Origin of the sequence: Kitasatospora sp. NPDC101157 (assembly GCF_044768255.1) — a bacterium.
In the GTDB taxonomy this organism is placed as follows: Bacteria; Actinomycetota; Actinomycetes; order Streptomycetales; family Streptomycetaceae; genus Kitasatospora.
This window is the reverse complement of record NZ_JBIWPL010000006.1, coordinates 166,416-279,551: the sequence shown is the minus strand read 5'-3', so window position 1 is coordinate 279,551 and position 113,136 is coordinate 166,416. Positions and strand designations below refer to the sequence as shown.

Here is a 113,136-nt window from a genome sequence, read left to right as displayed (position 1 = left end):
GTGGCAGACTGCACTGCATGGCGATTCACAAGAATCTTCTCGACGGCCCCGAACCGACCCTCCTGCCGGAGGAAGAGCAGCCCTACCGGATGCTGGCGGAGGAGTCGGCCTCACCGACCCAGGTGGCCGCCGACTTCCCGGCCTTCTGCCTCGCCTGGGCCATGCTCGCGGACGACGCCTACGCGGCGGGCCGCTACGTCGAGTCCTACGCCTACGCCCGCACCGGCTACCACCGGGGCCTCGACCAGCTGCGCCGCAGCGGCTGGAAGGGCCACGGGCCGGTGCCGTGGGACCACCGCGGCAACCGCGGCTTCCTGCGCTGCCTGGCCGCGCTCGCCCGGGCGGCCGGCGCGATCAAGGAGACCGAGGAGGAGGCCCGCTGCTGGCAGTTCCTGAAGGACAGCAGCGCTGAGGCCTACGCCGAGCTCAAGCAGTAGGAACCACCGAACCCGGACACGACCGTGCCCCCGGCGGGAGACCGCCGGGGGCACGACCGGTTTCACGCTCGCTTCAGCGGGCTCACTTCAGGCGCTTGCCGGCCGAACGCAGCTGCTCGGCGGCCTCGACCACGCGGGCGGCCATGCCGGCCTCGGCCAGCTTGCCCCAGGTGCGCGGGTCGTAGGTGTTCTTCTTGCCGACCTCGCCGTCGACCTTCAGCACGCCGTCGTAGTTGGCGAACATGTGGCCGGCCACCGGGCGGGTGAAGGCGTACTGGGTGTCGGTGTCCAGGTTCATCTTCACCACGCCGTTCTCCAGCGCGGTGGCGATCTCCTCGGCGGTGGAGCCGGAGCCGCCGTGGAAGACGAAGTCGAACGGGTCGGTCTTGCCGTACTGCTTGCCGATCGCGTCCTGCAGCTCGCGCAGCAGCTCCGGCTTCAGGACGACGTTGCCCGGCTTGTACACGCCGTGCACGTTGCCGAAGGAGGCGGCCAGCAGGTAGCGGCCCTTCTCGCCCAGGCCCAGGGCCTCGGCGGTGCGCACGGCGTCGTTGACGGTGGTGTACAGCTCGTCGTTGATCTCGTGCGAGACGCCGTCCTCCTCGCCGCCGGTCGGGGTGATCTCGACCTCAAGGATGATCTTGGCGGCGGCGGCCTGGGCCAGCAGCTCCTGCGCGATGGACAGGTTGTCGGCGAGGGTCTCGGCCGAGCCGTCCCACATGTGCGACTGGAACAGCGGGTTCTCGCCCTTGGCCACGCGCTCGGCGGAGATCGCCAGCAGCGGGCGGACGTAGCCGTCCAGCTTGTCCTTCGGGCAGTGGTCGGTGTGCAGCGCGACGGTGATGTCGTACTTGGCGGCGACGATGTGGGCGAACTCGGCGAGCGCGACGGCGCCGGTCACCATGTCCTTGTTGTGCTGGCCGCCCAGGAACTCCGCGCCACCGGTCGAGATCTGGATGATGCCGTCGCTCTCGGCCTCGGCGAAACCGCGCAGCGCGGCGTGCAGGGTCTGCGACGAGGTGACGTTGATGGCCGGGTAGGCGAACTTGCCCGCCTTGGCCCGGTCGAGCATCTCGTTGTAGACCTCGGGAGTTGCGATGGGCATGCGATCCGCTCCTGTCGGGTTGCGGCGTACGGACGGTGCTGTCCGACGCTGTGTACGCCTTCATGACGACTCCGTGCCGGCCCGCCGACGCGCGGCGCTGCGGTGTGGCTCTCCGGCACCAAGGTTCGAGGCGACCTCCGCGGTACGGCCATGAGGGTGGTGGCCCGGCCGCGGACCGGACGCCTGTGCCATCTTCCCAGACTCGTGGCCGCAGGTCAGCAGGAGCCCGCCTGTCGGGACGTCGCCCGTGACGGCTCGGCCGGAAGTCGTCGGAAAGGTACGCCCGCTATCCTGCGCCCGTGGACTACAACCAGCTGGCCGTCAATCTGCTCGACGCCAAATCCCTGATCTCGTCCCTCGGCGCCATCGGGCTGATCGCGATCATCTTCGCGGAGACCGGCCTGCTGGTCGGCTTCTTCTTCCCCGGTGACTCGCTGTTGATCATCGGAGGCGTCGCCGCCTCGAACGCCGCCTCCTCGGTGCTCGGGGACGGCGCCAAGCTGCCGATCGCCGTCCTGCTCACCGGCTGCCCCATCGCGGCGATCGCCGGTGCCCAGCTGGGGCACCTGATCGGGGCCAAGGTCGGACCGAAGATGTTCGACAAGCCCGAGTCGAAGATCTTCCGCCGCGACTACGTGATCAAGGCGGAGGAGTACTTCAACAAGTTCGGCTCGGGCAAGGCCGTGGTGCTGGCCCGCTTCATGCCGATCATCCGCACCTTCCTGAACCCGGTGGCCGGCACCCTGGAGATGCCCGCCAGGACCTTCTTCGTGTGGAACGTCGTCGGCGGTGTGCTCTGGACCGAGTCCATGCTGCTGATCGGCTACTTCTTCGGCGACGCGCTCGCCCCGGTGATCGACAAGTACCTGATCCCGGCGGTGCTGCTGATCGTGCTGCTGTCGATCTCGCCGATCCTGGTCGAGGTCATGCGGGAACGCCGGAAGAAGAAGGCCGGCCTCGTCGAGGCGCCCGCCGTGGACGCCGTGCAGGGCAGCGGCACTGCCGGCGGCGGGCGGCACCGGCGCGGCTGAGGTCCCCGTTCACGGCCTCGCTGCGGATGCTTCGAGGGCCGGGTCCCGTTCCACGTGGTTTCACGTGAAACAGGACCCGGCCCTTCGTGTCGTCCGGGGTCCCGCAGGGTCAGAGGCCCAGGTCGTCCAGGGTGTACGCGGTCACGTACGGCAGGCCCTGCTCCTCGACGGCGCCCGCGCCACCGCGCTCGACGATCACCGCGACGCCGACCACATCGGCCCCCGCCTCGCGCAGCGCCTCGACGGCCTGCAGCACCGAGCCACCGGTGGTGGAGGTGTCCTCGACCGCCAGCACCCGGCGGCCCTTCACGTCCGGGCCCTCGATCCGGCGCTGCAGACCGTGCGCCTTGCCGGTCTTGCGGACGACGAAGGCGTCCAGCTTCTGCCCGCGCGCGGCGGCGGCGTGCAGCATCGAGGTGGCCACCGGGTCGGCACCCAGGGTCAGACCGCCGACGGCCTCGTACTCCAGGTGGGAGGTCGCGTCCAGCATCACCCGGCCGACCAGCGGGGCGGCCTCGCCGTCCAGCGTGATCCGGCGCAGGTCGACGTAGTAGTCGGCCTCCTTGCCGGAGGAAAGGGTGACCTTGCCGTGCACGACGGCCTTGTCCTTGATCTGTGCCAGCAGGGCGTCGCGGTCGTTGCTCATGAGCGTTCAGTCTAGGGCCTGGCGGCCCGTGAAGCGCTCGCGGCCGGACCGGCCCTAGCGGCGTCGCAGCGCCCTGACCAGCACCACGGCACCGCCCAGCAGGGCCACCGAACCACCGATCACCCACGGCACCGCACTGCGGCCACCCGCGCCCGGCACCACGATGCCGCCGGCCTCGCCGCCCCAGCGGGACGCCGCCCGGGCCCGCGCACTGCGGGCCGGCAGCGCCGGGGCGTAGCGGCCGCGCGGCGGGGCGTGGTCCACCTCCTCGGCCGAACGGCCGACGATGCTGCGGCGGATCGGGCCGGTGAGCTCGGGCTCGTCCTCGTAGGCGAACAGGGGCTCGGCGGGGAGATCCTCGGCAACCCCGTCCCGGAGGCCGTCACCGGCCTCCCCGGCGGCGCCGTCCACGTCGTCGACGTCGTCCTCGTCCTCGTCGTCCTCGTCGTCGGCCGAGCCGGTGGGGAGGCCGAAGCGCTCGGCATCGGCGTCGGAGAAGGCGATCAGGTCGGAGAGGTCGTCGTCCAGGTCGTCGCCGGGCTGGTCCTGGCGCTCCTCGATGAAGAGGATCTCGGCGTCGGTCCCGGTTCCGTCCGTGCTCTCGTCGCCGGTGCCGGTGCCGGTGTCGGTCTCGTTCGCGAGCTCCTCGTCGCCCTCCTCGGGGGCGTCCAGGGTGTCCGGGGCGTCCGGGGCGTCCGGGGAGGTGAGCGCGGTGGCGAAGCGTTCCAGCAGACGGCGACCGGCGGCGTCGAGGGTCTCGGCGTCGAACTCGGTCAGCCGGCCGGTGGCGCTCAGGTCGCCCGTGAAGCGGACCGTCGCGGTGCCGTCCTCGGCGCCGTCCGTGACGCTCACCCGCACGGTGGCGGTCGCCTCACCGCTGCCCCGGGCCTCCTGACCCTCGGCGAGCACGGTGAGCACCCCGTTGCGGCCCTCGATCAGCGACAGCACGCCCTTGAAGGTGATCGTGGAGCCGCCGATCCGCAGCTTCAGCCGTCCGCCGATCTCCTCGGCCGACCCGGCCCCGACCGCAGCCGGCTCGGTGCTCAGCCCCGGCACGCTCCGCGCCAGCAGCGCCGGATCCTGCAAGGCCTGCCGCACCAGCTCTGCGGACATCGGGACGACAACGTCATGCTCCATGCAACGGAGCCTACCGACTGGGCCCCGCCCGGTCCCCACCCACCACCGCCCGACTTTCCGCCACCACCCGCCCCCGCCGTCTTCGCAGCCCCCCGGGGCCCGCCGACAGCCTCCGGACCGGCAGGTCCGAGCGGGCCACCGGCCTTCCGCCCACGCCCCCGTCGGCGCGGCCCTCCTCCTCCGCCCCTCAACGCGGCCCGAGGAGCGTGAGAGGGGCCGGGGAACGGGGCGGCCGGAGGGCGGTGAGGCGGGCGCTGGAACTCCGGAGGGCGTCCGGGGCGAGGGCGCGAGGCGGTGGGGCGTCGGGGGCGAGGTCGAGCGGGGGCGGGGTGGCGGCGGCGACCACGAAAGCCTGGACGGTGTCCGGCGGGCCCGGGCGACAGGTCGCGGTGGCGCTGCCCTCGACCGCGTACGGGGTCGTCCGCAGTCCGGCGGCCCGCAGCCCCGACTCGATCCGCCACAGGCCGCCGTCCCCGTCCGCGACCTCCCCGCCTTCCCCGCCGCGGACGGCGATCCGGCCGCCGGGGGCCAGCAGTCGGGCCGCGAGGCCGTAGAACTCCTGGGTGTGGAACTCGACCGGCCCGCCGTCGGCGGGTGCGGGCAGGTCGGCGAGCACGACGTCGTACTCCTCGGCGGGCGCGCCGCGCAGCCAGGCCACCGGGTCGGCCGCAGTGGTGCGGACCCGGGGGTCGTCCAGGGAGTGGCCGTTGAGGGCGGCGAGTCCGGGGTCGGTGCCGGCGAGCCGGGGGAGGGCGGGGTCGGTGTCGACCAGCCGGACGGAGCGGACGCCCCGGTGCCGCAGCACCTCCCGCAGGGTGAGGCCGTCGCCGCCGCCGAGCAGCAGGACCCGGGCGTCGGGTCCGGCTGCCAGGGCGGGGTGGACGAGCGCCTCGCTGCCCCGGTATTCATCGGGCCCGCAGACCGCGAGCCGTCCGTCGAGGTAGAGCCGGAGCGGGCCTTCGGCGGGGCCGGTGAGCACGATCTCCTGGTACCGGCTGCGGGTGGCGTAGCGGACCTGGTCGCCGTAGAGGGCGTGCCGGGCGGCGCGTTCGATGGAGTCGGAGCCCGCGGCGGCGGCCGCGAGCACGGCGAGGACGAGGGTGCAACCGCCCCAGAGCAGTCGTCGTATCCGGGGGGCGGGTTCCTCGCGGAAGAGCCAGAGCACCACGGCGGCCCCGGCGACGGCGTTGACCGCTCCGGTGAGCAGGGCGCCGTCGCCGGGGCCGAGCCGGGGCAGGATCAGGAAGGGGAAGGCGAGGCCGCCGATCAGCGCGCCCACGTAGTCAGCGGCGAACAGGTCGGCGACCGCGCGGCCGGCGTCCTCGCGCCGGATCCGTTGGATGAGGGTCATCAACAGCGGGATCTCGGCGCCGATGAGGATGCCGATGAGGCAGGTGAGGCCGACCGTCGCGGCCTGGTAGCGGCCGATCCAGGCCCAGCAGGAGTACAGGGCGAGGACGGAGAGCCCGCCGGTGAGCGCGAGGGCGCATTCGACCAGGGCGAAGGCGGTCGCGGGGCGGCGGGTGAGCCGCTTGGCGAGCAGCGAGCCGAGGCCCATCGCGAACACCATGACGGAGAGCACGACCGAGGTCTGGGTGACCGTGTCCCCGAGCAGGTAGCCGCCGAGCGCCACGAGTTCGAGCTCGTAGACGAGTCCGCAGGCCGCGCAGACGAAAGCGGCCAGCAGAACGGTGAGCCGGGCGAGCCGGGGGCGGGAGCGCAGCCGGGAGCGACGGCGGGCGGGCAGGGGGATGAGGCTGCGCCCGGGCGGGGGTGGGGTGCCGTCGTCGAGGTCCACTTGCGGGTGTGCGGGCGGACCGGCCGGATGGTTGATCACGAACAAACGCTAGGGGACGTGCGGGACGGATAGCTGCGCCCATCCGACGGACAGTGAGGGCCGTCGGATTGACGAATCGTTCCTGCGTGCGATTCATAGGCTTGTGCTGGGTAGCGTACGACCGGACAGGTGGTCCCGCCCGGCTCGTGGGTCCTCACGGCCCCGACACCACCAGCGAGGAGCGGGTGCAGACCAGCTGCCCCTCCTGCGGGTAGGCGTGCCAGGTCCGCCAGAGCAGCCGGTCCGGGCCACCCTGGGTGACCAGTGCGGTGAAGGCGCTCGGGTCGCCCGGGAAGACCCCCGCGAGGCCGCGCGGGTGGCCCTCGACCAGGGCCAGCAGCTCCTGGGCGCGGGCCGCGAAGTCGTGCGGCGGCAGCGCCTCGATCCGGGCGGCGAACTCGTACTCCCAGCCGCCGACCTGCTTGGCCACCCGGGCGGGCAGCGGGGTGCGGCGGCCGGGCAGGCAGGCGACGGTCTCCAGGCAGTCGCCGGGGCCGGCCGAGATCACCACCTGGTGCGAGGCGCCCAGCAACCGGAGCTGGAGGGTGCCGGAGGCGTTGGGACGGTCGCCGTCGAGTCTCAGGTCGCGGACGGCGAGAGCGGGCAGCGGGTCGCCGCCGAGGCACCAGGCCAGGTCACCGGCGCGGGTGTCCGTGTAGGAGGTCTGCAGTGTGGTGAGCATGCTCGGCTCCGCGTTTCAGCTCCGTGCGCGCCCGCCGAGCAGCACCGAGTAGGCCTAGGCGATGGCGAGGCTGTTCGTGGCTGTGCGGCCCTGGGCGCGGCCGACCGTGGAAGGAAGGATTCCGGCTGGAGATTCAGCAGCAGAGAAGCATGAATACGCCGGGTCCGTCGGTGATTTACCCAACTTTGTCAAGCATTCACCGTTTCGAGCACACCTGCTCCCCGGCTCTGATCGAGCCGGTGTGCGACTTTGCACAGCGCGCGCCCCTGTCACCGGCCTGTGCGCCGTGCGCGCCGGTAGTGCGCCCTTCGCGCGCTCCACGCGCCGCCGCCCTCCACGCACAGGGCGTCGAGGGCGGCCGGGAGTGCCGGCTGGGTCGCCGAATTTGCCTCACTGGCAGCAAAGAAGCAAGCTCTTCACGGGAGTTGGATACACATCAGAACTGATGTCGGACCAGAAAGGCCCCCGTTCGAGGGGGCGCGCGAACCTCCCGCCGGCGCCGTATCCGGGCAGCCCACCCCCCGAGCCCTCGCCTCCATTGCACAAACCCGTCCCAGCTGGGCTACGGGCCGCCCCGGACCGACCCGCGCCCGGCCCGACAACCGGGAAGTCGCTCGGGGTGAGCCGCCAAGTCCGCGTGGTCACAAGGGAGTTACGGCCATGCGAGCGCCCGTCAGAGCTGCTGGAGGCGGGCGACGGCCTCCTGGAGCACTTCGTCGCGCTTGCAGAAGGTGAAGCGGACGAGGCTGCGTCCCGCGTCGGTGTTGTCGTAGAAGACGGCGTTGGGGATGGCGACCACGCCGCAGCGTTCGGGCAGGGAGCGGCAGAAGTCGATGCCGTCCTTCTCGCCGAGCGGGGTGATGTCGGTGGTGATGAAGTAGGTGCCCTCGGGGGTGAAGGTGCGGAAGCCCGCCGCCGTGAGGCCGTCGAGCAGCAGGTCGCGCTTGCGGAGCAGGTCGGAGCGCAGGGTGCGGAAGTAGTCGTCGGGCAGGCGGAGGGCTTCGGCGACGGCGTACTGGAAGGGGCCCGCGCTGACGTAGGTGAGGTACTGCTTGGCGGTGCGGACGGCGGAGACCAGCGCGGGGCTCGCCGTGACCCAGCCGACCTTCCAGCCGGTGAAGGAGAAGGTCTTGCCGGCGGAGGAGATGGTGACGGTGCGCTCGCGCATGCCGGGCAGGGCGGCGAGCGGGTGGTGGGTGGTGCCGAAGACGAGGTGCTCGTAGACCTCGTCGGTGATCACCAGCAGGTCGTGCTCGACGGCGAGGGCGGCGATCGCGGCCAGTTCCTCGGCGGTCAGGACGGTGCCGGTGGGGTTGTGCGGGGTGTTGATCAGCAGCAGCCGGGTGCGCGGGGTGATCAGGGCGCGCAGCTCGTCGAGGTCGGGGCGGAAGTGCGGGGCCCGGAGGGTGAGCGGGCGGCGGGTGGCGCCGGCCATGGCGATGCAGGCGGCGTAGGAGTCGTAGAAGGGCTCGAAGGCGATCACCTCGTCGCCGGGCTCCAGCAACGCGAGCAGGGCGGCGGCGATGGCCTCGGTGGCGCCGGCGGTGACCAGAACCTCGGTGTCCGGGTCGTAGCCGAGGCCGTGGAAGCGCTGCTGGTGCTCGGCGATGGCCTGCCGCAGTTCGGGGACGCCGGGGCCGGGCGGGTACTGGTTGCCGTGGCCCTCGCGCAGGGCCCGTACGGCGGCCTCGCGGACCTCCTCGGGCCCGTCGGTGTCCGGGAAGCCCTGGCCGAGGTTGATCGAACCGGTGGCGGTGGCCAGGGCGGACATCTCGGCGAAGATCGTCGTGCCCATCCCGGCCAGTCGGCGGTTCAGCAGCGGCCTGGTACCCATCGGTGGCTCCTCACGGCTCGTCGTGGGGGCCATCTTCTGACGGCCGGTGGGCGGCGGACAAGCATGCGCGCCCGCCGCCCCGGCCCAACTCGTGCCTCAGCTGGACCAGTACGGGTCTTCGACCGTCGCGCACTGGTCGGCGTAGTTCAACGGTCCACGGAGGAACCCGCCGTTGCCGTTGTTGTCGGTGGTGTCGGTGACATCGGTCAGGGTGGCTCGGACCTTGGCGCAGCCGTTCACACCCACGGCGAACCAGAGGGTGAACCCCGAGCCCCTCACTTTCACCGCGCCCTCGTTGCGCTCGACCGGGTAGCCCTTGCCCGTCCAGAGCGCCTGGACGAGGTCGAGCGGCTCCTGACCCCGCCTGGAGGCGATCCGGACCCGCGCCGCCTGCTCGGCGATCATCTCCGTGCGACCCGTCTTCCTGCACCCGGACGTTCCGCAGAACCCGGTCAGGTCGGGGTTGCTCTCGAACTTCGTCTCGGCCCACTGGAGCCCCGGGTGGAAGACCCCAGCGACATCGGCGAGTTCGCCCTCGACCCGGTGCTGGGCCTGCTCGACCGGCATGGTGGGTTCCTTCTGCTCCGGCCAGGCGAGCCAGCCGATGAGGAGGGCCAGCCCGGCCCCCGGCACGGTCACGCGCCATGTCGGGGCCCTCACCGCGGGTCCTGCCGGGTGATCGCGTTCCCGTGGCCGCTCACGATCTTCCCGATGTTGGGGAGGGAGTCGCCGCCCGCGCCGTTCTTCCCGAAGTAGTCGTCGTGGGAGTCGGTGATGGTCCCGTCCGCCACCGAGAAGCGCTGCCTGCCGAAGTCCCCGCTGGCCGGGTCCGTGCCGAACCACGCCTGCTTGCCCGGGTGATTGATCTGCTCGTAGATCAACTCGCCCAAACCACCGAGCATCCCGGGACTCGGCGCGTTGGCCACAGGGTCGTTCTTGGCAGCGCCGACGTACACGTGATCAGCGCCGACCCCGAGTTGCGACGCCTTGTCCACCCCGACACCTGGGCTGCCGACCAGGATGATGTCGTCAGCGGCCAAGCCTCCTGGGTGTTGGGTCGCCTGTCCGACCACCGAGGATCCGTAACTGTGCCCCTGCGCGAGTTGGTGCTGCAGTTGGTGATCGCGCCGGCGGTGAGCCAGCCCTTCAGACCACCCGCGGCCTGGCTGCACGGCTCGGTGATCTTCGAGGTCTCGCCCGGTATGAGACCGCCTATGTGCTGGGCGCTCTGTCCGCAGCCGTCCAGCTCGGCCGGATTGACCTTGAACTCCAAGGACAGATCAGGATCCGCCATGTGTTCCCCCCTGCAGTCGGCTCGGGGACATTGCCCGTAGCCTGCGTTCCCCCAGAAATGATTACTGTCGGATAGTAATCGGTTGCCTCTGGCTGCGATCGGCGGCGGACCCGGGCGCTGACATGCACTTTCCGAGACCGAGCGGGAGGACCCTGTTCAGGACGCGGACATCCTGGAGGAGACCGAACCAGCGCCGGTCCAAGAGGGCCGACTGAGGTGGGCCAGCGGATCTGGGGGACTCTCTCGGTGGCATCCTCGAACCCGGTAGTTCAGCCGATGCTGCTCTCGGCCTTCAACCAAGGCATGGGAGCGCTCGCGGACTGACCTGGCGTCTCGGCAGGGGCCACCGCATCCGCCCTCAGCTCGCCGGCAAACAGGTAGGCGAACAGGGCTTGACGCTTGACCCAGCCGACCGTCCAGCCGGTGAAGGAGAAGGTCTCCCCGGCGGAGTAGATGGTGACGGTGCGCTCGCGCATGCCGGGGAGGGCGGCGAGCAAAAGGACGGCCCGGCCGCCGGACGTGCCGGGGGCCGGGCCGGGGGGTGCGTGCCGGGGGCCGGGATCAGGCCTCCTCGCCGTCCTCGCCCTCGCCGTCCTCGCCCTCGATCTCGTTCTGCAGGCCCAGGCGCTCGACGATCCACTGCTCGAAGCCGACCGCGGCCTGGGTCCAGTTCGCCGTGGTGGTGACGAAGTAGTCCAGGTTTACGCCGGTGCCGACGATCATCTGGGCCTCGCCGATCAGGCGGACCACGCCGTCCTCGTGGGTGTGGGTGTAGACCTTCGGCCAGAGGGTCTCCCGGTTCCACTCGTCGATCAGGTCGAGGATCTCGCCCTTCTTCTCCAGCGGGTACGCGCGGTCGTAGAAGGCGCGCACCGCGAAGAGCTCCTTCTGCTCGCCGCGGAACATGTAGTAGACGCGGAAGCCCTCCCAGGGGGCGGTGAGGTCGCCCTCCTCGTCCACGACGTGCTTGAGCTGCATCTGGTCGAGCAGCTGGGTGACCAGGGCCTGGTCCGGGACGATGATCGGCGGAGGGCCGGCCGGCCGGCCGCCCTGGCCGCCGGGCTGGCCGCCCTGGGGCACGCCGAACGAGGGGATGGACGACGGGTCGATGCTCATGGGGGTCCTCTTCCTCAGTGCACGTGGTGGCCGGCAATGAGAGGCCGCCCTTTCCACCTCCCATCCTGCCTCATTCGGGGCTCCGCTCACAGGGGCACCGAAGGGCGCGTCGATCTTCGTTCCGGGGTGCGCGCGGGCCTTCGTCACCCACGGTGGCGGGGCGCCGCCGCCGTCCGGTCGTCGTGCCGTCGCGGCGCCGCCGCCCCGCCGCGGAACCTGTCGGCGCCGGCCGGGCGCCCGGCGCGCGAGTGAGCCAAGTCACGCGCCCGGCGTACGGGTTCGCCTGCCGTGCGGGCCGGATGCGGTTAGCGTGCGACGGAACTCACCGGCGGGGCAAAACCCTTCTGAGCCGGGAGAGTTGAGGTGGTTTGAGCTGAATGGGGGAGCGGTGATGGAGCGTACGGTGACCAGGGAGGGCGCCTCGCTCGGGACGCTGCTGCGGAACATCCGACTGGACCGGGGGATGACGCAGGAGCAGTTGGGTGAAGCCTCGGGGCTGAGCGTGCGGTCGATCCGGGACCTGGAGCGGGGGGTGTCCTGCCCGAGGGTGTCCACACTGCGGCTGCTCACCCAGACCTGGCACCTTCCGGAGTCCCAGGGGGCCGAGCTGCACCGGCTGGCGCGCGCGTGGCGGGACCGCTCGCGGCAGCAGCGGCAGCTGGCAGGGGCGGACTAGGGACCGCTCCGCCGCAGGGCGGACGGCCCCAGGAAAGCGGCCGGCCCAGGAAAGCGGTGCGGGCGCGCATGCGGTGCGGGCTCGCATGCGGTGCGGGCCGTTCCCCTCGCGCGTGCGAGGGGAACGGCCCGTACGGTGCACCGTCGCTACTTCTCCAGCGGGACCCGGCTGCGGACGGTGAGGTGGTCGCCCTCGTCGTCCCGATCGACCAGGACGGTGTCCCCGTCGTGCACCTGGCCGGACAGGATCGCCCGGGCCAGCTGGTCGCCGATCGCGGACTGCACCAGTCGGCGCAGCGGGCGGGCGCCGTACGCCGGGTCGTACCCGGTGAGCGCCAGCCAGTCGCGGGCGGCCGCGGAGACGTCCAGGGTGAGCCGCCGCTCGCGCAGCCGCTCGCCGAGGCGGGCCACCTGCAGGTCGACGATGCGGCTGAGCTCGTCGGTGCCCAGCGGGTCGAAGACCACGATGTCGTCCAGCCGGTTGAGGAACTCCGGCTTGAACGCGGTCCGGACGGAGTCCAGCACCAGGGCCTTCTTCCGCTCCTCCGGGATGGCCGGGTCCACCAAGTACTGGCTGCCCAGGTTGGAGGTGAGGATCAGGATCGCGTTGCGGAAGTCCACCGTGCGGCCCTGGCCGTCGGTGAGCCGGCCGTCGTCGAGCACCTGGAGCAGCACGTCGAAGACCTCGGGGTGGGCCTTCTCGACCTCGTCCAGCAGCACCACGCTGTAGGGGCGGCGGCGGACCGCCTCGGTGAGCTGGCCGCCCTCCTCGTAGCCGACGTACCCGGGCGGGGCGCCGACCAGGCGGGAGACCGAGTGCTTCTCGCCGTACTCGCTCATGTCGATCCGGACCATCGCCCGCTCGTCGTCGAACAGGAAGTCGGCCAGGGCCTTGGCGAGTTCGGTCTTGCCGACGCCCGTGGGGCCGAGGAAGAGGAAGGAGCCGGTCGGGCGGTCCGGGTCGGCGATGCCCGAGCGGGTACGGCGTACCGCGTCCGAGACCGCCTGCACGGCCTCCGCCTGTCCGATCAGGCGCTTGCCCAACTCCTCCTCCATGCGCAGGAGCTTGGCGCTCTCGCCCTCCAGCAGGCGGCCGGCCGGGATGCCCGTCCAGGAGGCGACCACATCGGCCACGTCGTCCGGGCCGACCTCCTCCTTGACCATCGAGGCGGAGGAGTCCTGGTCGGCGGCGCGGTCCTGGGCGTCGCTGAGCTCCTTCTCGGCGGCCGGGATCTCGGCGTACATGAGCTTGGAGGCCCGCTCGAAGTCCCCGTCGCGCTGCGCCCGTTCGAGCGCGCCGTGCAGGTCGTCCAGCCGCTCCTTGAGCTCGCCGACCCGGTTGAGGCTCTTCTTCTCCTGGTCCCAGCGCGCCGTCAGCACGCTCAACTGCTCGTTCTTGTCGGCCAGATCGCGCCGCAGCCGGGCCAGCCGGTCGACCGAGGCCGGGTCCGACTCCTTCTCCAGGGCCAGCTCCTCCATCCGCAACCGGTCGACGGCGCGCTGGAGTTCGTCGATCTCGACCGGGGAGGAGTCGATCTCCATCCGCAGCCGGGAGGCGGCCTCGTCGACCAGGTCGATCGCCTTGTCGGGCAGGAAGCGGGAGGTGATGTAGCGGTTGGACAGGGTGGCGGCGGCGACCAGGGCGGCGTCCGAGATCTGCACCTTGTGGTGCGCCTCGTACCGGCCCTTGAGGCCGCGCAGGATGGCGATCGAGTCCTCCACGCTGGGCTCGCCGACCAGCACCTGCTGGAAGCGGCGCTCCAGGGCCGGGTCCTTCTCGATCCGCTCGCGGTACTCGTCCAGCGTGGTGGCGCCGACCATCCGCAGCTCGCCGCGGGCCAGCATCGGCTTGAGCATGTTGCCCGCGTCCATCGCGGAGTCGCCGCCGGCGCCCGCGCCGACCACGGTGTGCAGCTCGTCGATGAAGGTGACCACCTGGCCGTCGGAGGCCTTGATGTCGTTCAGGACGGCCTTCAGCCGCTCCTCGAACTCGCCGCGGAACTTGGCGCCCGCGACCATCGCGCCGAGGTCCAGCGCGACCAGCCGCTTGCCGCGCAGCGACTCCGGCACGTCACCGGCCACGATGCGCTGGGCGAGGCCCTCGACCACGGCCGTCTTGCCGACGCCGGGCTCGCCGATCAGCACCGGGTTGTTCTTCGTCCGGCGGGAGAGCACCTGGACCACCCGGCGGATCTCGTGGTCACGGCCGATCACCGGATCGAGCTTGCCGTCCCGGGCGGCCTGGGTGAGGTCGGTACCGAACTTCTCCAGGGCCTTGTAGGTGCCCTCCGGATCCGGCGAGGTGACCCGGCCGCTGCCCCGGACGTCCTTGAAGGCGGCCAGCAGCGCCTTGGGCGTCGCGCCCTGCTGCACCAGCAGCTCGGCGACCGCCCCTCCCTCGGCGGCCAGGCCGACCATCAGGTGCTCGGTGGAGACGTACTGGTCGTCCAGGTCGTCCGCGCGCTTGCCGGCCTCGGTGAGCACGGCGAGGGTGTCCCGGGCCAGCTGCGGCGCGGCGACCGTCGAGCCCATCGCGCTGGGCAGAGCCGTCAGCAGGCGGCGGGCCTCGGCGTCGATCCGGGAGACGTTCGCCCCGACCGCCTCCAGCAGGGGCCGGGCGATGCCCTCGGACTGCTCCAGCAGGGCGATCAGGATGTGCACCGGCTTGACGTCCGGGTTGCCGACCGCGCCCGCCTGCCGGATCGCGGCGGACAGGGCGTCCTGCGTCTTGGTGGTGAACTTGCTCGCGTCCACTGCTGGGGGATCCTCCCTCGTCGTCCTTCACTGCTGCCACTTACGGCATGCACTAAGTTGAGTGTATCTCGCTCAACTTTTTTCCGGCACCCCTTCCGGCCCCTCCTTTCGGGCCCGGGGCTCCTGCCGGGCCCAGGGGGCCTTCGGGGCCGGCGGTCCTCAGCCCCTCCGCCTCAGCCCCTCCGCCTCGGCGGCTCGCCGGAGCTCCTGCGGGTCAGCCCCAGCAGCTCCCGGGCCGGGCCGCCCGGCCGCTGCCCGGCCGGCCACACCGCGCGCAGCGGCCGCCGCAGGTCCAGCTCCTCCGCCAGCGGAACCTCGACCAGCCGCCGGGTGGCCAGTTCCTCCACCACCGCCAGCTCGCTCAGGCAGACCGGCCCCGCCCCGGTCATCGCCGCCGCCTTCAGCGCCGTGGACGAGGCCAGTTCCAGTCGGGGCGGCACCGCGCCCCCGTACGGCGTCAGCGCCATCTCCAGCACCTCCCGGGTGCCCGAGCCGGGCTCGCGCAGCACCAGCGGGGTGGCCGCCAGCTCCGTCCCGGTCAGCGGGGTCCGGCGGCGCGCCCACCGGTGGCCGGGTGCCACCACGACCACCAGCCGGTCCGCCGCCACCACGGCGCCGGCCAGCCCGGGCGGGGTGGACGGGCCCTCGACGAAGCCGAGGTCGGCCTCCCCGGCCAGGACGTGCCCGGCCACCTCCGCGGAGTTCGCCGTCCGCAGCGTCACCGCCGTCCCCGGACTGGCCTCGGCCAGCGCCAGCAGCCAGCCCGGCATCAGGTACTCGGCGACCGTCAGGCTGGCCACCACCCGCAACTTGGCGTCCCGCCGCTCGCGCAGCGCGTCGATCCCGGCGTCCAGCGCCTGCGCCGCCTCCACCACCTGCCGGGCCCACTCGACCACCAGCCGGCCCGCCTCGGTCGGCCGGCTGCCCCGCGGCGAGCGCTCCAGCAGGGGGACGCCGATCTGCCGCTCCATGCCCTTGATCCGGGCACTCGCCGTCGGCTGGCTCACACCCAGCTCGGCCGCCGCCCGGCCGACGCTGCCCAGCCGGGCCACCGCGAGCAGCAGTTCCAGGGCGCCCAGTTCGGGGACGTGCGGGGAGAGAGCCATAGGTTCAGCCTATGCCCTCATAGAACCCGCGGCGCTACCGGCCACCGCCCCGCTCGGCGACGGTGGGACCATGTCCACCTCGGCCGATGTCCGCCCGCTCACCCGCCCCGCCGACCGCTCCCGGCCCTCCCGCCGCTCCTGGCACACCGGCCTCTCCCCGCTCTCCCGCCTCGACCTCGCCCAGCTAGGCCCCAACTGGTACGCCGCCGTGATGGGCACCGCGATCGTGGCCAACGGCGCCGCCGCCCTTCCGGTCCGGCTGCCCGGGCTGATCGGCTTCGGCGAGGTGATGTGGGCGCTCGGCGCGGCCGCCCTGCTGGTGCTGGCCTCGGCCCGGCTGGCGCACCTCACCCGGCACCGCGAGGCGGCCCGCGCCCAGCTGCTGGACAACCCGGCCACCGCCGTCTTCTACGGCTGCCCGCCGATGGCGCTGCTGGCGGTCGGGCTCGGCACCCTGCTGCTCGGCTCGCGGGTCATCGGCACCGGCCCGGCCGTCGCCCTGGACGCCGCCCTGTGGGGCGTGGGAACCCTGTACGCGCTGGCCGTCGCGGGGGGCATCCCGTACCTGATGATCACCCGGCACCCGGTCTCCGCCCTGGAGGCCAACCCGACCTGGCTGCTGCCCGTGGTCGCCCCGCTGGTCGCCTCCGCGTGCGGCCCGGCGCTCGTCCCGCACCTGCCCGCCGGCCTGCCGCAGCAGGCCCTGCTGTACGGCTGCTGGGCGCTGTTCGGGGTCGGCCTGCTGGCCACCCTGGTGCTGCTGCCGGTGGTGTTCACCGGGCTGCTCCACAGCAAGGTGCCCGCCCTGGCGCTCACCCCCACCCTGTTCCTGGTGCTCGGCCCGCTCGGCCAGTCCGTCACCGCGATCCACCAGCTCGCCGACGCGGCCCGGCCGGTGCTGCCCTCGCTGGCGCCCGTCATGCTGCCGCTGGCCGAGCTGTACGGCGTCGCGGTGACCGGCGTCGCGATGCTCTGGCTGGCCGTCGCGCTCACCGCCAACCTGCGCGCCCGGCGGGCCGGGATGCCGTTCGCGATGACCTGGTGGGCGTTCACCTTCCCGGTCGGCACCTGCGTCACCGGCGCCTCCGCGCTCGCCCGGCACACCGGTTTCGGGGGGTTCACCGGGCTGGCCGTCGGCCTCTACCTGCTGCTGGGCACCGCCTGGCTGCTGGCGACGGGCGGTACGGCCGCCGGGCTGCTGCGCGGGCGGCTGCTGGCGCGCTGAGCTGCGGGTGGCCGGGGCTGCGGACGGGCTGAGCCGTGGGCGGCCGGGGCTGCGGACGGGCTGAGCCCTGGGCGGTGCGGGTGCGCTGAGCTGCGGGCGGCCGGGGCTGCGGGTGGCCATCCCCCGTGGAGCGGCCACCCGCCGTCAGGGGCGTGTCAGCGTTGCAGGAACGCGCAGCTGCAGGATGACGGTGTACAGCCAGCCGATAGTCGGCGTTCGCACCCCCCGCTGGCCTCGGCCTTTACCGGAATCCGACCCGCCGTCCGCGACTCCGCACCCCCGCCCGGATGCAGATAGCTGCAATTGCGCGAACCTGCAGTCGGGCGGCACTTGTTCACCGGCCGTCACACTGTGAGGGTGGAGGTACGCCAGGTCGCCCGGGCACCGCAGCCCGAAGGTGGCGACTTGCTCTTCAGACTGACCACGGATGCAACATCCCGCAGCCGTGGAACGGGGGGGAAGAGCCCCGGCCGGGGTCCATGTGTGGTGATGGCCCCCGGAACCGGAGCCGGCGAGGCGTTGCTGCTCCGCCTCGACGGAAGCGCCCAAGCCCTGGCGTGGTGACGGGGACCCCCGGGATCCCGGTGTGCGACGGCACCCGGCCCCGGGGGTCCACCGTCCGACCGGTACCGTGAAACGCCCCCGGCAGCCGGTACCCGCGGACCGCGCGTACGGGTGGGGGAACAGCGGAGAGGCGTCCGGCAGGGAGAGTGCGACGTGACGGCGGAACCGGCGGTCACGCCGCACCAGATGCCCGAGGGCGGCGAACCCGACGAGGCCGCGCGGCAGTTGTACCTGGCGGTCATCGACCGGGGCGGCCGCATCCCGTTCGCCGACATCACCGACGAGGAGCGCGCCGCACTCCGGCAACTCCTCGACATCGGCCTGGTGATGGTCAACCGGATGGACCGCTGCTACACCGCCGTCAGTCCGCGCTCCGTCAGCGACCGCCTCGGCGCCGAACTCCGCAGCGAGGCCACCCGGCTGCTGGTCCGCGCCGAGAACCTCCCCGGCGCCCTGGACGGTCTCACCCGCGCCTACGACGCGATGCCCCGCCCGTCCGGCGGCTCCGGCGGCGCCGTCCACGTCGAGGGTCACGTCCACATCCGCCAGCGGATCTCCCAACTGGTCTCCGACTGCCGCTCCGAGGTGCTCACCGCCCAGCCCGGCCAGCGACCCGCCGACGCCCTGCAGGTCGCCCTCGCCCAGGACGTCCAACTCCTCCAGCGCGGCTGCTCGCTGCGCACCATCTACCAACCCGTCGCGCTCGCCGAACCGCCCGCGATCGCCTACGCCGAGGCGGTCACCCGGCACGGCTCGCAGATCCGGATCCTCGACGAGCCCTTCCAGCGGCTGATCGTCTTCGACCGCAGCGTCGCCGTGATCTCCGCCAACGACGACAACAGCGCCGCCGCCTTCATCAGCGACCCGGCCGCCCTCAGCTACCTGATCAGCGGCTTCGAACGGGACTGGGCCCGCGCCGACACCACCGAAGCCGCCACCGCCCTCGGCCAGGGCCCCGCCCGTACCATCCCCGACCGGGTCGGCCGCCTGCTCGCCCGCGGCCTCACCCAGCGCGCCGTCGCCACCCGCCTCGGCCTCAGCGAACGCACCGTCGCCGGCCACATCTCGCGCCTGCGCGACCGCTACGGCGCCCAGACCCTCTTCCAGCTCGGCTGGCTGATGAGAGGTGCCCGAGATGACGGATGAGCCGGGCCCCGCCGAGCGCGCCCTCTACCTGGCCGCCGCCCGCGGGGGCGGACGACTGCGCCCCGAGGACCTCGGCCCCGCCGACCGCTCCACCGTCGCCGCCCTCGTCGCCCGCGGGCTCCTCACCCCCACCGCCAACGGCTACACCGCCGCCAACCCGCGCGCCCTCGGCGACCGCATCGGCGCCGAGCTCCGCATCCGCGCCGTCCGCCTGCTGCTGCACGCCGAGCGGCTCCCCGGCACCCTCCGGCCGCTCGCCCACGCGTACGAGGCGCTCCGCGGGGCGTCCGGCGCCGACGGTCCGGGGGCCGTCCCGTCCGGGCCCGTCGCGTCCGGTCCCGGTACCTACGAGCCCCTCGCGTCCGGTCCCCTCGCGTCCGGTCCCGTCGACACCACCGACATCCGCCGGCGCATCTCCGAGCTCCACACCGAGTGCAAGACCGAGCTGCTCGCCGCCCGCCCCGGCCACCAGCCCGCCGACCGACTCCAGCGGACCCTCGCCCGGGACCTCGCCCTGCTCGCCCGCGGCTGCTCCCTGCGCACCCTCCACCAGCCGGCCACCCTCGACGACCCCGCCGCGCTCCGCCAGACCGCCCTCCGCACCCAGCAGGGCGCCCGGGTCCGGATCCTCGCGGAACCGTACGAGCGCATCCTGGTCTTCGACCGCACCGTCGCCGTCATTCCCGCCGCCGCCGACCGCAGCCGTGCCGCCATCGTCACCGACCCCAGCACCGTCGCCTACCTGGTCGCCCACTTCGAACGCGACTGGGCCCGCGCCACCCCCGCCGACCGCCACCTCGGTGCCCCCCACCCCACCACCGTCCGCATCGGCCGCCTGCTCGCCCGCGGCCTCACCCAACGCGCCGTCGCCACCCGCCTCGGCCTCAGCGAACGCACCGTCGCCGGCCACATCTCGCGCCTGCGCGACCGCTACGGCGCCCGAACCCTCTTCCACCTCGGCTGGCAGCTCCGCGGAGAACACCATGGCTGACCCCTCCGCCCTCCTCGCGGCGGCCCTTCCGGACCCCGCCGCCCGCGCCCTCTACCTCGCCATCCTCCGGGAGGGCGGCCGCATCCGCGCCGACGAAGTCGGGCAGGCGGACCGGGCGGCACTCGGGCGGTTGGTGGAACTCGGCCTGCTGGTGCCGCAGTTGCAGGACGCCGCGTACAGCGCGGTCGACCCGCGCGGGGCGATCGAGCGGATCGGCAGCGAGATCCGTCTGCAGAGCGCGCGTCTGCTCGCGGACGCCGAGCAGCTCCCCGAGCTGATGGGCGAACTCACCCGGGCGTACGACGCCGGCCCGAAACGGCAGAGCGAATCGAGGGGGCTGCGGTACATCACCAGCAAGGAGGGGATCCGGCACACGGTCGAGCAGTTGAGCCAGGAGTTCCCGGGAGAGAGCATGGCCGCCCAGCCCGGCGGACCTCGCCCCGCCGTTGAGCTGCCGGACTCGCTGGAGCGCGCCAGGCGCTTCCACGAACGCGGTGGCACCGTGCGTTCGCTCTACGAGCTCTCCGCCAAGTACGACCCGGCGACCGTGCGGTTCGCTGCTCAGGTCGCCCGGCTCGGGGCCACCACCCGCGTCCTCGGCATCCCTTTCAAGCGATTCCTGGTCTTCGACCGCTCCGTGGCGCTCATCCCCGCCGCCTCGGACTACACCAGCGCCGCCGTGGTCGACGAGCCCGCGATGGTCGCCTTCGTGGTCGACACCTTCGAAACGCTCTGGCAGCAGGCCGAAGGCGTCAACTGGGCAGCACTGGCAGCCGGTTCCCATGAGTCGCCGGTCCACGAGCAGGTCGGCCGCCTGCTCGCCCAGGGCCTCACCCAGCGGTCCGTCGCGGTCCGCCTGGGCCTGAGCGAGCGTACGGTCGCCGGTCACATCGCCCGCCTGCGCGAACTGCACGACGCGGAGACGCTCTTCCAGCTCGGCTGGCAGATGAGAGGAGAGCGCTCGTGACCGACCACGGCATCGCCCTCCCGGACGACGCTGCCCGGGAGCTCTACCGCGCGATCCTGCGCGAGGGCGGCCGGATCAAGATCTCGGACATCCCGGAGGAGAACGCCGAGGCTGTCCAAACCCTGCTCGACCTGGGTCTGTTGAAGCCCTACATCTCGACCGGTTCGCTCAGCGCGATCAATCCGCGCTCGGTCACCGCCCGCATCGGCGCCGACCTCCGCGCGGCAGGCACCCGTCTGCTGGTGCAGGCCGAAGAACTTCCTGACTTGCTCAGCGACTTGACCGATGCCTACGACACCGCGCCGAGGCGCCACGACCACACCGGAACCTTCCGGCTCGTCGAGGGCTTCGAGAACATCCAGCACCGGATCTCACAACTCTCGGAGGAGCTGTGCCATGAGGCGCTGTCCCTCCAACCGGGTGGGGCACGCCCGATGGACGCGGCGGACGACATCGTGGCGCACGTCAGCGCCTACCTGAACGCCGGCGGCTCGATCCACACCATCTACGAGTCGGCCGCCCGGCTGGACGGGCCGACCGCCCGGCTGGCCGCCCGGCTGACCGACATCGGCTGCCACATCCGGGTCGCGCCCTTCGCGCTCTCCAAGATGATGATCTTCGATCGCGCCGTCGCCGTCATCCCCGCCTCGGTCGATCTCAACGCGGCCGTGTTCGTGGAGGATCCGGCGACGGTCACCTTCCTGGCCGAGGTCTTCGAACGCTTCTGGCAGCTCTCCGAAGGCGTCAACTGGGCGGCTCTCGCCGACGGCTCCGCCGGCTCACCCGTCCACGAGCAGGTCGGCCGCCTGCTCGCCCAGGGCCTCACCCAGCGGGCGATCGCGAGCCGCCTGGGTCTGAGCGAGCGTACGGTCGCCGGTCACATCGCCCGGCTGCGCGAGCTGTACGACGCCGAGACCCTGTTCCAGCTGGGCTGGCAGATGAGGGGAGCCCGCGATGCCTGAGCCCGGGCTGTCCGATGCCGCCGCCCGCGAGCGCTACCGGATGGCCCTGGCCCACGACACCGCGTCGCGTCGTGCTCGCGCGGGGTCTCACGCAGCGGGCGATTGCCGGCCGGTCATGGCCGGCGAACGGACGGTGGCCGGTCACATCGCCCGCCTGCGTGAGCTGTACGAGGCCGAGGCCCTGTTCCAGCCGGGCCGGCAGGTGCGGGGAGCCCGGGCGGGGGAGCCCGGTGGGTGAGCTCTGCTCAGCCGGTGGCGGCGCCGGTCGGCCAGTAGCCGGGGACGGCGGCCTGCTGTCGGGGGACGTTGAAGCGGTCGCCGGGGGCGGTCCAGAAGCCCTCGCGGAGGGAGAGCGCCATACCGGCCCAGTCCAGGGCGGTCTCCACGGTGTGGTGGAGGGCTTCCTGCGACCAGGTGTCGTCGAAGACCAGCGGCAGGACGGGGGCGACCTGCTCGATCGTGGCGATCAGCGGGTTGTGGGTGATGGCCTCGTCGACGAGCAGGACGATCGGCTTCCGCAGTGCCGACGCCCAACCGAGTTCGAGGCTCACCCCGGCCGAGAGCGGGGCACCCACGTAGGCGAACACCAGGTCCGCGGACTGCAGCGCCCGGAAGTCGGACGGCACCCGGGGCTCCGGGGCGCGGCCGGCGACGGTCCAGGCGTCGCTGTGGTGCGCGCTGTACACGGCGGCGCCGCTGCGGAGGAGGGTGGTGCGGAGGGTCGTCAGCCGCGTCCGGCTGGCGAGCGTCACCACACTGTCTGCGGGGCCGGTCAGCCGCATCAGCGGCGCGGCCAGGAACACACGTGCACGCCGGCCCTCAGGGGCCTGGCTGTCGTGCTGACGCAGGTAGGGCTCGGTCATGTCGACTCCGGGGGAAGGCCGACCAGGGGAGTGAGCGTCGGCGGGGCGTTGGATATGGCTGCTCTTTGGAGTGGTGCTGCTGGTGAACGACTCGGCATTTGACGGTACATTGGCAAGGTGTGGTGTCCTGCCGGACCATCGGGAGCGAACTGATCGTCCATCGCGGGGCAGTGTCACGTCCAGGGTTGGCCTGTGTCATCTGTATGCCTGGCAGGGAGATGACGCACACTCCGGAGACGGGGGGCGGGTGACAGCCTCCCTCTCGTGCGGCACTATGTGAGCCGTTATCCTGCTTGCTGGTTCTGGCGGAGATTCTCACGAGAGAGTGGAGGCGTGACTAACATGCGCCGATTTGTCCGTAAGGTTGTACTTTCCTTGGCAGTTGCCACCGCTGTGCTCGGCGTCTGCTCTCTCGCGAACGCTGCTTGCTCTCACGATGTGACCACCGTTAAGGCGGCCGTGACTGTCGCGGACGACCTCTCCTGGCAGTGAGTCCGGCCGGGCGAGTGCCTGACGGCCTGCCGGGGCGGCGGACCATTCGCTGACCGGCCGAAAGTCGACGGGGACGTCAGTCGCCAGGCCCCTGCGTCTTTCGGCCCAGGACGTATCCGAGCTGAAATAGCGAGTCGACTTTGTAGTCGTCTCGCATTTCGGCTATGTGCCGCGCCAGTGTTCGCTCGCTTATGCCCAGGCGGCGTGCGATGACGCGGTGATTGGTCCCTTCGAGCATCTGGTCAATGATCGTTTGGCGCAGGCGGGACACCACCTGCTGGGGAACCGTACGGGCGCCATCGAACTCCAGTGCCCGGCTCCAGCACCGCTCGAACACTTCCTCGACGAGGTAGTCGATGACCGCCGGGTCGTATATGAAGGCCGCGAGGCTCATGTCATCGACGATGGGGATCACGGCAACGCGTCGGTCCATCACCAGGAGCCGCGTGTAGGGCTCGTCCAGGGTTCGGTACTGGCCGCCGGCCCGGGCGAGTGTGGCCACATAGTCCCTGGTCGGCTGATGGTAGCGGGTGCTGGCGTGGTAGATCGTCCGCATCCGCGTACCGCTCCGCAGGGTTGCCAGGTCCTGCTCGATCATTCCCGAGAGAATCTCCGGGAGACGAGGGCCCCCGGGCTGGAGCGCAAGGGCTTCCTCCAGGCCGGAATCTCTGAAGTGCTGCACCCGCTGGCGAATAAGGGCCTTCCCCTGGACGTGCTCGATGGAGCCGCCGGGCTGCTTCGGAGCGTGAAATTCCCGGGCGAGCTCCTGCAGTTCCGAAGGGAGGGATACGGCACGGGACAGCAGATCCAGTGCCTGACGCTGCCATGAATTACTGAGAATTGTCGAAAGCTGGGATGGATCGGCGGCTATGAAGGTGGTCGGATCATCGCTGTCGGGCACGAGGAGGCCAATCCTCACCAGCTCGTCCCGCGCGGAATCATCCTGCGCGGCATTTGGCCCGGTCGGCAGACTGCCGTCTCCCCGGATGACGGCGAGATATAGCTCTCTTGCCGCTGCCGAGAGGACGGTCGAGCCGGCGGCAAGGGGCTGTTCTCGTTCACTCATCCGCGACTCCTTGCCGTTACCGTGATACCTGTGTCCCGTCAGCGTTGCTGCTGGATGACGTTTCAGCATGCCAGATCCGCTGAGCCCTCCGGAGAGGGAATGTGACCGCACTCTCTCACCACACGCCAGCCGCCGGCACCCCCCGAACAGGAGGGAGCCGGCGGCTGGCGGGGGTGGGCAGTGCCTCGGGTCAGCGCTTGGGGCGCCAGACGACGAGGGCGCTGGACTGGGGGGTGGGGGGCTGGTAGGGGACGAGGTCGCGGCGGTAGGAGGCGTGGACGGCGGCCTCGCGCTGCTGGAGGGCGGCGGCGGCGCTGTCGAGCGAGTCGGCCAGTTCGGTGATGCGGGCCTGGAGCGCGGCGACCTGGTTCTCCAGCTCGATGATCCGCTTGATGCCGGCCAGGTTGATGCCCTCGTCCTGGGAGAGCCGCTGGACCTCGCGCAGCTGCTGGATGTCGCGGGCGGAGTAGCGGCGGCCGCGGCCGGCGGTGCGGTCGGGGCTGACCAGGCCGAGGCGGTCGTACTGGCGCAGGGTCTGCGGGTGGAGGCCGGAGAGTTCGGCCGCGACCGAGATGACGTACACCGGGGTTTCCTCGGTGAGCACGTACTGCGGCGGGGCCGCCGCTCGCCGGGTGCGGCGGGCGCCGTTGCCGGGCAGACCCTCGCCGAGCCCGGGGCCGATCGGGCCACCGGCGTCCATCGGGTTGGTCGGGTTCATCGGATTCGGGGACATCTGGTCGTCACGCTCCCTTCGCCGCCCGGAAGAGGGCGGCTCGCGGGTCGTCGGAGGCGGTGGCCTCGCGGTACTGCTCCAAGGCGTTCAGCGCGTCACCGGTGACGTGCTGGGGCACCACGACCTCGACGGTGACGAGGAGGTCGCCGCGGGTGCCGTCCTTGCGGGTGGCGCCCTTTCCGCGGGCGCGCATGGTGAGGCCGTTGGCGCTGCCCGGGGGCAGCTTGAGCTTGACGGCGGGGCCGTTGAGCGTGGGCACCTCGATGGTGGCGCCGAGGGTCGCCTCGGGGAAGGTGACCGGGACGGTCACGGTGAGGTTGTCGCCCTTGCGCCCGAAGACCGGGTGGGGATCGACGTGCACGGTGACGTAGAGGTCGCCGGGCTGGCCGCCGCGTTCACCCTGGGCGCCCTTGCCCTTGAGCCGGATCCGCTGGTCGGCCTGGACGCCGGCCGGGATGCGGACCTGCATGGTGCGGGCCGAGCTGGCCCGGCCGCTGCCGTGGCAGTCGGGGCACGGGTCGTCGACGATCATGCCCCGGCCGCGGCAGTCCTTGCAGGGCTCGGAGAGCGCGAAGGCGCCCTGGCCACGGCTGACGGTGCCGGAGCCGACACAGGTCGGGCAGACCCGCGGCGTGGTCCCGGACTTGGCGCCGGTGCCGTTGCAGTGGCGGCACGGGGCCTGGCTGGTCATCCGCAGCGGGACGGTCGCGCCGTCCACCGCCTCCTCGAAGGAGAGCGTCACCTCGGTCTCGACGTCGGCGCCGCGCCGGGGCTGGGCCTGCCGCGCGCCGCCGCGGTTGAAGAGGCCGCCGAAGACGTCGCCGAGCCCGCCACCGCCGCTGCCGCCCTGGCTGCCGCTGAAGAGGTCGCCGAAGTCGAAGCTGTAGCTGCCGGTGCCCGGGCCGCCGGTGCGGAAACCGCCGTTGGCGAAGAGGCTGCGGGCCTCGTCGTACTCCTTGCGGCGCTTCTCGTCGGAGAGGACGTCGTACGCCTCGGAGATGTCCTTGAAGCGCTCCTCGGCCTTGGCGTCACCCTTGTTCGCGTCGGGGTGGAACTCGCGCGCCAGCTTCCGGTAGGTCTTCTTGATCTCGGCGGCGGTGGCGTCCTTGGGCACGCCGAGGACCTTGTAGTAGTCCTTCTCCACGTAGTCCTTGCCACTCATGCGCCCACCTCGCTGCGCTCGGCAGCCGCTGAGCGGGACACGCACCTGTGCATGGTTCGCTCGCTGCGCTCGCTCACGGCTTCCGCCACCTCCCGATGTCCATCGTCACTGCGCTGTCAACAGCCGCCGAAGGAGGAGCCGTTGACAGCGCGCTGCGGAGCCGGCCGCCGTACTGGCCGGCATGCGACTCCGCAGCGCACTGGTTGTCAGCTGTCACAGGTTGTCAGCTGTCCGAGCCACCGTCGGACTTGTCCTCGCCGGACTCGGTCTCGGCGTCCGGGCCGGGCGTCGTCTGGGTGCCCGGCTGGGGCTCGGCCACGGCGACCATCGCCGGGCGGATGATCCGCTCGCCGATGCGGTAGCCGGGCTGGAGGATCTGCACGCAGGTGTCCTCGGTGACGTCCGAGGAGTAGCTGTGCATCAGCGCCTCGTGCTGCGTCGGGTCGAAGGGCTCGCCCTCCTTGCCGAACTGCTGCAGGCCCAGCTTGGCGACGACCGTCTCCAGGGACTCGGCGACGGACTTGAAGCCGCCCGTCACCTCGCCGTGCTCGCGGGCGCGGCCGATGTCGTCCAGGACGGGGATCAGGGACTCCAGGATGTTGGAGACCGCGATCTCGCGGACGGTCAGCCGGTCGCGCTCGACCCGCTTGCGGTAGTTCTGGTACTCGGCCTGCAGGCGCTGCAGGTCCGCGGTGCGCTCGGCCAGCTCGCGCTTGGCGGTGGCGAGTTCCTCGGAGCCCTCGCCGGCAGCACCGGCGGCGGCCTCCTCGGCAGCCTTGATCACGGCCTCCTCGGCGGCGGAGTCGTCGCCGGGCTTGCCGCCCTGCGGCTTGTCCGTCATGCCGACGCACCGCCCTTGGGCTTCTCGTCGTCCACGATCTCGGCGTCGACGACGTCGTCCTCCTTGGCCTGGGCGGACTCGCCGGCCGCGGCGGCACCGGCACCGGCGGCGTCGGCGTTGGCGTAGAGCGCCTGGCCGAGCTTCTGGGCGGTGGTGGAGACCTTCTCCGAGGCCTCGCGGATCTTCGCGATGTCCTCGCCCTTCAGGGCCTCCTTGAGCTCGCCGATGGCGGTCTCGACCTCGGTCTTGACGTCGGCCGGGAGCTTGTCGGCGTTGTCCGCGATGAACTTCTCGGTCGAGTAGACGAGCTGCTCGGCGGAGTTGCGGGTCTCCACGGCCTCGCGGCGCTTGTGGTCGTCCTCGGCGTACTGCTCGGCCTCGCGGCGCATGCGGTCGACCTCGTCCTTCGGCAGCGAGGAGCCGCCGGTGACGGTCATCTTCTGCTCCTTGCCGGTGCCGAGGTCCTTGGCGGCGACGTGCATGATGCCGTTGGCGTCGATGTCGAAGGTGACCTCGATCTGCGGCAGGCCGCGCGGCGCCGGCGGCAGGCCGGTCAGCTCGAACATCCCGAGCTTCTTGTTGTACGCGGCGATCTCACGCTCGCCCTGGTAGACCTGGATCTGTACGGACGGCTGGTTGTCCTCGGCCGTCGTGAAGATCTCGGAGCGCTTGGTCGGGATCGTGGTGTTGCGCTCGATGAGCTTGGTCATGATGCCGCCCTTGGTCTCGATGCCGAGGGACAGCGGGGTGACGTCGAGCAGCAGGACGTCCTTGACCTCGCCCTTGAGGACACCGGCCTGGAGCGAGGCGCCGATGGCGACGACCTCGTCCGGGTTGACGCCCTTGTTGGCGTCCTTGCCACCGGTGAGCTCACGGACCAGCTCGGCGACGGCCGGCATGCGGGTCGAGCCGCCGACCAGGACGACGTGGTCGATCTCGGCGAGCGAGATGCCGGCGTCCTTGATCACGTTGTTGAACGGGACCTTGCAGCGCTCCAGCAGGTCCGCGGTCAGCTGCTGGAACTGGGCGCGGGTGAGCTTCTCGTCCAGGTGCAGCGGGCCCTCGGCGGAGGCCGTGATGTACGGCAGGTTGATCGAGGTCTCGGAGGACGAGGACAGCTCGATCTTGGCCTTCTCGGCGGCCTCGCGCAGACGCTGCAGGGCCATCTTGTCCTTGGACAGGTCGACGCCGTGGCCGGCCTGGAAGACCTTGACCAGGTGGTCGACGACGCGCTGGTCCCAGTCGTCACCACCGAGGTGGTTGTCACCGTTGGTGGCCTTCACCTCGACGACCCCGTCGCCGATCTCCAGCAGGGAGACGTCGAAGGTGCCGCCGCCGAGGTCGAAGACCAGGATGGTCTGGTCGTCCTTGTCCAGGCCGTACGCGAGGGCGGCCGCGGTCGGCTCGTTGACGATGCGCAGGACGTTCAGGCCCGCGATCTCGCCGGCCTCCTTGGTGGCCTGGCGCTCCGAGTCGTTGAAGTACGCCGGGACGGTGATGACGGCGTCGGTGACGGTCTCGCCCAGGTACGCCTCGGCGTCGCGCTTCAGCTTCTGCAGCACGAAGGCCGAGATCTGCTGCGGCGTGAAGTCCTTGCCGTCGATGTTGATCTTCCACCCGGTGCCCATGTGGCGCTTGACCGAGCGGATGGTGCGGTCGACGTTGGTGACCGCCTGGCGCTTGGCCACCTCGCCGACGAGGACCTCGCCGTTCTTGGCGAAGGCGACGACGGACGGCGTGGTCCGCGCGCCCTCGGCGTTCGTGATGACGGTGGGCTCGCCACCCTCCAGAACGCTGACGACCGAGTTCGTCGTGCCGAGGTCGATGCCGACCGCGCGTGCCATCGTAGATACCTCCACGGAAGAGTTGAGCTTTACAGGCTCAAGGATGCACGACCCGACGGGGGGCGTCAACAGGCATGAGTGCGCCCCGCTCAACTTTGCTGAGGCCGTCCCCCGTCGAACGGCGGCCGGACGGCCCCGCGGTCGACGGTTGCGGACCGGGGCGGCGCGCGTGCGGTCACGTGACTGCCGCCATAGCTTGGGAACCTTCTGGAGAACTGTTGCCCACCGGTAATGTCCGGGCCGTCGGCCCGGCAAGTTACCGACCAGTACAATCTCTTCGGAAAACCGCAGAGACTGCTCAACCGCAAGCCGCAGGAGACGGAGAGCGATGCAACTAGCAGCGATCGTCATCTCGCTGGTCACCTTCGTGATCGGCACCGCGCTCGCCCTCCGTGCGGCGTGGCACATCTTCAGGGTGGTGCTGGCCGGCGCGCCGGACTCCACCCGCTTCGGGAAGCCCGCCCAGCGCGCGGGGACCCTCGCGACCGAGTTCTTCGGGCACACCCGGATGAACCGCTGGGGGATCGTGGGCATCGCCCACTGGTTCGTCGCGGTCGGCTTCTTCAGCCTGGTGCTGACCATCGTCAACGCGATGGGCCAGCTCTTCGACGCCGAGTGGGAACTGCCGATCATCGGCAACTGGATGATCTGGCAGCTCTTCGTCGAGCTGGTCGGCACCCTGACCACCCTGGGCATCGTCACCCTGATGGTGATCCGCCTGATGAGCCTGCCGTCCCGGTCGGGCCGCAAGTCCCGGTTCGCCGGCTCGATCGCCTGGCAGGCCTTCTACGTCGAGTACACGATCCTCGGCATCGGCATCTGCATCCTGATGCTGCGCGCCCTGGAGGGCGCCCTGGCCGGCGTCGACTCGTACGGCCCCGAGCACCTGGTCTCGTACCCGATCACCTCCGCGCTGAGCGGCCTGTCGCACGGCACGCTGGAGAACCTGGTCTACCTGTTCGCGATGCTGAAGATCTGCATCTCGTTCGCGTGGGCGATCACCATCGGCCTCAACCCCTCGATGGGCGTGGCCTGGCACCGCTTCCTCGGCTTCTTCAACATCTACTTCAAGCGCGAGGAGGACGGCGGCACCGCCCTCGGCGCCCTCCGTCCGATGACCAGCAACGGTCAGCCGATCGACTTCGAGGACCCGGCCGACGACGCCGTCTTCGGCGTCTCCCAGGTCGAGCACTTCTCCTGGAAGGGCATCCTCGACTTCTCCACCTGCACCGAGTGCGGCCGCTGCCAGTCGCAGTGCCCCGCCTGGAACACCGGCAAGCCGCTCTCGCCCAAGCTGCTGATCATGAGCCTGCGCGAGCACGCCTACGGCAAGGCGCCGTACCTGCTGGCCGGCGGCGGCAAGGACATGGAGGGCACCGAGAAGGCCACCGCCGAGCAGCTCAAGGACGTCCCGGCGGCCGCGCTGGCCGAGGCCGAGCGCCCGCTGATCGGCACCGCCGAGGAGAACGGCGTCATCGACCCGGACGTGCTGTGGTCCTGCACCACCTGCGGCGCCTGCGTCGAGCAGTGCCCGGTGGACATCGAGCACGTCGACCACATCGTCGACATGCGCCGCTACCAGGTGATGATCGAGAGCAACTTCCCGACCGAGGCCGGGACGATGCTCAAGAACCTGGAGAACAAGGGCAACCCGTGGGGCATGGCCATTAAGGCCCGCCTCGACTGGGTCAAGGAGCTCAAGAAGGAGACCGGCATCGAGGTGCCGGTGATCGGCGAGGACATCGACCCCGCGGAGGTCGAGTACCTCTACTGGGTCGGCTGCGCCGGCGCCCTGGAGGACCGCGCCAAGAAGACCACCAAGGCCTTCGCCGAGCTGCTGCACACCGCGGGCGTCAAGTTCGCGATCCTCGGCAAGGAGGAGACCTGCACCGGTGACTCCCCGCGCCGCCTGGGCAACGAGTTCCTCTTCCAGATGCTCGGCGCGCAGAACGTCGAGACCCTGAACGCCGCGCTGGAGGACGCCCCGACCAAGCGGATCGTGGCCACCTGCCCGCACTGCTTCAACACCATCGCCAACGAGTACCCGCAGCTCGGCGGGCACTTCGAGGTGATCCACCACACCCAGCTGCTGCAGCACCTGATCGACGAGGGCAAGCTCGTCCCGGTCAACCCGGTCGAGGGACTGATCACCTACCACGACCCCTGCTACCTGGGCCGCCACAACAAGGTCTACAGCCCGCCGCGCGAGATCATGGACAAGGTCCCCGGTCTGCGCCAGCAGGAGATGCACCGCCACAAGGAGCGCGGCTTCTGCTGCGGCGCCGGCGGCGCCCGGATGTGGATGGAGGAGCGCATCGGCAAGCGGATCAACACCGAGCGCGTGGACGAGGCGCTGTCGCTCAACCCGGACATCGTCTCCACCGCCTGCCCGTTCTGCCTGGTGATGCTCTCCGACTCGGTCAACGGGAAGAAGAACGAGGGTGCGGCCAAGGAGCACCTGAAGGTGGTCGACGTGGCCCAGCTGCTGCTCGACTCGGTGAAGGCGACCCCGCCGACCGAGGCCGAGGAACCGGCCACGGTGGACGCGTAACGGCGTCCGCTGTTCGACAGTTCTGCTACAACTGCCCGGCCCGGTGGACGCCGTCAACGCGCCCTCCGGGCCGGGCCTTTCGGCGCCCCGGGCGACCGCCGGCGGTACGGCGGACGGACGGCGAGTGACGTCAATCGCACGACCGCCGGACGGGCATTCGGTCGGAAGGAAATACAGTAGGCGCCGGACCGGCGACGAGCCGGTCGACCCGTTCCGGACGGGAACGGACCACCGACGGAGGCACCGGCCCGCCGGGCCGGGCCGCAGAGAGCACAAGGGGAACAGCGCAGACCATGACCGAGGCGATCATGCTCGTCGGTGGTAAGGGCACGCGACTGCGTCCGCTGACCACCCACACCCCCAAGCCGATGCTGCCGGTGGCAGGCGTCCCGTTCATCGCGCACCAGCTGGCCCGCGCGGCCGCTGCCGGGGTCACCCGGGTGGTGCTGGCCACCTCCTACCTGGCCGAGGTGTTCGAGGACCACTTCCAGGACGGCACCCCGTACGGCATCGAGCTGGTGTACCTGACCGAGCGCGAGCCGCTGGGCACCGGCGGGGCCATCCGCAACGCCGCCTCCGGGCTGACCTGCGGACCGGACGAGCCGGTCCTGGTCTTCAACGGGGACATCCTCTCCGGCCTCGACATCGCCGCCCTGCGCGACGGCCACGTGGCCGCCGGGGCCGACGTCACCCTGCACCTCACCCGGGTCGAGGACCCGCGGGCCTTCGGCCTGGTCCCGACCGACGCGAACGGGCGGGTGCTGGAGTTCCTGGAGAAGCCGGAGACGCCGGAGCAGATCGTCACCGACCAGATCAACGCCGGCTGCTACGTCTTCACCCGGTCCGTCATCGACCGCATCCCGGCCGGCCGGGAGGTGTCCGTCGAGCGCGAGACCTTCCCCGAGCTGCTGGCCACCGGCGCGCTGCTGCGCGGCGTCGTCGACACGTCGTACTGGCTGGACCTCGGCACCCCGGCCGCGTTCGTCCGCGGCTCCGCCGACCTGGTGCTGGGCAAGGTCGACTCCCCGGCCGTTCCCGGCCCGACCGGCGACGCCCTGCTGCTGCCCGGCGCCACCGTCCACCCGGGCGCGGTGCTCAGCGGCGGCACCGTGGTGTCCGAGGACGCGGTGGTCGAGGCCGGCGCGATCGTCGAGGGCAGCGTCATCCTGCCCGGCGCGGTGATCGGCCCGGACACCCTGGTCAAGGACTCGATCGTGGGCGCCTTCGCCACCGTCGGCGACCGCTCCGCGCTGGTCGGCGCGGTGATCGGCGACGGCGCGATCGTGGAGTCGGACAACGAGCTGCCGAGCGGCATCCGGATCGCCTGCGGCACCCTGCTGCCGGTCGGCGCCGTGCGCACCACGGCCGGCCCGGGCGGCTGCCCGGCCGGCACCACGGCGGCCGCGGCGGTGCACGGGCCGTCGGTCACCGCCCAGCGCTAGCGGATCCCCCGGGGAGAGCTCCCTGCGGAGCTCTCCCCGGGGCTGCTCCGCAGGGCTGCTCCGCGGGCGCCGGGGCGGGTTTCGGACCCGTTCGTCTCAGGCTCGCTGCAAACCGGCCCCGGCTCCGTCCGGGGCCGACGCGCGTTGGGCCGGACGGGTACCTTCGGAGCGTGGCTGGTAATCGATACGACAGCGGTCAGGATGCCGACCGTCCGCACGGCGGATGGCCTGCTCCTCCTCCGCCGCCGGGGGCGCCCGGGGGGTACGGACGGACGGACGGGCCCGTGGACGGGCCGGAGTACTTCACGGCCGCGCACCCGACGGCGTCCGGCGGCGGGCCGGGTGGTCATGGCGGGCCGGGCGGTACGGTCGGCGACGGGTACGACCCGTACGGGGCCGACCGGCCCGGCAACACCCGGGCCTTCCCGCTCGGCGACCCGTACGAGCAGCAGCGCGACCCGTACCGACAGCAGCAGCCGTACCACGCCCCGCCGCCGGCGCCGGGCCACTACGACGACGGCGGCTACGGGCAGCAGCCGCCGTACGGGCAGCAGCCCCCGCCGGCCTACGCCGGCGGCCAGGACCAGCACCCGCCGTACGGCCAGGACAACGTCACCGTCTACCGCGCCGGCGGCCGGTCCGCCCCGCACGTCAGCGGGCCCCGGCCGCAGTGGCGCGAGCTGCTCGTCGGCATCTTCCGCACCCCGACCGCGATCTTCGACCGCACTCGGGACCACCAGGTCTGGCTGCCCGCCCTCACCGTCTCGCTGCTGTACGGCGTGCTCGCGGTGCTCGGCATCGGGCTGACCCACGACGACATCGTCAACTCGACCTTCTCGGTCGCGCTGACCGGCCTGTTCGCCGCGGCCCTCGGCTTCACCGTGGCCGGGGCGGTCTTCGGCGCGGTCACCTACGCGCTGGCCCGCCAGCTGGGCGGCGCCGGCCCGTGGAAGTCGACGATCGGCCTGGCCGCGCTGATCGGCTGGCTGACCGACGCCCCCCGGCTGCTGCTCGACCTGGTGCTGCCCTCCGGCAGCGCGGTGGTCCAGGCCGTCGGCTGGGCCACCTGGATGCTCTGCGCGTACCTGCTGACCGCCATGGTCCGGCGGGTGCACGACCTGCCGTGGGGCAAGGCGGCGGGTGCCGCGGCCGTGCAGCTGGTCGCGCTGCTGGTGTTGATCAAGCTGCCGACGCTGGGCTGAGGGGCGAAGGGCACAATGGTGGGCGGGTCCGGCCGGTAGGCGCGGGGCCCGTCCGCCCTCGTCCGGTCCCAGCCACGGAGTGCTCCATGACCCTCCCCACCACCCACGTCAGCTTCCCGGCCGGGGCGGTGACCGGCGAGTCCCCCGTACTGGCGGTGCACCCGCTGGCCGACGGCCGGTACGCGGTGGTGACCGAGGCCACGCCGTTCCACCCGCTCGACCACACCTGGCCCGACCAGCCGGCCGACCACGGCACCCTCACGGTCGACGGCACCGAACTGGCCGTGGTGGACTGCCTCACCGGCGCGGTCGGCCCGGACGGCGGCGCCCCGCTGGCCGGCGCCGAGATCCCGGTCAAGCGCGGCGACGAGGAGTGGTCCTGGCTGGTCCTGCACGTGCTGGCCGCCGACCCCGGCGACCTCACCGGCCGCACCGCCGTCCTCGCCGTCGACGCCGAGCGCCGGGCCGCCCTGAGCGCCTCGCACAGCGGCTGCCACCTGCTCGCCCTCGCCCTCAACGCCGCGCTCGCCCCGCGCTGGCGCAAGGACCCGGGCCGCTCGGACGCCTTCGGCAACCCCGACTTCGACAGCCTCGCGATGGCCTCCTCGGTGATGGACACCCAGGCCAGCACCGACACCTACCGGCTCGGCAAGTCGCTGAAGAAGAAGGGCTTCACCGTCGACGCCACCGAGGACCTCCCCGCCCTGGCCGACGCCCTGCCCGCTCTCACCGAGGCCGTCAACGCGCAGCTCGCCGCCTGGGTCGCGGCCGACGCCCCGGTCCGGATCGACGTCCCCGGCCCCGAGCTCACCGCCCGCCGCCAGTGGCACTGCGAGCTGCCCGAGGGCGGCGCGCAGATCTTCTGCGGCGGCACCCACCTGCACCACCTCGGCGAACTCGCCGAGCTGCGCACCGAGCTTCGGCTGTCCGAGGACGGCGCCGAGCTGGTCGCGGTCACCAGCCCGAAGCGGGCCTGACCGGCGCCGCGGGTCCGAGCGGCGCCGCAGGGCCGAGAAACGCCGCGGGCGGCCACCCCCTCCTCCGAGGGGGTGGCCGCCCGCCGTGCGTGCACTCCGTCGTGCTGCGGTCAGAGCCGTTCCTGCCGCGGTCAGACCTCGCTGCGGTGGAAGTTCAGGTACGAGCGGGACGGCGTCGGGCCGCGCTGGCCCTGGTAGCGCGAGCCGTAGCGCTCGGAGCCGTACGGGTGCTCCGACGGCGAGGAGAGCCGGAACAGGCACAGCTGCCCGATCTTCATCCCCGGGTACAGCTTGATCGGCAGGGTCGCGACGTTCGACAGTTCCAGCGTCACGTGGCCGCTGAAGCCGGGGTCGATGAAGCCCGCCGTGGAGTGGGTGAGCAGGCCCAGCCGGCCCAGGCTCGACTTGCCCTCCAGCCGGGAGGCCACGTCCTCGGGCAGCGTGATGACCTCGTACGTCGAGGCCAGCACGAACTCACCGGGGTGCAGGATGAACGCCTCGTCGCCGTCCGGCTCGACCAGCCGGGTCAGGTCCGGCTGCTCCTCGGAGGGGTCGATGTGCGGGTACTTGTGGTTCTCGAACACGCGGAAGAAGCGGTCGAGGCGCACGTCGATGCTCGACGGCTGGATCATCGCCGGGTCGAACGGGTCGACGACGACCCGGCCCAGGTCGATTTCGGTCCGGATGTCCTTGTCAGAGAGCAGCACGCTTCGAGGTTACGTGCACGACGGGGCCCCGGACGAATCCGTCCGGGGCCCCGGGTGTCCTTCCGCCGGCCGTCAGGCCAGGAACTCAGCGGCCTCCAACCGCATCGCCTGCGCCAGTTGGGCCGTGGACAGCTCCCGCACGTCGGCCAGCACCGAGCTCCGGAGCCGTCCGCACTGCGGACAGCGGATCAACCGCCCGGGGCCGAGCCGGCCCGGACCGAGGTTCTGCATCGGGAACGTGGTGGTGCTGAACAGGTGCCCCTCGGCACAACGAACGACGGCGCGCTGCTCCATCGATCCCCTTCCCATCCCTAACCCAGTACTCACCCGTACTCATCGCGCCCCGGCCACCAGGCTCCGGGACAGCGTCACATTAGGGGATGTTCCGGACATTCCACACCGTGGCTCGCCGCCCCGACCCACGCCCACCGGAGCACTCACACGCGGCCCAAACAGTACGCCCCCCGCATTCCCCCGTCCGGCTCCGCCACGGCCCCGGACCAGCCGTGCAACCACAGCGGCGGATGGGGTACAGTGGCACTGGATCGAGCGGTCTCTGACGGCTCATCAGGCGGGCGTAGTTTAATGGTAGAACATGAGCTTCCCAAGCTTAGAGCGCGAGTTCGATTCTCGTCGCCCGCTCCACTACCGAAAGCCGCAGGTCATATGACCTGCGGCTTTCTTGTTTCGGGCCGGAGGCCGGGTGTCGGGGCGGTTCAGGTGGTGGAGAGGAAGTCGCGGACGGTCTTGACGAAGGCGGCGGGCTCTTCGGCGGGGGCGATGTGGCCGGTGTCGAACTCGGTGTAGGTGCTGGTGGGGAGCGCGGCGTGGAGGCGCCGGGTGTTCTCGACGGGGACGGTGGCGTCCTGGGTGCAGCCGATCACCAGGGTGGGGGCCTGGACGCGGGGGAGGAGCGGGGTGAGGTCCAGGGTGAGGTCGAGGGCGATGTGGCGCAGGGTGCCGGCGGTCGGCTGCATGTAGGAGGTGTTGGCCTCGACGGCCGCGCGGCCGATGCGGTTGAGGAAGCCGCGGCTGAAGGCGGTGAGGGTGGCGTAGCGGCCGAAGGCGGTGGGGTCGCCGGCGAGGGCGAGCCAGGTGGCCATGGAGAGCCGCAGGTACTCGTCCTGTTCGGCGCTGATCCAGCCGGCCGTGGCGATCAGGCGGCGGACCTGGTCGGGGCGCAGGGCGGCGGCCGCGGTGGCGACGACGGCGCCGAGGGAGAAGCCGAGGATGTCGACCGGGCCGCGGCCGGCGTCGTCGATCACGGCGGTGACCTGTTCGGCGAGGGTTTCCAGGGTGAGCGGGGAGCCGTCGTCCTCGGCGGCCTCGCTGCCGGAGAGGTCGGGCAGCAGCACGGTGTAGCGGTCGGTGAAGGAGTCCAGCATGGCGTCCCACATGCCGGAGCCGGGGCCGGTGCCGTGGACCAGGACGAGGGTGCCGGGGCCGTCGCCGACGACGCGGTAGGGGATGCGGGCGGTGCCGACGGTGATGGTGGGCATGGTGGGTTCCTCCGGGGTGGCTTCGGGTGGGGCCTGCAGCAGCCCGTAGGGGCGTGCAGGGCCTCGGTGGCCGGGGGCCTTGGCGGCTCCGTAAGTAAACTACACGGTGCAGATCAGCGACTCAACTGCACCGTGCAGTGCAATTCCGAGGGTGGGGAAGACGGAACTGTCCGTGCCCGCCTACCGTCCAAGGAGTGACGGAATGCCTGCCCGGGTTGAACGCCGGGAGGAGTACGGAGGGCCCTGTGCAGTCAGGTGGTGCCGAACTGAACCTCGGATGCCCGGACGGCTTCCGCAGCGGCGCGTCGGCCGCGCCGGAATGGTGGCCGGTACTGGCTCCGGATGTGACGGCCGATCAACTCGACGCCGCGGAGCACTGCGAGACGCTGCTCCGGGACACCTTGGACGCCGTCCGGCCGGCGCCGGTGTGGCGGGAGACGGTGCCGCGGGCGGGGGTTCGGCTCTCCGCGCCGGGGCGGCGGGGGCCGGAGGTGCTCTGGTACGTCACCCGGGGGCGGGATCTGCTCACCGTCGTGTCACCGGGCCGGCGGCCGGAGTTGGCGGCGATGGTGGAGCGGCAGTGGCGGCGGCGGGGATGGACGATCACCTCGCTGAACGCCGGACGGGACCGGCCGGGGGTTGCGGCCACCACCCGGGACGGCTCCCAACTGGTGCTGTGCTTCGGTGAGTTCGGCGAGGTTCGGCTGACCGCGAGCCTGCTCGGGGTGGCCTGCTCGGAGCGGGTGCCCGCGTTGCCGGGGGCCGGTGAACCCGACCCGGCGCCGCTGCCCCATCTGCACTGCTCGTACTGGAGCGCACGGGTGTGACCGCGCGGCGGGAACCGGGGGAGGCGTGGAGCGAGTCCCCCCGGACCCGCTCCACGCCGCCTCGTCGCGCGGCTTCGGCGCTGCCGCTCCCCCCGACACCCCGGCAACCCCGCCGTCCCCCCGGCATCACCCTCCGGCGAGAGCGTCCGCACAGACCCCGGCGAGCCCCCACCTCCGGGGGCGTCGTTGATCTCACGCTAACAAACCGCGTGGTTGGTTTGTCAATAGTGGGATCCACGAAAAATCCACAATCGTGGTGGTCCGGTCGGGCCGGTGTGGTGGGCGTCCCACCAGGCAGTTGGGGGTTCATCAGGGCGGTACCGGGGTCGTGCGCGGTCATGCCGCACACCCGGGGCGCGAGGGATCACGCGGCCTGGAATCCGACATTCCATGCATCATGTCACCACGGAGTGACACCCCGCGAGTGCCCAGCGCAGTGATCGGTGCGGACGACGGGTCGGGCGGGGCCCTCCCAGGGGCGCCGCCCGCTCAGCGCAGCAGCCGGCGCTCCTTGGCCACCGCCACCGCGCCCGTCCGGGTGTCCACGCCCAACTTGTCGTAGATCCGCCCGAGATGGGTCTTCACCGTCGCCTCGCTGATGAACAGGGCCCGGGCGATCTCCCGGTTGCCCAGCCCCTGCGCCAGCTGTTCGAGGATGTCCTGCTCGCGTTCGGTGAGCTGCGGCGCGGGCGCCCGCATCTGCGCCATGACCCGGGAGGCGACCGGTGGCGAGAGCACCGTCCGGCCCTGCGCGGCCGCGTGCACGGCGGCGAACAGCTCCTCCGGGCGCTCGGCCTTCAGCAGGTAGCCGGTGGCGCCCGCGGCGATGGCCCGGGTGATGTCGGCGTCGGTGTCGTACGTGGTGAGCACCAGGACGTGCGGTCCGCCGGGAGCGGCGGTGATCCGCCGGGTGGCCTCCACACCGTCGATGCCGTCGCCGAGTTGGAGGTCCATCAGCACGACCTGCGGCGCCAGTTCGGCGGCCAGCGCGACGGCCTCCTCACCGGTGCTCGCCTCGCCGACCACCTCGATGTCGCCCGCGCTGGCGAGCAGGGCCAGCAGGCCGGCCCGTACCACCGCGTGGTCGTCGCAGACCAGCAGCCGGACGGCCGACGGGCCCGGCGCCGCACCGGACGCGCCGTCCGACGCCGTAGCGGACGAGCCGCCCGGTGCGGGGTTCGGGGTGTTGCGCGCTGGGTTCATCGCTGCTCCAGGGGGATCGCGGCGGACACGACGGTGCCCTCGCCGGGGGTGCTCTCCACCGTCAGCGTGCCACCCAGCTGCCGCAGTCGGGCGCGCATGGCCGGCAGCCCGTACCCGCGCGCGCTGCCGGTGGCGCGCGGCTCCCCGGCGACGGGGTCGAAGCCCTGCCCGTCGTCGGCGATGTCCAGCACGGCCTGGTCGCCCAGGAAGGAGAGCGTGATCGCGGCCGCCGAAGCCCCGGCGTGCTCCCGGACGTTGGCCAGCGCCCCCTGGGCGATCCGCAGCAGCGCGGACTGGACGGCCGTCGGCAGCGGGACGGGCGCGCCGTCCAGGTGGAACCGGACCGGCAGCCCGCTCTCGGTGGACTCCCGTTCGGCCAGCGCCCGCAGCGCCCGGTCGAGGGTGCCGCCGTCGGCGAGTTCGGCCGGGGCGAGGTCGTGGACGAAGCGACGGGCCTCGGCCAGGTTGCGGGCGGCGACCTCGGCGGCGGTGCGGACGTGGGCGCGGGCGGTCGCCGGGTCGGCGTCCCAGGTGCGGTCGGCGGCCTGCAGCAGCATCTGCTGGCTGGACAGGCCCTGCGCCAGGGTGTCGTGGATCTCCATCGCCAGCCGCTCGCGCTCGGCGAGCGTGCCCTCGCGCCGTTCCGTGGCGGCCAGTTCGCGGCGGGTGCGGACCAGGTCGGCGATCAGCGCGCGCTGCCGGGCGGCCTGCCGGGCCATGAACAGGAACACCCCGGTGGCCAGTGCGGCCACCGCGGGCGGCAGCAGTACGAGCGTGGCGTCCGCGGTTCCGGGCAGCCGGATCTCGGCGATCACCACCAGCAGCGTCAGGGCCGCGACCAGCGGGATCGCCGCCTTCGCGGGCAGCGCCCGCAGCCCGGTGTAGATCAGCGGGACGGCGCACCAGGCGAAGCTCGGCGCGAGCAGCACCAGCACCACCCAGAGCGCGACCACCAGCGCGACCGGCCACCGGCGCGGTCGGTCCGGCGCGGCCGGGCGGCGGTGTTCGAGCCAGGATGCGGCCGGCTGGGCGACGGCCAGGGCGGTGCTCAGCCCGATCACCCAGGGGATCCAGGGGCTGTCGGCGTGGTGGGTGAGGTAGCGGCTGAGCGCGGCGGCGAGCAGCAGCAGGAAGGCGGAGTCCAGGAGCAGCGCCAGCCGGCCGGCGTCCGGGTCCCCGGCGTCGCGACCGCCGAGGGGCGGGCCGGCGGACGGGCTGGTCTGCTGCACGGGTGGCTCCTGGCGCTACGGGCTCCGGACCGCGCCCGGTCGACGGGGACGGCGGATCGGCGCTCGCCGCACGGACCTGCGCTCGCAGGCGGCCGACCTGCGCCGATCCCTCGATGGTGACCCGTCCGGCCCGGTCCCGCATCAGCCGATCGGTTGACGGGGCCGTCCGCCATCGTGCCCGGACGGTCGCGCCGGACCGTCGATGCCGCGAGCCAGGCTCCGGCCGGAGGATCGGGGCAAGAGCCGGGCGGTCCCCCGCCGCCCGGCCCCGAACCCCACTGCGGATCTCTGCGGATCTCTGCGAACCGGACCTCTGCGGCCCTCCGAGGAGCCACGGCCTCCCGGCGGCCCGCAGACCCCGTGGACCCCCGGCGGACCCGCAGTCCCCAGAGCCCGTAGACCCCGTGATCCCGTTGAGGAGCTGGACCATGAAGAAGACCTCCGTGCGCACCCGGATGCTGACCGGCACCGCCGCCGTCACCGCGCTCGCCGCCGCCGGCGTGGGCGCCGTCTCGGCCAGCGCCGAGACCACCGACACCCCGGCCGCGCCGGCCGCCGTCAAGGTCGACACCCAGAACAAGAACCTCGCCCAGAGCACCGGCCTGAACATCGACGCCGCCACCCGCGCCGCCCAGGCCGCCCTGGACGCGGCGAACAAGGCCGGCCAGCACGTCTCCGTCGCCGTGGTCGACCGGGACGGCGTCACCCGGGTCCTGCTCAAGGGCGACGGCGCGGGCCCGCAGGCCACCGAGTCGGCCGAGCGCAAGGCCTTCACCGCGGTCTCCTGGAACGCCCCGACCTCGGAGCTGGCCAAGCGGCTGGCCCAGGCCCCGAACCTGAAGGACATCCCGGGCACGCTGTTCCTGGCCGGCGGCGCCCCGGTGCAGTCCAAGGGCGCCCCGGTCGCGGGCATCGGTGTCGCGGGGGCGCCCAGCGGCGACCTGGACGAGCAGTTCGCGCAGGCCGGCGTCGCCGCGCTGGGCAAGTGACCGCTACGGCGTGACCGAGACGGCGTGACCGCGGCGGGAGTGTGAGCACGACGGAATGAGCGCCGCGGAGTGACCGCCCCGGAGTGGCCCTCCCCGGCCGGTCGGCCCGCCCCCTGAGGCGACCGGCCGGGCGCACGGCTCCCGGATCCGCAGCCGTTCTCCCGCCCGCCACCCCACCTTGTCCTCGTTCGGGTGAACAAGGGAAGGGTCGTCGCAGAACAGGCGGTGACCCTTTGAAAAGCCGGTGTCGTTGTCAGTGCCGCGTGGCAGGCTTCCCGGTATGACGGCGTGGACCCTCAACGACATCGAACGTGCGATCCGCTCCTCCTGGGGTGTCGACACCTGTGCGCCCGAGGACCTTGCCCGCTGGCGTCCCGACAATCCCGCCCGCGGCCAGTGCGGGGTGACGGCCATGGTGGTGCACGACCTGCTCGGCGGCGAGCTGATGATGGGCGAGGTGCACGTCGACGGGGTCCGGACGGACCTCCACTGGTGGAACCGCTTCGCCACCGGCTTCGAGATCGACCTCACCCGCGAGCAGTTCGGCCCGGACGAGCTGGTCGGCCCGGGCCGCCCGGTCGCCCGCCCGGCCCGCCCCGGCAGGCTCCAGGCCCAGTACGAGCTGCTGCGCCACCGCGTGGTCACCGAACTGGAGCGCGGAGCCGCCGCCAACCGGATCCGCCGTCCCGCCCGGGTCGCCTGACGCCCGTCCGGTCCCGGCCGTGGCGCAGAACGGGTGCCGGCCACCCCGGCCCCGAGCATTCCCTGACGTACAGTCGGCCCGGACGGACCACCGTACGGGTGGCGGCGACGACGGGAGTGCGCGGATGAGCGGGGCGACGGTCGGTTTCGTGGGCCTGGGCGCGATGGGGCGGGGCATGGCCGGCAGCCTGCTGCGGGCCGGCCACGCCGTACGGGTCTGGAACCGCTCGCCCGAGCCGGGGGCCGCGCTGGTGGCCCAGGGGGCCGAGGCGGCCGGTTCGCTCACCGAGGTGTTCGCCGCCGACACGGTGGTCTCCATGCTGGCCAACGACCAGGCGGTCGAAGGGCTGTTGCTCGACCCCGGGCTGCTGGCGGGCGCGAGGGCGACCCTGCACGTCAACATGGCCACCGTCTCGCTGTCGCTGGCCGAACGCGCCGAGGAGCTGCACGCCGAGCACGGCGTTGGATACGTCGCCGCGCCCGTCCTCGGCCGGCCCCCGGTCGCGGAGGCGGGGAAGCTCAACATCCTGGCCGCGGGCGCGCCCGACCTGCTGGACCGGGCCGAGCCGTTGTTCGCCGCGATGGGCGACCGCACCTGGCGCTTCGGTGACGAGCCCCGGCAGGCCAACACCGCCAAGATCAGCGCCAACTTCCTGCTGGCCTGCGCGATCGAGTCGATGGCCGAGGCGTGCAGCCTGGCCGAGGCGCACGGCGTGCGGCCCACCGATCTGGTGGAGATGCTCACCGGCACGCTCTTCCCCGGGCCGGTCTACTCCGGCTACGGCTCGATGGTGGCCGAACGCCGGTACGAGCCGGCCGGGTTCCGGCTGCCGCTCGGTCTCAAGGACGTCGGCCTGGCGCTGGAGGCCGGGGCCGCGCGCCACGTTCCGCTGCCGTTCGGCGGCATCCTGCGGGACGCCTTCCTGGACGCGCTGGCGCACGGCGACGGGGAGAAGGACTGGGCCGCCGTCGCCGAGGTCGCCCGTCGCCGGGCCGGACTGCCGGACTGAGCGCCACCCCGCGAGTCCCGTAAGCCCGGTCGGCGCTGACTGCCCCGCCCGCCTTGCGTACCCGAAGCACCGGGCGGGCACCGGGCGGGCACCGGGCGGTCCGGCGCACGGGGGCCGGATGGGGGCGCGGGCGCGGAATACCCGGCGCGCGGTGGGTGCTCGCACCTCTGTCCGCAACACCAGACCGGGGGGAGTACCGATGACCGCCCAGCCGTCCGGCGCCGAGGCGCCGCGCCGTTTCCTGTTCCTCGACGCCAGCTCGCGCGCCGGTGGCAACTCCGAACAACTCGCCCGGCTGGCAGCCGAGTCGAGCCTGCCCGAGGGCGCGGAGCAGCACTGGCTTCGGCTCGCCGACCACCCGCTGCCGCCCTTCCAGGACCTGCGGCACACCGGTGACGGCAGCTACCCGGAGCCGGTCGGCCACGAGCGGACCCTGCTGGAGGCCACCCTGGAGGCCACCGACCTGGTCTTCGTCGCGCCGGTGTACTGGTACACGCTGCCGACCACCGCCAAGCTCTACCTCGACTACTGGTCGGCCTGGTTCCGGGTGCCCGGGGTGGACTTCCGCGCCGGGATGAACGGCGGCACGCTGTGGGTCGTCACCGCCCTGGCCGGCACCGAGGACAAGGCCGAACCCATGATCGGCACGCTCAAGCTGACCGCCGAGTACATGGGGATGCGCTGGGGCGGCGCGCTGATCGGCAACGGCACCCGCCCGGGGGACGTCCTGCGCGACGAGCGGGCGCTGATCGCGGCCAAGTCGTTCTTCTCCGGCTGACCTGCTGACCCGGCTGACCCGGCTGACCCGGCACCGGTTCGGGTCGACGCCGGTTCGGGTCGACGCGGTGGCTCCGGATCGACGCCGTGGCCCCGTGGCCCCGGGTCGGCACCGCGCCGCCCCGGGGCCGCAGACGTATTCACGCCACCGAGCACCGTGCGGTACCGTCCTTTCCGGCGTGTACCCGTCACTCTGCGGTCATCTTTTCGCAAAGCGCAAAGGCCTTACCGTGTGACTTAGTTGGGCGATTCGGGCGCCCCGCCCCCGGGAGTTCGTCACAGCGGGGCACCTGCCTTCCGGAGTGGCTGGATCGTTCGGTAATCTCCGTCGGACTTTCAGCTTCGCGGGGGGTTCGCGGCGTCTGCGGCCGCCCCCTCGCGCCCGGGCCTCGCCCGGACACTTCCGTGAGGTCTCCTTGTCCATACGTCGCAGTCTTGCCCTGGCCGGCGTCGCCGCGCTCGCGTCCTCGCTGGTGCTCACCGGCGCGCAGGGCGCCATGGCCGTCGGTTCCCCCGGCACCCCGTCCCCCGGCACCCCGTCGGCCGCCGCCCCGTCGGCCGCCGCCCCGTCCGCCGCCACCCAGGCGAAGCACCAGAGCCTCGCCCTCTCGGTCCACGGCGTCCCGGACACCTTCGTCGCCGGCGGCCCGGCCCGCGTCTTCTCCTACCGGATCCAGAACCCGGCCGAGAACGACTTCGTCGCCTTCCCGCTGCTGAAGTTCAAGAACAAGGCCGGCACGCTCAAGGCGAAGGACCTCAAGGTCGAGTACCAGCTCCCGGCCGGCCTGCCCGGCGGCGGCACCTGGCGAACCGGCTCGATCGCGCCCGGTGGCGGTGACGGCGACGACGGCGCGGTGCTGATCCTGCTCGGTGGCGTGACCGACGGCGGCCCCGCCGACGACGCCCTGCTCTACCTCGCCCCGGGCAAGCGGATCGACATCGACGTCCGGGTCTCGTTCACCAAGGACACCCCGCTGGGCAAGGCCGGCGTCGTGCCGGTGGTCTTCTCGGCCAACGCCGACGACGAGTCCGACAACGGCCACTTCAGCTGCGACGGGATCAAGGGCGCCGGCTTCACCATCAAGGCCGGTGGCGGCGGTGGCAAGCCCACCCCGACCCCCACCCCGACCAAGACCGGCAAGCCGAGCCCGACCGCCACCGCGACGCCCACGACCACCTCGACGCCCACGGCCACCGCGACGGCGACCCCCACCACCACGCCGACCACCCCGGCGCCGACCACCCCGGCGCCGACCACCTCGGCCACCGGTACCGCCTCGCCGTCCGCCTCCCCGACCGACTCCGGTTCCGGCTCCGGCGAGACCACCACCCCGGCCCCGTCCGGCGGCAGCACCGATGCCCAGCAGCCGATCGACTTCCCGGTGGACGTCCCGAAGGTCACCCCGCCGAAGATCACCCCGGCTGTCGTCACCAAGGCCAAGACGGCCGCCACCGACGCGGACAAGAGCCTGGCCACCACCGGTGGCGGCGATGACACCACCGCGATCGCGGCCGCCGGCGGCGCCGTGCTGGTCGCCGGTGTCGGCACCCTCGTGGTGCTGCGCCGCCGCAAGGCGGGCCGGCAGAGCTGACCCGTAACTGACGGTCCCGGGCCGGCAGGGCCGACCCGGGACCGCCGGAGCGGGGAGCTCGCCCGAGTACCCCCCTGCCGCCCGGCCGTTCACGCGGCTGTTCTCGCGGACGACGTCCGGGCGGCACGGGCGGTACTCCTCCGTCACATAGGATGTCCGGCCGGAGGGGGGCGGAACGGCGGGGAGAGGGACAGGTGCGGGGAGAACGCACGACACGGGCCACCACCGACTACGAATCCGCGACCGGTCGGATCGCGGGGCTGCCGCTCCGCAGACACCACGTGCTGCTGACGGCGTGGACGGTGCTCTGGTTCTTCCTGGTCGAGCCCAGCGGCGGCTTCTCCTGGCACTACCTGCGCCAAGGCGAGCAGCTGCTCTTCAGCGGCCAGCCCGACGGCGGCCTCTCGCTCTACGCCCACCACCCCGAGCTGCAGATCGGCCCGGTCAGCCTGGCCGCCGCCCGGCTCACCGCCCCGTTCTCGCCGCACGTCGGCCAGCTGGTCGCCGAGGCGGCGAGCGCCGGGCTCGGCCTGGTGATGCTGGTCCTGGTCGGCCGGACCGCGGCCCTGTACTACCTCGGCACCGGCACCAACCACCGCCGGCTCCAGCAGCGCCTGCTGGTCGCCGGGCTGGCGTTCATCCCGATGTGGGTCGAGGTCTCGGTCCGCTTCGCGCACCTGGACGACGTCCTCGCGCTGTTCTTCACCACCCTCGCCGCCCACGCGCTGGCCCGCGACAAGCCCGTCCAGGTCGCGGTCTTCCTGGCCCTGGCGGTCGATTCCAAGCCCTGGGCGATCGCCTTCGCCCCGCTGATCCTGGCCCTGCCCCGGCCCGCCTGGCTGCGCACCGCGCTCTGGTTCTGCCTCCTGGTCGCGATCGCCTGGCTGCCGTTCTACCTGGGAAACCTGGACACCATGGCGGCCGCCAAGTTCACCATTCCGAACCAGCCCGCCTCCGCGCTGCGCTGGTTCGGGGTCACCGACCCGGCCACGCCCTGGTGGGACCGCCCGACCCAGTTCGGGCTCGGGATCGGCCTCGGCTGCGTCGCGGTCCGGCGCGGCCGCTGGCCGGCCGTGGTGCTGCTCGGCGCGGACGCCCGGATCCTGCTCGACCCGAGCGTCTACACGTACTACACGGCCTCCATCCTGCTCGGCACCCTGCTCTGGGACGCGGTCGGGCAGAAGCGCCTGGTGCCGTGGTGGAGCTGGATCGCGCTGGTGGCGCTGTACGGCGGCACGCTGTTCCTCCCGTCCGACCCGGCCCGCGGCTTCGTCCGGCTCGCCTTCGTGGTGGTCTCCGCCGCGTACGTGCTGCTCTGGCCCACCCAGCAGACCCGCCGACCGCGGCCACCGGCCGGGGGCGGCGGGGACGGACGCCGCCGGGCGGCCCGACGGCGCGAGCGGGAGCTGGTCGACGCCTGAGCCCGCCCCTGGGAGCCGCTCGACGCCCGATCCCGCCCCGGGAGCCGCTCGACGCCCGATCCCGCCAAGGGACTGCCCGGCGCATCGCCCGCGGGCGCCGCGGCTTGACCCTCACGCGACGTGAGAGCGCAGGGTGGTGGTCACCACCAGGGAGGAGAGTTTCCGGATGAGCGAGGACCAGGGCCACTCGGTCGGCGCCGTGGCGAAGATCGCCAAGGTGACCGTCCGCACCCTCCACCACTACGACGAGATCGGGCTGCTGTCCCCCGCGGGCCGCACCCGGGCCGGCTACCGCCGCTACGTGGACGCCGACCTCGACCGGCTGCAGCAGATCCTGTTCTACCGCGAGCTCGGATTCCCCCTGGAGGAGATCGCGGCGATCCTGGACGACGACTCGGTCAGCCCGAGCGAGCACCTCCGGCGGCAGCACCGACTGCTGACCGACCGGATCCGGCACCTCCAGGACCTCGCCACAGCCGTCGAACACGCCATGGAGGCACGCAGGATGGGCATTCAGCTGACCCCGGAGGAGAAGTTCGAGATCTTCGGCGAGGGCTACCAGGAGGACTGGGAGCAGGAGGCCGAACAGCGCTGGGGCGACACCGCGGCCTGGGCCGAGTCCCAGCGCCGCACCGGCGGCTACACCAAGGCCGACTGGCAGCGCATCCAGACCGAGATGACCGAGCTCAACACCCGACTGGCCGAGGCGGTCACGGCCGGCGAGCCCGCCGACGGCACCGTGGCCATGGACCTCGCCGAGGCGCACCGGCAGCACATCTGCCGGAACTTCTACGACTGCACCTTCACCATCCACCGCGGACTGGCCTGCCTGTACGTCTCGGACCCGCGCTGGACCAGCACCTACGAGGAGCTCGCCCCCGGCCTGGCGCAGTGGCTGCACGACGCCATCGTGGCCAACGCCGACCGGCGCGAGCAGGCGTAGCGCGTCACGCCACCCCGCGCCCGAAGGAGCGCCGGTAGGCGGTCGGCGAGGTGCGCATCACCCGGCCGAAGTGGTGGCGGAAGGTCGCGGCGCTCTCGAAGCCGACCGCCGCGGCGATCTCCTCCACCGACCCCTCCGGCGACTCCAGCAGCGCCAGACTGGCCGCGATGCGCTGGGTGATCACCCAGCGCATCGGGCTGGTGCCGTTGCGGGCGGTGAAGTGCCGCAGGTACGAGCGGTCCGACATCCGGGCGGCCCGGGCCAGCGCCGAGACGGTCAGCGGGTCGGACAGGTGGTCCAGCGCCCACTGCATGCTGCGGGCGATCCCGTCCTCGTCCTCCTCGACCGGGCGGACCGCCGCCTCGATGAACTGGGCCTGCCCGCCGTCCCGGTGCGGTGCCACCACGAAGCGGCGGGCCACGCTGTTGGCCACCTTGGCGCCGTGGTCCCGCCGGACCAGGTGCAGGCACAGGTCGATGCCGGCCGCGCTGCCCGCGCTGGTCAGCACGTCGCCGTTGTCCACGTACAGCACGTCCGGGTTGACCCGCACCCGGGGGTGGCGCTGCTGGAGCAGTTCGGCGTACCGCCAGTGGGTGGTCGCCTCCCGGCCGTCCAGCAGTCCGGCGGCGGCCAGTGCGAAGGCGCCCGAGCAGATCGAGACGATCCGGGCGCCGCGCTCGTGCGCCGTCCGCAGTGCCTGGACCAGGCCCGGGGAGACCTCACCGCTGAAGGCGTTGCGCACCCCGGGGATGACGACGGTGTCGGCCGCCGCGAGGTCGTCCAGGCCGTGCCGGGCGGTCAGCGCGAAGCCGCCCACCGCGTCCAGCGCCGTCCCCGGCCGGTCGGCGCACACCTTCAGGCCGTACCAGGGCGCCGCCAGCAGGCCGCCCAGCTCGGGCCGCGCCAGTCCGAACACCTCGACCACCACGCCGAGTTCGAACGGTGCCATGCCCTCGAAGGCGTACACCGCGACGTCGTGCACGGGCTCCGGGCGCCGGCCGATGGTGACGGCCACCGCACGGGAGGAGACGGCCCCGCCCCCGGCGTTCGGCTCGGCCGTCCGCTCGGTGGTCGGCCCGGCGGTAAACCCTGCGATCTGCTCGGCGTTCGGCTCGGCCATGCGGAACCCCCTGCTCACGGGTGGCGGAATCCCGGTGAGTGTAGCCGTTGCCGCCACCCCGGACGTTCCTTCGAATCCCCCTGCAACCTCAGCCCGTCCCACACGTCCATCAATACGGGGGCGGAGGGAACCGGGCCGGAGGCGGCTGGGAGGATCTCCGCGATCAGGACCTTGATCAGTGCCTGACGGTGACGGCGAGCCGGCCGCCACCGTCCCGGGGGAAAGCGGAACCGTACATGTCCATGGCCATCGAGCCGTTCGCCGCGCCACGGCGGGGCCGCGGCATCTCCGTCCGCGGAGTTCGCGGAGTGCGCGGAGTGCGCGGACCCCGTGCAGTCCGCGGGTTCAGGGGAGTGGTCGTCGCCCTGTTCGGTGCGCAGGAGGCCCGTGAGCCGGCCCACCCGGTCACCACCGACCAGCAGGCGGTCCAGCGCCGCTCCGGCTTCCGGTTGCTGCGCGGCGGCCGCAGGCCGGCGGAGGACCGGCCCACCCTGACCGACCTGTACCACGCCCACCGGCTGGGCCTGGTCCGGATGGCCGTCCTGCTGGTCGACCACCATGACCTGGCCGAGGACGTCGTGCAGGAGGCCTTCACCCAGCTCTACCAGCGCCACGGCGAGCACCTCGACGACCTCGACAACGCGCTCGGGTACCTGCGGACCTCGGTGGTCAACGGCGCCCGCTCGATGCTCCGCCGTCGTAGGACCGCGCGGGAGTACGTGCCCCCGCACGAGGCCGACGCCCCCTCCGCCGAGGACCACGCGGTGCTCAACGACGAGCACCGCCGGGTGCTCGTCGCCCTGCAGGAGTTGACCCCCCGCCAGCGCGAGGTGCTGGTGCTGCGCTACTGGTCCGACATGTCGGAGGCGCAGATAGCCGAGACCCTGGGCCTGTCCCGGGGTGCCGTGAAGTCCACCGCCAGTCGCGCCCTGGACGCCTTGGAAAAGCACCTGGAGAAGGTTCGATGACCGACAAGCTCCTCCGCCCGGGTGGCGGTGACGACGACGGATCGGCCGGGACCCCGACGGAACGGCTGCTCCGCGAGGCGATGAACGCCCGGACGTCCCTGATCACCGCCCACGACCTGCGTCCGGCCGCTCCCCCGAGGACCAGGGTGCGGCGGCTGCGCCCGGTGTACGCGGTCACCGTGCCGCTGCTCGGGCTCGCCGCCGCCGCGGCGATCGGCGTGGTCAGCCTGCACGGCAGTCCGGTCGCCAAGCAGGACGTCCCCCCGCCCCCGGCCGCCGGCCTCTCGGCCTCGCCCGGTCCGACGCCCACCCCCACCCCGAGCAGCAGCGCCACCCCGACCGGCGACACACAGGCCGACCGCCCGCTGGCCGACGTCACCCCGACGTCGAGCCGGTCGGCCACCGGCGCCCCGACCGGTCCGGCCACGCCGTACACCTTCCGCGGCGTCAAGCTGAAGGTGCCGGCCGGCTGGCGGGTCGCGCCCGCCGATCCGGCGGACCCCCACCTGTGCGTGCTGAGCCCGGGGGCCCCGGAGGGCGCCTCCGCGCAGAACTGCCGGCCGTACGGGGTGGACCTGGCGGTCTTCGGCACCGAGTCGACGAGCTGGCCGTCGGCCGCCGACCTCGACGCGCAGAGCGGCTGGGGACACCAGCCCGACTGTCCGGTCTGGGGCGATCCCCATCCGCCCGCCGCGGGGGAGTCCGTCAGCAGTACGGGCCCGACGAAGAGCACGCCCACCGTCTCCGGCCGTCCCGCGCTCAAGTCGCAGTGGCAGGTCACCTGCGGCCAGTCGTCCTTCACCGCGCAGATCTGGGCCCTGCCCAGGGACCAGGTGTTCGTCTCGGCGGTCGGCCTCAAGGACGACTACCAGGCCGGGCTGCAGTCGATCGTCAACAGCCTCGACGTGAGCGGCCGCAACCAGGCTCCGCCGACGACGGCGGCGCCCGGTCCGAGCGACGTCGCGGTCAGCATCGACGGCCTCCCCTCCGGCCAGCAGCTGCGGGTGGGGAGCGCGGTCGTCACCTTCTCGGTGACGTTCCGGAACGACGGCCAGAGCGCCTCCGGCCAGCTGGAGCCCCTGGTCTTCACGGACCGCTACGCGGGCACGCCGACCGTGCCCGACCAGCAGCTGCCCAACGACGGCAAGCTGGAGCTGCAGACCGACAGCGGCTGGATCCCGAAGCCGATGTCCCCGGCCGGCGACACCTCCTACGCGACGGCGCGGGACTCGGAGCTGTTCTCGCTGGCCCCGGGGCAGAGCAGGAAGCTGACCTACCGGCTGACGATGGGGCCCAGGAGCGGGCCCGGCGACATGCCGTTGCGGGCGCAGGCCGTGCTCCCGTACCACGGCGGCGACCTCACCGTGGTCGCCCGCCAGGACATCACGGTCAAGCTCGTCTGGTAGCGAGCCGGGGCCCGGCCCCCGTCACCGGGAGCCGGGCCCTGCGGCGTTCGGCCGGCGCTCGACCGGCGGCTCGACCGGCGGCTCGGTCAGCGCCCGGTCAGCGCTCGGTCCGGCGGTCTCAGGCGAGCGAGGCCATCCACGCCTCGACGTCCTCGGAGCGGCGCGGCAGCCCCGCCGAGAGGTTCTCGTTGCCGTCCGCGGTGACCAGGATGTCGTCCTCGATCCGGACGCCGATGCCGCGGTACTCCTCCGGCACGGTCAGGTCGTCCTGCTGGAAGTACAGGCCGGGCTCGACGGTCAGCACCATGCCGGGCACCAGCAGGGCGTCGACGTGCTCCTCGCGACGGGAGTGGGCGCAGTCGTGGACGTCCAGGCCGAGCATGTGGCCGGTGCCGTGGAGGGTCCAGCGGCGCTGCAGGCCGAGCTCCAGGACCTTCTCGATGTCGTACACCGAGGCGTCCAGCAGGCCCCAGGCGAGCAGCCGCTCGGCGAGGACGCGCTGCGAGGCCTCGTGGAAGTCGCGGAAGCGGGCACCCGGCTTGACCGCGGCGATGCCGGCCTCCTGGGCGTCGTACACCGCGTCGTAGATCCTGCGCTGCAGCTCGGTGAAGGAGCCGTTGATCGGCAGGGTGCGGGTGACGTCGGCGGTGTAGAGGGTGTGGGTCTCCACGCCCGCGTCCAGCAGCAGCAGCTCGCCGGGGCGCACGTCGCCGTCGTTGCGCACCCAGTGCAGGGTGGTGGCGTGCGGGCCGGCGGCGGCGATGGTGCCGTAGCCGACGTCGTTGCCCTCGACCCGGGCGCGGCGCCAGAAGGTGCCCTCGATCCAGCGCTCCGAGGTGGCGACGGCCTGGCCGAGCTCGCGGACCACGTCGGTGAAGCCGTTGACGGTGGCGTCGCAGGCGGCGCGCAGCTCGCCGATCTCCCACTCGTCCTTGACCAGCCGCAGGCCGCTCAGGAACTCCTTGAACTCGGCGTCCTTGTCGGCGTCCAGCACCTCGGCGAGCGCGGCCTCCAGGCCGGCGTCGTAGCCGCGGACGATCCGGGTCGGCACGGCGGAGTCCTTGGCACGCTCGGCCAGCTCCTCGGCGGCCTTGCGGACGTCGCGGGCCGGCAGGCCGAGCAGCTGCTCCTGCTCGCTCAGGCTGTGCCGGCGGCCGACCCACAGCTCGCCGTAGCCGTCGAGCCAGAACTCGCCGTTCTCGCGGTCGGAGCGGGGCAGCAGGTAGAGCGTGAACTCGTGGCCGGCCTCGCCGGTCGGCTCGCCGACCAGCACCGCGTCCTCGGTCCGGTCACCGGTGAGGTGCACGTACTCGCTGGCGGCGCGGAAGTTGTAGTCGGTGTCGTTGGAACGCACCCGCAGGTTGCCCGCCGGGACGACCAGGCGCACGCCGGGGTAGGCGGCGGACAGCTTGGCGCGGCGCTCGGCCGCGTAACCGGCCTGGGCGATCGGGGCGAGGCCGTGCAGCTCGGTGTCGGCCCAGCCGGACTTCATCGAGGCGGACAGCTCGTCCGAGATCTCGCCGTAGAGGCCGTTCTTGCGGCCCTTGAACTGCGGCGGCTCCTCGCCGCCCTCGGCCTCGGGGTTCTCGGCCACCGCGGGGGTCCGGTCCTCGGTCACGTGCAACGCCTCCTTGGGGGTGGTACCGCCGCCCTCGGGGGAGGTGTCGGGTCTCGACACGCGCGGGCGGCCGTGCGTCCCATGGTACGGACGCCCGGCCGCTCACCGATCCGGGGTTCGTGCGCCTGCTCGAATGCCTACTCGAAGCGTGCGGCCAGCAGCATCAGGTCGTCGGTGGCCGGGGCGGCGTCCGGGTCCGGGCAGACGGCCAGCAGGTGGGCGCAGAGCCGGTCCGGGTCGATCCGCACGTCGCGCGGGGCGTCGGCGGCGGCCCGGCGCAGGTTGGCCTGTCCGGCGTGCAGGGTCGGGCCGCAGCGGCGGGCCAGGCCCTCGGTGTAGAGCAGCAGGGTGTCGCCGCGCTCGGCGATGAACTCCACCCCCGGGGCCTCCCAGCAGGCCAGCATGCCGAGCGGCGCGGAGAGCGAGGTCTCCACGAACTCGGCGCCGTGCCGGCCGACCAGGACCGGCGGGCAGTGCCCGGCCCCGGCCAGGGTGATCCGGCGCTCCTCGGGTTCGACCCAGGCGTAGACGGCGGTGGCGGTGCGGCTGGGCTCGGTGGTCTTGAGGAGCAGTTCCAGGTCGCCGAGGACGGAGACCGGGTCCTCGCCCTCCAGCACCGCGTACGCCCGCAGCGCGGCCCGGACCCGGCCCATCGCGGCGGCGGCGCCGGGGGCGGAGCCCGGTCCGGCACCGGGGCCGTCGCCGGAGACCGAGCCGACGGTGAGGCCGACGGTGCCGTCCGGCAATGGGATGGCGTCGTACCAGTCGCTGCCGCTGGAGCGGTCCAGGCCGGCCGGGACGATCCGGGCGGCCAGCCGCAGTCCGGCGGCCTGGGGGAGGTGGTCCGGCAGCAGGCCGCGGCGCAGTGCCTCGGTGGTGCGCCGGATGCGCTCGGACTCCAGCTGCTTGGCGAGCAGCGGCGCGGCGATCTCGCAGTAGTGGCGGGCCAGTTCGCGTCGGCACCGGGCGGGCTCGGCGGGCCGGTCGTAGAACCAGACGGCGGCGGCGAGCGGGCCGTCCTCGACGGTGGCGAGCGGCAGGCCGACGGCTCCGCCGAGGCCGAGGTGGACGGCGAGTTCGCGCAGCCGGCCGCCGACGGCGGGATCCTCGGCGAGGTCGGGGGAGTGCAGTTCCTCGGGCCGGTCGTGCTCGCTCAGCAGCCGGGTCAGCATGCTCTGCTCGGCCGGGACGGTCTCCAGGGCGCCGAGGCTGGCCCGGTCGAGGCCGAGGCCGACGGGCTGGCCGGGGCCGCCGCCGGGCATCAGGGTGACCAGGACGCCGCGGCCGGCGCCGAGCAGGGCGGCGCCGGAGGCGAGGACGGCGTCCAGGGTGGCGTCGAGGCCGCGGGCGCGGGCCAGGCGCTCGGTGTGCTCGTGCAGGCTGGTGATATCGGACAGGCGTCCGGCCAAACGGTCCTGCAGCGTGGCGGACGGTGCCGCGGGGCCCTCGTCCACGTCGTCGGCGGGGCCGGGCAGCTCGGGAGGGTCGAGGACGGTGAGGCCGCCTGCGCAGCCGGGTCCGCCCGGTTCGGCGGTCGTCGGCGACGGGTGGGACGCCGGCGGGTGGGAGTTGGTCATGCCGCCACTCCTGACGCGGTGGTACGTGCCATGCGGAACCCCCAGATACGGCCGATGTGGAGCGATCACGGCCAAAGGGCGTGTTTCGCCTCGATTCGCTACTACTCGTCATTGATCGACAGCAATGCCACCACTTCTACACAGGCCATTCGGGGCATGTCCAGATCCGGGCCGACGCGGTGGCCGGTTCGTCGTCTGCTCGACCCGGTCGGACGGCGTGCACGGTTCGCGCGCGCGCCGGTCGTGCCCGCAGGCATGGAGCGAGCCGGGAGCGGGCAGAACGGTGGGGACGGACCGGGCGGCCGTCCGGATCGTATGTCCGTGCCGCCCGCGCTCCCGGGCCGGCCGGAAGTCTCTCACTCGTACGGTGGAACCAAGCGCGCCCGGGCGGCGTCCATCCGGTCGCGTACGGGATTCTCGTTCCAAGGGCTGTTCCAGTGCGCGGCCCTTCTCATGTCGTGCTCCACACCGTGCTCCACGTCGTAGCCGCGCCGTCCGCCGTGCCGCCCGCCCCCGCTCCGCGCCTTCCCGGGGCCGTGCCGCCGCCGGCCCGCGCGGCGGGTTCCGACGGACGTCGGTGGGGGCGGAGCGAACCGAGCGGTCAGGGAAAGGAACGAGCGCCATGCGTGAGAACCCGAAGAGCCCGAAGAGCCGGTCGCAGGAGTCGTCCGCCCGGCTGGCCGCGGCCCTGACGGCCGCCGTCGAACACCGCTGGCCGGTGGTGCCGGGCACCGTGCTGTGCGGCGGCCGCTGCTCCTGCGGCGACCCGGACTGTCCGGCGCCCGGCGCCCACCCGCACGACCCCTCGCTGCTGGCCGCCACCACGGACGCCCGGATGGTGCGCTGGTGGTGGGAGCGGCAGAGCCCGGACGCGCCGGTGCTGGCCGCGACCGGCTCCGCGGTGTCGGCGGTCAGCCTGCCCGCGGCGGCCGGTGCCCGGGCGCTGGTCTACCTGGGGGCGCTGCGGCTGCCGCTCGGGCCGGTGCTCGCGATGCCGGGCCGCTACGCGCTGCTGGTGGCCCCGTACTCGCTCGACGCGTTGGGCGAGATGCTCGCCCAACTCCCTTGGGTACCGGGATCGTTGCGCTACCACGGGCCGGGCGGCTTCCTGCCGCTGCCGCCCGGCGGCGGGGCCGGGAGGGTGCGCTGGGTGCTGGCGCCGCGCCCGGCCGCGGGCGGCGGGGTCTACTTGCCGCAGGTCGGGCCGCTGCTGGGGGAGTTGGTGGAGGCGACGGTCCGGCTGGACAGCGGCCGCTCGGCGTACTGACGGACCGCCGGGCCGTACCGGACTCCGGGCCCGGCGGTGCGGGGCGTTCCGGAAAAACAAAAGATCCGGCCGCTGGCGACGGGGGATGCACCAGCGGCCGGACTCTTTAGACAGTAACAAGGATCCGCGCCCGCGCCAATTTCCAAGACGCCCTCCAGGCCCGGAAATTGCGGCTTCGAGGCGACAATGTGACGCGTATCACCCGGAACCTGTGCCCTTTAGTTCAAGGTGACCTGACGGTTCACCAGGTTCGCGCGGGCGCGCCGCTCCTCCGCGGTCAGCGGAGTGGCGTCGGCGAGGACGGCGGCGAGCCGCTCGCCGAACTCGGCGGCCGGCTTCTCGCAGTCGGCGGCCGTCATGGCGAGCGGGAGGTCCCAGACCGGGACGGTCAGGCCGTGCGCGCGGAAGGAGCCGACCAGGCGGGTGTCCGGGCCGAGCGAGGCCTCGCCGGCCGCGTTCAGCCGGGCCAGCGCGTCCAGCAGCTGCTCCTCGGGCACGGTCATCACCCAGCGCAGGTGGTTCTTGTCCGGGGTGCCGCACCAGTAGGCGGCGTCGACGCTGCCGAGCTTCTCGGTCGGGATGGCCGAGGCGTTGGCGCGCTCCAGCGAGGCGGCGACCTCGCCGGTGGCGGTCTCGGCGTCCTCCAGCCAGAACTCGAAGCCGGTGTGCACGGTCGGCGTGAAGGCGGCGGTGGTGTCCAGCAGGTCCTGCAGGCGGCGGCCGCCGGGGACGGTCCGGCGGGCCGGGACGGGGCTGCCCGGCTCGGTGGCCAGGGCCAGCTCCAGGGCGTCCGCGAGGTCGCGGCTGAGGTCACCGGAGGAGGACTGGGTCTGCAGGCCCAGCAGGATCGAGCCGTCCGGGCGGCGCAGGGCCGGCCAGGCCAGCGGCAGCACGGTCGCCAGGGTCACCGACGGGACGTCACCCCCGGCGGTCGCGGCCACGCCGGGGGCCAGCGTCAGCGGCACCGTGGCGGCGGGCACCAGCTCGCGCAGCGCCACCCAGTCGGCCTCGCCCGGCAGGCCCTCGAACGGGCGGTGCACCAGCTCCTGCACCGCGTGCGAGGCCTCCCGCCCGTGGCAGGCCTTGTAGCGGCGGCCCGAGCCGCAGGGGCAGTCCTCGCGGGCCCCCACCACGGGGACGTCGCCCGTGACGGCGGTGGTGGACTGGCGCTGCGGCGCCTTCTTGGCGGCCTTCTTGCCCATGGTGCGGCTCTCCCGGGGACGGTGGTCCTTTTCACCGGGAAGCCTACTGAGGTTCCCCCGGCGCGCGGGAACGCGCCGGGGCGGGCGTCGCGCGCGGCCCCGGGGGGCCGCGGCCCCCCGGGCCGAGCCCGCCGGACCGGCCCTACGCGCTGCGGGCGTCGCCCCCGGTGCGCCGGGCGTGCCGGGCGCGGGCGGGCAGCGCCGCCCAGACCGTCACCTCGCCGGGCGCGTCGCGGACGCCCCAGTCGCTGGCCAGTTGGTCGACGATGCCGAGGCCGCGGCCGCCGCGCGAGGTCAGCGAAGGACTGGCGGGTGACGGCCGGGTGGCCGCGCCGCCGTCGGTGACCTCCAGGGTGAGCACGCCGTCGGCGTGCATCTGCCAGCGGACCAGCACCCCGCCGTCGGTCTCGGCGGGGACTTCCTCGCGCTCCCGGCCGCCGGGCGCCGGATGCGTCCCGGAGGGGACGCCGACCAGCAGCTGGTCCACCACCTCGGCCCGGGCCGCCCGGCCCAGGGCCCGCAGCGGGCCGAGCGGACGGGCGTACCGACAGGCGTTGCTCAACAGTTCGGAAAGGATCAGTACAGCATCATCGATGACCGGTTCCGGTATCTGCCGGTCACCCAGATCTCGACGCAGTCGGCGCCGTGCGACCCCGACACTCGCTGGGCCGTGCGGCACTGCCATGGTCGATGAAGTAGGCACTTCACGCGCCACCATCAACGCCACCCCCGGACCTCCTTCAGCGTATGCCGAGGGATGGATGCCCCTTGGTAATGCGTCGGAAACGACCAGCGGGGGATCCCGCGAGTCCATTTCGAGCGGCGCGACCCAGGGTCGACGAGAGGTCATTCCGTGCTCACCCTCCGTCGCCCGCGCGGAAGAATTCCGGCAATACCGTGCGCGGAAGGTTTGGCTGCCGACCAGAGTGATCGGGTCCCACCGGTACGGCGGCGCTTCCGCCCGCGATCACCGCCCGGGATCACCGCCCCGTTCCCGCACGGCTCACCGTCCGAGCTGCGCCAGCACCTCCGCGGGCCGGTTGGTGATGATCGCGGAGACGCCGAGTTCCAGGCAGAGCTCGACGTCGGCCGGTTCGTCCACCGTCCACACGTGCACCTCGTGGCCCAGCTCGCGCAGCCGGGGCACCAGCTGCGGCCTGGCCCTGATCAGCTCGATGCCCGGACCGGCGATCCGCGCCCCGCCCGGCAGCGGACGGCCCGGGCGCAGCCGGCCGAGCAGCGGCAGCATCCGTTCGATCAGGAACACCCGCCCGTACTCGGGAGCGGTGGCGGCCACCCGGTCCAGCGCGATCGAGGAGAAGCTCATGATCCGGGCGGACGGGCGGTCGCCCTCCCGGGCCGCGCCGATCTTGTACTGCTCCAGCATCCGCAGCAGCTCGGCCTCGACCCGGCCGCGGAACCGCACCGGGTGCTTGGTCTCGATCGCCAGGTCCACCGGGCGGCCGCAGTCCACCACCAGCTCCAGCAGCCGCTCCAGCCGCAGCACGCCGCGCAGCTCGGGGTCGGTGCTGGGCTTCCCGGTCTTCCAGGCGCCGAAGTCGTACGCCTCCAGCTCGGCGAGGGTCATCGCGGAGACGGTGCCGCGGCCGTTGGAGACCCGTCGGATCCGGCGGTCGTGGACGCAGACCAGGTGGCCGTCGGCCGTCACCCGGACATCGCACTCGACGGCGTCCGCGCCCTCGTCGAGCGCGCGCCGGTAGGCCGCGAGGGTGTGCTCGGGCAGCGCGTGGGAGGAACCGCGGTGGGCGATCACCTGGACGGAGGGCGCGGTGCGCGCCGCCGCCGGGGGCAGGTCTGGGCTGGTCACGGGCCCCACGATAGGGGGCGCAGGTGTCGCGGAGGCGAAGCCGGTCCCAACCTGTGGGGCCGGCTCCGCCTCCGCGGTCCGCCGGGGTGCGCCGCCGCGGTCGGGCGCCGTCTCAGGCCCGGGAGGTGCGGCGGGTGAGCGGGGTGAGCGCCCAGGTGGCCAGCGCCGGGACCAGGAAGGCGAACAGCGAGGCGGAGGTCCACTCCTGCGGGGTGAAGTGCAGCGCCTCCTGGGCGGAGGTCCAGAAGTCCACCCACCAGCCGGCCACCGCGGTCGGCGCGATGAACTGGTAGACGGCGAAGCCCAGCACCCACGGCAGCAGCATCAGCCAGCGGGACGGCGCCCGCTCGGAGAGGTCCCAGCCGTGCCGGCCGGCGCCGAAGAAGTAGTCCACCGCCAGCACCGCCAGCAGCGGCACGAACACCGAGCCGATCAGGCCGAGGAAGTTGCTGTAGGTGTCGGTGAACCGGTCGATCCGCAGCGCCAGCACGGTGGTCAGCACGCCGATCCCGCCGCTCAGCACCCGGCGGTCCACCCGCGGCAGCAGGTTCTGCAGCGACATCGCGGTCGAGTACACGTTGGCGAAGGACTGGTCGGTCTCGCGCAGCACCAGCACCAGCAGGAACAGCCAGCCGGCCCAGACGCCGAGGAACGAGTCGAAGATCCGGCTCGGGTCGCCGTCGGACTGCAGCAGCGCCATCAGGCCGAGCACGTAGCACCAGACCTGGGCGACGGTGTAGCCGGAGAAGCTGCCCCAGAACGACGAGCGCGGGGTGCGCGAGTGCCGGGTGTAGTCGGCGGCCATCGGGACGAAGGAGATCGACACCGCGATCATCGCGTCGGTGGCTCCGAGGAAGCCGTGCCAGTTGCCCGCTCCCGGGTCCGGCACGCCCTGCCGGCCCAGCTGGACGGTGAAGTACACCATCGCGACCGCGACCGCCCCGGCCACGAAGCGGCGCAGCACCGCGATCGAGCCCAGCGGCCAGATCGTCAGGGCGGTGGTCAGCGCGCCCGCGAGCAGCACGAACAGCCAGCGGTAGCCGGTGGTGTGGGCGACGGTCTGCGCACCCGCCGCGATGGTCAGCAGCTCGAACACGCCCCAGCCGATGCACTGGACGATGTTCAGCACGGTCGGCAGGTAGGACAGCCGGGTGCCGAACAGCCCGCGCAGGTTGGCCATCGCGGGGGCGCCGGTGCGGGCACCGATCAGGGCGGCCACGCCGAGCATCGCGGTGCCGACGGCCGTACCGGCCACGATCGCGGTCACCGCGGCGGCCAGCGACAGCTCGCTGCCCTTCTCGCCGAGCACCGTCGCCGCGGTCGAGAAGCCGATCAGGCTGACGCCCAGGTTCATCCAGAGCGCGAAGTGGTCCCGGAAACGCAGGGTGCGCGGCGGCTCGGTGTCCAGCACCAGCGGCGCCTCGACCCGGTGGTCGAGCAGTGCGGTGGCCACGGCCGGGACAGGGGGAAGGGCGGAGAAATCCTTGGACTCGGGCGCACCCGAAGAAGAGGATGACGAAGCAGGCGGCATGGCCGATACTCCCTACGCCGGCATTACCCGGACAGGTTCCGGCGGTCAGCGCCCCCTCGACGGTCGGCCTGTCGCTCGCCTGGCGTACCGTCGACATGCGCACTCTCAGCCTGGTGGGTCCAAGCTCCCGCGTGTCAGTTTGGAGCGACAGGCTAACCGGCACGGGTGCGAACGCCAAAGGCCGCGGGTGCGCGGTCCGCATCGCGGGATGCCGGCGGGGGTGGGGAGCCCCGGCCGTCGGCGGCGGCTAAGGATTCTTATGAGTTCTTCAGAGGGGTCCTTACGGCAATCGAATCGACGGTGCGAAAAACTATGGTCCTTGGTTCTGTCAGCTATGGAGGTCGTCCGTGAGCACCGAGCGCGAGGTTGGGCCCACCGGGCCGCAGGGGGAGCAGCCCGCCGGGGCCCAGGAGGCGGCAGGCGCCGCTTCCGACAGCACCGCTCAGGGCGGTCACAAGCCGACCATGGCGTTCAGCCGGGTCCCCGCGCCGGCGGCCGAGCCGGCGGCCGAGGCACCGGCGGCGGACGAGGCGCAGGCGGCGGGCGGTGCTCCGGTCGACGGCGCTCCGGCGGCCCCCGACAGCGGTCACAAGCCGACCATGGCGTTCAGCCGGGTCCCGGCGCCGGCGGCCGAGCCGGCGGCCGAGGCACCGGTGGCGGACGAGGCTCCGGCCGGGGGCGGCCACAAGCCCACCGTCGCCTTCACCAAGGTCCCCGCCCCGGAGACCCCGGCGGCGCCGGCCGTCGAGGAGCCGGCGGTCGACCCGGTCACCGGCTACATCGACGCCCCGCCGCCGGTCCTGCCGCCCGCGCCGCCCGTCGCGCCCGCCCCGGCGGTGGCCGCCCCGGCCGCCCCGGCAGCTCCGGCCGTGGCCGCGCAGGCCGCCGCTCCGGCCGCGCCCGCCGTGCCGCCGGGCACCAACCCGTACGCGACCCCGGCCCACGGCGTGCCCGCCTCCGGTGCCCAGGACCCGTACGGCGTTCCGGCCGCCAACGCCCAGGAGCCGTACGGCACCCCGGCCGTCGGCGGGCCCGCCCCGCACGGCCACCACCCCTTCGGTGCCGGCCAGCCGCTCGGCGGCTGGGGCGCCCACGACGCCGCCTCCGGCGGTGCCGGCCACCCCGGCGGCCCGAACGGCCCGCTCGGCTACCCGGCCGACTACCCCGGCGGCCCGACCGGCCCCGGCGGCCCGCGCAAGAAGCGCGGCGGCCTGGTGGCCCTGCTCGCCGCGGTCGCGCTGGTCGCCGGTGTCGCGGGCGGTGCGATCGGCGTGGTCGCCACCGGCCACAGCAACAGCAGCACCTCGGCCGACGACCACCGCAGCACCACCGTCCAGGCCAGCAACACCCAGAAGAACGAGCCCGCCCCCGGCTCCATCGCGAGCATCGCGCAGAAGGCGCTGCCCAGCGTCGTCACCATCAAGGCGCAGGGTTCCCAGGAGTCCGGCACCGGCACCGGCTTCGTCTTCGACACCGAGGGCCACATCCTCACCAACAACCACGTGGTCGCGCCGACCCTCAACGGCGGCAAACTGACCGTCAAGTTCGCCGACGGCACCTCCTACAGTGCCTCGGTGCTGGGCCACGCCGAGGGCTACGACGTCGCCGTGGTCAAGATCGACAACCCGCCGAAGGCCAAGCTGGCCCCGCTGGCGCTGGCCGACTCCGACAAGGTCAACGTCGGCGACGCCACGATCGCGATCGGTGCGCCGTACGGCCTGGAGTCCACCGTCACCAGCGGCATCGTCAGCGCCAAGGACCGCCCGGTCGCCTCCGGCGACGAGACCGGCTCGCAGGCCTCGTACATGAACGCCCTGCAGACCGACGCCTCGATCAACCCCGGCAACTCCGGCGGCCCGCTGCTCGACTCCAGCGGCGCGGTGATCGGCATCAACTCGGCGATCCAGTCCAACGCCTCCGCCAACGGCCGGGCCGGCAGCATCGGCCTGGGCTTCGCCATCCCGATCAACCAGGCCAAGTGGGTCGCGGACACCCTGATCAAGACCGGCAAGCCCGTCTACGCCAAGCTCGACGTGCTGCGCAACGACGACTACAAGGGCGACGGCGCCCAGATCCAGACCCACGACATCCAGGGCCAGCCGGCCGTCACCCCCGGCGGCGCGGCCGACAAGGCCGGCCTCAAGCCGGGCGACGTCATCACCAAGCTCGGCGGCGCCCCGATCGAGAACGGCCCCGCCCTGGTCAGCCGGATCTGGACGCACAAGCCCGGCGAGATCGTGGACGTCGAGTACACCCGCAACGGCCAGACCATGACCACCAAGGTCACGCTCGGCCAGCGGGACGGTGACCAGTGACCCTCGGGCACACCCGAATCGTGTGCACCGAACCCCGCCGGACCCGTTAGGCTGACCTCCGCCTGGAGAGCTGCCCGAGCGGCCTAAGGGAACAGTCTTGAAAACTGTCGTGGCGTGACCCGTCACCGTGGGTTCGAATCCCACGCTCTCCGCCGGTAGGAGAACCACCTGCTCAGGGCGGGTGTCGGCAGCTGCCGATACCCGCCCTTCCCGGTTCCGTCCCGGGTTGTCCCACCTGAGTCCCAGTTCGACCCAGCGCGTGCGGAACACCCACGGAACGGTTCCGTGACCACTACCCCTGGTCGTACTCCTCGGTGAGGAACTTCTCGATCAGGGCATTGGACCGCTCGCGGCGGCCGTCGATCACCTTGGCGTAGAACTGGTACAGCACGGCCACGCTGTGCCCTGCCCGGTAGGCGACTTCGGTCGGGTCCAGCCCAGCGGCCAGCCAGCCGGAGACGCAGGTGGCCCGCAGCGAGTACGGAACGTCGGCGAACTCCGTCCTGGCCTGCTCCGGGGTGAGCACCAGGTCCCGGATCCGCTTCCAGGTGTCGGAGGTCTCCTTGGTAGTCACGAGACCGCCGCCAGCCGACTGGAACAGGCGCCCGTCCACACCGAGACCGAACTCCTCGACGTGGGCTCGGAGCATCCGTACGAACACCGGCGGGATCGGGATGTCCCGCGTGGCGTCGCGCGCCCGGTGCTTGAGCCCCCGCTCCTCGTGGGACTGCCCGTCGTCCGTCCACCGGGACCCGACGCGGGGCGAACTGCCGGGGGCCACGATCAGGCCCCAACCCTCCTCCGGAAGCGTGCAGTCCGCCAGCCGCAGGTTGGTCACCTCGGCTGGCCGCATGGCCGCCCAGTTGGTGCAGCCGAAGAACGCCGATAGGTGGCGCCCCCGGGCGCCGAGGGTTTGCGCTGCCTCGACCAGATCGCGGGCCTGGCGCGGCCCAGGGACGTAGCGCCAGTCGATTTCGGTCACGGTCTCCGGCGGCTCCCAGTCCACGAACCTCAGCGGGTTCGCGGTGAGGAGCTTGCGCTCCACGGCGTACCGCAGAGCGCCGCTGAACGTGGCGTACTTGCGCTTGATGGTGTTGTCCGCCGCGCGCTTGCCGTCCAGCTTCAGGGTGATGGCCTTGAGCGCCTTCCGGAGGGTGTCGGAGTCGTCCAACTGGGACACTGGGACGGACTTCTTGGCGATCCAGTCGAGCGCGGCCACCACGTCCGCCGGAGGCTCCCCTCGGTGCTCCGAGAAGTTGAACGCCCAGCAGGAGAGCGCCCGCCGGAGAACCTTGTGGGGCGGGGCGCCGCGCTGGTCGGTGACCAACGCGGGCGTGATGGTGGCCAGACCGTCAGCGCGGGCCGCGCGCTCCTTTGCTGAGTCGCTCTCCCACTTCACCTCGGCATGCTTCACCGCATGGTCGAACCAGGTAACCCGGGCTTCCTTCTCCCGGAGTTCCCGCAACTCCGGTCCCGGCAGGCCCGTTTCGACGTCGAACGGCTCACCCTTGTTCCGGGCGGCCAACAGCTCTGCCCGCCGGCCGTCCGCGAGTGGAAACGTCGCGAAGGTGCGCGAGTGCTCCTGCGGGCCTACGCGCCAACGGAGCTGGAACGGCTTCCGCCCCCGGCGAAGGTCGCGGATCTTCCAGAGATGTACATCGAACGAGAGCACGTGATCTCCAAGCGAGTGGCCCCGGTGCAAACCGGGGCCACTGGGGTTGGTGTTGGTTGGTCAGGCAGCTTCGAGTTCCTGAGCAGCCCACCAGGAGTCGAGGTCCGACCTCCGGACGCGGATCTGGCCGTTCGGGAGCTTGATGGTCTTCGGGGCCTTGCCCCGGGCGCGCATCCGGTAGAACGCCGAACGGGACATGTCGATCTCTTCGAGGACGGCTTCGAGCCTGAGCTTCGGGTCGTTCGGGGGCATGGGCAGCTTCTCCTTGACGGAGGGGGCGAGGTGAGGTGGTGCAGGCGGCCCGCGCTGTGGTGGGCGGGCCAGGGCACAGGGCGCCACGGAAACCACGGAATACACAAAAACCCTCTGCGTGGCGTCTGACCTGCGGCGATGCGCTCGGGTGGGGTTCTCCACAGAAGTCCGCACTTATTCCGCAGAAATGGGCGGGCAGGCGTCGGGCCGCCGCCGGTGTGGTGCCGGCGGCGGCCCGAGGGCGCGGCGCGCGGGTTTTTGTGGAATTCCGCGTTCTTTGTGTGGCGGGTAGGTGCGCTGGGCGTTGGTGCTGGTCAGAGCGGGTGCCGGTGGCTTTCGTGGATTTTGTGGATTCTGCGAGCGGGCTTGTGCGGTGGATCAGTTCGGGTGGAGTTGCGGGTGGGTGGCGTACCGGGGTGCGGGCGGGCGGCCTCGGGTGCCGGGTTCGCGCGGGGGTGCGGGTTCGTGGCGGACCCAGCCGTGTTCTTCGAGCAGGCCGAGGGCGGTCTCCAACACGGTGACGGTGGGGAACTCGGCGCGGGAGAGCTTGGCCATGAGGTCGCGTCGGGAGAACGACGGGGTCGGGTAGGCGGTGAGGTGCTTGAGTACGGTGCGGGCGCCGGCGAGGGCCTTGTCCGCGCCCATGGCCTCGAAGACGTTCAGGGCATGGACGGTGAAGTACTCGCCGAGGCGGATGGCGCGCTCGACGGTGTCGGCGGTGATGGGCTGCTTGTAGGCGTCACCGCCGTGCTCGGCGAGGTGGAGCAGGCCGGCGATGCGAACGGTGGCGCCGACGAGCTTGCCGGCCCACTCGCTGATGTGGCCGAGGGCGCCGCACGGGGCCAGGCGCGGTTCGATGCGGTCTTGGAAGGCGACGAGCGCGGCCCCGGCCTCAGGGGTGGTGGTGAGGACGGCCGGGTCGGTCCAGTCGGCCATGGCCAGGGTGAGGGCGGCCACGCGCTTCTCGTACTCGTCCGTGACCTCGTCGGGGATCAGGTCGGGCAGGGTCTTGCGTCGGCCGACCAGGGACTCGGGCATGGAGTACAGGAAGCGGGCGAGCAAGCCGCGGCCGTCGAACTGGCGGTTGCGGCCGATGTCCTCCAGCACGCAGGGCTGCACGGCGAGGGCCATGGTCAGGGCGGGGTTGTCGATGTACTGCTTGTCGCGGGACTGCCGGTTGACCTTGAGCAGGTCGCCGGCGTGGCCCTTGAGGAAGACCTCCATGTCGGCGGTGCCGCCGGAGTAGCGGCCGGCGATGGTGTCGAAGATGCCGCCCTCGGCGGACATGACGGCCAGGCGCCCGCCCTGCTCTGCGAGGAGGGTGGTGATGGCGGCGGGGGTGCCGTCGTCGGCGATGAGCTGCGGCTCGGCCGGGACGGTGATCTCCGAGGCGGTGTGCGCCAGGTCGAGCGCGATCCGGTTCAGCTTCTCGCGCTCGTCCTCGTCGGCGGTGGCGGCCTTGGCGGCGGCCTTGTCGGCTGCGGCGCGGGCGAGGCTGGCGGTGGTGTTGGCCTCCACGATCGCGCTCGCGCTCTGCTCGACCAGGGCCCGTTCCACCTTCACGAGCGGGCGGGTCATGGCCGCGAAGACAGCACTCTTGCGGTTGGCCGGGGGCAGGGCGACGACGACGTAGAGGTTCACCGGCTCGCGCCAGCGTCCTCGCACGACCACCACGGCCCGCCCGCCACCGGCGGCGGCCAGCACCGCCAGTGCCAGGCTTCCGGCGAGGTCGGCCGGGGTCTGCGTCTCCTCCGCCACCGCGTCGACCATGGCGCCGAGCCACTTGGGCAGGGCGTCGGAGGGGAACGCGGGCAGGGTGCGGGCCTCGCCGAGGGGGATCGGCTCCTCCCACCCGGGCGGGCCGGTGTCGACGCCGGGCGGCGCGGTGTCCTCCCAGCCCTCGGTGAACAGGGACTCGGACGGCGCGGTGGGGGCGTTCACTCGGCCCACCGCCTCGGGCGATGCCCCGAGGAGAAGCGCTTCTCCTTGGCGCAGGACGGGTGACGGTTGCTCATGCGGCACGCTCCACCGTGCCGGCGCCCCGGGCGAGGCCGTTGGCGATGGTGCGCCTGCACTCCGCCTCGCCGAGACCGGCCTCCAGACCGGCGCTCAGGAGGGCGTCGGTGGCGTCCGCCTCGGGCAGCGCGCCGGAGCCGACGAGGCGGCCGAGGGCGGCGGCGGAGGCGAACAGCCGGTCGTTGCGCCCGCCCTCGCGGGTGGCCTTGACCTTGGCGGTCTCCCTCGCCACGGCGGTGTCGACGTACGGGCCGAGGCGCCCGATCCGGGCCCGCACCGCCGCCGCGTCCACCAAGACCGCCGGGGCGGCCTTGGGGGTGAGCAGGCCGAGCAGCCATTCGGGGAGCGGGATCGGGTCGGTGTCGTTGACGACGGTGTAGGGACGGTGGTTGACGACGCTGCCGGGGGCCACGACGTAGCCACCGTGGGCCCGGGTGTCGACCTTCCAACCGAGCCCGTTGCCCTTCTCCCCGCAGGTGTTGCGCAGGACCACGCCCGCCGGGGCGGCGAAGTACAGGTGGGCGCCGCCCCGGCCCGTGCGGACCTCATACGTCTGCGGCCACGGCTGGCCGTGCTGCTCGCACAGCGCGGCGAACACGTCCCGGCCGTCCGTGATGCCCTGCCCGGCCCAGCGGGCAGGCGGGGTGTCGCGAAGGTGCTTGGGCATGTCCAGATCGACCACCAGCAGGCCGGACGGCCCGCAGGCCAGGCCGACGTTGTACGGGGCCACGTGCCACGCCCGGCGGATCACGTCGGGGTCAGTGGTGGCCCGGTACTCCCACCCGAGGTGCCCGCCCTCACACGGCCCGGTGCGGGGGCAGTCGTTCTCACCGTGCAGCGCCGGGTACTTCGAGCCGGGGGCCAGCGGGAACACCCGCCGTCCCCGTTCGGCCACCGCGAGCGCGGCCACCATCTGCGGGTTGCTGTTCATCAGGTCCTTCCAGTTCGGCGGCGCGCTCGGCGCAGACCTTGTGCGCGGGCCTGCGCTGCTCGTCGCGAAGCGGGGTGGGGCGGCGGCACCAGCGGCAAGGGCGCGGGCCGGTGCGGTCGAAATGGGAGGCGTCGCGCCAGTCCAGAACGGCGGACACAGCGGTGTCCCTAGGCGGCTAGAACGGCGGCTCGGCGGAGTACAAGGGCTCCGTCCAGCCGAGCCAGCGACGGGCGATCCAGCGCGGGACGGGCAGCACGCGGCGGACGCGCCACGGGTCCCAGCAGGCGCAGTGGACGGTTTCGGTGCCGGCGTACTCGCCGGTGTCGTAGTCGCCGTAGTCCTCGGTCCAGCCGCCGACGCCCTCGCACTCGGAGCACTTGGGGTTGGGGGTGTCGGTCAGCTCGATCACGGGGAGCGGCGACTCGGCGTACTGCAGACGCAGGCGGGCCATGCGGGTTCCTCCAGGTCAGCGGTTGCGGTTGGTGACGTTGACGCTCACGTTCACGGCGCCCTTGCCGCCCCGACCCCCGCCCCCTCCGCTGTTCTTGAGCAGGTAGAGGACGCCGAGGGCGGCGACGAGCAGGCCGAGGCCGGTGGTGGCGGCGGCGAGGGTCTGGAGCAAAAAGCCGACGCCGAGACCACCGGCGCCGATGCCGATGCCACCGGCGAGCAGTCGGGCGGGCCACGGGTCGCGCCCCGGAACCGGCGCCGGGAGCGGGGCGGGGGTGTGCGTGGCGGGCAGGTAGGCGAGAGCGGCCCCCGGGTGGTGGATCGGGGCCGGGAGCGGCGCGGTCGGGTGGTAGAGCGCGAGCGGGGCCGGGGCGGGCTGGGTGGCGTAGTAGGGGGCGCCGTCCTGGGTGTAGAGCACCGGGGCGGCGTACGGCGGCTGCGGGTTGGCGGTGTGGTCCACGGTGCTTCTCCTGTCGGCGGCCTGGCGGTTGGTCAGTGAATGGTGGAGACGTAGTGCGCGAGGGCGCCGAGGGCGCTGTTGACGGGTCCGGCGAGGCCGGTTCCGGCGACGGTGAAGCCGGACAGCCAGATGAGGACGGCGCTGCCGACGCTGACGCGCTGGGAGCGGACGAGGACGACGGTGATGATCGCGAACAGCAGGGCGGACGAGACGGAGACGATCACGGCGGAGGGTCCTTCCGGGCGCCCCGGAAACGGTTCCGGGGCGCGGTCGAGCGGTGGGGAGGTGGGGGTGTCAGACCGGGCGCGGGAGGGGTGTCAGAAGCGTCAGGAAGGGGTGTCAGACGCGTCAGACACCCCTCGCGCGCACGCGTTACCCGGGGAAATCGGCCCGTTCGGCGTCAGGGCCGTCTGACGCGTCAGACGCGTCAGGACCGTCACGAGCGGGTCAGGCGGCGGCCGACTCGAACGGGATGATCTCGTAGCGGCCGACCTCGTCGGTCTCCCGCAGACGGCCGGCGTCGACCATCTCGGAGACCTGTCCGGACACCCAGCTACGGCCCCGGTTGAAGCGGTCGCAGTACTCCATGAAGTCCGCCGGGCCGACCTCGGTGCGGCCCTCGGCCTCGAACTCGGCCAGCAGCTCGAACATGATCTTCTTGGCCTCGGCCTTGCCGACCCGCGTGCGCGGCGGGATCTCCGCCGGGGCGATCTCCACCACCGCTTCAACAGGAGGGAGTTCGGCGTCCGGGTCGATCCCGTCGTCCTCGTCGCTGTCGGCGTCGTCCGGGTCCAGGTCGTAGTCGTAGGGCACGGGGGTGTGCTCCTCCTGCTCATAGATCTCGCCGTCCTCGCCGTCCTCGGCGCCGGACAGGGCGGGAAGGGGGTAGCGGGTGCGCTGGGTGAAGGCGGTTCCGGCGGCTTTGGCGGCGGCTGCGGCGGTGACCGGGTCGCACTCGGCGCGCAGGTGGGCGAACTCGGCGACGGCCCGTGTCATGGCGTCCACCGGGGTCAGGTAGGAGCGGCCCGGGGTGGCCCAGAACGTCTCCGGGATGCCGTTGGCGGTCAGGTAGCAGTACCCGGGCTTCTTGTCCTTCCACGCCTGCGGGGAGGCGCCGGCGTCCAGGGCCTCGTCGGAGAGCGCGAACTGCGCGTCGCGGTCGTCCCGCAGGCCGAACACCCAGGACGAGCCGAGAGAGGCCCGGGTGTCGGTGCTCATCTGGGTGTGGGAGGCGCGCTGCAGCGAGATGACGATGCTGATGCCGGCGGAGCGGGCTTCCTGGGCGGGGCCGGTGAAGGCGTCCTCGTCGATCTCCCGCAGGGACTTGGCTGCTTCCTCGAACCAGGCGAGCAGGTAGGGCATGCCCGGGGAGCCGTCCGCCTGCGTCTCGGCGCACGCGGGTTCCCACTGCTTGTAGCCGTACTTGGCCAGCCACGCGGTGCGGGCCGGGATGACGGCCTTCAGGGCGTTGACCATGGCCTTGGTCGACTTGATGTCGAGCGCGGCCCAGTCGATCGCGGGCAGCAGCGGGCCGAGGGTCTGCTCGGCCTTGGCCGGGTCGGACGCCCACACGATCACGTCGCGGCGGGTGACGACCTCGGTCAGCGCGGTCAGGCCGCCCTCGGACTTTCCGGAGCCGGTCATCCCCATGATCAGCAGGTGCATGGCGTTGCGGCTGGCCTCGGGGTCGCCGGGGAAGAACATCGCCATGTGGGCGCCGTCCTCGTAGATCCCGGTGTGGACGGGGTCGGCGATGGAGCCGCCCGGGTAGGACGGCCCCGGGTAGACGGCACCGGCCTTGAGCAGGTCGTGCGGCACCACGGTCAGCGCGACGCGGGAGGAGTCGTCCGGGTTCGGGAGCGTGCGCACCGCGTTCTTGGCGACCCGCAGCGCGCCGGCGAGCTTGGGAAGGGCCTTGGACACGTCGTCCGGGGTCAGCTCCCCGCCGGGAAGCTGGAGTTCGAACTCGGCCTTGTTGGGCTGGACCTTCGCGGAGGTGACCAGGGTCTTGGCGAGCCCGACCTTCTCCAACAGGCCCTTGTCGCCGTCGTTCGGCGCGCCCTCGGGGTTGACCCGCAGCAGTTGGCGGATGTTCCACGTCGCCGCGAGCGCCGATCCCCCTATCAGGTAGAGGCTGGGCAGGGGGCCGGAGGTGGGCCCGGCGAGGGCAGCCGCGGTGAACCACGACGTTCCGGCGGCGACGGTGATGGCGGAGTGGAGTCGGCGCTGCTGGCTGGTCGGGCGGCCCGCCCACCAGGTGGCGGCGGTGAGGCCGAGGGAGGCGAGGGTGAGCCCGACCGCGCCGGCCGCCGACTCGCCCCACATGGCGTTGGCGGGCAGCGACAGGATGCCGGTGCCGCCCGCGACGATCCACGGCGGCAGGTAGGGCTTCATGCGGTGGAGCAGGTACTCGCCGACACCGCCGGCGTGCTGGTTGGGGTCGAGGTGCAGGTAGCCGACCTGCTGGCCGGTGTCGAGCTGGGCGATGGTCTGGGGCTGGCGGCGAGCCACGGGCGGCCTCCCTGGGCTGCGGGATGTGGGGTGGGGCCCGGCCCGGGGCAGCGCGCGGCACAGCTCACCCGACCGGTGGGGACGAGGGCTGTGCGCGCCCTGCCCCGGCGGGGATCAGAGCGGGATCAGCCGCCGAACTCGAACTTTCGGCGGGCCTGGCGCGGCTGGGCCACGCGGGAGATCTCGGGGTCGTACTCGCGCTGGAACGCGGCGTAGGTGCGGGCGATCTCGGCGGCGCACTCCTTCGCGTCGTCGGCGGCCTTCTTCAGGTGCTTGGCCACCCGGCGGGCGCGGGCCAGCGAGCCGAACGGGCGGCCTTCGGCGTCGGGGACCTCCTTGAGTACGGCGTTCAGCAGCTCGTAGGCCATGGCCAGGTCGAACGAGACCCGGGACATCGCGGAGCGGCCCTGCTCGCAGTAGTTGCGCACGTCGGCGTTGGTGAAGAACTCCGGGTCGCCGAGCGGGGAGTAGGCGTTGCCGCCGCCCGCGCTCCGGCCGCCGCCGGACGGCTGGCCGATCCCGCCCGCCGCCGGGCCCGGGCCGCCGGGGCCCCGGCCGCCGGCGTATCCGCCACCGCCACCGCCTCCGGTGGTGTTGCGGGTGTAGTTGAAGTGGTAGCTCGGGCCGACGCGGGTGCGGGAGTTGCCGCCGTTCGGCGGCGGGGTCCTACCGGAGCCGGTGGCGCCGGGGTTCGGGGTGCCGGAGCGGCGCGGGGGCGGGAACGGGCTGTCGGGGTTGGGAGGGGTGCTCATCTGTGCTGCCTCCAAGGGGTGTTCAGGTCTGCGGGGTGTCGATCGGGGTGGTGGCGAGCTTGCGGCGGCGCTGCCACCAGAGCGTCTGCGCGGTGGCGGTGCCGGCCAGCCACGCGACGGCGAGCAGGCCGTTCGCAGGGCCGAACCAGATTGCGAGCGCCGACCAGCCGAGGCCGGCCGACCAGGCGGCGACGGAGCGGGTGCGGGCGCGGGCCTTGCGGCGCACGGCCGAGCGCGGGTGACGGCGCAGGATCAGCGCCCACCCGGCGGGCAGCAGCACGGCCGGGACGGCGAGGGCCAGCGCGGCGGCCGGGGCGGCGGACAGCACCCCGGCCGCCCCGAAGACGCCGATCCCGGCCCAGGTCGGCGCCCACGCGACCCGCCGACGCCACACGGCGCGGCCGATCGCGAGCGCCAACCGCCCGCTCAGGGAGCGCTGTTGCGGGACGACCAGCACGACCGGGGCGGTGCCCCGGCCGAGGTCGACCACGTGCGCGGCGGGCGCTCCCCGCCGGCCGCGTTGCTGCGGCATCTGGATCTTGGTGGTGCGGATGCGAGCCATGATGGGGCCTCCGTGTCAGATGTCGTCGCAGCGGATCTGGTAGCAGTCGGAGCAGATCGGGATGATCCACTCCTCGTTGCAGACGTCCTGCGCGAACGGGTCCGCGCAGATCTCGACGTCCGGCTTGCTCTCGCCGCAGAAGTAGCAGCTGTTCATGGCGGGTTCCTTGGGGTTCAGGCCGCGAGGGCGGCGCTGTCGGCGCAGGTCAGGCAGGTGCCGAGGTGCACGGGGAGCACGTAGCCGGCGTCCCGCCCGCAGGCAGGGCAGGTGCGGCGGGCGGCGTTGGCCTTGGCGAGGGCGGCGGCCTTCGCGGGGGTCATCGGCCGCACGGGCTTGGCCAGCGCGAGCCGGTAGAGGTAGGCGGGGCGGGTGCCGCCGAAGCGGGAGCGCCACATGACCTGCGCGGCTACGTCCTGCCCGCCCGGGCGCAGGCCCTTGGCGCGCAGCTGCCGGCGGGTGAAGTAGCCCGCCGGTGCCATGCGCCACGGGTAGGTGGGGGTGCCGCCGTGGCGGGTGCCCTCGGGGTCCCAGTGCCGGGGGCGGCTCACTGCTCGTTGCCCGGGTCGAGCTTGTAGAAGCCGTAGAGCTGGACCGGGATGCCGGTGTGCAGGCCGGTGGCGGTCAGCCAGGCGGTGTCACCGCGCTGCTTGTGCTCGACGGCGGCCGGGTCCAGGCCGAGGGCGGCCCGCCACTGCTCGAAGTGGTCCAGGCCGTTGTGCAGGCCGATGTTCAGCCCCCACGCGAAGTCGTACGTCCCGGGCACGTTCAGCAGTTCCAGCAGGACCGCCGGGGCGGGCAGGTGGGCGTGCGCCGTGAGCAGGAACATCAGGGTTCCGGCGGCCTTGATCTGGTCGGCGGCGGTGTCGCTGGTCTCGGTGCCGGTGGTCACGATGCCTGCCCTTCGCCGAGGAGGGCGCCGATCAGCTCGGGCCGGTTGGTGGCGCCGAGCGAGCGCCCGGCGAGGGTGAACAGGTGCCACCAGCGGGCGGTGCCGTCGTCGTTGCTGGTCTGGGCGCACATGAAGCCGTGGAACGGGAAGATGTCCACGACGCGGGTCTGTTCGAACTCCGGCGAGGGCGCCGGGATGTGGTCGGTGCTCATGTGGGATCTCCCGGGTTCTCAGGCGGCGGCCGGCGCGTCATCGGCGCCGTACTGCTCGTTGAAGCGCTTGTAGAGGCGGCTGACGTAGGCCGGGGAGCGGGTGGAGCGGCGGGCGGCTTCGCGCTGGGCGACGCGGTCTCGCCAGCACTGTTCGATCACGCGGGCGGCCTCGGCCTCGTCCAGTCGGACGGCGGCCGGCTCCTCGTCGTCGTCCTCGGTGTCGGTGTTCACCTCGTCGTCGGCGGTGAACGCCTCGGGCTCCGGGGTGTTCACCGGGTCCGGTCCGGTCGGGTACACCGGGCCGTCGATCACGTCCTCGGCGGTGTCCGGGGCCGGGTCGGTGATCGGTTCGGCGGTGTCGGTCGGGGCGGGGTGAACGGGGGTGAGCACCGGGTGAACGGGCTCAATGTTCACCGCCTCCGCCGGACCCGCCGGAAGCGCCTCCCGGGAGTCCGCTCCGGGGGCCGTCGGCAGGGTCGCGGCAGGCTGCGGGGCGGGGGTGAACGGTGCCTGCGGGAGGGTGAACAGAGGCACGTTCACCACCTGCCGGGCGGCCTGCGGGACCGTGGCCGGGCGGGTGCGGAGCGGCGGATGGGGCCGCTTCGCGAGGCGGGCCAGCGCCCTGCGGTAGGCCGGTCCGGCCTCGGCGACGAGCAGCAGCAACAGCGGCGGGATCAGGTGGATCACGACGCCGACCAGGTCTTGCGCCAGGGCGGCGGCGCCGATGTTGAGCCAGACCGTGGCCAGGCCGGTGACCCACCGGAAGAGGGCCGGCCAGCGTCCGGCGCTCACCCCGAAGCGGGCCAGCGTGCTGTCCGCCTGGAGGCTCAGGATGAAGCACCCGTCTCCGGCGACGGCCATCACGGGGCCGGTGCCGTAGCCGGGTGAATGGGCGTCGATGAACGGGGCGGCGGTGGACATGCTCACCGCGACCACCGCCCCCGTGAGCACCCACGTGCCGGTGCTGATCACGAGCGACGTACGGCGGATCTGGGCCGGGGTGGGCACCTCGGTGAGCACCGGGTGAACACCCCTGCCGGAGCGGTGAACGCTCACCCGGCACCCCCGGCGTTCACCCGGGCGCGGTCGCGGGCCGCCCGCCGCAGCAGGCTGCCCCGCTCCCGCTCGTTCAGGCCCCCGAAGATGCCGTGCGACTCCTTGCGCTCCAGCGCGTCGGCCAGGCACATCGACTTCACCGGGCAACCGGCGCACATCATCTTGGCGCGGCGCTCGGCCCACTCGGCGGCCTCGGTCCCCATCTCCTCCGGGTCCGGGAAGAACAGCTCGGTGTCGCTGCCCGCGCAAGCGGCGCCGCGCAGGTCGCTGTCCGGGCTCGGGCGGTACTCGGCGAGCACGGTGGCCGCCGCGCGGGCGCTCCGGTGAGGGGTGTAGGTCGCGCCGCTGGTCAGGGTGTGCAACTGGGCCATCACGCGGCCGCCTTCCAGGTCAGCACCCGGCGGCGCTCGGCGGTGCGCATCAGCGCGGACGCGAACCGGGCCGCCGGCCCGTCCAGGTCCCGCAGGATCTCCCGCGCGACATCGAGCCGGACCCGCCGGTCCTCGGCGGTCTCGTCCTCGGTGCCGGTGAACAGCTCGGCGTCGATGCCGTAGCCGAACGCGAGCTCAGCGAACTCGTCGGGCGTTGCGGCCTCCTGGCCTGCAACAATCAGTTTCATGGGTTCACCTCGTCCAATCAGGGGGTGAGCCCGCAGGGTCGCCGCGCGTTCCTTGGCCGGAGCGCGGCGGCCCGACTCATGCGGGCCCAGCTACTCGTGGTGCACGAGCAGCCATGGCCTCGGTCCGCCCGCAGAGCGGATGGACCGGGCCAAAGTCACTCGTTCACGCGCACGGGCCCGCTCCGCCGTAGCGGTGCAGGCCCGTGATGCCGTCCTCTTGGGGAGCGAGCTCCCGTTCAGGCGTGGACGGCGGATCTTTCGATCTCTGCCCTCCGGACTGACCAGGCGCCGGGTACCTCGGCCCGATTTGTCCCGGGCCCCTTCGCCCTGGGCGCGGCGGTAGCCGGCCATTCACGGGCGCGTTTGTGCAGCTCAGAGCAACCCAAAGAAGGGCTGTCAGTTCGTCCGCCTCGCCATGCGAGACATGTTGAACATGTCTCTTACGATGCCGAGAAGCCGACGCTGCGTCAAGTCCTTCGTTTGGTTCGGTCGGAGATTCCCGACCGCGCATCACTAGATTCGGCTCTCCGGCCTTGTCGGAACACGGCGTGCCTGGACGGCTACGGTTCGACTTCGCTACCGTCAAAGTCGTCCCAGAACGTCCAAGCGCCGCAACGTCGTCCAGGGGAGGGCGAGATGGCCAACGAGAGGCTGCGAGGGGCGATCCTCGCGAGCGAGTTGACGATCGAGCAGATCGCGGAACGGCTAGGAACGAGCCCCCGGACGGTAGAGCGCTGGGTGGAGGCCAAGGACGGCCGGCGCCCCTACCGGCGCTTCCAGTACGCGCTCGCGAACCTCTTGCAGCGCGATCTGTCGGACCTTTGGCAGGACGAACAGACCAGCAGCGCGACGGCCGAGGCCGGCCGGGCAGAGCTGGTGAAGCTCTACCCGCACCGCGCTGTCGTGCCGAAGGAGCTTTGGACCTCCCTCTACGCGAAGGCCACGCGCCACTTCGACTTGGTGGTGTACGCCGGCTTCTGGCTCTCCGAAGACCCGCTGTTCTTCCGGCTGATCCGGGAGAAGGCGCAGGCTGGCGTGCCGGTGCGTCTCATCCTGGGCGATCCAGACTGCGCCGGGGTTGCTCAGCGGGGCGAGGATGAGGGGATCGGTCCCGCCATGGCGAGCAAAATCCGAAATGCGCTGGCCAACTACGGGCCACTGTTCGGCGTTCCCGGAGTCGAGTTCCGGCTCCACTCGACCACGCTCTACAACTCGCTCTACCGGGCCGATGACGACCTGCTCGTCAACGGGCACGTCTACGGCGTCGGGGCCTACCTGGCTCCGGTCCTGCATCTTTCCCAGGTGCCCGGTGGTGAGCTGTTCAGCACGTACGCGGCGAGCATCGAACGGATCTGGGAGAACGCCCGGACCATCACCTCGCCCCAGCTCGAAAGTGAGGCCGCAGCATGAGCCGGATCGACTACTTCCACGACCCGTCCGCTCCGCCGGCGAACTCCGTCGTGCCATCGGTCACCGCCGTGGTGACAGACGAAGCGGGGCGGCTGCTGTTGATCCACAAGACGGATAACGATCTGTGGGCGCTGCCCGGTGGTGGGCACGACATCGGAGAGTCCGTGGCAGAGACGGTTGTTCGCGAGGTGCGCGAGGAAACCGGAATCGACGTAGAGGTCGCCTCGGTCGTCGGCCTGTACACCGACCCCGGGCACGTTATGGCGTACGACGACGGAGAGGTTCGACAGCAGTTCTCCATCTGCTTCAAGGCCCGGCCGGTCGGCGGCGCGCTGCGGACGAGTTCGGAGTCGAAAGAGGTCCGCTGGGTGGACCCAGCGGACCTCGATGACCTGGACATTCACCCGTCCATGCGGCTGCGGATCAAGCACGGCCTGGAGTCTGCCCGAGTGCAGCCGTACATCGGTTAGGTCGCGGTGCCGGCCTGGACCAAACGGCCCTCGACCCGGCGCGCGGCTGCGTCGATCTCGGGCTCGGCACGACGGATGAAACGCCCGACGATGCTGTCTGGCCCGTACCGACCCACGATCTCCGCGATCCGGTCCGGTGTCGTCGTCGGCGTGCCGTCCGGCGTGGTGGTCATGTCGCAGTAGATCAGTGCGTCGACCAGGTGCGGCTCCTCCAGCGGGAACTCCTCCTCCAGTTCTCGCCGCAGTCCGCGTTCCTCCGCTTCGAGCAGCGCACACGAGTGGTGGGCGACCAGCCGCACGATGCGCTCGTCCACGTTCTCGACACGGAGGAACCGGGCGCCGTCGAGCGGGTGGAAGCCGGTGCCGAGGTCGGCGATCCGGGGCGAGTACCCGATGTCGTGCAGGACAGCCGCAGACTCCAACAGCTCAGCGTCCGGGCCGAGGACCGGAGCCAGCGCGCGCGCCTTGCCGGCCACCCCCTTGGAGTGGGCCCAGCGGCGCGGGAGGTCGGTGGACAGAAGGGATTCGGCAAGCTCGTAGGACCACACGGTGGTATCCACTCCTAGCTGGTGGTCAGGACTGATTGGTAGGGACCGCGAGGACCCGTCGGCCCTTGCCCTGGCGGACCTCCAGGACGCCGGCGCCCTCCAACTGGGCGAGGGCGCGGCGGACGGTTCCGCGGGACGCTCCGGTCTGCTCGATGAGCTGCTTCTCCGAGGGGAAGTCAGCGCCGACACCGAGCTGTCGGACAAGAGCATTGAGCTGGTCAGGCAGTGCGGCCTTCGGTTCCGAGCCAACGACGGCCCACCCGATGCCGGGCTGCGACCGGATCAGCCCCTCGGCGGCAAGTACGTCGAGAGCCCGTTTCACGGTGGTACGGGCGACACCGTGCGCCTCCATCAGATCGGCTTCCGAGGGGAGCGAGGTCATCGTGTCGTCCCCGCCGATCTCGGCGCGCAGGGCGTCCGCGATCAGCAGGTACGTTCCTCGCGGACTCCGCTCGGGCACTGGCCACTCCTTCCGTAGGTGGATACCCAGACAGGATGAACGATCCCAGCGGCGTACTGCCAGCCTCCACGGCCCTGCTCGGACAGGGCGCGATCCGGGGACTGTGGAACATCTGCGGAACGGCAGTAACCTCTACCGGACCTGTGGCAACGTCCGCCGCAGGTCAGAAGCGGGTACCGCCCTGGCCCGTGCATGATCTTGAAAACTGTCGTGGCGTGACCCGTCACCGTGGGTTCGAATCCCACGCTCTCCGCCGGTAGGAGAACACCTGCTCAGGGCGGGTGCCGACATCGAGTCGGCACCCGCCCTGAGCGCTTTCCCGGGGGAAAGCACACGGCCGGGGTTGACCCTGACACGGTGGGAGGCCGTGGAGTGGAAGCACCATGTTGAACATCGGAGACTTCGCCAGCCACGGCCGGGTGTCGGTGCGGATGCTGCGCCACTACGACGCGATCGGACTGCTCCGGCCCGCCCGGGTCGACCCGGTCACCGGGTACCGCTCCTACGAGGCGGGCCAACTGGCCCGGCTGAACCGGGTGATCGCGCTCAAGGAACTCGGCTTCACGCTGCAGCAGGTCCGGGCCGTCCTGGACGAACAGCCGGACGCCGCCGAACTGCGCGGGATGCTGCGGCTGCGGCGGGCCCAACTCGCCGCGGCGATCGCCGCGGACGAACAGCGGCTGGCCCGGGTGGAGGCGAGGCTCCGGACGATCGAGAGCGAGGGGAACATGTCCCAGCACGATGTCGTGGTGAAGCCCGTGCCGTCCGTCCGGGTGGCCCAACTGACCGGCGTGGCGGCGAGTTACCAGCCCGAGGACATCACCCCGGTGATCGGCCCGCTGTTCGCGGAGCTGTGCCGCCGGGTCGCCGAGGCCGGGATCGAGGAGGTCGGCCCGTCCGTCGCCCGCTACGAGGACGCGCCGGAGGGTGACGGCTCGGTGCTCGTCCGGGTCGCCGTCCAGGTCGCCCCGTCGGCGCCGGGCGGCCGGGACGACTTCGAGGTGGTCGACCTGCCGCCGCTCGCGGAGGCGGCGACCATCGTCCACCGCGGCTCGATGGACGAGGCGATGGGCAGCTTCCAGGCGCTCGCCCGCTTCATCGAGGAGAACGGCTACCGCTCGGCCGGCTACGCCCGCGAGCGCTACCTGGAGACCCCGGACGAGGTGTCCGACTGGGTCGTCGAACTCCAGGAACCGCTGGCCCGCCGGTAGCCGGCCGCGCCGCCCCACCGTGCCCGCGCCGCCCCACCGTGCCCGCGCTGCCCCACCGTGCCCCGTGGCGCCCGCCGCCGCCCCGAGGCCCACTTGCCCGCCTCCGGGCCTCCGGGCAGAGTGCGGAGGTGGAGGCGGCGCGGCGGCGAGCGGAGGCGGCGATGAGTGACCTGACGGACCGACTGGCGCAGGGCCTCCCGGCGGGGGCGGTGGTGGTGGATCCGGACGTGACCGCCGCCTACAGCCATGACATGGCGGGCTTCTGCGTCGCCGGTGCGCCCGCCGCGGTGGTGTTCCCGGAGACGGTCGAGCAGGTGCAGCACGTGCTGCGCACCGCCACCGGGCTGCGGGTGCCGGTGGTGCCGCAGGGGGCCCGCACGGGGCTGTCCGGGGCGGCGAACGCCGTCGACGGCTGCATCGTGCTGTCGCTGGTCAAGCTGAACCGGATCCTGGAGATCGACCCGGTGAACCGCGTCGCGGTCGTCGAGCCGGGCGTGGTGAACGCCGAACTGTCGCGCGCGGTGGAGGAGTTCGGGCTCTGCTACCCGCCGGACCCGTCCAGCTGGGAGTCCTGCACGATCGGCGGCAACATCGGGACCGGCGCGGGCGGCCTGTGCTGCGTGAAGTACGGCGTCACCAGCGAGTACGTGCTCGGGCTGGACGTGGTGCTGGCGGACGGGCGGCTGCTGTCGACCGGGCGTCGGACGGCCAAGGGGGTGGCCGGGTACGACCTGACCCGGCTGCTGGTCGGTTCGGAGGGGACGCTCGGGGTGGTGGTGCGGGCGGTGCTGTCGCTGCGGCCGGCACCCGCTCCGCAGCTGGCGCTGGCCGCGGAGTTCCCGAGCGCGGACACGGCCGGTGCGGCGGTGTGCGCGGTGATGGCGGCCGGGCTGACCCCGTCGCTGATGGAGCTGATGGACGCGGTCTCCGTCCGGGCGGTCAACGAGCTGGGGCAGATGGGGTTGCCGGAGTCGACCCAGGCGCTGCTGCTGGTGGCCTTCGACGGGCCGGACCCGGAGGCCGGGTTGGCGCGGGTCGCGGAGCTGTGCCGCGAGGCGGGGGCGACCGAGGTGGTGCCGGCCGAGGACCAGGCGGAGTCGGACCTGCTGCTGGCGGCCCGGCGGCTGGCGCTGCCCGCACTGGACCGGCTGGGAACCACGATGATCGACGACGTGGCGGTGCCGCGCTCCCGGCTGGCCGAGATGCTCAACGGCGTCGCGGCGATCGGGGAGCGGCACGCGCTGACCATCGGGGTGGTCAGTCACGCCGGGGACGGCAACACCCACCCGATCGTGATCTTCGACGGCGCGGACCCGGAGCAGGCGGTCCGCGCCCAGCGCTCCTTCGAGGAGATCATGGCGCTCGGACTGGAACTGGGTGGCACGATCACCGGGGAGCACGGGGTCGGGCTGCTCAAGCGGGACTGGCTGGCCCGTGAGCTGGGGCCGGTCGCGCTCGACCTGCAGCGGCAGCTGAAGGCGGTCTTCGACCCGCTGGGAATCCTCAATCCGGGCAAGATGGTCTGATGTTCGGAGCCGGCTGATTCCGCCCGTCTTTTCGGTCCGATTTTCCGATGGTCTGTGAATGGCCGAAAAGTCGACATGGAAGGGTGGTCGAACTTTTCGGGGGCGTGTTCCATGGAGGCCCGCGCCGGGGTGGTGCGCCCGATGGTTCGCGTGACGTCGAAGTGCGCGTCCCGGCGGCCGTCGAACGGCCGTCATTCGGGCGTATTCGCAGGTCATCGGCGGTGTGTCGGCGCACTGTCCGGTTCGGTACCCGTTATTCGCGGCCTCGGTGGATATCACGCAAACGGGCGAAAACCGCCCTGTCGACTAGTGCTTTGTCGATTTGTTGCGGAAGGCTGTCCTCCGGCGTCGCTGCCCGCAGGGGTCCGTCTGGCCGACGAACCCCCGCATTCCCTGCACGACCAAGTACGATCAACAGCTTCTTGGAGGCTCACATGGCTCGCATCGACACCCGACGAAGGGTGTCCGGGTTCCTGTTCGCCGCCCCGCTGGCGGCGGGTCTGCTGCTGGCGGGTGCCGGGGTCGCCGCGGCCGACAACGGTGCGGGCGCCGCGGCCGGTTCCAACGCCGGCGTGGTGTCCAACACCGGGTCGGGCAACGTGTTCGGCGGGGTCGACGGCAACTACGTCTCCAACCAGCAGACGGCCACCGGCTCCGGCGCCTCGAACCAGAACAACACGCTCGCGGCGAAGGACAACGCGGGCAACATCCTGGCCGGCCAGGGAAACAAGAACGTCAACGTCATCTTCTCCCCGATCTTCGGCTGACCTCTCGGCACCACCGCCGGCGGGGGCGCCGGGGGTGGACGGCCGCGGGTGAGCTGAGCACCCGTGGAGGGAGATCGGACGAAGGCTTCGACCGGCCGGCGGAAAGGGTCGCCGCGAAACCGGCCTCGTGGGCGGTGCCGCCATGGGCACCGCCCACGAGTGTGTCCGGCGCCGGTCCCGGGAAGCCTGCGGGGCGCACCACCCGTGCGGGCGGCCCGGATCCGCCCACCGAGGGCCCGAGCCCGGAGCCGTCGGCCCACGGCGGTACGGTTGCGCTCCGACAGCGCTCCACGCGCCCGGGCCGGAACGGACGGCCCGGCCGGGGCGGCGACCGCGGCAACCGGAAGGAAGGTGCGCGATGGCGGCGGAGGACGAGGGCCTGACCGGCCAGGGCGGGGCCAGGCCCGCACCGGAGTCGCAGGCCGACGCGTGCCCGGCACCGCTGGAGGAGCGCCGGCCCGAGCCCAGGTCGGTCCCCGAACTGCTGCTCGGCCGCCCGCCGATGGCCCGCCCGCTGCCCTCCTTCGACCCCGAGGCCGCCCCGGGTGAGCCCGGCCCGCTGTTCGTGGACTGGCTCGCCACCGCGCTGGACGCCGGGGTGCTGGACCCGCAGGCCTTCACCCTCTCCACGGTCGACGCCGACGGCATGCCGGACGCCCGGGTGCTGGTGCTGCGCGACGTGGACGCGGCCGGCACCGGCTGGAACTTCTCCGCCGCCGCCGACAGCCCCAAGGGCCGCCAGCTCGCCCACCACCCGGCCGCCGCACTGACCGTCTACTGGCCGCAGTTGGGCCGCCAGGTGCGGGTCCGCGGCAGTGTCGAGCGGGCCGCCGACCTGGTCGCCGCCGCCGAGTTCGCCACCCGCTCGCCCGCCGCCCGAATCGGCGCGCTGGTCGGCCGGCAGAGCGAGCCGCTGGGCGCGCTGGAGGAGTACGACGAGGCGGTGGCGGTGGCCCGCCGCCGGCTGGAGGCCACCCCGGACGCCGTCGCGCCCGGCCACGCGGTCTACACCCTGTGGGCGCACGAGGTGGAGTTCTGGCAGGGCGACGCCCAGCGCCGGCACGTCCGGCTGCGCTACACCCGTACCGGCCCGGTCCGCACCCCGGAGTGGTCCCGCACCCTGCTCTGGCCGTAAGAGCCCCGAGCCGTGCGCCGAGCGTCCTGAGCACTCTGGGCGTCCTGACCGACCTGGGCGCCGGGCGCGCTGTCAGCCGGTAGCAGCGTCGGCAGCAGCGCTGTCAGCGCCGCCCGGTCAGCGCCGCCCGGTCAGCGTGGCCCCCACGCTGGCCGCGACCACGCAGCCGATCCCGGCCAGCTGTGCCGCGCCCAGCAGCTGGCCGAGCACCACCAGCCCGACCAGCGCGCTGACCGCCGGCTCCAGGCTGACCAGCACGCTGAACACCCGCTGCGGCATCCGGCGCAGCGCCGTCATCTCCAGCGCGTACGGGAGCACCGGCAGCAGCACCGCCACCCCGGCCACCGAGGCGAGCAGTACCAGCGGCGAGGCGCCGGGGGCGGTCAGCCCGTCCCAGGCCTCGCCGAACCCGAACGGTGCGAGGGCCAGCGCGCCGACCGTCATCGACACCGCCAGGCCCTGGAAGCCCTGGAAGGTGGCGCCGACCTTGTCGGTGAGCAGGATGTACACCGCGTAGCAGGCGGCCGCGCCGAAGGCGTAGAGCAGGCCGACCGGGTCGAGCGAGCCGCCGCCACCGTCGCCGAGCAGGGTCAGCAGGACGACGCCGGCCGCGGCGAGCAGCGCCCAGAGCAGGTGGGCGGCGCGCCGGGCGAAGACCAGGGCGACCGCGAGCGGGCCGAGGAACTCGATGGTCGCGGCGGTGCCCATCGGCAGCCGGTCGATCGCCCCGGCGAACAGGTACGTCATCCCGGCCGAGGCGACGCCGAGCAGGGCGGCCGCCGCGAGGTCGCGCGGGCGCTTGTCGCGCAGCCTGGGCCGGGTGACGGCGACCAGGATGGCCGCGGCGAAGCCGAGTCGCAGGAAGGTGGTGCCGCTGACCCCGAGCGGGCCGAACAGCGGCTTGGACAGGGCGATGCCGGTCTGCACCAGGAACATCGCGACCAGACACAGAAGCGGCGCCGGGATCCGCTCCGGGCGCCGCAGGACCTTGCCGAACCGGCCGGTGGATCGGCCGGTTCGCACCCCGGGGGGCGCCGCGGAGCCGGGCTCCCCACCTCGTCGCCAGCTGCCCCGCTCGCCGGCAGGCTCGCCCTTGGGGGCGGGCGGCATGGCAAGGGCCTCGGCGACGGCGGCAGCCGAGGTGGGGACAGCGGTTTCGCTGGTATGGGAGGTGGGCATGCTAAGGAGTTTGCCGTAAGGAGTGATGAACGGGCAAGCTCGTTACGAATATCGGGACGCATGCGGACGGGTGCACCCGAAAGGGTGGCCTCGCGCGGCCCGTCGATAGGGTGGCCGCTCACCGAGCACGGAGGGGGCGGCATGACGAACGGCCAGGAACGCCCGGGCGCGGCCGGGTACGGCGGCACCCCGCAGCAGAACCCGTACGGCCCGAGCCCGTACGGCCCCCATCCGTACGGCCCGAACCCGTACGCCCAGCCGGTCCCGCCGCACCAGCCGCAGCCGCAGCCGTACGCCGTCCAGCCCCAGCCCCAGCCCCAGCCCTATCCCCAGCCCGGACCCCAGCCCCGCGCCGTCCTCCCCGGCCCGCTGCCGCGCCGCAACCGCTCGGTCGTGCTGCTCCAGTTCGTCCTGCAGTGGATCTACGCCCCGCTCTGGATCCTCGCCCTGGTGGGCGTCTTCGCGGTCCTCCTCGCGGCCGCGATCTTCTCCAACTACGGTGGTGAGGGCCCCAGTTCGGACGGCTGGCTACGGGTCAACCGCAGCTTCGTCCCGCCGCGCCGCCTACGGGCGGAGCTCACCGGCCGCCCCGAGGACTGGGAGCGCTACGTCACCCCGGTGCTCAGGCGCCGCATCGCCGCCGCCGAGGCGAACCACGCGGCCGGCGGCGGCCGGCTGCAGGTCGACCTCAGCCGCGAGGTGTCGGTCGAACTCGCCGTGCGCCTCTACCGGGGCCTCGGCGCCCAGGGCGTGGCCCGGATCGCCGAGCGGTTCGGCTGGCAGGGGGCGCCGTCCGGCACGGACGCCGAGCGGGTCCGGCTGGTCCGTCGGATCCCCGCCCCGGCCGCGCTGGGCGCCCCCTCCCCGCAGGACCCGCCGGCCGCCCCCGGCACCCCGTGGGGCCCGCAGCCGGGCCGCTTCGCACCGCTGCTGCCGGTGATCTTCCTGCTCCAGATCGTCTACGTCCCGGTGTACGGCCTGCTCACCTTCTGGGTGAACCGCACCGAGCCCGACCACTGGGAGCGCTGGGGCGCCCGCTGGACGGTCGGCCCGCGCGCCTTCCGGGCGGAGTTCACCGGCAGCCGGGCCGCCTGGGACCGCCACGTCCGCCGCATCCTCAAGCGCGAGGCCACCCGTGAACTCGGCCGCACCGCCGACAGCTACGGCCGGCTGGTCGCCCCGGACGGCACCTTCCTGCGCCGCATCCAGCTGCACCGCGCCACCTACCGCGGCGCCGGCGCCCACCGGGCCCTGTGCATCGCCGCCGAGCAGGGCTGGACGCTGGACCCGGCCTTCGTCCCGGACCCGGCCAACTCGCTGCGCCTCTGCCGCCCCGACCACCGCTGAGCCGTCCCGCGACGCCCGGGAGGGGACGCGCCGGGTCCGTGATCCGTGCAACGGGGTCAGGATGCTGACAGGGGTGGACGGAAACGGCACAATCGGGCACGTCCGCGCGTATTACCGCCCGGTAGGTGTGCCGTAGGAGCCACCAGTGCCGCCAGGTCGAGGAGGACCCGTGTTCAGCACGATGCAGGACGTACCGCTCACCGTCGCCCGGATCCTGGAGCACGGGTCCACGGTCCACGCCCGATCCACCGTCACCACCTGGGACGCCACCGGGCCGGTCGTGCGGACCTACGCCGAGGTGGGCGCCCGCGCCGCGCAGCTCGCCCACGCGCTGCGCGACGAGCTCGGGGTGACCGGGGACGACCGGGTGGCGACCCTGATGTGGAACAACGACTTCCACCTGGAGGCGTACCTCGCCGTCCCCTCGACGGGGGCCGTGCTGCACACCCTGAACCTGCGGCTGCCCGCCCAGCAGCTGTCCTTCATCGTCAACCACGCCGCCGACCGCGTGGTCATCGTCAACGGCACCGTCCTGCCGCTGCTCGCCGCCGTGCTCCCGGACCTCGCGCCCACCCTGAAGCACATCGTGGTGGCCGGCCCCGGCGACCGTTCGCTGCTGGCCGGCTTCGCGGGCGGCGTGCACGACTACGAGGAGCTGATCGCCGCCCGGCCCACCGAGTACCCGTGGCAGCGCGACATCGACGAGCGCCAGGCCGCCGTGCTCTGCTACACCTCGGGCACCACCGGCGACCCGAAGGGCGTGCTCTACAGCCACCGCTCGATCTACCTGCACTGCATGCAGGTCAACACCGGTGACAACTTCGCCTTCACCCCGCGGGACACCGCCCTGCCGGTGGTCCCGATGTTCCACGTGAACGCCTGGGGCATCCCGCACGCGGCCTTCATGTCCGGTGCCAACCTGCTCATGCCGGATCGTTTCCTCCAGCCCAAGCCGATGGCCGAGATGATCGCCGCCGTCCGCCCCACCGTCAGCGCCGCCGTACCCACCATCTGGAGCGGCCTGCTGGACGAGCTGGACGCCGGCGACTACGACACCTCCAGCCTGCGCATGGTGGTCATCGGCGGCAGCGCCTGTCCGCCCTCGCTGATGAAGGCCTACGACGAGCGCCACGGCATCCGGGTGCTGCACGCCTGGGGCATGACCGAGACCTCCCCGCTCGGCTCCTTCGCCCAGCCGCCGGGCGGCCTCACCCCCGAGGAGGAGTGGCCGTACCGGATCACCCAGGGCCTGTTCCCGGCCTCGGTCGAGGCCCGGCTGATCGGCCCGGGCGGCGAACGGATGCCGCACGACGGCGTCGCGGCCGGCGAGCTGGAGGTGCGCGGCCCGTGGATCGCCGGGGCCTACTACGGCGGCGCCGGGCAGGACCCGCTCCGCCCGGACGACAAGTTCTCCGAGGACGGCTGGCTGCGCACCGGCGACGTCGGCACCATCACCGCGGACGGCTACCTGACCCTCACCGACCGGGCCAAGGACGTCATCAAGTCGGGCGGAGAGTGGATCTCCTCCGTCGAGCTGGAGAACGCCCTGATGGGCCACCCCGAGGTGGCCGAGGCCGCCGTGGTCGCGGTGCCGGACGAGAAGTGGGGAGAGCGCCCGCTGGCCACCGTCGTGCTGCGCCCGGGTGCGACCGCCGGTCTGCGGGAGCTGCGGGCCTTCCTGGCCGAGCGGGTCGCCTCCTGGCAGCTGCCGGAGCGCTGGGCGATCGTCGAGTCCGTCCCGAAGACCTCGGTCGGCAAGTTCGACAAGAAGGTGATCCGGGCGAGCTACGCCGCCGGCGAGCTGGACGTCGCCACGCTCGGCAAGGAGTAGGACGGCGGGAGGGCCGGTCCCCGTGCGGAACGGGGGCCGGCCCTCCGGCGCGTCCCGGCTCAGCCCGCGGCGGCGACGCCGGCCTCGCCCATCGCGCCGATCCGCCCCAGCAGGTCGACGATCCGGGACTGGACGTCCTCGCTGGTCGAGCGCTCGGCGAGGAACAGCACGGTCTCGCCGGTGCGCAGCCGGGGCAGTTCGCGCGGGTCGAGGTCCACCGAGGTGTAGACCACGAGCGGGGTGCGGTGCAGCCGGTCGTTGGCGCGCAGCCAGTCCAGCAGGCCGACCCGGCGGCGGCGGATCCGGAACAGGTCCATCACCACCAGGTTGGGCTGGACGCTGCTGGCCCGGGCGACCGCGTCGTTCTCGTCCACCGCGTGCTCGACGTGCATGCCGCGCCGCTCCAGGCTGCTGATCATGGCGGCGGCGATGTCCGGATCGCCCTCGACCAGCAGCACCCGCGGGGCGTGGTGCTCGCCGTCGCGCGGGGCGAGGGCGCGCAGCAGCACGGCCGGGTCGGCGCCGTACGCGGCGTCCCGGGTGGCCTGGCCGAGGCCGGCGGTGACCAGCACCGGGATCCGGCTGTTGAGTGCCGCGGTGCGCAGCGACTGCAGCGCGGTCCGGGTGATCGGGCTGGTCAGCGGGTCGACGAAGAGCGCCGCCGGGAAACCGGCCACCTGGGCGTCCACCTCCTCGCGGGAGCGGACGATCACCGGGAGGTAGCCGCGCGACTGGAGGGCCTGGCCGGTGGCCGGGTCGGGCTCGGGCCAGACCAGCAGCCGACGGGTGTTGGCCAGCTCGCCGGACGCGGGCTGCGGCCGTTCGGGGTCCGGGCGGTCGCCCCCGGCGGCCGGCAGTTCGGCCATCGGGCGCGGCGCGACCGGCGCGGGCGGCTGTGCCGGGAGGGCGGGCACCGGCGGGGTGCCGACGGGGGTGCCGACCGGGCGCGGCGGGGTGAGTTCGGCCAGGCCGCTGCCGACCGGACGCGGCCCGGCCTGCTCCTCGGCGGCGGGCAGCGCGGGCCGGGCGGGCTCCAGCGCGCCGCCGGGCTGCGGGGCGGAGGCTCCGGTCGGGGCGTCCGCGGCGGGCCCCGGCGGTACGGAGAGCCGCCGGCGGCGGCCGGTCGGCGCGGCGGCGGGCTCGGCCGGTACGGGCGGCGGGCCGGCGGGCAGGGAGTGCTCCAGACCGGGGTACACCGGGGCGTCGCCCACACCGGGCAGCGCGAAGCCGCCCGAGGAGTCCTCGGCCGAGGGCAGGGCGCGGCGTCGGCGCGGCTTGGCCTCGGTGCCGTCCTCGGCGGGCACTTCGCCCGGCTGGGCGGCGGCGTCGGCGGGTGCGGGGCCGAGCGCGAGGGGCTCCCGGCCGGCGGGCCGCTCCTGCTGCGGGCCGCCGCCCTCGACGGGCACGGCGTAGGCAGGGCCGGACCGGCCGTCGTCCTTGCCCCACGGGTCGCTCTGCGGCGTCTCCGGGGCGGCCAGGCCGCGGCGGCCGTACGCGGGGTCGTTCCCGGTGCCGTTCCACTGCTCGGGGACGGCCCGCTCCACCCTGGCGGGGGCGTTCGGCCACTGGTCGGCCGGGCCGGCCGGGGAGGTGGCGGTCCCGGGGGCCGGGGTCTCGGCGGCGGGGCGGCCGCGGCGTCCGCGGCGCTCGGCCGGGGGCTCCTCGGCGGGGGCCTGCTCGGCTTCGGGGGCGCGGGCGGGCCGCTCCTCGCCCGGGGCGTCGGCTCCGCCCGGACCGGCCGGGGCGCCCGGACCGGCCGGGGCGCCGGGGGCGGCCGGGGTCTTCCCGCCGTCCCCGGCGGCGTCGCCGCTGCTGGGGAGCTGGGGGATGCCCGGCAGCTCGGGCAGGACGGCGCTGTCGCTCTCCTTGGGCCGGTCGGAGCGGCCCTCGGCGGACGCGCGCTCGGCGGCGGCCTTCGCGGCCACCGGGTCCAACGGCAGCTCGACCACGTACGTGGTCCCGGCCTTGCCGGGCAGCTCGTGCGGCTGGAGCACGCCACCGTGGCGCTCGACCACCGCGCGGGCTATCGGCAGGTGGACGGGGCTGCCGCCGATGCCGGGGCCGCGGATCTCGACCCGAGCGACCTCGCCGCGCTGGGCGGCGGCCAGGACGACGGTCGGCGGTTCGGCGGGCGCGGCCGGGACGGGCGGGCCGCCGAGTCCGGGCGCGGTCAGACCGGGGACGGCCAGACCGGGGGAGGGAACGGCGGGCGGGTCCAGCGAGAGGCCGGTGCCGCTGACGTCGGCGACCAGGTGGGCCAGCGCCTGGGCGAGCCGCCGCTCGTCGGCGATCACCTCGACCGCGGCGGCGTGCACCGAGAAGCGCACCCGGCCGGGGCCGACCAGCTCGCCGGCCTCCTCGACGGCCCGGTGCACCACGTCGTCCAGGCCGACCGGCACCCGCTGCGCGGCCTTGCCCCCGGTCTTGCCGTCCTTGCCGTCCTTCGGCTCCCTGCCCTCGGGTGGTCCGCTCTCGCCGCTCTCGGAGCGCTGGTGTTCGAGCACCCCGTCGATCAGCTTCCCGAACCGGCGGCACTCGTCGGCGAGCCGGCGCAGGGTCCAGTTGGCCTCCGGCCAGAGCTGCCCGGCCGGGTCGGCGGCGAGCCGGTCCAGCCGCTGGTTCAGCGCGTTCAGCGCACCGCCGAGCTCGCTCTCCAGGACGGCGGTGAGGTGCTCGTTGCGGGCGATCAGGGCGAGTTCGCGGCTGCGGTCGGTGAAGGTCATCACCGCGCCGACCAGCTGGTCGCCGTCCCGGACCGGGGCGGTGGTCAGGTCGACGGTGACCGGGCGGCCGTCCTTGCGCCAGAGCACGGTGCCGCGGACCCGGTGCTTGCGCCCGGAGGTCAGGGTGTCCAGCAGCGCGGACTCCTCCAGCGCCAGCGGGGTGCCGTCTGCCCGGGAGTGCTGGATCAGCGGGTGCAGCTCGCGCCCGCCCAGCTCGCTCGCCCGGTACTCCAGGATGTGCGCGGCGGCCGGGTTGACCAGCACGCAGCGGCCTTCGAGGTCCACGCCGAGCACGCCCTCGGCGGCGGCCCGCAGGATCATCTCGGTCTGCTTGTGCTGGCGGCGCAGCTCGGCCTCGACGCCCAGCCGCCCGGAGAGGTCGCGGACCAGCAGCAGGAGGAGGTCGGAGGACGAGGAGGCCCGGGGGCCGTCGCGGTAGGGGTCGTACGGGGAGCGCCCGTAGCCGTCGCCGCCGCCGTCGGTGGCGAAGTCGTTGCCGGAGACCTCGACCGGGAAGGTCGTGCCGTCGGTGCGGTGGGCGGTCATCCGCACCGGGCGGTCGAGGGCGTCGCCGTCGCGGGTGGCCGGGCGCATCGACCCGGGGATGCGGCTGGGGTCGAACTCGGGCAGCAGGCCGAGCACGCCCATGCCGACCAGCGAGGTGCCCGGCGCCTGCAGCGCCTGGACGGCCGCGCTGTTGGCGTCCACGACGGTGCCGTTGCTGTTCACCAGCAACAACGCGTCGGGCAGGGCGTCGAGTATGGCGTCGAGGCGAGCAGCGCCTCGGATCGGCCTGCTGCTCACGTCGACAGGTCTCCTCGGCTCAGGGCAGCTCCTCCGGAGTCGGCAGTATCTCATTTCTTCTTTGCGGCGGGGACGACCCGCCTAGTAACGTTGGCGGTGGTTGGTGCCGAACCCCACGGTTGTGGCATCATCACTGACACACGGAACGGGTCCGCTTCGCGCGGGTGCGGTCCATGTGGGGAGGCTTCGCCTAGTCCGGTCTATGGCGCCGCACTGCTAATGCGGTTTCGGGGTTATTCCTGATCGAGGGTTCAAATCCCTCAGCCTCCGCAGCCGGGAGCCCCGTCGACGATCTTGTCGGCGGGGCTCCTCTGCATGTCCGGGGCGTGATCACCGGCCGGTCCGAAGGGGCCGGATCAATCGATTTCGTCCTACGTCGCAGGTCATGTAATGTTGTCCACGCAACGCCCCGAGGACAACGGTCAGCAGGGCGAGCGCTCATAGCTCAACGGATAGAGCACTTGACTACGGATCAAGAGGTTGCAGGTTCGAATCCTGCTGAGCGCACCAAACTCCGCAAGATCGGGTTCGCCCGTTCCTTGCGCTCATAGCTCAACGGATAGAGCACTTGACTACGGATCAAGAGGTTGCAGGTTCGAATCCTGCTGAGCGCACCAGCGAGAAGCCCCCGGCCACCGGCCGGGGGCTTCTCCGTTTCCCCGGTCCCTGTTCCCTGGTCGTTCCCTGGTCCCGTTTCCCCGGTCCCGGCTTCTCCATGACGCGGGTCACCCCAGGTCGGTGCGGTTGATCCAGGGCACGTCCCGGCGGTCCAGGAACCAGTCCGAGCTGGTCAGCGGCCGGGCCCGGTTGAAGGTCACCGGCGCCGGGTCGTGCCGGACCAGCTCCGGGGCGGCGCCCAGGGACCGGAGCAGTTCGGCGAGCTCGGCGACCAGTTCCGGCGCGCCGGAGAGGTGGACCTCCCAGCCGGTGAAGTCGCCGTGCCGGAGCAGCGTCCGCCGCAGCAGTGCGGTGGTCCCGCCCGGGCCCGCCGACGGGTGGGGTACGGCCGTCAGCACCTGCAGCCGGGGATTGCGGACCAGCAGCCGCCGCACCGTGTCCAGGTCGTACTGCCCGGCCGCCGAGCGGGCCGCCAGCAGCACGGTGGCCTCCCGGTCCGGCTGCTCGGCGGTGAGCTGTTCCACCAGCGCCTTGGTCCGCCCCCAGCCGCTGCCCGCGGCGACCAGCAGCAGCGGCCGGTCCGAGCCGGGGGCGAGCACGGCCCCGCCGAGCGGCGGCCCGAGCCGCAGCAGTTCGCCGGGCATCACGTCCTCCACCAGGACGGGGCTCAGCAGTCCGCCGGGCACCCGCCGTACGTGCAGCTCCAGGCTGCCGTCCGGGCGCGGCGCGTTGGCGAGCGAGTACGACCGCCAGACCCGGGGCACCCGGGGGCTGCTGAGGGTGACGTACTGGCCGGCCGTGAAGGGGTACGGGCGCATCGGGGCGAGGGTGAGCACGACCAGGTCGGGGGCGGCCCGGCGGCGGGTGGCGACCTCGGTCTCCCACCAGGCCGGGTCCTGCGCCGGAAGGTCGTCGGCGGCCTCGATCATGATCCGGGCGATCACGGTGTAGGCCTCGGTCCAGGCCTTCTCGGTCTCCGGCGTCCAGGAGTGGCCGGAGCACTGCCGCAGCGCGGCGATCAGGCTGTCCCCGACGGCCGGGTAGTGCTCGGGCGCGGCCTGGAACTTGCGGTGGTCGCGCCCGAGCGCCCGCAGGTACTCGGTGAGCCGGTCGGGCTCGTCCAGCCCCCGCACGATCCTGGTGAGCGCGGCGAACAGCCGGTCGCGCTGCTCGTGCAGCTGGGCGGGGAAGAGCGGCCGCAGCCCGGGGTGGTGGCTGAACAGATGGGCGTAGAAGAAGGTGGTCAGATGGTCGGCCCGGAGTTCGACCACGGCGAAGCTGGCGCGGATGACCGCGGGGTCGAAGGGCACCGGACCGCTCCCGGCTAGGCCGACCGGGCTTCGGTGAGCGCCGCGCCCACGGTGCCGCCGGCCACCGCGTGGACGGCGAAACCGCGCTTGACGAGCACCGGGTCCATGGTCACGGGGACCGACTCTACTGAGCGGTGGGCAATTCGAACAGAGCCTCTCGACGAATCGTCAGGTCGCGGCCGCGGGCGTCCGACGAATCGGCCGGAATTCCCGGCCGTCGGCCATTCGGGTGATCCGGCCGTTCGGGACCCATCCATTGCCGGCCCATGGACGGAGGCGGCCGTTTCGGGCACGTCCCGCTCTGCTGCCTGTGGCTGCCGAACGGGTGGGACGCGGCCGGAACCACAGGTGTCGCGGGATGACCGGTCCGGTGTCGTGCTTCCGTTTTGTCGGATCTTGTGCCCGGACTGCCCGTCACTCCGGCAGCCGACAGTGAAGGAGAGCCGGATGAGCCGACGGTTTCCCCGCACGGCAGCCGCCCTGGCCGTCCTCACGGCCGGGGCGCTGACCGGTTGGAACGCCCCGCACGCGGTGGCGGAGCAGTCCCCTGACGCCTGGTCGGGGGAGCACCGGGCGGTGCTGCCGTCCGGCCTCGCCGTCCAGCTCGACTTCACGGCCGCGCCGGGCGCGGGCGTCAGCGCCGAGCCCGGCCGCCTGGCAGACCGTTCCGGAGGGGGGTATTCCGCAAAGGTGTACGCGGACGGAAAGCACCCCGGCGACCCGGCCCAGGCGTTCCGGATCGCCGCCGACCGTCCGCGGGCGGACGGTTCCTGGCACACCGTCGGAACGCTCCGACTCGGTTTCTCCCAGCCGGTCCGCAATCCCCGGCTGCACCTCAGCGGTCTGGCCGCGGTGACCACCGGGAAATCCGGTACCACCAGCACCGCGGCGCGGCTCTCCCTCACCGGCGGCTCACCCGCCGCCCCCGCCCTGGCCCGCCGCACCGACTGGACCGGCTGGACGGTCGACACCGACTCCCTCGCCCCCGCCGGGAGTGACGGCAGCTCCGACGGTGTCGCGGCCTCCGCCGCCCAGGGCACCCTGGAACTCACCGGGACCGTCCACACCGCGGTGTTCCGGGTCGAGCAGCGCTCCACCGCCCGGAGCGGGAGCACCACCGCCCCGCCCGCGCTGCGCCCGGCCTTCACGGTCACCGTGGACGAGGACCTCGGCACCGCGCCGCAGTCCTACGGCAACGCCTCGCACGTGGTCTCGGACCTCTTCCTGGGCGCCGACGCCGCCACCCCGAGCCGCCGGGAGCGGCCCCGGCCCGGCGGCTCCGCGGACGACGGGCCGATGGTCGAGCTCGACCACGACGCCGTGCGGCGGGGCAACCCCTTCGCGAGTCCCGCCACCAGCCCGCCGCCGCCCGAGCGCCGGCCGGGCCGCGGCGAGTACCAGGGCGCCGACCCGTCGATCCACTTCCCGGACGAGGCCGCGATCGGCCACTACTACCGGCTCACCGTCCCGGTCGCGGTGGGCGGCCGGCCCGCGACCCTGGCCGGCTGGATCGACTTCGACCGCGACGGCCGGTTCGAACCCGCCGACCGGGTGCAGACCGAGATCCCGGCCGGAGCCGACACCGCGACCCTGGAGTGGACCGTGCCGCCCGGCGCCGCCTCCGGCGAGACCTGGGCCCGGCTGCGGATCGGCCGCGACACCAGCCAGCTCGTCCCCTCCGGCGGCTTCGCCGACTCGGGGCAGGTCTCCGACCAGCGGATCAGGCTCACCGTCGGTGCGGCGCGGCCCGAGATCGCCGAGCCGGTCGACGGCGCCGTGCTGGCCGACGCCCGCCCGCGGATCCGCGGCGAGGGCGCGGTCCCGGGCGCCTCGGTGCAGGTCCGGGAGGGCGACGGCACGCTGTGCCGGGCCGTGGTCGAACGCGGCGGCGGCTGGTCCTGCCGACCCGCCGACGTGCTCGCGGCCGGGGCGCACCGCCTGGCTGCGGTGGAGACCACCGGCGGGGGCGTGGCGCTGCACGGCGAGGCGGTCGAGGTCGCCGTGAAGACCACGCCGCCGGCCGCGCCCGTCCTCACCCTCCCCGCCTACACCAACGACCCGGGGCTGCGGCTCACCGGCACCGGCGAGGCGGGCAGCACCGTCTCGGTCGCCGACCGGGCCACCTCCTCCGACCTGTGCAGCAGTTCCGTGCGGTCGGACGGCGCCTGGTCCTGCCTGCCGGTCGAGAACCTGGCGGACGGCAGCCACCGGCTCACCCCGGTCGCGGCCGACGCGGCGGGGAACCGGACGGAGGGGCAGCCGGTCGCCCTGGTGGTGGACACCGTGCCCCCGGACAGGCCGGTGCTGGGCTCGCCGGCCCCGGACGAGGTGCTGCGGGTGAGCCGGCCGACGCTTGCCGGGCGGGCCGAACCGGGAGCGAACGTGCTGGTCACGGCGGGTGCGGATGCCGGGGCGGGGGACCGTACGGTGCTGTGCGGGGTGGCGGCGGCGCTGGACGGGAGCTGGAGCTGCACCGCCAACCGGGACCTGTCGGACGGGGAGCAGTGGCTGACCGTCACGGTGACCGACCCGGCGGGGAACGGGGCCTCGGCGGAGCCGGTGCGGGTGCGGGTGGCGGCCGCGGTGCCGACCTCCGCGGCGGCCGCTCCGGCTCCGGTCACCCCCTCAACGGCCGTCGCCACGGCGGAGGTTGGGCCTGCCGCGAGTGCTGCTCCGACGGTGAGCGTGACGGCGTCGGTGGCGTCCTCGCCGAAGCCCTCCGGCTCGGCCGAGGCCCGGGAGGTGCGGCCCGTTCCGCCGGGCCTGCTGCCGGTCGCCGTCCCTCTGATGGTGCCGTTCGTGCCCGCGCCCCCTGCCGACCCTGCCGCCCCTGCCGACCCTGCCACCCCTGGCGACCCTGCCGCCCCGGCTGCCTCGGCTCCGGCGCCGCGCGGTGCCGTTCCGTCCGCCGCCTCCGCCTCCGCCGCTGCTGAACCCCTGTCGGCCACTACGGTCGCCGGCCAGGGCGGATCCGGGGCCGGCCGGGCCACCGCCCGGCCGCTGCCCGCACCGCCCGTCGAGGGGGCGGCGGCCGGGCGGCCCCGGGAGTCCCGTTGGCACGGCCCGCTCGCCGGGACGCTGCTGGTGCTCGCCGGAATCGGGCTGATCACCCGCCGGGTGTTCGCCCCGGGCCCCGGCGCGCGACGGCGCTGACCTGCGCCGAACTGTCCCGACCATCCGTCCGTGTGGCTGCGCGTCAGGTGACTTCGGACGATTAGTCAGTAAATGTCGACACACCTCGGTTCAAATGTCGCATTTGATGACGTATGAACTTAGCCTGACTCTGGCACTGCCCGTCAGATCCGGGCCGCCCGTTGCGCGACACACCAGACCCAGAGGATCCGTGCATGGACGTCACCCGCGATTCTTCGCAGCGACCCGACAACCTGCCCAAGCCGTTCCCACCGGCCCTGCCGGAACGTTCCGCCTCCGGTGCCAGCCCGCTGGCCAAGGTGCCGGCCGGTTCGGCCGGCCCGGCCGACGGCGGCCCGGCGACCGCCCCGTCGGCCGTCGTCCCCGGCCCGTCCCCCGCCCGTTCCGCCGACCCGCGGGACCCGCTGGAGACGGCCGCCCCGGAGACCGTCGAGCTCCCCGGGATCGGCCGACCGGGTGCCCCCGCCGCCGCCACCTCGCGCCGCCCCCCGCGGGCGGACCAGGCGGTCCGCGAGCACCCCGCCACCGCCCTGCCCGGCTGGGTCGCCCTGCTGGTCGTGCTGCTCGGCCTGGCCGGGGCGGGGTACGTGCTGCTGCGCACCGGCGTCGTCCCGCACTGGGACGTGCTGCCCGACCTGCGCGACGCCGCCGCCCGGGACGGCGGCCGGGCCGAGGTGGACGCCCCGGTGGTCGCCGTGGTCGGCGCGGCCGGCCTGCTGGTGGTGTTCGCGCTGGCCGGTCTGCTGGCCAACGCGGGCGGCGAGACCCGGGTGCTGACCCGCTGGGGCCGCTACCGGGGCACGGTGCGCAGGACCGGGCTGGTCTGGGTCAACCCGCTGCTGCGCCGCCGCCGGGTCGACGTGCGGCTGCGGCACTGGCGCAGCGAGCCGGTCAAGGTGGTCGACCGCACCGGCACCCCGATCGTCGTCCGGCTGCTGATCGTCTGGCGGGTCAAGGACACCGCGCGGGCGCTGCTGGCGATCGCCGACCACGAGAGCTACCTGCGCGAGCAGGTCCAGGCGGTGCTCACCCGCACCGCGTCCACCCTGCCGTGCGACAGCAACTCGGCGCCCGGCCCCGCGCTTCGCGACGGCCAGTGGTTCGCCGACGAGATGACCCGGGCGCTGGCCGCCGAAGCCGCCCCGGCGGGCCTGGAGGTCTACTCGGTGCAGCCGCTGGCGCTGGACTACGCGCCCGAGGTGGCCGAGTCGATGCGCCGCCGCCGGCTGGCCGACCTCGACGCGGGCCTGCGGACCGTGCTGGTCGACGACGCCGTGGAGGCGGCGGCGCTGGCCGTCCGCCGACTGGAGCGCGCGACCGCGCACGAACTGGACGAGGCCGCCCGCAGCGCGCTGATGGAGCAGCTGCTGGTCGCCTTCGTCGCCCCGGCCGGAGTGGCCGCCTCGGTACCGCCCCCGGCCGCACGTGCCGGGCGGAAGGAAGGACGACCCGCATGAGGATAGCCAGCGGCGCGTACGCCGAACCCGACACCGGTCTCGACGCCGACTCCGGCCTGATCGGCTTCGAGGAGCGCCTCGGCAGCATCCCCGCGATCACGGGCTGCGGCTGCCCGAACTGCGCCCCCCGGCCGCGCACCGCCCGGCCAGCCGCGGCGGGCGGTGGAAGCCGAATACACCGGGCCGTGCGGGGGACCTGCCTGGCCACCACCGTGCTGGCGGGCGCCGGCGTGGTCGGCCTGACGGCCGGGGCCGGCTCCGCGCACGCCGCGGCCGGCAAGCAGGGCTGGGACGGTTCGAAGTACTGGTTCAGGAACGGCGCCGGCGAGTGGCGCTGGACCAGCCACTACGACGTCTACCTCAGCCGCACCGGCCGGTCCGGCGGTCCCGCCGGCTCCGGCGCCGAGCCCGTCTCGAACGGCTCGGCCTCCTCCGGGGGCCCGCGCCAGGGCTGGGACGGTTCGAAGTACTGGTTCAGGAACGGCAGCGGCGAGTGGCGCTGGACCAGCCACTACGACGTCTACCTCAACCGCACGGGTCAGTCCGGCGGTGGTTCCGGCCAGACCGCCGAGCGGCCGGACAGCGGTTCGTCCCCGGGCGGCACGGCGTCCTCCGGGAGCACGGAGTCGGCCATCGACTACGCGCTCGCCCAGCTGGGCAAGCCGTACGTCTGGGGCGGCGACGGCCCGTCCGGCTACGACTGCTCCGGGCTGGTCCAGCAGGCCTACCGGCGCGGCGGGATCAGCCTGCCGCGGGTGGCCGACGACCAGTACGCGGCGACCACGCCGATCAGCGCGGCGCAGCTGCGCCGGGGTGATCTGGTGTTCTGGTCGGACAGCGGCCGGGCCTCGGGGATCCACCACGTGGGGTTGTACCTGGGCGGCGGCAAGTTCGTGGAGGCGCCGCGGCCGGGCAGGACCGTCCGGATATCGACGCTCAGCCCGGGCTACTACCCGACCCACTTCGGGCGGCCGTAGCCGCGGAACAGGCCGGGCCCCCGACAGCGCACCGCTGTCGGGGGCCCGGTCGTGTGCTCAGGCGGAGGCCGCGTCCAGCAGCGCGGTCTGCTCAGGGGTGAGCTTCAGCGTCGCGCCGGCCAGCAGCGGGGGCAGCTGCTCGACGGTGCGGGCGCTGGCGATCGGGGCGGCGACCGTGGGGCGGGCGGCGAGCCAGGCCAGGGCGACGCTCGCCGGCTCGACGCCGTGGTCGGCGGCGACCGAGTCCAGCGCGTCCAGCACCCTGGGGCCGCGCGGCTCGGCAAGGTAGCGGGCGGCGCCCTCGGCGCGGGCGCTGTCGACGCCGGCGCCGTCCAGGCGGTACTTGCCGGTCAGGAAGCCGGAGGCGAGCGCGTAGTACGGCACGGTGGCGAGGCCGTGCTCGGCGACCACCTCGGCCAGCGGGCCCTCGAAGGTGCCGCGGGAGACCAGGTTGTAGTGCGGCTGGACCGCGACGTACTTGGCCAGGCCCTCGCGCTCGGCGAAGGCCAGTGCCTCGGCGAGCCGCTCGGCGGAGATGTTGGAGGCGGCGACCGCCCGGACCTTGCCCGCGCGGACCAGCTCGTCCAGGGCGGTCACGAACTCCTCGACCGGGGTGTCGTCGTCCCGGTGGGTGTAGTACAGGTCGATGTGGTCCACGCCCAGGCGGCGCAGCGAGGCCTCGGCGGCGGCCTTGATGGTGGCCGCGCCCAGCCCGGTCGCCTCGGGGTGCATTCCGACCTTGGTGGCGATCACGATGTCGTCGCGGTTGCCGCGGCGGCGCAGCCAGTCGCCGATGACCGTCTCGGACTCGCCGCCGGTGTTGCCGGGGGCCCAGGCGGAGTAGAAGTCGGCGGTGTCGACGAAGTTGCCGCCGGCCGCCGCGTAGGCGTCCAGCACGGCGAAGGACTGCTGTTGGTCGGCCGTCCAGCCGAAGACGTTGCCGCCGAGGGACAGCGGGTGGACGAACAGGTCGGAGGCGCCGAGGCGGACCCGGCTGTGGTTTCCGGTGGTCATGCCCGCAGTCAACCCGCTTGCGCGGCAGCGCATTCCGTCGGTCACGCGGATTTCACGAGTCCGTCGCGCCGCCGTCGCACGCTCGGGTGGTCCGCGGGCCGGGGGAGGGTCCGGGGTGTGCCTGAGGTGGGCGGATTCGTTAGAGTCCGTGCCATGGCTGACAACGACTACGACCCCGCCGGTAGCACCCAGATGTTCCGGGCGTTCGTCGACGAGAGCCCGGCGCGTCAGGCACCGGGTTCCGTCTCCACCTACGGCAGCAGCAAGAGCGGCAGTCGCACCGGCGTGATCGCGCTGGTCGCCGTCGTCGCCCTGGTCGTCCTGGGCGCCGTCGTCTGGCTGGCGGTCAAGTGACCCTCGCGCGGGTGGCTCCGGTCCGAGCCACCCGCGCGACGGGAGAGTCCGTCCTCAGCAGGGCTTGCGCCACGCGTTGAGGTCGAGCTTCTTCTGCATCGAACTGAAGCCCAGCGCCTTGGTCTTGGCGCAGAACTGGTCCGTGTCGAGCTTGTACTCGACGTGGAAGACCGCCTTGCCCGCCTTGACGAAGGGGGCGACCCGGTCGCACTCGTCGAACTGTGAGCACTCCTCGTTGACCGCGAAGTCGAAGTCCGGCAGCAGCGCGGGGATCTGGTCCAGGTCGTTCTTCAGGCCGATGGCCAGGCCGCGGTCGTGCGCGAGCTTCGCCAGCATGCGGTTGTAGGCGAGCTGGTCGTCAGGGGTGAGCGGGAAGCCGCTGTTCTGGTTGTAGGCCTCGATGGTGTCCGGCTCGATGGCGTCGAAGCCCTTGCTCTTGCACATGTCGAAGCGGGTGGCCATCAGCGGCTTCAGCTGGTCGAGCTTGCGGATGTCGAACCACTTCTCGCCCTTCCAGCCGGTGTCCGAGCCCTGCAGGGCCTTGGCGAAGGCGGCGGAGTCGGGACGGAAGTCCTCCCAGGAGCCGGCGTTGATGTAGCAGATCACCTTGCGGCCCTTGGCGTGCAGCGCGGCGACCACCGAGGCGTCGTTCTCGAAGCCGTCGATGTCGTAGACCGGTACGTCCACCGACTGGTCGACGGGGCCGCTGCCGAGCTGCCACTGCCAGGCCAGGCCCGGGGTGGGCTGCCAGCGGGTGCCGGTCGACGGCTGGCCGGTGGCGCCGGGCGGGGTGGTGGCGCCAGGGGTGCCGGGGGCGGTGGTGGTGCCGGTGGCGCCGGGTGTGCCGGGGCTGGCGGAGCCGTCGCCGGGGGTGCTCGGCGCGGTGGCCGCTGGCGAGTTGCTCGGGGTGCCGTCGGCCGAGTCCTGGTCGTCCTCCGAGCCCGAGCTGCTGCACGAGCTGACCAGCAGTGCGGTGACGGTGGCGAAGGCTATGGCGGCCGGCAGCAGCCGGGTGCGGCGGTTCACGGTAGTCGAACTCCGGATCGGGTCAGGTCAGTTCAGCGGCGGTGAGGCCGTGGGGCAGGGTGCGCCAGGGGTTCTCCCCGGCGCCCGGCACGGCACAGCCGACACCGGCTCGCCGGGCGGCGATCAGTGCGGAGGCGTCCCTGGCCGACTCGGCCGGGACGTCGTAGACCAGGTGGCAGAAGCGGGAGGCCGCGTGGCGGCCGGTCCACAGCGGCAGGGTCATCGCGCGGTACGTGTCCCAGTCGCCCTCGAAGGTGACCAGCAGGTCGGCGAGGCCGACCTCGGCGTACCCGGGGTCGGGGTGCTCGCCGTGGCCGAACACCACGGTGCCGCAGCCGGCCGCCCGGGCGGCCGTCGCCAGCCGCCGGTAGTGCGCCAGCGCGCCCGGGTGGGTGGCGACCTGGTCGAGGTACACGCCGGTGATGCCGTGCCGCTGGCGGTACGTCAGGATGTCGGCGACCACGGCCGCGTGCGGCCTGCGGCCGTAGTCGGTGTCGGCGTAGCCCACCAACGGCAGTCCGGCCGCCCGGAGTTCCTCGGCCGCGTCGGCGAAGACGTGGTCCGGCACCTCGCCGGGACCGTCCGCGAGGTTGAGCACCACGGCGGCGATCCGGGCGGGATCGGCGGCGGCGACCGCCCGCCAGGCCGCCGGGTCCACCGCGGGGTGGACGTACAGCGGCACCAGCAGGCGGCCGTCGGGGGCGGTCCCGGCGGTCATGCGACCACCGGGGCCGCCGTGGGCGCGGCGGTGTCGAGCCACAGGTCGCGCAGGGTGTCGGCGAGGACCGTCTCCGGGTACCAGCCGAGTTCCCGGGCGGCGGCCGACACGTCGGCCTGCTGCCAGGAGACCCCGGCCGAGCGCTCGGAGCCCGCCCCGTTCTCGTCGATCCGGCCGGTGAAGCCGGACGCGGCGACCAGTCCGTCGGCGATCGCCCGGACCGGCTGGGCCCGCCCGGAGGCGAGGTTGAGCACCCGGGGGAGCGGACGGTCGGCGGCGACGGCCAGGCCGACCGCCCGGGCGATGTCCCGGGCGTCCACGAAGTCCCGGTAGGCGGAGAGGTCCCCGACCGTGACCACGCCGTCGGCGCCCTGGGGCGCCACCCGGCGCAGCTCGGCCGCCAGCCGGCCGGGCAGCGAGCCCGCCGGGGCGCCCGGGCCGACCGGGTTGAACACCCGCAGCACCACCGCGTCCAGCGGGGAGCCCGCCACCGCGAGGGAGCCGGCCAGCTTGGTCGCGCCGTACACGCCGACCGGGCGGGCGTCGGCCTGCTCGGTCAGGGACTCGCCCTGCGCGCAGACGCCGTACTCGCCGGCCGAACCGATGTGCACCAGCCGGGCCTTCGGGGCGCCCAGGGCGAGCGCCTCGCAGAGCACCGCCGGACCACGGGCGTTCACCTCGGCGAGCTTGACCGCGCTGCCGGCCACCGCGCCGGCGAAGTTGACCACCACGTCGGGGGCCAGCGCGGCGAGTTCCTCGCCGAGCGGGCCGGCCTGGGCGGTGCCCAGGTCCAGCCGGAGGTCGTGAGCGGGCCGCCGGCCCGCGGTCAGCACGGTGGCCCCGGGCAGTGACCGCAGGACGGCGGCGGCGTGACGGCCCAGGAAGCCGTCGCCGCCGAGCAGCAGGATTCTCACGCGGCCCGTCCGTCGCTCTCGGCACCCGCGGCGGCGGGCTCCTCGGCCGTGTCGTCCGGGGCGGTGCGGGCGGCCGGGACCGGCAGCTCCGCGACGCCCGGCACGGTGGCGGCCGATTCGAAGGGCATCAGGACAGGGCGGATCGACGAGAACTCGGCGTTCGCCCGGTCGTAGTCGTCCGGGCGGCCGATGTCCAGCCAGTAGCCGCCGAAGTCGTAGGCGGCGGGCGGGGTGTCGGCGGCCAGCAGGTCGAGCACCAGCTCGTCGAAGCCCAGCGGCAGGCCGGGGGTGTACTTGGCGAGCGCGGCGCGGGAGACGCCGTACACGCCCATCGACACCCGGTAGTCGATGCTGGGCTTCTCCTGGAAGCCGGTGATGGTGCCGGAGTCGGTGGTCAGCACGCCGAAGTCGATCTTCACCTGACGGGCGTAGGTGGCGATGGTCAGCGGGGCGCCGGACGTCTCGTGGTGCCGGAGCACCCCGGCGAAGTCCAGGTCGGTGAGGATGTCGCCGTTCATCACCAGGAAGTGCTCCGGCAGCCGGTCCTGCATGGTGAGCAGCGGGCCCATGGTGCCGAGCGGGCTGTCCTCGACGGCGTAGCCGACCCGGAGCCCCCACTGCGAGCCGTTGCCGACGTAGGCGCGGATGATGTGGCCGAGGTGGCCGATGGCCAGGGTGACGGTCTTGAAGCCCGCGGCTGCGAGCTGGCGCATCACGATCTCAAGGATCGCGTGCTGGTCGCCGATCGGGACGAGCGGCTTGGGAAGCGCGGTGGTGTACGGGCGGAGGCGAACGCCCTTACCGCCGGCCAGGATCACTGCGTGCATGGTGTTTCCCCCACGGAAAGGATGTGTAGGACACGAATCCCGGAGACCAGGACGAGCATGATCGTTACGGCGGTCAGACGTTGTAGATGTCGGTCTTGTAGCGCGCCAGGTTGGCCGGGTCGCGGAAGAACTCGATGGTCTGCTCCAGGCCCTGCTCCAGGCTGAACTGCGGCGCCCAGCCGGTGGCCTCGCGCAGCCGGGTGGCGTCCGCGACCAGGCGCATGACCTCGGAGTTGGTCGGACGGATGCGCTGCTCGTCCTCCTTCACCAGCAGGTCGACGCCCATCAGCTTGCCGACCAGGGTGACCAGGTCGCCGACCGAGATCTCGCCGCCGGTGCCGGCGTTGAAGGTCCGGCCGACCACCGTCCCGGCGGGCGCGGTGCCCACCGTGCGGAAGGCGTTGGCGGTGTCCTTGACGAACATGAAGTCGCGGGTGGGGCGCAGGTCGCCGAGGGTGATCTCGGTCTGGCCGGCCGCCACCTGGGCGATCACGGTCGGGATGACGGCGCGCATCGACTGGCGCGGGCCGAAGGTGTTGAACGGGCGCAGGGTGACGACCGGGGTCTCGAAGCTGGCGTGGTAGCTGTCGGCCAGCCGGTCCCCGCCGGCCTTGGAGGCGGCGTACGGGGACTGGGTGTTGATCGGGTGGTCCTCGGTGATCGGCACGGTCTGCGCGGTGCCGTAGGTCTCGCTGGTGGAGGTGTGCACCATGCGCGGGATCTCCAGGTGGCGCACCGCCTCCAGCACGTTCAGGGTGCCGGTGACGTTGGTGTCCACGTACGAGTGGGGAGCGCGGTAGGAGTACGGGATCGCGATCAGGGCGGCCAGGTGGTAGACCGCCTCGGTGCCCTTGACCAGGCCGTTGACCGAGCCCGGGTCCCGGACGTCGCCGAGGACGATCTCGACCGAGTCCAGCACCTCCGCGGACAGGGTCTCCAGCCAGCCGAAGGAGGAGAAGGAGTTGTACTGGACCATCGCGCGGACGTGGTGCCCGTCGGCGACCAGGGTCTCGACGAGGTGGGAGCCGATGAAGCCCTCGGCTCCGGTAACCGCGACGCTGCTCATGCGGATTCGCTTTCTCGATTTCGGGAGCGGCCGGACGTCCCGTGACAGCCGGCCGATGGTGTTCTCGGTGGGGGCTGGACCTCGGCGGTGCCGGGGTGTCAGCGGTGTTGGGTGGTGCGGCCGAGCGCGGGCCCGGCGGTGGCGGTGAGGACGAGTGCGGCCGTCCCGCAGCCGATCAGCTGCAGGACGATCGGGTCCGCACCGGTCAGCAGCCCGACGCTCTCGGCGACCGCGGCGGCCAGACAGATGAGGGCGGTGCTCCAGCTGAACCCGAAGGCGTTCAGCAGCAGCGCCAGCCAGAGCGAGCCGCCCAGGAGCAGCATCGCGCCGAGCTGCGGCACGCCGAGCGAGGGGGCGCCCGGCCACAGCACGGTCGCGGCGGCGTCCAGCGCGGCCACGGTGGTGAGGTAGATGAACAGGCAGCCGAGCAGGATTCCGCCGGTGCGGCGGGTGAACTGCCCGGTGGTGTGGCTGGTGCGCAGTGCGGCCACGGCCATCGCCCGGTAGCGGAACAGCAGCCACTCGGCGAGGCCGAGACTGAGCGTCAGCGCGATCATGGCGGGGCCGGTCGGGGTGGTCTTCGCCCCGGCCGCGGGGTGGGTGTGCCCGGGGTGGGCGTGCACCACGTGGGAGGCGGCGTGCACGGCCTGGTGGATGGTCTCGCCGAGGCCGGCGATCAGGGTGAGCGCGCCGCAGGCCAGCCCGAACAGCAGGTGCGGGACCTCCTGGCGGATCGGCAGCCTGAGCTCCACGCCGTCCCGTTCGCCGCCGCGGGCCGCGACCAGCAGTTCCCGGACGGCCAGGCCGACCGCCAGCGCCACCGAGGCGAGCAGCACCACCGTACGGACCAGCTCCGGGACGTCGACCGCCAGCACCACGCCCGCGCCGACCGAGGCCGGGGCGAGCGCCAGCAGCAGGAACTTCTCCCGCCCGAGCACCAGCAGCGCGGTGGCCGCGCCCAGGTAGCAGGACTGCCCCGCGGCGAACCACAGGGCGCCGAGCGGCCCGCCGACCACGTACGCGGCGGCGGAGGCCAGCAGCGCGCCGATCGGCGCGCCGATCGCCAGGCAGACCGCGGCCTCCCGGCGGCGCAGCCGGCCCAGCCAGCGGTACGCGCGGTGCGCCAGCGCCTGGTTGAAGCCCCAGCTGACCAGCGTGGCGATGGACAGCGCGAGCATGCCCGAGGGCAGGCCGAAGCGCATCCGGGTGGTCGCGAACAGGTTGGCGCCGAGCAGGTAGCCCAGCCCGGGCAGGGCGAACACCAGGCCGCGCACCACGCAGCGCCAGGGATCCGCCCGCCAGGGATTGGCGAACTCGGAGCTCGGGCCGGGGTAGCGGCGCTCGACCTTCTCGAACAGCTCCTCGGCGACGGTGAAGGCGTCGGGGCGGCCGTACAGCAGGGCGGCCTGCTCGTCGGAGAGGCCGTCGGACTCCAGGAAGGCCGCGATCTCGTACGGGTGGACTGCGTCGGCGCAGATGTCGCGCAGGCGCTCGGCGAGCTCGTCCAACGGGTCGTCGGAGAGGCCGAGCTGCTCCGTGGGGTCGGGCTCGGCGGGCGCGGCGGGACGGCGGCGCTTCAGCGGCAGGGTGCGCAGCTGCATCGTCCGCTCCGCGCCGCCCTCGTCCGGAACGAGGCGTATGGGACCACTCATGCGCCCACCTCGCGGGACACGCACCCGTTGACGGCTCGCGCGCTCACGCGCCCACCTCGCTGGGCTGGGACTGGACGACGGTCAGCTGCGGTTCCCAGTCGGGGCTGGGGACCTCGTCGGTGACGGCGACCATTCCGCCGGGCATCCAGCGGGAGGTGCCCAGGAGCTCGGTGTAGATGCCCCGGAAACCGTCGATGTTCTGGCGGAGCGTGAACTGCTCGATCACCCGCAGCCGGGCGCCCTCGCCGAGCCGGGCGCGCCGGGCGGGGTCGCGCAGCAGCTCGATCGCGGCGGCCGCCATCGGCTCGGGCTCGCGCGGCGGGACGACCAGTCCGGTGTCGCCGACCGCCTCGCGCACGCCGCCGACGTCCGTCGAGACGGTCGCGCGGCCGCAGGACATGGCCTCGATCAGGGTGAACGGGAAGCCCTCGCTGATGCTGGAGAGCATCACCACGTTGCCCGCCGCGTACGCGTCGGTGATGTCGGCGACGCGGCCCTCGAAGGCCACCGAGTCGGCTACGCCGAGCTCGGCGGCCAGGGCTATGCAGCCGTCCCGGTACGCCTCGCCGCCCTTGGGGGTGCCCCCGAAGAGCCGCAGCCGCGCCTCGGGGATCTCTCGGTGGACGATGGCGAAGGCCCGGATCAGCGTCTCCAGGTCCTTGATCGGGTCAACCCGGCCGGCCCAGCTGAGGGTCGGTGTCTCGGGCTCGGGGCCGGCGGGCGGGAAGGCCGCCGGGTCCACGCCGTTGTAGACGGTGCGGATGTGGGTGGAGGGGGTGCCGCCGCGCTCCTCCCAGCGCCGGTTGTACCGGTTGCCGGGGGTGACCAGCGCGGCCTGCCGGTAGCTCTCCTCGGCGAGCATCCGGTAGAAGCCGAGCAGCAGCGCCTTGACCGGCCAGCGGTACGGGCCGGTGCGGTAGCCGAGGTAGCGCTCGCGCAGGTAGATGCCGTGCTCGGTGAGCAGGAACGGTACGCCGTACTGCTGGGCGGCGATCAGCCCGGGCAGGGTGGCGAGGCCGCCGCTGGCCGCGTGGGCGACGCCGTCGGTGGGCGGGTCGACCGAGAGCGGCCGCAGCGCGTGCTCCAGCAGGTCGGTGGCGTTCAGCGCGTCGTGCAGGGTGGGCCGGGACACCGCGGTGGGCAGGTAGTCGCGGGTCCACACGTGCTGGAGGGTGCGCAGGGCGCGCTCGCTGCGCAGCGCCGGGCTGAGCAGCCCGCGCCGGGCGAGGTCGGCGAAGCCGTAGAGCTCGGTGCCGAAGTGGGTGGTGTAGACCGGGTCGAGGATGGAGTGCAGGAAGCGCTCGTACGCGTTGAGGAAGCGCCGCATCTCCTTGCCGCGCGGCGGGCGGGCCTCCGCGGCGGGACCCCACAGCGGTGCGGTGGTGACCGACCGCACGTTGGCGGGCAGCTCCCAGGCCAGTGCTTCCTGGCCGGTCCCGGTGACGGCGATGATGTCGAAGTCGACGTCCGGCATGCCCTGAACGAGCTGGTCGCACCAGACGCTCACGCCGCCGTGCTGGTGCGGGTACGTCCCCTCGGTGAGCAGGGTGACGCGCATCTCCTGTCCCCCCTCCTGTTTCTTGCGTCGTTTGTCCGGCCTGGGTGGCCGGAGCGGGAGCCGTGGCGGGGCCGGGCCGGGCGACCGGCCCGACCCCGCCACGGGGTGTTACGGGTTACCGCTTGCCGGTGTGCTGGGCGCCGTTGCCCTTGACGGCGTCCTTGCCGGGCACCGGGATTCCGCTGCCGGGCACGAGGGACTTGGCGGCGGGCTTGCGGGTGGTGTCGCCGGGGCCCGCCGGGACGGGGGTGGCGACGCCCTGCGGCACGACCTTCTTGTCCGCCGGCGCCGGCGCCGGGACGGACTTGGCCGCGACGCTCGGCGCGACGGCGGCCGGGGCGGCCGGCGCGACGGCGGACGGGATCTGCAGGGTGACGCTGCTCTGCAGGGCGCCCGGGGACACCCAGCCCGAGAGCGTACCGGCGTAGGCCGAACCGAAGGCGGCCGTACCGATGGCCATCTTCTGAGCAGTTCCGGTCGGCATGGTGGCCTGGACCTGAACGCCGGCCGGCGCGCTGACGGTGACGGTGTTGCCGACCCGGTAGGCGGTGACCTGGCCGGAGGCGAGGGCGTTGTTCCACGCCGCGCGCTTCTGGAACTCCTGGCCGATCTCGCGCTCGCCGAGGTTCATGATCGGGGTGCTGTCGGCGAACAGCGAGCGGTAGTTGCCGAGGATCTTCTCCAGCACCGGGTACAGGATCCGGCCCTCGGAGAGGTTCGACTGGTGCACGAAGTGCGGGCGCGGGTCGTTGTTCAGCACGTGGCCGAGGTCGATCCGGGCCTCCAGCGGCACGATGTACGACTGGTAGCCGGTGGCGGTGTCCAGCGGCTTGGACAGGCAGGTGGAGTTGGCGTTGTTCTCGCAGACGCCGCTGCCGCCGTTGGCCTTGCTGGTGTAGATCCAGTTGTACTCGTCGGTCTCCTCCTGCGCCGAACCGGCGTTGTAGAAGACGTTCATCGGGTACCGCGGCACGGTCAGCGTGGACGAGCCGACGGCCCGCTGGGCGGGCTCGCGGGAGGCGTCGCTGCCGGTGAACTTGATGCCGTTGGCGGCCAGCGCCGGCGCCAGGTTCGGGTTGTCGCTGGTCTCCTGCGGGGCGGTGAGCAGACCGGAGTGCTCACCGGTGACGAGCACCTGCGGGTCGACCTTGAGGCCGTTGGCGGTGGCCCAGTCGAAGTTCTGCTTGATCTGGGTGGAGATGGTGTTCTGGTCGGTCCAGACGGTGTTGCCCGCGGCGTCCTTGGTGCACTTCCACGGCACCACGCTGACGTCCTGCACGCAGCCCAGGTACGGGTGGGTGTAGGTGTGGTTGACCCAGCGGTAGCTGTTCTGGTCGGTGATCATCTGGCTGGCGGTCGGGTCGACCGTGGCCTGGTGGTCGGTCTTCCAGTCCTCGCTGCCGCCGCCGTTGAACACCATGTCCAGCGTGAAGTTGTTGGCGGTCTGCCACTGCTTCAGGTACTGCGCGTCCGTCGCGGTCATCCGGATCGGGTTCGCGGTGTCCGGGGTGCCGGGCGGGCAGGTGACGTCACCGGGGGTGCACTTGAGCACGGTGTCCCAGCGGTCGTCGGCCAGGAACACGTCGTCCACGTGGGTGGCGAAGTAGTTGCGGTCGTAGCCGAGGTGGACGCCCTGGGTGATCCAGTCGACCATGCCGCGGGCCAGCAGCCGGTACTGCTGCTGGTACTGGTTGTAGACGAAGGTGACGACCAGCTCCTTGCGGCCGTCGTGGGTGTACTCGCCGACCAGCGAACCGCGGCTGGTCGTGTTCGGTATCGCCGCGTCGACCAGGGGGACGAAGGACGCGCCGGCCGGCAGGTTGGCGAGCGGGGTCGCCAGGTAGCCGTAACTCTCGCTCACGTTGGGGTCGTTGTCCTCGAACGGGACGCTGCCCTTGAGGTACCCGAACGGACCGGAAGTCCCGGCCGTGGTGGTGGCCGCCTGGAATCCGTCGAGGGTGCCGACGAATCCCGGATTCTGGGCGTAGTTCAGTCCGACCGCCGGACTGGCCCACGTGTACGCGTCGATCTGCCGGACGTTGAATGCGGCTTCGTACGTGGCGATCGCCGTCATCTCGGCGGCGCTGTTGGGGAAGGGGTTTTCGTTGGGCAGCACGATGCCCTGGTACTTGCCCCGGGGGAGCCCGTTCACCGTGTCGCTCAGGAAAGCCGAGTCGATGACGGGGCGGTTGGGGTCATTGAGGCTGACGACCTTGTACGGCGTGCCCTGGCTCTTCAGCTCGGCGGTGATCGCCGCGACGGACGGTCCCCCGTCGTCGATGACCAGGACGGTGAGGTCGATCCTGGGCGGCGTGGTGTCGCCGTGGGCCAGGGTGGTCTGCAGGCCGCTGGCCAGCAGAACTGCCGCTGCGCAAGCGGCAACTCTTCGGGTCGTGTGACCCATGTCTGATCCTCCCCTTGGGTCAGGCACCGCGCTGCTCGGCGCTCGCCTGCCCGTGTAGCTGTTCGCGGGCAGCAGGCTGCCCGGCGCCCATCCTGGTCGAGGGTCGACGGTGCGAGGGACCAATTGGGCGAGAGTGCAGCGAACCTGTTACCAACGTTCATGGTGAAGCCATGGAGGCGCTGATTGTGACCGCAACTGGACCGCCCGCGCAAATAATGAATTGAAAATGAAAAACCGGAAGCCGACTGCTACAGCTGGTTACCGACTGTGCGGCTCACACGGATCCGTGGGGCACCTACACTGTCGTCGTTGCGCCAGACACTCTTGCACATCTTGCCGCTCCAATGGGCAGGTTCATGCAATATCGAGCACCGCTGTGCCATGTGACAGTCCGAATATGCAATGGGGGGGTCGCGGGTGACGGAAGGTCGGATCGCATCCGAGCGAATCGGGGACGTACGGAATGGGCTCCCGAAGCCGGACCGGGCGGTCCTGGTCGGGCGCAGTCTCGGTCTGCGCGGTGCGGTCAACGCCCGGGATCTGGGCGGCTACCGGACGGCCGGAGGGCGGGTGGTGCGCGGTGGCGCGGTCCTGCGCAGTGATGGCCTGAACCACGTCACCGCCGAGGACCTCCACCCGCTGGGCGCGATCGGCCTGCGCGCGGTGGTCGACCTGCGCAGCGCCGAGGAGGTCCGCGAGGCCGGCCCGGACCGGTTGCCGGACGGCGTCGCGACCCACCACCTCCCGTTGTGGGCAGCGGACTTCGACATCAACGCGACCCTGCGCGGCGCCCTCGCCGACCGCAGCGCGCGCAGGCAGCGCAACCTGCTCGGCAACGGCCGGGCGGCCGCCATGATGACCGGCCTCTACCGCTGGTTCGTCACCGACCAGGTGGCCCGCGAGCGCTTCGCCGCCCTGCTGCGGCTGCTGGCCGCCCCGGACGGCGTCCCGCTGCTGTTCCACTGCTCGGCCGGCAAGGACCGCACCGGCTGGGCGGCCGCGCTGGTGCTGACCGCCCTGGGCGTGGAGCGCGAGACGGTGTTCGCCGACTACCTGCTCACCAACGAGCGCTCCGCCGCCGTGGTCGAACGGGTGCTGGCGGACTTCGGCAGCCGGGGCCTGGTGCACGAGCCCGAGCTCCTCCTGCCGGTGTTCCGGGCCGACCGCGGCTACCTGGACGCGGCCTTCGCGGAGATCGAGGCCGGCTGGAGCGGCTTCGACGCCTTCTGGCGGGAGGGGCTCGGGCTGGACGAGGACGTGCTCGACGGGCTGCGCGCCAACCTGTTGGACGGCGGCGCGGAGTGAGCCCGGCGGCGGTCAGCCCTCGCTGATCAGCCCCTCGCGGAGCTGGGTGAGCGTCCGGGTGAGCAGTCGGGAGACGTGCATCTGGGAGATCCCGATCTCCTCGCCGATCTGCGACTGGGTGAGGTTGCCGAAGAACCGCAGCATGATGATCCGGCGCTCGCGCGGCGGCAGCTTGGCCAGCAGCGGCTTGAGCGACTCCCGGTACTCCACGCCCTCCAGCGCGAGGTCCTCGTAGCCGAGCCGGTCGGCCAGCGGACCCTCGCTGTCCTCCTCGCCGGGGCTGGAGTCGAGCGAGCTGGCGGTGTAGGCGTTGCCCACCGCGAGGCCCTCGACGACGTCCTCCTCGCTGACCCCGAGGCAGGCGGCCAGCTCGGCCACGGTGGGGGAGCGGTCCAGCCGCTGGGACAGCTCGTCCCCGGCCTTGGTGAGCGCCAGCCGGAGCTCCTGGAGCCGGCGCGGCACCCGGACCGACCAGCTGGTGTCCCGGAAGAAGCGCTTGATCTCCCCGACCACGGTCGGCATCGCGAAGGTGGGGAACTCCACTCCGCGCTCCGGGTCGAAGCGGTCGATCGCCTTGATCAGGCCGATGGTGCCGACCTGGACGATGTCCTCCATCGGCTCGTTGCGGCTGCGGAAGCGCGCCGAGGCGTACCGGACCAGCGGCAGGTTGAGCTCGATCAGGGTGTCGCGGACGTAGGTGTGCTCCTCGCTGCCCGGATCCAGCGCGGCCAGCCGCAGGAACAGCGAGCGGGAGAGCGTCCGGGTGTCCAGCCCGGCGCCGGGCGGTGCCTCGGCCGGCGCCCCGGAGCCGGCCCGTTGGAGCGGGATCCGGTCCTCGGCGACCGTCGTACCCTCGGCCTGACCAGCGTGGATCTCCGCAGTGCCCAGCTCTCCGGACATGCACCCACCCCCTTGTGACTGACAGTTGAACGGGGGCCGTCGCACGGAGGTTCCCGGCGGGGGCCCAACCCCCTCCATACCGGAACACGGTCCACGGCAAACCCGAACGTCGCAAGATGTCACGCGGGGGTAACGCGCTGCAATCTCACTCTTCCCAGGAGTTGCCGGTCCGAAGCCTCGTCAGGATCCGCGAGAGCAGCCGGGACACGTGCATCTGGGACATCCCCAGCTCGGTGCTGATCTGCGACTGGGTCAGGTTGGCGAAGAACCGCAGCATCACGATCCGCCGCTCCCGCTCGGGGAGCTGCACCAGCAGGTGGCGGACCATGTCGCGGTGTTCGACCTCGGCCAGCGCGGCGTCCTCGTAGCCGAGCCGGTCCAGCAGGGCGAGGCCGCCCTCGTGCTCCTGGGCGGCCTCCAGGGAGGCCGCGTTGTAGGCGCGTCCGGCGTCCAGGCAGGCCCGGACGTCCTCCTCGGGGATCCGCAGGCTGGCGGCGATCTCGGGCACCTTGGGGGCCCGCCCGTGCAGCACCGTCAGCTCCTCCATGGCGCCGCTGACCTGCACCCACAGCTCCTGGAGCCGGCGCGGGACGTGCATGGTGCGGACGTTGTCCCGGAAGTAGCGCTTGATCTCGCCCAGGATGGTGGGCAGCGCGTAGGTGGGGAACTGGACACCACGGGTCGGGTCGAAGCGGTCGATCGCGTTGATCAGGCCGATGGTGCCGACCTGGACGACGTCCTCCATCGGCTCGCTGCGGCTGCGGAAGCGGGTGGCCGCGTAGCGGACCAGCGGGATGTTCACCTCGATCAGCGCGGCCCGGACCCGCTCCCGCTCGGGGGCGTCCGGAGGCAGCTCGGAGAGCCGCTCGAACAGCACCCGGGTGAGCGTCCGGACGTCCACGGCGGGCCGGCCGCCGGGGCCGCGCAGCCCGTCGGGGCGGAGCTCGCCGGCCGGGCTGATGATCGCAGCCAGCACCTCGTCCACGGACACGTCACCCCTCCCAAAGTCGTCAACGGCGGGCCCTGCGGATCGGGTGTCGGGGCTGGTTCACACCTCGCCATGTCCGGCAAAACCGGTCATAGCATCACAAGCTGGGCACAGGTCGGGCAAGCACCCGGCGGAGGTGTGTTGGTGGGGTGCCCGACCTCCGCGGCGCCCGTCGGCGGGGCGCCGCACGGGTCGTTCCCGGACGGAGCAGAACGCCCCGCCCGGAGGCCGGGCGGGGCGACGCGGGCCGTCCGGGGGACGGCCGGGCGGAGGTCAGACCTCGATGTCGGCGATCACCCAGGTCGCGAACTCGCGCCACTGGCCGGCCGCCGCCTGGTGGGCGGGGTGGGTCAGGTAGGCCTGGAGGGACTCGCGGTCCTCGACCAGGCTGTTGATCGCGTAGTCGTACGCGATGTCGCGCTCGGTGGTGTTCCAGCCGCACTCCCACTCGCGCAGCTCGGGGATCAGCGGGCCGAGCTCGGCGAACGCCTTGGCGCCGGCGAGGACGCGCTGGTCGTCCCTGGCGACGCCCTCGTTGAGCTTGAACAGGACGAGGTGGCGGATCACGATGGCCGCTCCTTACTTGATCAGACCGGTCATGAAGGTGCCGACCGCCTTGGCCGCGTTCGAGATGCCCTCGAAGCCCAGCTGGACGAGTTCGGCGGACCGGGCCGGTGAGGTGATGATCG

Annotated in this window: 101 protein-coding genes, 5 tRNA genes, 2 pseudogenes and 1 riboswitch (1 of these 109 cut by a window edge); of the genes and pseudogenes, 43 read left to right on the top strand and 65 right to left on the bottom strand. The window is 72.9% G+C overall.

The features are described from left to right. Positions 1-17 precede the first annotated feature (17 nt). On the top strand, positions 18-437 hold the full coding sequence (locus ACIRVF_RS16370) for a DUF3151 domain-containing protein (RefSeq protein WP_402817323.1): 420 nt from the start codon (positions 18-20) through the stop codon (positions 435-437). Between the two features lie 82 nt (positions 438-519). Here the strand turns inward: ACIRVF_RS16370 and fbaA are convergent, their stop codons facing one another. Next, positions 520-1,542 (bottom strand): class II fructose-bisphosphate aldolase, encoded by a 1,023-nt coding sequence (gene fbaA, locus ACIRVF_RS16365; RefSeq protein WP_030278348.1) that lies wholly within the window; start codon positions 1,540-1,542, stop codon positions 520-522. Positions 1,543-1,841: 299 nt separating this feature from the next. Here fbaA and ACIRVF_RS16360 point away from each other — a divergent pair, with 299 nt between their 5' ends. Continuing rightward, positions 1,842-2,573, top strand: coding sequence for a DedA family protein (locus tag ACIRVF_RS16360; RefSeq protein WP_402817321.1), 732 nt, complete (start codon positions 1,842-1,844; stop codon positions 2,571-2,573). A gap of 109 nt (positions 2,574-2,682) precedes the next feature. On the opposite strand, the gene pyrE is transcribed toward ACIRVF_RS16360, so the two are convergent. The 9 genes from pyrE to ACIRVF_RS16315 form a co-directional block, all read right to left on the bottom strand. Continuing rightward, positions 2,683-3,219: an orotate phosphoribosyltransferase gene (gene pyrE / locus ACIRVF_RS16355; protein WP_402817319.1), complete on the bottom strand. Its 537-nt coding sequence runs from the start codon at positions 3,217-3,219 to the stop codon at positions 2,683-2,685. Between the two features lie 54 nt (positions 3,220-3,273). Further along, positions 3,274-4,356 (bottom strand): hypothetical protein, encoded by a 1,083-nt coding sequence (locus ACIRVF_RS16350; protein WP_402817317.1) that lies wholly within the window; start codon positions 4,354-4,356, stop codon positions 3,274-3,276. Between the two features lie 187 nt (positions 4,357-4,543). Next, a complete protein-coding gene (locus ACIRVF_RS16345) occupies positions 4,544-6,193 on the bottom strand; it encodes a polyamine aminopropyltransferase (RefSeq protein WP_402817315.1) in 1,650 nt (549 codons plus the stop codon). 154 nt (positions 6,194-6,347) lie between these two features. Continuing rightward, the gene (locus ACIRVF_RS16340; protein WP_402817313.1) at positions 6,348-6,875 is read right to left on the bottom strand and encodes a DUF2617 family protein; all 528 of its coding nucleotides are present in this window, start codon (positions 6,873-6,875) and stop codon (positions 6,348-6,350) included. Positions 6,876-7,548: 673 nt separating this feature from the next. Next, positions 7,549-8,709: a pyridoxal phosphate-dependent aminotransferase gene (locus ACIRVF_RS16335; protein WP_402817311.1), complete on the bottom strand. Its 1,161-nt coding sequence runs from the start codon at positions 8,707-8,709 to the stop codon at positions 7,549-7,551. A gap of 96 nt (positions 8,710-8,805) precedes the next feature. Beyond that, the gene (locus tag ACIRVF_RS16330; protein WP_402817309.1) at positions 8,806-9,369 is read right to left on the bottom strand and encodes a hypothetical protein; all 564 of its coding nucleotides are present in this window, start codon (positions 9,367-9,369) and stop codon (positions 8,806-8,808) included. Beyond that, complete coding sequence (locus ACIRVF_RS16325; protein WP_402817307.1) at positions 9,366-9,881, bottom strand: alpha/beta hydrolase; 516 nt, start codon at positions 9,879-9,881, stop codon at positions 9,366-9,368. The genes ACIRVF_RS16330 and ACIRVF_RS16325 overlap by 4 nt, the downstream gene beginning before the upstream one ends. 391 nt (positions 9,882-10,272) lie before the next feature. After that, a complete protein-coding gene (locus tag ACIRVF_RS16320) occupies positions 10,273-10,479 on the bottom strand; it encodes a hypothetical protein (RefSeq protein ID WP_402817540.1) in 207 nt (68 codons plus the stop codon). Between the two features lie 85 nt (positions 10,480-10,564). Then, complete coding sequence (locus ACIRVF_RS16315) at positions 10,565-11,119, bottom strand: YbjN domain-containing protein (RefSeq protein WP_030278363.1); 555 nt, start codon at positions 11,117-11,119, stop codon at positions 10,565-10,567. Between the two features lie 391 nt (positions 11,120-11,510). On the opposite strand from ACIRVF_RS16315, the gene ACIRVF_RS16310 reads away from it, so the two are divergent. After that, on the top strand, positions 11,511-11,795 hold the full coding sequence (locus ACIRVF_RS16310) for a helix-turn-helix domain-containing protein (RefSeq protein WP_402817305.1): 285 nt from the start codon (positions 11,511-11,513) through the stop codon (positions 11,793-11,795). A 146-nt stretch (positions 11,796-11,941) separates the two neighbouring features. Here ACIRVF_RS16310 and clpB read toward each other — a convergent pair whose 3' ends face one another. Next, positions 11,942-14,548: an ATP-dependent chaperone ClpB gene (gene clpB / locus ACIRVF_RS16305; protein ID WP_402817303.1), complete on the bottom strand. Its 2,607-nt coding sequence runs from the start codon at positions 14,546-14,548 to the stop codon at positions 11,942-11,944. A gap of 173 nt (positions 14,549-14,721) precedes the next feature. Next, positions 14,722-15,654, bottom strand: a complete 933-nt coding sequence (locus ACIRVF_RS16300; protein ID WP_402817301.1) for a LysR family transcriptional regulator — start codon at positions 15,652-15,654, stop codon at positions 14,722-14,724. Between the two features lie 70 nt (positions 15,655-15,724). Between ACIRVF_RS16300 and ACIRVF_RS16295 the strand changes: the two genes are divergently transcribed. The 6 genes from ACIRVF_RS16295 to ACIRVF_RS16270 all read left to right on the top strand — a co-directional run bounded on the left by ACIRVF_RS16295 (position 15,725) and on the right by ACIRVF_RS16270 (position 21,747). Continuing rightward, positions 15,725-16,879, top strand: a complete 1,155-nt coding sequence (locus ACIRVF_RS16295; protein ID WP_402817300.1) for a TDT family transporter — start codon at positions 15,725-15,727, stop codon at positions 16,877-16,879. A gap of 717 nt (positions 16,880-17,596) precedes the next feature. Next, positions 17,597-18,589 carry a LuxR family transcriptional regulator gene (locus tag ACIRVF_RS16290; protein WP_402817299.1) on the top strand — a complete coding sequence of 331 codons (993 nt, stop codon included), beginning with the start codon at positions 17,597-17,599 and terminating at the stop codon, positions 18,587-18,589. Further along, positions 18,579-19,580 (top strand): LuxR family transcriptional regulator, encoded by a 1,002-nt coding sequence (locus tag ACIRVF_RS16285; RefSeq protein ID WP_402817298.1) that lies wholly within the window; start codon positions 18,579-18,581, stop codon positions 19,578-19,580. Before ACIRVF_RS16290 ends, ACIRVF_RS16285 begins: the two co-directional genes overlap by 11 nt. After that, positions 19,573-20,547, top strand: coding sequence for a LuxR family transcriptional regulator (locus tag ACIRVF_RS16280; RefSeq protein WP_402817296.1), 975 nt, complete (start codon positions 19,573-19,575; stop codon positions 20,545-20,547). Before ACIRVF_RS16285 ends, ACIRVF_RS16280 begins: the two co-directional genes overlap by 8 nt. Further along, the gene (locus ACIRVF_RS16275) at positions 20,544-21,509 is read left to right on the top strand and encodes a LuxR C-terminal-related transcriptional regulator (protein ID WP_402817294.1); all 966 of its coding nucleotides are present in this window, start codon (positions 20,544-20,546) and stop codon (positions 21,507-21,509) included. Before ACIRVF_RS16280 ends, ACIRVF_RS16275 begins: the two co-directional genes overlap by 4 nt. Next, positions 21,502-21,747, top strand: coding sequence for a hypothetical protein (locus ACIRVF_RS16270; RefSeq protein WP_402817292.1), 246 nt, complete (start codon positions 21,502-21,504; stop codon positions 21,745-21,747). The genes ACIRVF_RS16275 and ACIRVF_RS16270 overlap by 8 nt, the downstream gene beginning before the upstream one ends. Before the next feature lie 7 nt (positions 21,748-21,754). Here the strand turns inward: ACIRVF_RS16270 and ACIRVF_RS16265 are convergent, their stop codons facing one another. The 6 genes from ACIRVF_RS16265 to dnaK form a co-directional block, all read right to left on the bottom strand. Beyond that, positions 21,755-22,372 (bottom strand): hypothetical protein, encoded by a 618-nt coding sequence (locus tag ACIRVF_RS16265; protein WP_396237778.1) that lies wholly within the window; start codon positions 22,370-22,372, stop codon positions 21,755-21,757. Between the two features lie 568 nt (positions 22,373-22,940). Further along, entirely contained in the window at positions 22,941-23,930 is a 990-nt protein-coding gene (locus ACIRVF_RS16260; RefSeq protein WP_402817290.1) for a hypothetical protein, read from the bottom strand. 190 nt (positions 23,931-24,120) lie between these two features. Next, on the bottom strand, positions 24,121-24,630 hold the full coding sequence (locus tag ACIRVF_RS16255) for a heat shock protein transcriptional repressor HspR (protein ID WP_402817523.1): 510 nt from the start codon (positions 24,628-24,630) through the stop codon (positions 24,121-24,123). A gap of 40 nt (positions 24,631-24,670) precedes the next feature. After that, the gene (dnaJ, locus tag ACIRVF_RS16250) at positions 24,671-25,825 is read right to left on the bottom strand and encodes a molecular chaperone DnaJ (protein WP_402817288.1); all 1,155 of its coding nucleotides are present in this window, start codon (positions 25,823-25,825) and stop codon (positions 24,671-24,673) included. A 223-nt stretch (positions 25,826-26,048) separates the two neighbouring features. Beyond that, on the bottom strand, positions 26,049-26,666 hold the full coding sequence (gene grpE / locus ACIRVF_RS16245; protein WP_402817286.1) for a nucleotide exchange factor GrpE: 618 nt from the start codon (positions 26,664-26,666) through the stop codon (positions 26,049-26,051). Next, complete coding sequence (dnaK, locus tag ACIRVF_RS16240) at positions 26,663-28,510, bottom strand: molecular chaperone DnaK (RefSeq protein ID WP_402817284.1); 1,848 nt, start codon at positions 28,508-28,510, stop codon at positions 26,663-26,665. The genes grpE and dnaK overlap by 4 nt, the downstream gene beginning before the upstream one ends. Positions 28,511-28,838: 328 nt before the next feature. Between dnaK and ACIRVF_RS16235 the strand changes: the two genes are divergently transcribed. From ACIRVF_RS16235 to ACIRVF_RS16220, 4 genes and pseudogenes are all read left to right on the top strand, one after another. Beyond that, positions 28,839-31,061, top strand: a complete 2,223-nt coding sequence (locus ACIRVF_RS16235) for a (Fe-S)-binding protein (protein WP_402817282.1) — start codon at positions 28,839-28,841, stop codon at positions 31,059-31,061. Between the two features lie 293 nt (positions 31,062-31,354). Next, positions 31,355-32,419, top strand: a pseudogene (locus ACIRVF_RS16230) (sugar phosphate nucleotidyltransferase); the annotation flags it as partial. Between the two features lie 368 nt (positions 32,420-32,787). Continuing rightward, positions 32,788-33,705, top strand: coding sequence for a Yip1 family protein (locus ACIRVF_RS16225; protein WP_402817280.1), 918 nt, complete (start codon positions 32,788-32,790; stop codon positions 33,703-33,705). An 86-nt stretch (positions 33,706-33,791) separates the two neighbouring features. Continuing rightward, on the top strand, positions 33,792-34,682 hold the full coding sequence (locus tag ACIRVF_RS16220; protein ID WP_402817278.1) for a metal-dependent hydrolase: 891 nt from the start codon (positions 33,792-33,794) through the stop codon (positions 34,680-34,682). A 131-nt stretch (positions 34,683-34,813) separates the two neighbouring features. Here ACIRVF_RS16220 and dcd read toward each other — a convergent pair whose 3' ends face one another. Together dcd and ACIRVF_RS16210 are read right to left on the bottom strand one after the other, a co-directional pair. Continuing rightward, positions 34,814-35,389, bottom strand: a complete 576-nt coding sequence (gene dcd / locus ACIRVF_RS16215) for a dCTP deaminase (RefSeq protein ID WP_363429632.1) — start codon at positions 35,387-35,389, stop codon at positions 34,814-34,816. A gap of 72 nt (positions 35,390-35,461) precedes the next feature. Further along, positions 35,462-35,683, bottom strand: a complete 222-nt coding sequence (locus tag ACIRVF_RS16210; RefSeq protein ID WP_188304334.1) for a hypothetical protein — start codon at positions 35,681-35,683, stop codon at positions 35,462-35,464. Positions 35,684-35,960: 277 nt separating this feature from the next. Here ACIRVF_RS16210 and ACIRVF_RS16205 point away from each other — a divergent pair. Then, positions 35,961-36,034: transfer RNA gene (locus ACIRVF_RS16205), tRNA-Gly, on the top strand. Between the two features lie 71 nt (positions 36,035-36,105). Here the strand turns inward: ACIRVF_RS16205 and ACIRVF_RS16200 are convergent. Then, complete coding sequence (locus ACIRVF_RS16200) at positions 36,106-36,888, bottom strand: alpha/beta fold hydrolase (RefSeq protein ID WP_402817276.1); 783 nt, start codon at positions 36,886-36,888, stop codon at positions 36,106-36,108. Positions 36,889-37,232: 344 nt separating this feature from the next. Here ACIRVF_RS16200 and ACIRVF_RS16195 point away from each other — a divergent pair, with 344 nt between their 5' ends. Beyond that, a complete protein-coding gene (locus ACIRVF_RS16195; RefSeq protein WP_402817274.1) occupies positions 37,233-37,715 on the top strand; it encodes a hypothetical protein in 483 nt (160 codons plus the stop codon). A 489-nt stretch (positions 37,716-38,204) separates the two neighbouring features. On the opposite strand, the gene ACIRVF_RS16190 is transcribed toward ACIRVF_RS16195, so the two are convergent. Both ACIRVF_RS16190 and ACIRVF_RS16185 read right to left on the bottom strand, forming a co-directional pair. Continuing rightward, positions 38,205-38,918: a response regulator gene (locus ACIRVF_RS16190; protein WP_402817272.1), complete on the bottom strand. Its 714-nt coding sequence runs from the start codon at positions 38,916-38,918 to the stop codon at positions 38,205-38,207. Continuing rightward, the gene (locus ACIRVF_RS16185; protein WP_402817270.1) at positions 38,915-40,147 is read right to left on the bottom strand and encodes a sensor histidine kinase; all 1,233 of its coding nucleotides are present in this window, start codon (positions 40,145-40,147) and stop codon (positions 38,915-38,917) included. Before ACIRVF_RS16185 ends, ACIRVF_RS16190 begins: the two co-directional genes overlap by 4 nt. A gap of 428 nt (positions 40,148-40,575) precedes the next feature. On the opposite strand from ACIRVF_RS16185, the gene ACIRVF_RS16180 reads away from it, so the two are divergent. The 7 genes from ACIRVF_RS16180 to ACIRVF_RS16150 all read left to right on the top strand — a co-directional run bounded on the left by ACIRVF_RS16180 (position 40,576) and on the right by ACIRVF_RS16150 (position 47,581). Next, a complete protein-coding gene (locus tag ACIRVF_RS16180; RefSeq protein WP_402817268.1) occupies positions 40,576-41,136 on the top strand; it encodes a heme-binding protein in 561 nt (186 codons plus the stop codon). Positions 41,137-41,416: 280 nt separating this feature from the next. Next, positions 41,417-41,839, top strand: a complete 423-nt coding sequence (locus tag ACIRVF_RS16175; RefSeq protein WP_402817266.1) for a hypothetical protein — start codon at positions 41,417-41,419, stop codon at positions 41,837-41,839. A 19-nt stretch (positions 41,840-41,858) separates the two neighbouring features. Continuing rightward, positions 41,859-42,848 carry an NAD(P)-dependent oxidoreductase gene (locus tag ACIRVF_RS16170; RefSeq protein WP_402817264.1) on the top strand — a complete coding sequence of 330 codons (990 nt, stop codon included), beginning with the start codon at positions 41,859-41,861 and terminating at the stop codon, positions 42,846-42,848. Between the two features lie 199 nt (positions 42,849-43,047). Beyond that, positions 43,048-43,626: a flavodoxin family protein gene (locus ACIRVF_RS16165; RefSeq protein ID WP_402817262.1), complete on the top strand. Its 579-nt coding sequence runs from the start codon at positions 43,048-43,050 to the stop codon at positions 43,624-43,626. A 415-nt stretch (positions 43,627-44,041) separates the two neighbouring features. Next, positions 44,042-45,217, top strand: coding sequence for an LPXTG cell wall anchor domain-containing protein (locus ACIRVF_RS16160; protein ID WP_402817260.1), 1,176 nt, complete (start codon positions 44,042-44,044; stop codon positions 45,215-45,217). A 194-nt stretch (positions 45,218-45,411) separates the two neighbouring features. After that, the gene (locus ACIRVF_RS16155) at positions 45,412-46,638 is read left to right on the top strand and encodes a hypothetical protein (protein WP_402817258.1); all 1,227 of its coding nucleotides are present in this window, start codon (positions 45,412-45,414) and stop codon (positions 46,636-46,638) included. A gap of 166 nt (positions 46,639-46,804) precedes the next feature. Further along, positions 46,805-47,581 carry a MerR family transcriptional regulator gene (locus ACIRVF_RS16150; protein ID WP_402817256.1) on the top strand — a complete coding sequence of 259 codons (777 nt, stop codon included), beginning with the start codon at positions 46,805-46,807 and terminating at the stop codon, positions 47,579-47,581. Positions 47,582-47,585: 4 nt separating this feature from the next. Here the strand turns inward: ACIRVF_RS16150 and ACIRVF_RS16145 are convergent, their stop codons facing one another. Next, positions 47,586-48,701 carry a helix-turn-helix domain-containing protein gene (locus ACIRVF_RS16145; protein WP_402817254.1) on the bottom strand — a complete coding sequence of 372 codons (1,116 nt, stop codon included), beginning with the start codon at positions 48,699-48,701 and terminating at the stop codon, positions 47,586-47,588. Positions 48,702-49,054: 353 nt separating this feature from the next. Here ACIRVF_RS16145 and ACIRVF_RS16140 point away from each other — a divergent pair, with 353 nt between their 5' ends. Together ACIRVF_RS16140 and ACIRVF_RS16135 are read left to right on the top strand one after the other, a co-directional pair. After that, positions 49,055-49,669, top strand: a complete 615-nt coding sequence (locus tag ACIRVF_RS16140; protein WP_402817252.1) for an RNA polymerase sigma factor — start codon at positions 49,055-49,057, stop codon at positions 49,667-49,669. Beyond that, positions 49,666-51,075, top strand: coding sequence for a hypothetical protein (locus ACIRVF_RS16135; RefSeq protein ID WP_402817250.1), 1,410 nt, complete (start codon positions 49,666-49,668; stop codon positions 51,073-51,075). Before ACIRVF_RS16140 ends, ACIRVF_RS16135 begins: the two co-directional genes overlap by 4 nt. Before the next feature lie 118 nt (positions 51,076-51,193). Here the strand turns inward: ACIRVF_RS16135 and ACIRVF_RS16130 are convergent, their stop codons facing one another. Both ACIRVF_RS16130 and ACIRVF_RS16125 read right to left on the bottom strand, forming a co-directional pair. Beyond that, complete coding sequence (locus ACIRVF_RS16130; RefSeq protein WP_402817248.1) at positions 51,194-52,693, bottom strand: aminopeptidase P family protein; 1,500 nt, start codon at positions 52,691-52,693, stop codon at positions 51,194-51,196. Positions 52,694-52,830: 137 nt separating this feature from the next. After that, positions 52,831-54,270, bottom strand: coding sequence for a PP2C family protein-serine/threonine phosphatase (locus tag ACIRVF_RS16125; RefSeq protein WP_402817246.1), 1,440 nt, complete (start codon positions 54,268-54,270; stop codon positions 52,831-52,833). A 622-nt stretch (positions 54,271-54,892) separates the two neighbouring features. On the opposite strand from ACIRVF_RS16125, the gene ACIRVF_RS16120 reads away from it, so the two are divergent. After that, the gene (locus ACIRVF_RS16120; RefSeq protein ID WP_402817244.1) at positions 54,893-55,537 is read left to right on the top strand and encodes a bifunctional DNA primase/polymerase; all 645 of its coding nucleotides are present in this window, start codon (positions 54,893-54,895) and stop codon (positions 55,535-55,537) included. A 218-nt stretch (positions 55,538-55,755) separates the two neighbouring features. Here the strand turns inward: ACIRVF_RS16120 and ACIRVF_RS16115 are convergent, their stop codons facing one another. The 4 genes from ACIRVF_RS16115 to ACIRVF_RS16100 all read right to left on the bottom strand — a co-directional run bounded on the left by ACIRVF_RS16115 (position 55,756) and on the right by ACIRVF_RS16100 (position 60,020). Continuing rightward, positions 55,756-56,739 carry a DUF5926 family protein gene (locus ACIRVF_RS16115; protein WP_402817242.1) on the bottom strand — a complete coding sequence of 328 codons (984 nt, stop codon included), beginning with the start codon at positions 56,737-56,739 and terminating at the stop codon, positions 55,756-55,758. A 142-nt stretch (positions 56,740-56,881) separates the two neighbouring features. Further along, positions 56,882-57,466: an ATP-binding protein gene (locus ACIRVF_RS16110; RefSeq protein WP_402817240.1), complete on the bottom strand. Its 585-nt coding sequence runs from the start codon at positions 57,464-57,466 to the stop codon at positions 56,882-56,884. Between the two features lie 276 nt (positions 57,467-57,742). After that, positions 57,743-58,567: a glycerophosphodiester phosphodiesterase gene (locus tag ACIRVF_RS16105; RefSeq protein WP_402817238.1), complete on the bottom strand. Its 825-nt coding sequence runs from the start codon at positions 58,565-58,567 to the stop codon at positions 57,743-57,745. A gap of 112 nt (positions 58,568-58,679) precedes the next feature. Then, positions 58,680-60,020 carry a purine-cytosine permease family protein gene (locus tag ACIRVF_RS16100; RefSeq protein ID WP_402817236.1) on the bottom strand — a complete coding sequence of 447 codons (1,341 nt, stop codon included), beginning with the start codon at positions 60,018-60,020 and terminating at the stop codon, positions 58,680-58,682. A gap of 70 nt (positions 60,021-60,090) precedes the next feature. Then, positions 60,091-60,239: riboswitch (TPP riboswitch) on the bottom strand. Positions 60,240-60,445: 206 nt separating this feature from the next. Here ACIRVF_RS16100 and ACIRVF_RS16095 point away from each other — a divergent pair. Beyond that, the gene (locus tag ACIRVF_RS16095; protein WP_402817234.1) at positions 60,446-62,413 is read left to right on the top strand and encodes a S1C family serine protease; all 1,968 of its coding nucleotides are present in this window, start codon (positions 60,446-60,448) and stop codon (positions 62,411-62,413) included. A gap of 64 nt (positions 62,414-62,477) precedes the next feature. Next, positions 62,478-62,565: transfer RNA gene (locus ACIRVF_RS16090), tRNA-Ser, on the top strand. A 140-nt stretch (positions 62,566-62,705) separates the two neighbouring features. Here ACIRVF_RS16090 and ACIRVF_RS16085 read toward each other — a convergent pair. The 17 genes from ACIRVF_RS16085 to ACIRVF_RS16005 all read right to left on the bottom strand — a co-directional run bounded on the left by ACIRVF_RS16085 (position 62,706) and on the right by ACIRVF_RS16005 (position 74,795). Continuing rightward, positions 62,706-63,812: a tyrosine-type recombinase/integrase gene (locus tag ACIRVF_RS16085; RefSeq protein ID WP_402817232.1), complete on the bottom strand. Its 1,107-nt coding sequence runs from the start codon at positions 63,810-63,812 to the stop codon at positions 62,706-62,708. A gap of 333 nt (positions 63,813-64,145) precedes the next feature. Further along, complete coding sequence (locus ACIRVF_RS16080; protein ID WP_402817230.1) at positions 64,146-64,337, bottom strand: helix-turn-helix transcriptional regulator; 192 nt, start codon at positions 64,335-64,337, stop codon at positions 64,146-64,148. A 378-nt stretch (positions 64,338-64,715) separates the two neighbouring features. Further along, on the bottom strand, positions 64,716-66,278 hold the full coding sequence (locus tag ACIRVF_RS16075) for a YfjI family protein (RefSeq protein WP_402817228.1): 1,563 nt from the start codon (positions 66,276-66,278) through the stop codon (positions 64,716-64,718). Positions 66,279-66,348: 70 nt separating this feature from the next. After that, complete coding sequence (locus tag ACIRVF_RS16070; RefSeq protein WP_402817226.1) at positions 66,349-67,284, bottom strand: bifunctional DNA primase/polymerase; 936 nt, start codon at positions 67,282-67,284, stop codon at positions 66,349-66,351. 175 nt (positions 67,285-67,459) lie between these two features. Then, positions 67,460-67,735 (bottom strand): hypothetical protein, encoded by a 276-nt coding sequence (locus tag ACIRVF_RS16065; protein ID WP_402817224.1) that lies wholly within the window; start codon positions 67,733-67,735, stop codon positions 67,460-67,462. Between the two features lie 15 nt (positions 67,736-67,750). Next, positions 67,751-68,194, bottom strand: coding sequence for a hypothetical protein (locus ACIRVF_RS16060; RefSeq protein WP_402817222.1), 444 nt, complete (start codon positions 68,192-68,194; stop codon positions 67,751-67,753). Between the two features lie 32 nt (positions 68,195-68,226). After that, entirely contained in the window at positions 68,227-68,418 is a 192-nt protein-coding gene (locus ACIRVF_RS16055; protein ID WP_360420484.1) for a hypothetical protein, read from the bottom strand. 223 nt (positions 68,419-68,641) lie between these two features. Next, a complete protein-coding gene (gene traB / locus ACIRVF_RS16050; RefSeq protein WP_402817220.1) occupies positions 68,642-70,705 on the bottom strand; it encodes a plasmid transfer protein TraB in 2,064 nt (687 codons plus the stop codon). 125 nt (positions 70,706-70,830) lie between these two features. Continuing rightward, positions 70,831-71,457: a plasmid transfer protein TraA gene (traA, locus tag ACIRVF_RS16045; protein WP_402817218.1), complete on the bottom strand. Its 627-nt coding sequence runs from the start codon at positions 71,455-71,457 to the stop codon at positions 70,831-70,833. A 22-nt stretch (positions 71,458-71,479) separates the two neighbouring features. Then, entirely contained in the window at positions 71,480-72,019 is a 540-nt protein-coding gene (locus tag ACIRVF_RS16040; protein ID WP_402817216.1) for a hypothetical protein, read from the bottom strand. Positions 72,020-72,034: 15 nt separating this feature from the next. Then, positions 72,035-72,175: a hypothetical protein gene (locus ACIRVF_RS16035; protein WP_402817214.1), complete on the bottom strand. Its 141-nt coding sequence runs from the start codon at positions 72,173-72,175 to the stop codon at positions 72,035-72,037. Positions 72,176-72,192: 17 nt separating this feature from the next. Beyond that, on the bottom strand, positions 72,193-72,567 hold the full coding sequence (locus tag ACIRVF_RS16030) for an RRQRL motif-containing zinc-binding protein (protein WP_402817212.1): 375 nt from the start codon (positions 72,565-72,567) through the stop codon (positions 72,193-72,195). Further along, the gene (locus tag ACIRVF_RS16025) at positions 72,564-72,908 is read right to left on the bottom strand and encodes a hypothetical protein (protein ID WP_402817210.1); all 345 of its coding nucleotides are present in this window, start codon (positions 72,906-72,908) and stop codon (positions 72,564-72,566) included. Before ACIRVF_RS16025 ends, ACIRVF_RS16030 begins: the two co-directional genes overlap by 4 nt. Beyond that, positions 72,905-73,120, bottom strand: a complete 216-nt coding sequence (locus ACIRVF_RS16020; protein ID WP_402817208.1) for a hypothetical protein — start codon at positions 73,118-73,120, stop codon at positions 72,905-72,907. The genes ACIRVF_RS16025 and ACIRVF_RS16020 overlap by 4 nt, the downstream gene beginning before the upstream one ends. Before the next feature lie 18 nt (positions 73,121-73,138). Continuing rightward, positions 73,139-74,140 carry a hypothetical protein gene (locus ACIRVF_RS16015; protein ID WP_402817206.1) on the bottom strand — a complete coding sequence of 334 codons (1,002 nt, stop codon included), beginning with the start codon at positions 74,138-74,140 and terminating at the stop codon, positions 73,139-73,141. A gap of 32 nt (positions 74,141-74,172) precedes the next feature. Beyond that, positions 74,173-74,547, bottom strand: a complete 375-nt coding sequence (locus ACIRVF_RS16010) for a WhiB family transcriptional regulator (RefSeq protein WP_402817204.1) — start codon at positions 74,545-74,547, stop codon at positions 74,173-74,175. After that, positions 74,547-74,795, bottom strand: coding sequence for a hypothetical protein (locus tag ACIRVF_RS16005; RefSeq protein ID WP_402817202.1), 249 nt, complete (start codon positions 74,793-74,795; stop codon positions 74,547-74,549). The genes ACIRVF_RS16010 and ACIRVF_RS16005 overlap by 1 nt, the downstream gene beginning before the upstream one ends. 636 nt (positions 74,796-75,431) lie before the next feature. Between ACIRVF_RS16005 and ACIRVF_RS16000 the strand changes: the two genes are divergently transcribed. After that, entirely contained in the window at positions 75,432-76,205 is a 774-nt protein-coding gene (locus tag ACIRVF_RS16000) for a helix-turn-helix transcriptional regulator (protein WP_360420506.1), read from the top strand. Beyond that, on the top strand, positions 76,202-76,675 hold the full coding sequence (locus ACIRVF_RS15995) for an NUDIX domain-containing protein (RefSeq protein WP_360420508.1): 474 nt from the start codon (positions 76,202-76,204) through the stop codon (positions 76,673-76,675). The genes ACIRVF_RS16000 and ACIRVF_RS15995 overlap by 4 nt, the downstream gene beginning before the upstream one ends. Here ACIRVF_RS15995 and ACIRVF_RS15990 read toward each other — a convergent pair. Together ACIRVF_RS15990 and ACIRVF_RS15985 are read right to left on the bottom strand one after the other, a co-directional pair. Then, positions 76,672-77,235: an HD domain-containing protein gene (locus ACIRVF_RS15990; RefSeq protein ID WP_402817199.1), complete on the bottom strand. Its 564-nt coding sequence runs from the start codon at positions 77,233-77,235 to the stop codon at positions 76,672-76,674. The genes ACIRVF_RS15995 and ACIRVF_RS15990 overlap by 4 nt on opposite strands. A gap of 13 nt (positions 77,236-77,248) precedes the next feature. Then, positions 77,249-77,683: a GntR family transcriptional regulator gene (locus ACIRVF_RS15985; protein ID WP_360420512.1), complete on the bottom strand. Its 435-nt coding sequence runs from the start codon at positions 77,681-77,683 to the stop codon at positions 77,249-77,251. A gap of 383 nt (positions 77,684-78,066) precedes the next feature. On the opposite strand from ACIRVF_RS15985, the gene ACIRVF_RS15980 reads away from it, so the two are divergent. The 4 genes from ACIRVF_RS15980 (at position 78,067) to ACIRVF_RS15965 (ending at position 82,322) form a co-directional block, all read left to right on the top strand. After that, the gene (locus ACIRVF_RS15980) at positions 78,067-78,894 is read left to right on the top strand and encodes a MerR family transcriptional regulator (RefSeq protein WP_402817197.1); all 828 of its coding nucleotides are present in this window, start codon (positions 78,067-78,069) and stop codon (positions 78,892-78,894) included. 161 nt (positions 78,895-79,055) lie between these two features. After that, complete coding sequence (locus ACIRVF_RS15975; RefSeq protein ID WP_402817195.1) at positions 79,056-80,420, top strand: FAD-binding oxidoreductase; 1,365 nt, start codon at positions 79,056-79,058, stop codon at positions 80,418-80,420. A 434-nt stretch (positions 80,421-80,854) separates the two neighbouring features. Further along, positions 80,855-81,187, top strand: coding sequence for a hypothetical protein (locus ACIRVF_RS15970; RefSeq protein WP_402817193.1), 333 nt, complete (start codon positions 80,855-80,857; stop codon positions 81,185-81,187). A 358-nt stretch (positions 81,188-81,545) separates the two neighbouring features. After that, a complete protein-coding gene (locus tag ACIRVF_RS15965; RefSeq protein WP_402817191.1) occupies positions 81,546-82,322 on the top strand; it encodes a pyridoxal 5'-phosphate synthase in 777 nt (258 codons plus the stop codon). Positions 82,323-82,439: 117 nt separating this feature from the next. On the opposite strand, the gene ACIRVF_RS15960 is transcribed toward ACIRVF_RS15965, so the two are convergent. Next, on the bottom strand, positions 82,440-83,501 hold the full coding sequence (locus ACIRVF_RS15960; protein ID WP_402817189.1) for an EamA family transporter: 1,062 nt from the start codon (positions 83,499-83,501) through the stop codon (positions 82,440-82,442). A 141-nt stretch (positions 83,502-83,642) separates the two neighbouring features. Here ACIRVF_RS15960 and ACIRVF_RS15955 point away from each other — a divergent pair, with 141 nt between their 5' ends. Both ACIRVF_RS15955 and ACIRVF_RS15950 read left to right on the top strand, forming a co-directional pair. Continuing rightward, on the top strand, positions 83,643-84,848 hold the full coding sequence (locus ACIRVF_RS15955; RefSeq protein ID WP_402817187.1) for a hypothetical protein: 1,206 nt from the start codon (positions 83,643-83,645) through the stop codon (positions 84,846-84,848). 169 nt (positions 84,849-85,017) lie between these two features. After that, positions 85,018-86,679 carry a long-chain fatty acid--CoA ligase gene (locus tag ACIRVF_RS15950; protein ID WP_402817185.1) on the top strand — a complete coding sequence of 554 codons (1,662 nt, stop codon included), beginning with the start codon at positions 85,018-85,020 and terminating at the stop codon, positions 86,677-86,679. Between the two features lie 59 nt (positions 86,680-86,738). On the opposite strand, the gene ACIRVF_RS15945 is transcribed toward ACIRVF_RS15950, so the two are convergent. Further along, the gene (locus ACIRVF_RS15945) at positions 86,739-90,206 is read right to left on the bottom strand and encodes a PAS domain-containing protein (protein WP_402817183.1); all 3,468 of its coding nucleotides are present in this window, start codon (positions 90,204-90,206) and stop codon (positions 86,739-86,741) included. Positions 90,207-90,385: 179 nt separating this feature from the next. Between ACIRVF_RS15945 and ACIRVF_RS15940 the strand changes: the two genes are divergently transcribed. The 3 genes from ACIRVF_RS15940 to ACIRVF_RS15930 all read left to right on the top strand — a co-directional run bounded on the left by ACIRVF_RS15940 (position 90,386) and on the right by ACIRVF_RS15930 (position 90,823). Beyond that, a tRNA-Ser gene (locus tag ACIRVF_RS15940) sits at positions 90,386-90,476 on the top strand. Positions 90,477-90,640: 164 nt separating this feature from the next. Further along, a tRNA-Arg gene (locus tag ACIRVF_RS15935) sits at positions 90,641-90,716 on the top strand. Between the two features lie 31 nt (positions 90,717-90,747). Beyond that, positions 90,748-90,823 (top strand) — tRNA-Arg (locus tag ACIRVF_RS15930). Between the two features lie 108 nt (positions 90,824-90,931). Here the strand turns inward: ACIRVF_RS15930 and ACIRVF_RS15925 are convergent. Beyond that, positions 90,932-92,134 carry a globin domain-containing protein gene (locus ACIRVF_RS15925; protein ID WP_402817181.1) on the bottom strand — a complete coding sequence of 401 codons (1,203 nt, stop codon included), beginning with the start codon at positions 92,132-92,134 and terminating at the stop codon, positions 90,932-90,934. A gap of 447 nt (positions 92,135-92,581) precedes the next feature. On the opposite strand from ACIRVF_RS15925, the gene ACIRVF_RS15920 reads away from it, so the two are divergent. From ACIRVF_RS15920 to ACIRVF_RS15910, 3 genes are all read left to right on the top strand, one after another. Continuing rightward, a complete protein-coding gene (locus ACIRVF_RS15920) occupies positions 92,582-95,287 on the top strand; it encodes an Ig-like domain-containing protein (protein WP_402817179.1) in 2,706 nt (901 codons plus the stop codon). A gap of 194 nt (positions 95,288-95,481) precedes the next feature. Further along, complete coding sequence (locus ACIRVF_RS15915; protein WP_402817177.1) at positions 95,482-96,744, top strand: SPFH domain-containing protein; 1,263 nt, start codon at positions 95,482-95,484, stop codon at positions 96,742-96,744. Continuing rightward, complete coding sequence (locus tag ACIRVF_RS15910; RefSeq protein ID WP_402817175.1) at positions 96,741-97,721, top strand: C40 family peptidase; 981 nt, start codon at positions 96,741-96,743, stop codon at positions 97,719-97,721. Before ACIRVF_RS15915 ends, ACIRVF_RS15910 begins: the two co-directional genes overlap by 4 nt. A gap of 57 nt (positions 97,722-97,778) precedes the next feature. Here ACIRVF_RS15910 and ACIRVF_RS15905 read toward each other — a convergent pair whose 3' ends face one another. After that, positions 97,779-98,735, bottom strand: coding sequence for an aldo/keto reductase (locus ACIRVF_RS15905; protein WP_402817173.1), 957 nt, complete (start codon positions 98,733-98,735; stop codon positions 97,779-97,781). A gap of 153 nt (positions 98,736-98,888) precedes the next feature. Between ACIRVF_RS15905 and ACIRVF_RS15900 the strand changes: the two genes are divergently transcribed. Further along, positions 98,889-99,089 (top strand): hypothetical protein, encoded by a 201-nt coding sequence (locus ACIRVF_RS15900; RefSeq protein WP_380417516.1) that lies wholly within the window; start codon positions 98,889-98,891, stop codon positions 99,087-99,089. A 54-nt stretch (positions 99,090-99,143) separates the two neighbouring features. Here ACIRVF_RS15900 and ACIRVF_RS15895 read toward each other — a convergent pair whose 3' ends face one another. The 8 genes and pseudogenes from ACIRVF_RS15895 to ACIRVF_RS15860 all read right to left on the bottom strand — a co-directional run bounded on the left by ACIRVF_RS15895 (position 99,144) and on the right by ACIRVF_RS15860 (position 109,254). Further along, on the bottom strand, positions 99,144-100,115 hold the full coding sequence (locus ACIRVF_RS15895) for an endo alpha-1,4 polygalactosaminidase (RefSeq protein WP_402817171.1): 972 nt from the start codon (positions 100,113-100,115) through the stop codon (positions 99,144-99,146). A 22-nt stretch (positions 100,116-100,137) separates the two neighbouring features. Next, complete coding sequence (locus ACIRVF_RS15890) at positions 100,138-100,833, bottom strand: spherulation-specific family 4 protein (protein WP_402817170.1); 696 nt, start codon at positions 100,831-100,833, stop codon at positions 100,138-100,140. After that, entirely contained in the window at positions 100,830-101,747 is a 918-nt protein-coding gene (locus ACIRVF_RS15885; RefSeq protein ID WP_402817168.1) for an NAD-dependent epimerase/dehydratase family protein, read from the bottom strand. Before ACIRVF_RS15885 ends, ACIRVF_RS15890 begins: the two co-directional genes overlap by 4 nt. 125 nt (positions 101,748-101,872) lie before the next feature. Further along, positions 101,873-102,574: pseudogene (locus ACIRVF_RS15880) on the bottom strand (NDP-sugar synthase); the annotation flags it as partial. Between the two features lie 73 nt (positions 102,575-102,647). After that, on the bottom strand, positions 102,648-103,640 hold the full coding sequence (locus tag ACIRVF_RS15875; RefSeq protein ID WP_402817166.1) for an SDR family NAD(P)-dependent oxidoreductase: 993 nt from the start codon (positions 103,638-103,640) through the stop codon (positions 102,648-102,650). A 98-nt stretch (positions 103,641-103,738) separates the two neighbouring features. Beyond that, positions 103,739-105,292, bottom strand: coding sequence for a hypothetical protein (locus tag ACIRVF_RS15870; protein ID WP_402817165.1), 1,554 nt, complete (start codon positions 105,290-105,292; stop codon positions 103,739-103,741). 43 nt (positions 105,293-105,335) lie between these two features. After that, on the bottom strand, positions 105,336-106,850 hold the full coding sequence (gene pelF / locus ACIRVF_RS15865) for a GT4 family glycosyltransferase PelF (RefSeq protein WP_402817163.1): 1,515 nt from the start codon (positions 106,848-106,850) through the stop codon (positions 105,336-105,338). 115 nt (positions 106,851-106,965) lie between these two features. Then, positions 106,966-109,254 carry a hypothetical protein gene (locus tag ACIRVF_RS15860; RefSeq protein WP_402817161.1) on the bottom strand — a complete coding sequence of 763 codons (2,289 nt, stop codon included), beginning with the start codon at positions 109,252-109,254 and terminating at the stop codon, positions 106,966-106,968. Between the two features lie 417 nt (positions 109,255-109,671). Between ACIRVF_RS15860 and ACIRVF_RS15855 the strand changes: the two genes are divergently transcribed. Next, positions 109,672-110,559, top strand: coding sequence for a tyrosine-protein phosphatase (locus tag ACIRVF_RS15855; RefSeq protein ID WP_402817159.1), 888 nt, complete (start codon positions 109,672-109,674; stop codon positions 110,557-110,559). A gap of 12 nt (positions 110,560-110,571) precedes the next feature. On the opposite strand, the gene ACIRVF_RS15850 is transcribed toward ACIRVF_RS15855, so the two are convergent. The 4 genes from ACIRVF_RS15850 to ACIRVF_RS15835 all read right to left on the bottom strand — a co-directional run. After that, complete coding sequence (locus tag ACIRVF_RS15850; RefSeq protein ID WP_402817157.1) at positions 110,572-111,459, bottom strand: RNA polymerase sigma factor SigF; 888 nt, start codon at positions 111,457-111,459, stop codon at positions 110,572-110,574. Between the two features lie 145 nt (positions 111,460-111,604). Continuing rightward, the gene (locus ACIRVF_RS15845) at positions 111,605-112,450 is read right to left on the bottom strand and encodes an RNA polymerase sigma factor SigF (RefSeq protein WP_380461012.1); all 846 of its coding nucleotides are present in this window, start codon (positions 112,448-112,450) and stop codon (positions 111,605-111,607) included. A 270-nt stretch (positions 112,451-112,720) separates the two neighbouring features. Then, positions 112,721-113,014, bottom strand: coding sequence for a Dabb family protein (locus tag ACIRVF_RS15840; protein ID WP_402817154.1), 294 nt, complete (start codon positions 113,012-113,014; stop codon positions 112,721-112,723). A gap of 12 nt (positions 113,015-113,026) precedes the next feature. Then, positions 113,027-113,136, bottom strand: partial view of a hypothetical protein gene (locus tag ACIRVF_RS15835; RefSeq protein ID WP_188304848.1) — the 3' portion only. The gene runs 55 nt beyond the window's last position; 110 of the gene's 165 nt are visible here — the last part of the coding sequence; its start codon lies beyond the right edge, outside the window; its stop codon occupies positions 113,027-113,029.

Coding starts and splice junctions, on each gene's coding strand:
- ACIRVF_RS16165 (WP_402817262.1), top strand. CDS start 43,048: ATGACCGCCCAGCCGTCCGGCGCCGAGGCGCCGCGCCGTTTCCTGTTC.
- ACIRVF_RS15995 (WP_360420508.1), top strand. CDS start 76,202: ATGAGCCGGATCGACTACTTCCACGACCCGTCCGCTCCGCCGGCGAAC.
- ACIRVF_RS16035 (WP_402817214.1), bottom strand. CDS start 72,175: ATGAACAGCTGCTACTTCTGCGGCGAGAGCAAGCCGGACGTCGAGATC.
- ACIRVF_RS16040 (WP_402817216.1), bottom strand. CDS start 72,019: ATGGCTCGCATCCGCACCACCAAGATCCAGATGCCGCAGCAACGCGGC.
- ACIRVF_RS16010 (WP_402817204.1), bottom strand. CDS start 74,547: ATGGCCCAGTTGCACACCCTGACCAGCGGCGCGACCTACACCCCTCAC.
- ACIRVF_RS16125 (WP_402817246.1), bottom strand. CDS start 54,270: ATGACCAACTCCCACCCGCCGGCGTCCCACCCGTCGCCGACGACCGCC.
- ACIRVF_RS16280 (WP_402817296.1), top strand. CDS start 19,573: ATGGCTGACCCCTCCGCCCTCCTCGCGGCGGCCCTTCCGGACCCCGCC.
- ACIRVF_RS16300 (WP_402817301.1), bottom strand. CDS start 15,654: ATGGCTCTCTCCCCGCACGTCCCCGAACTGGGCGCCCTGGAACTGCTG.
- ACIRVF_RS15975 (WP_402817195.1), top strand. CDS start 79,056: ATGAGTGACCTGACGGACCGACTGGCGCAGGGCCTCCCGGCGGGGGCG.
- ACIRVF_RS16200 (WP_402817276.1), bottom strand. CDS start 36,888: ATGCCCACCATCACCGTCGGCACCGCCCGCATCCCCTACCGCGTCGTC.
- ACIRVF_RS16235 (WP_402817282.1), top strand. CDS start 28,839: ATGCAACTAGCAGCGATCGTCATCTCGCTGGTCACCTTCGTGATCGGC.
- ACIRVF_RS16120 (WP_402817244.1), top strand. CDS start 54,893: ATGCGTGAGAACCCGAAGAGCCCGAAGAGCCGGTCGCAGGAGTCGTCC.
- ACIRVF_RS15910 (WP_402817175.1), top strand. CDS start 96,741: ATGAGGATAGCCAGCGGCGCGTACGCCGAACCCGACACCGGTCTCGAC.
- ACIRVF_RS15860 (WP_402817161.1), bottom strand. CDS start 109,254: ATGGGTCACACGACCCGAAGAGTTGCCGCTTGCGCAGCGGCAGTTCTG.
- ACIRVF_RS15970 (WP_402817193.1), top strand. CDS start 80,855: ATGGCTCGCATCGACACCCGACGAAGGGTGTCCGGGTTCCTGTTCGCC.
- ACIRVF_RS16220 (WP_402817278.1), top strand. CDS start 33,792: ATGACCCTCCCCACCACCCACGTCAGCTTCCCGGCCGGGGCGGTGACC.
- pelF (WP_402817163.1), bottom strand. CDS start 106,850: ATGCGCGTCACCCTGCTCACCGAGGGGACGTACCCGCACCAGCACGGC.
- ACIRVF_RS16350 (WP_402817317.1), bottom strand. CDS start 4,356: ATGGAGCATGACGTTGTCGTCCCGATGTCCGCAGAGCTGGTGCGGCAG.
- ACIRVF_RS16065 (WP_402817224.1), bottom strand. CDS start 67,735: ATGGCCCGCCTGCGTCTGCAGTACGCCGAGTCGCCGCTCCCCGTGATC.
- ACIRVF_RS16135 (WP_402817250.1), top strand. CDS start 49,666: ATGACCGACAAGCTCCTCCGCCCGGGTGGCGGTGACGACGACGGATCG.
- dnaJ (WP_402817288.1), bottom strand. CDS start 25,825: ATGAGTGGCAAGGACTACGTGGAGAAGGACTACTACAAGGTCCTCGGC.
- ACIRVF_RS16270 (WP_402817292.1), top strand. CDS start 21,502: ATGCCTGAGCCCGGGCTGTCCGATGCCGCCGCCCGCGAGCGCTACCGG.
- fbaA (WP_030278348.1), bottom strand. CDS start 1,542: ATGCCCATCGCAACTCCCGAGGTCTACAACGAGATGCTCGACCGGGCC.
- ACIRVF_RS16320 (WP_402817540.1), bottom strand. CDS start 10,479: ATGCGCGAGCGCACCGTCACCATCTACTCCGCCGGGGAGACCTTCTCC.
- ACIRVF_RS15915 (WP_402817177.1), top strand. CDS start 95,482: ATGGACGTCACCCGCGATTCTTCGCAGCGACCCGACAACCTGCCCAAG.
- ACIRVF_RS15875 (WP_402817166.1), bottom strand. CDS start 103,640: ATGAGCAGCGTCGCGGTTACCGGAGCCGAGGGCTTCATCGGCTCCCAC.
- ACIRVF_RS16370 (WP_402817323.1), top strand. CDS start 18: ATGGCGATTCACAAGAATCTTCTCGACGGCCCCGAACCGACCCTCCTG.
- ACIRVF_RS15890 (WP_402817170.1), bottom strand. CDS start 100,833: ATGACCGCCGGGACCGCCCCCGACGGCCGCCTGCTGGTGCCGCTGTAC.
- traA (WP_402817218.1), bottom strand. CDS start 71,457: ATGAGCACCCCTCCCAACCCCGACAGCCCGTTCCCGCCCCCGCGCCGC.
- ACIRVF_RS15870 (WP_402817165.1), bottom strand. CDS start 105,292: ATGAGTGGTCCCATACGCCTCGTTCCGGACGAGGGCGGCGCGGAGCGG.
- ACIRVF_RS15960 (WP_402817189.1), bottom strand. CDS start 83,501: ATGCCCACCTCCCATACCAGCGAAACCGCTGTCCCCACCTCGGCTGCC.
- ACIRVF_RS16295 (WP_402817300.1), top strand. CDS start 15,725: ATGTCCACCTCGGCCGATGTCCGCCCGCTCACCCGCCCCGCCGACCGC.
- ACIRVF_RS16190 (WP_402817272.1), bottom strand. CDS start 38,918: ATGAACCCAGCGCGCAACACCCCGAACCCCGCACCGGGCGGCTCGTCC.
- ACIRVF_RS16115 (WP_402817242.1), bottom strand. CDS start 56,739: ATGGGCAAGAAGGCCGCCAAGAAGGCGCCGCAGCGCCAGTCCACCACC.
- ACIRVF_RS15905 (WP_402817173.1), bottom strand. CDS start 98,735: ATGACCACCGGAAACCACAGCCGGGTCCGCCTCGGCGCCTCCGACCTG.
- ACIRVF_RS15965 (WP_402817191.1), top strand. CDS start 81,546: ATGGCGGCGGAGGACGAGGGCCTGACCGGCCAGGGCGGGGCCAGGCCC.
- ACIRVF_RS16000 (WP_360420506.1), top strand. CDS start 75,432: ATGGCCAACGAGAGGCTGCGAGGGGCGATCCTCGCGAGCGAGTTGACG.
- ACIRVF_RS16020 (WP_402817208.1), bottom strand. CDS start 73,120: ATGAGCACCGACCACATCCCGGCGCCCTCGCCGGAGTTCGAACAGACC.
- pyrE (WP_402817319.1), bottom strand. CDS start 3,219: ATGAGCAACGACCGCGACGCCCTGCTGGCACAGATCAAGGACAAGGCC.
- ACIRVF_RS16005 (WP_402817202.1), bottom strand. CDS start 74,795: ATGAAACTGATTGTTGCAGGCCAGGAGGCCGCAACGCCCGACGAGTTC.
- ACIRVF_RS16255 (WP_402817523.1), bottom strand. CDS start 24,630: ATGGACGCCGGTGGCCCGATCGGCCCCGGGCTCGGCGAGGGTCTGCCC.
- ACIRVF_RS16145 (WP_402817254.1), bottom strand. CDS start 48,701: ATGGCCGAGCCGAACGCCGAGCAGATCGCAGGGTTTACCGCCGGGCCG.
- ACIRVF_RS16070 (WP_402817226.1), bottom strand. CDS start 67,284: ATGAACAGCAACCCGCAGATGGTGGCCGCGCTCGCGGTGGCCGAACGG.
- ACIRVF_RS16150 (WP_402817256.1), top strand. CDS start 46,805: ATGAGCGAGGACCAGGGCCACTCGGTCGGCGCCGTGGCGAAGATCGCC.
- ACIRVF_RS15850 (WP_402817157.1), bottom strand. CDS start 111,459: ATGTCCGGAGAGCTGGGCACTGCGGAGATCCACGCTGGTCAGGCCGAG.
- grpE (WP_402817286.1), bottom strand. CDS start 26,666: ATGACGGACAAGCCGCAGGGCGGCAAGCCCGGCGACGACTCCGCCGCC.
- dnaK (WP_402817284.1), bottom strand. CDS start 28,510: ATGGCACGCGCGGTCGGCATCGACCTCGGCACGACGAACTCGGTCGTC.
- ACIRVF_RS15980 (WP_402817197.1), top strand. CDS start 78,067: ATGTTGAACATCGGAGACTTCGCCAGCCACGGCCGGGTGTCGGTGCGG.
- ACIRVF_RS16310 (WP_402817305.1), top strand. CDS start 11,511: ATGGAGCGTACGGTGACCAGGGAGGGCGCCTCGCTCGGGACGCTGCTG.
- ACIRVF_RS15900 (WP_380417516.1), top strand. CDS start 98,889: ATGGCTGACAACGACTACGACCCCGCCGGTAGCACCCAGATGTTCCGG.
- ACIRVF_RS16335 (WP_402817311.1), bottom strand. CDS start 8,709: ATGGGTACCAGGCCGCTGCTGAACCGCCGACTGGCCGGGATGGGCACG.
- ACIRVF_RS16260 (WP_402817290.1), bottom strand. CDS start 23,930: ATGAGTGAACGAGAACAGCCCCTTGCCGCCGGCTCGACCGTCCTCTCG.
- ACIRVF_RS16210 (WP_188304334.1), bottom strand. CDS start 35,683: ATGGAGCAGCGCGCCGTCGTTCGTTGTGCCGAGGGGCACCTGTTCAGC.
- ACIRVF_RS16340 (WP_402817313.1), bottom strand. CDS start 6,875: ATGCTCACCACACTGCAGACCTCCTACACGGACACCCGCGCCGGTGAC.
- ACIRVF_RS16180 (WP_402817268.1), top strand. CDS start 40,576: ATGAAGAAGACCTCCGTGCGCACCCGGATGCTGACCGGCACCGCCGCC.
- ACIRVF_RS16315 (WP_030278363.1), bottom strand. CDS start 11,119: ATGAGCATCGACCCGTCGTCCATCCCCTCGTTCGGCGTGCCCCAGGGC.
- ACIRVF_RS16175 (WP_402817266.1), top strand. CDS start 41,417: ATGACGGCGTGGACCCTCAACGACATCGAACGTGCGATCCGCTCCTCC.
- ACIRVF_RS16265 (WP_396237778.1), bottom strand. CDS start 22,372: ATGACCGAGCCCTACCTGCGTCAGCACGACAGCCAGGCCCCTGAGGGC.
- ACIRVF_RS16080 (WP_402817230.1), bottom strand. CDS start 64,337: ATGCCCCCGAACGACCCGAAGCTCAGGCTCGAAGCCGTCCTCGAAGAG.
- ACIRVF_RS15955 (WP_402817187.1), top strand. CDS start 83,643: ATGACGAACGGCCAGGAACGCCCGGGCGCGGCCGGGTACGGCGGCACC.
- ACIRVF_RS16285 (WP_402817298.1), top strand. CDS start 18,579: ATGACGGATGAGCCGGGCCCCGCCGAGCGCGCCCTCTACCTGGCCGCC.
- ACIRVF_RS15920 (WP_402817179.1), top strand. CDS start 92,582: ATGAGCCGACGGTTTCCCCGCACGGCAGCCGCCCTGGCCGTCCTCACG.